This is a genomic window from Streptomyces sp. NPDC058751, from assembly GCF_042746485.1.
Classification (GTDB): Bacteria; Actinomycetota; Actinomycetes; order Streptomycetales; family Streptomycetaceae; genus Streptomyces.
Map to the genome: position 1 here is coordinate 147636 of NZ_JBHYPZ010000006.1, position 89090 is coordinate 236725.

Here is an 89090-nt window from a genome sequence, read left to right on the forward strand (position 1 = left end):
CCCTTCGAGTTCAAGGTTGTTTGTTGTTTCTTGGGGGTGGGTTTTTTGGTTTTCATGCTGCGGTCGGAGCCCGGGGGGGAGACCCTCGAGAATCTCCGGGCGCCCCCATCGTCGTACCGCGGCGTGATGCTCGTGGAGCGGCGCGAAGCCCGTTCCCGTCGGCGGGAGGCGGCATCGCCGTACCGCCGACGGGAGGGAACGGCTACTTCGCGCTCGTGTCGCGGCGCACCGACAGCAGGTCCTCGAGCTGTTCCTCACGGGCCTGGGCGGCCACGAAGAGGAGTTCGTCGCCCGCCTCCAGGGAGTCCTCCCTGGAGGGGGTCAGGACGCGGGTGCCGCGGATGATGGTCACCAGCGAGGTGTCCTCCGGCCACGCGACGTCGCCGACGGTCGTGCCGGCCAGGGCGGACTCCGGCGGCAGGGTCAGCTCGACGAGGTTGGCGTCGCCGTGGCTGAAGCGGAGCAGCCGCACCAGGTCGCCGACGCTCACCGCCTCCTCCACGAGCGCCGACATCAGGCGCGGGGTGGAGACGGCGACGTCCACGCCCCAGGACTCGTTGAACAGCCACTCGTTCTTGGGGTTGTTCACACGGGCGACGACGCGCGGAACGCCGTACTCGGTCTTCGCGAGAAGCGAGACCACGAGGTTGACCTTGTCGTCCCCGGTGGCCGCGATGACCACGTTGCAGCGCTGCAGCGCCGCCTCGTCCAGGGAAGTGATCTCGCAGGCGTCGGCGAGCAGCCACTCCGCCTGCGGGACGCGCTCGACCGAGATGGCGGTCGGCGCCTTGTCGATCAGCAGGATCTCGTGGCCGTTCTCCAGCAGTTCGCCCGCGATCGAGCGGCCCACGGCACCGGCACCGGCAATGGCGACTCTCATCAGTGCCCCGCCTCCCCTTCAGGGCCCTTGGCGAACGCCGCCTCGACCTTGTCCACCTCGTCGGTGCGCATCATCACGTGCACCAGGTCGCCCTCCTGCAGCACCGTCTGGGAGCTGGGCAGGACCGCCTCGCCCAGCCGGGTGAGGAAGGCGACGCGTACGCCCGTCTCGTCCTGGAGGCGGCTGATCTTGTGGCCCACCCACGCGACGGAGGTGTGCACCTCGGCGAGCTGCACACCGCCCGTGGGGTCGCGCCACAGCGGCTCGGCGCCCGAGGGCAGCAGCCTGCGGAGCATCTGGTCGGCCGTCCAGCGGACGGTGGCGACGGTCGGGATGCCCAGGCGCTGGTAGACCTCGGCGCGGCGCGGGTCGTAGATGCGGGCGGCGACGTTCTCGATGCCGAACATCTCGCGGGCCACCCGGGCGGCGATGATGTTCGAGTTGTCACCGCTGGAGACCGCCGCGAAGGCGCCGGCCTCCTCGATGCCCGCCTCGCGCAGGGTGTCCTGGTCGAAGCCGACTCCGGTGACACGACGGCCGCCGAACCCGGAGCCCAACCGCCGGAAGGCGGTGGGGTCCTGGTCGATCACGGCGACCGTGTGCCCCTGTTGCTCCAGGTTCTGGGCAAGAGCGGAACCTACTCTTCCGCAGCCCATGATGACGATGTGCACGACCGTCCTTCCGCATGAATGGTTACGGCTCAGGCTAAACAGGGTCTCAGACCGCCGCCCAAGCTACACACGCACGGTCGACCGGGGGCATCGTTGCGGAGGTTCACCTGTGGCTTTTTCGCGGAGCGTTCGGGGTCCGGTGGTGAACGCGGGGATCAGCGCCGTGTGATGCTGCGAACACTCGCGAGGGTGAGGATTCCGAGACCGGCCAGTGCCACGGCCGCGCCGATGAGCTCAGCGGTCAGATGCATGGGTCCTCCGGGGCGGTCGGGAACGGGGTTTTGTCATATAGCCACGTGGATATCCGGGGCCGCGGAATCCGCAGCCGGAGCCCGCACCGTTTTCACCCGGAGGGCAGATGAGGTGTGGAAGGGGGCGGCGGGTGGGCGACAGCCAGTTCGAACCCTTACGATTCCCTGTTGTGTCCAAACTGACCGACGTGCCCAAGCGGATCCTCATCGGGCGTGCACTGCGCAGCGACCGGTTGGGGGAAACGCTTCTGCCGAAGCGCATCGCCCTCCCTGTCTTCGCATCCGACCCGCTCTCCTCCGTGGCGTACGCGCCCGGGGAAGTGCTGCTGGTCCTCTCCATCGCGGGCGTGTCGGCCTACCACTTCAGCCCCTGGATCGCGGTCGCGGTCGTCGTGCTGATGTTCACGGTGGTCGCCTCCTACCGCCAGAACGTGCACGCCTACCCGAGCGGCGGCGGCGACTACGAGGTCGCCAACACCAACCTCGGCCCGCGGGCCGGTCTCACCGTCGCCAGCGCGCTCCTCGTCGACTATGTCCTCACCGTCGCCGTCTCCATCGCCTCCGGCATCGAGAACCTCGGCTCGGCGGTGCCGTTCGTGGTGGAGCACAAGGTCTTCTGCGCGGTCGCCGTCATCGTGCTGCTCACGCTGATGAACCTGCGCGGGGTCAAGGAGTCCGGAAAGCTCTTCGCGATCCCGACGTACGTCTTCGTGGCCGGCGTCTTCATCATGATCGCCTGGGGTGCCTTCCGCGGGCTCGTGCTCGGCGACACCATGCAGGCGCCGACCGCCGACTACCACATCAAGGCCGAGCACCAGGGACTCGCGGGCTTCGCCCTCGTCTTCCTGCTCCTGCGCGCCTTCTCCTCCGGCTGTGCGGCGCTCACCGGCGTCGAGGCGATCTCCAACGGCGTCCCCGCGTTCCGCAAGCCGAAGTCGAAGAACGCCGCCACCACGCTCGCCGCGATGGGCCTGCTCGCCGTCACCATGTTCTGCGGCATCATCGCCCTGGCCATGGCCACCAACGTGCGCATGGCCGAGAACCCCGCCACGGACCTGATCCACAACGGTGTGGCGGTCGGCGCCGACTACGTCCAGAACCCGGTGATCTCCCAGGTCGCCGAGGCCGTGTTCGGCAAGGGCAGCTTCCTGTTCATCCTGTTGGCCGCCGCCACCGCCCTCGTCCTGTTCCTGGCCGCGAACACCGCGTACAACGGCTTCCCGCTCCTCGGTTCGATCCTCGCCCAGGACCGCTACCTGCCGCGCCAGCTCCACACCCGCGGCGACCGCCTGGCCTTCTCGAACGGCATCGTGCTCCTGGCCGGCGCCGCGAGCCTGCTCGTCGTCATCTACGGGGCCGACTCGACGCGTCTGATCCAGCTCTACATCGTCGGCGTGTTCGTCTCCTTCACTCTCAGCCAGACCGGCATGGTCCGCCACTGGAACCGCCACCTGGCCGCCGAGACCGACCCGGCCGCGCGCACCCACATGATCCGCTCCCGCGCGATCAACGCCTTCGGAGCCTTCTTCACCGGGCTGGTCCTGGTCGTCGTCCTCGTCACCAAGTTCACGCACGGCGCCTGGGTCGCCCTGCTCGGCATGGTGATCTTCTACGCGACGATGACCGCGATCCGTAAGCACTACGACCGCGTCGCGGAGGAACTGGCCGCCCCCGAGGGCCCCTCCGACGACAGCGTCCGCCCCTCCCGCGTCCACTCCGTCGTCCTGGTCTCCAAGATCCACCGGCCGGCCCTGCGCGCCCTCGCCTACGCCAAGCTGCTGCGCTCCGACACCCTCGAGGCGCTCAGCGTCAACGTGGACCCGGCCGAGACCAAGACCCTGCGCGACGAGTGGGAACGGCGCGGCATCGACGTACCGCTGAAGGTCCTCGACTCGCCCTACCGCGAGATCACCCGTCCGGTCATCGAGTACGTGAAGGGCCTGCGCAAGGAGTCGCCGCGCGACGCGGTCTCCGTGATCATCCCCGAGTACGTGGTCGGCCACTGGTACGAGCACCTGCTGCACAACCAGAGCGCCCTGCGCCTCAAGGGCCGTCTGCTGTTCACCCCGGGCGTCATGGTGACCTCGGTGCCCTACCAGCTGGAGTCGTCCGAGGCCGCGAAGCTGCGCGCCCGCAAGCGCCAGGACTGGAACGCTCCGGGCGCCGTGCGCCGCGGACCGGCCCAGGACCGGCCCAAGGAGCCCACCCAGAAGGGCTGACGGGGACGGGAGCCCACCCGGAAGGGCTGACGGGGGCGGGAAGCGGCGCCGCGAGCACGTAGACTGGACGGCTGTTGTCCGGCCGTTTCCCCCTTCTCATCTGGAGTCACCCCACCATGCAGGCAGAACCGAAGAAGTCGCTGGTGGGGGACGAGTACGAGGTCGAGATCGGCCCCGTGGCGCACGGCGGGCACTGCATCGCCCGGACGGACGAGGGCCAGGTCCTCTTCGTCCGGCACGCGCTCCCCGGTGAGCGGGTCGTCGCCCGGGTGACCGAGGGCGAGGAAGGGGCGCGGTTCCTGCGCGCCGACGCCGTACGGATCATCGACGCATCCAAGGACCGCGTCGAGGCGCCCTGCCCGTACGCGGGCCCCGGCCGCTGCGGCGGGTGCGACTGGCAGCACGCCAAGCCCGGCGCGCAGCGCCGCCTCAAGGGCGAGGTCATCGCCGAGCAGCTGCGGCGTCTCGCGGGCCTCACGCCCGAGGAGGCCGGCTGGGACGGCACGGTGATGCCCGCCGAGGGCGACAAGCTGCCCGCGGGCGAGGTGCCGCAGTGGCGCACCCGCGTCCAGTACGCCGTGGACGCCGACGGCAACGCCGGACTGCGCCGCCACCGCTCGCACGAGGTCGAGCCCATTGAACGCTGCATGATCGCCGCCCCGGGCGTCACCGAACTCGGCATCGAGGAGCGCGACTGGTCCGGCATGGCGGCCGTCGAGGCGATCGCCGCGACGGGCTCCCAGGACCGCATGGTGATCCTGGAGCCCCGGCCCGGCGCCCGCCTGCCGCTCGTCGAGCTCGACAAGCCGGTCTCCGTGATGCGCGTCGAGGAGAAGGACGGCGGGATCCACCGCGTCCACGGCCGCGCCTTCGTGCGCGAGCGCGCCGACGGCCGCACCCACCGCGTCGGCAGCGGCGGCTTCTGGCAGGTCCACCCGATGGCCGCCGACACGCTGGTCAAGGCCGTCATGCAGGGCCTGCTGCCCCGCAAGGGCGAGATGGCCCTGGACCTCTACTGCGGTGTCGGTCTCTTCGCGGGTGCCCTCGCCGACCGTCTGGGCGACCAGGGTGCGGTCCTCGGCATCGAGTCGGGCAAGCGCGCGGTGGAGGATGCCCGGCACAACCTCGCCGGCTTCGACCGCGTCCGCATCGAACAGGGCAAGGTCGAGGCGGTCCTCCCGCGCACCGGCATCACCGAGGTCGACATCATCGTCCTCGACCCGCCCCGGGCGGGGGCCGGCAAGAAGACGGTCGAGCACTTGACGTCCCTGGGCGCCCGCCGCATCGCCTACGTGGCCTGCGACCCGGCGGCCCTCGCCCGCGACCTGGCGTACTTCCGGGACGGCGGGTACAAGGTGCGGACGCTGCGGGCGTTCGACCTGTTCCCGATGACGCATCACGTGGAGTGCGTGGCGATCCTGGAGCCGGTGAAGAAGGACGCCTGACCTGCGGTTTTGGGTGGTGCGCGTTATGTGTGGTGTAGGCGTTACGGGCGGAATCTCGACGCTGAAATGACGCTCGCAGAGGTGTCTCGACGCTTATTTGACGCTTGCCCTGATGGGGTGCCAGGTGACCTGTTGGGCAGGTCAGGCTCTGTCAGGGCGGGCGTATGTCAATGGGGTTCGAGGGCGGGCGACGCTCTACGCGGAGCTGCTGGTTCCTGACGGTCAGCTGTCCCGGAAGAGACCAGCGAGCCCCGTGGCCTGCTCCTCGTCACGCGCCGGAGGCAACTGCCTCGGTCAGTCCCGTGGACAGCCACCGCACCACCGTCTCGGCGCTGTACGGGCTTCCGTCGGGGGAGATGTGCCGCAGGAAGTCCAGGTCCTGGCCGATGGTGACGATGGGCGGCTCCACCACGCCGCGCGGGCGGCGCTGTCCGAATCCGACAGCGGCCAGCAGCCCGTTGCACAGACACTGCCGCCCTTCGGTCTGTTGGACGTCCCCGCCCTTACGGGCGAACGCCACTCGGGGTTCGGCCGGGCAGCGGTAATCGATGGTGCCGCGATCGGTGCGGTAGGGCGTCCGCAGATAACCGAGGTCGCAGACGCGGGTGCGGGCGGCATTCACCCCGGGGTCGGCCAGGGTGCCGGGCAGGTCGGCCACCTTGAACGGGAACGCGGTCGGGGAGGCCGCGGGGTCGTTGCGCACCGTCAGCCGGCCGGTCCGCTCACGCTCCGTCAACTGCTGCCGCAACCCCGCGTCCATGCCCGACTCCTCGCAGAGAGCGAAGACACTGCCGAGCTGGACACCGGCCGCCCCGGCCGCCCTGGCCTCGCGGAGCTGCTCCGGTCCGCACTGGCCGCCGGCGATCCAGAACGGCAGACCGAGGCGGGCCATCTTCGCGAGGTCGGGGATGTCCCTGGGCCCGTAGACGGGTTCGCTGTGCTCGTCCAGGCTCAGCGGCCCGCGCGGCGGGGCGCTGTGGCCGCCGGCGCTGTAGCCCTCGACGACGAATCCGTCCGGCCTGGTCTCTGCATCGCGGTTCAGGTAGGCGGCCAGCGCCGGCAACGAGACGATGGCCAGGACGTCGGGGCGGCGCAGGGGTGCGACGTGGCCCGGCTCTGCTGTGGGCAGTATCGAGGCCGGGTCGAAGCGCAGCTCCAGGGGCTGGTCGTCGCCCTCCACGTCCACCCGCACGGTGACCGGCTCACACCGGGCGAGCCCGGTGGCGATCCTGGGGATCTGCGCGGGGATACCGGCGCCGACCAGGACGTGGTCCACGCCCGCCAGGATCGCGCCGAACATGGCGGGGACGGTGGCGGGCTGGACCTTCTCCAGGTAGTTGACGCCGACCGGTCCGTCATGGCCCTCCTTGGCGAGCCAGACCTCGCAGAAGTTGGCGACGACGGTCAGCGGCCGGGCAGGACAGTTCTCGTCGGCCGTCATCATGGGGGTGGCCGCGAACCGCTCACCGGGCCTGATCCCGCCCTCGACGAAGTAGCGCTCCCGCAGGGCGTCGGCGAGCTCCGGCACGGGGAAGGCGGCCAGTGCCCGCCTGAGGTGACCGTCCGGGTCCCCGCTCTGGAGCACGCGGATCAGCAGAGTGTCGAGAGCGGTGCCGGAGACGACCCCCAACTGCCCGGTGCGCGCGACCGCCCGTGCAAGCCGCCAGCCGGACACCCCCACACCCATTCCGCCTTGGATCAGCCACGGCAAGTCGGTTGTTGTCCGGGGTGCACTCATGGGGTCCTCGCAAATGTTGCAGCTTGACCGGGGGAGACGCGTGCAGACCCGTGCCTTCGAGTCCGCAACCTACGCCCTCGTAACCTACGACACCGTAACCTACGGCTTCGTAGGTTGTCGCACAGGGTCCCTCGTCGTGCGGGGCGGGCGAGGGACGGGGACGCCCGGTCGTCGGCGCCATCCGCTACGGCTGCCCCGTGCGCTACGGTCGCGTCCGTCCGCCTGCGCCTCATCCGCGGCCGCTCCCTCCTCTGCGAGGTCTCCGACGCCGGCAGTACCACCCCGCACCAGCGCCGTGCCCGTACCGACGACGAGGGAGGAGTCGGCCTGCACGGCACCGGCCCTCTCGCCTCGGATCACCTTCCCCGTGCCCTTCTCGAGGACCGCGGAGAGGCCGAAGCGCTGAACAAGGTCCTCAAGTCCGAACAGGTGGCGCCGAAGGGAGATGCGCTGATTGGGGGCATGTACCTCACGCGTGAACACGTCGAGCGGCTGCGAGGCCGACCTGGACTGGCCATCGGCCCTAAAGGAGGTGAGCTGTTCGGCTACCACACGGTGCCCCGGTATCTCGACAACGCGACCTTCACCCAACTCGTGCAGGACGGCTGGATCGGAACCCGTGGCAGGGCCAGTGGCGTCATCCAGGCCCAGATCAAGGCCAGCCTTGACGGCTCACGCGCACTGGTCTTCGCAGGGCTCATCGGCGACGACATGACCCAGGCCGAACGTATGCGCGAACGCAGAGGGGGGTCAGGGGGCTGACCATGTGAGGATGCGGTCACTGCGGCAATTGCGCCTCGCGCCGGGCGGCAAGCGGGGTGTCCGCGGGAGTTTTCCGACCACGCACTACTCCGCCAGCGCATCCTGCTCGGCTGAAGCCCGGACCGTTTCGACCAGCGCCTACGAAGATCTTGGAAGACTCAAGATCAAGAAACTTCCCGTCCTGCTGATGGTCGTCGTCTGCTTGTGCAGTTTGGTTGCGATCGGACTTCTGGCCCTGACGGAAAGATGGGCGGTTTCCGTCAGATCTTGATCACGGTGACCAATGTCCCGCAGAGGCTGGCGAGGTCCCCCGAGTTCGAGATGAGCATGGTGGTGGGGCTGAGTGCGGTCGCGGTGAGTATGGCGTCGATCTTATGGCCGCAGAGCCCGGCGTCGGTGAGGGGTGCGGCGGCGTGCCGGGCGAGCGGGTCGGTGACCGGTTCACGACCGGCCGGGAGAGGGCCGAACGTCCTGGCCGAGGGTCCCGACGTGTTCGAGGCCACCTGCACCGAGTCCCCAACGGTGCTGACGCTCGTATGACGCTCCGATGCCTTTCCCGCTCGTCCGGAGGGTCGAGAATGGTGCCTGACCTGCACCTTCTTCATGGCTGCTCGGCGTGATGCCTTTCCGATGACGCACCACGTGGAGTGCGTGGCCATTCTGGAGCCTGCGAAGAAGGACGCCTGACCTGCGGTTTTGTCGATGCGTGGCCCGGGCGTCACGGGCGATGTCCCGACGCCGAAATGACGCTCTCCGAGGCATGCCGACGCTCGTTCTGATGGGGCGCCGGACTCGCTGAAGCGCTGTTCGGGGTGATGACTGCTGCGCTTGTCGAGCGGGTGGGGCGCCGGAAGACCTGTGGGCGTTGTTCCAGCGGGTGGTGCCGCCGGTGCCGGTTCGTCCGCGGGGTGGAGGGCATCGTCGGCGGGGCGACCGGGAAGTGCCGGCCGCGATCACCCTCGTGGCCACCTCGACCTGCCCGCCCTCGCCGGTTTCGCGCCGGGGGTGCCCGCGCCTACGGCGGGATCCGTGCGCTCTCGCGCGACGGGCGCCCCGTTCTGCTCGGTGGCGTCATCCGGGGCGGACGGAACGAACGCCGTGAGCGACCGTCCGGCAGCCGCCGTGCGTGAGCGGGCGCGGCGGGAGAGCAGGGGAGAAGCCGGTCGTCACACCTTCCGTTCTCCGGCCTTGAACGGGCCGGTCGCGGGGGCTACGCACTTGTCGACGACGGTCTCCTCGCCGGCCGCCGAGCCGTCCAGGCAGAGCCGTCCGCCCTGGTCGCGCAGGTCGAGGAAGAACCGCGTGGTCGTACCGGACCGCTCGAGGCCGTGGATGCGCTCGTCGATGTAGCCAAGTCCGTTCAGGATCGACCTGACCTTGGCGGGGGTGGGATCCGCCAGGTCCCAGAGCGCTTGGGCGATGCGCTCTTCGTGGAGGCTGCTCGCGCACCAGTCGCGGGCGTTCAGCTCCACCTCCGGTCCCGCCGTGGGGGCGGCCGGCTCGATCGCGTTGCTCGGCGGTGTCGCCCCGGACGGCAGCGTCCGCATCGGATCGCTCGGTGGAGCCTCCGGCGGAGCGCTCGGGGGACACTGCCGTGCGACCTCACTCAGCATTTTCGTGAAGGCCGCGTCGGTCCGGACCCCGGCGCTGTCGGCAGGGCTGCCCTGTGATCCGCCGGTGTCCGTCTTCTCGGCGCCGCAGGCGGTGAGCGTCAGCGCGGTGAGGGCTGCCATCGCGAGCATGGGCCGCAGACGACGCGGGGAGCGGGTGGCCGTGCGGGTCGGGGCGGGGGTTCGTCTCATGCGCCAAGTCTCCGATCAAGCCACCGCCTCCACTTGAGTACGAGTACTCAGGTCAGCAGGGGGGACTTGCTCAACTCTGAATCGCACACAAGGCGGGACGGGATACCTGATCAATACATGACGTGTTCGGGATACGTGCGTTCGACCAGTTGTTCACCCTTTCTTCGCGGGCGAGTGATGGTCTGACCCGCGCCGGACATCCACCGGCGCATCCGCCTCAAGGAGCGCTCTTCATGCCGAAGCCCACCCGTCGTCATCTCGCGATCGCCACCGCTCTGGCCGTCGCGACCGCCGCGGCCGTGACCGTCACGTCGACCGCCGGCGCGTCCGACAGCGCCCACCAGGCGAGGGCGGCTGTCAAGAGCGGCAAGGCGAAGAACGTCATCCTGCTCATCGGCGACGGCATGGGCGACTCGGAGATCACCCTCGCCCGCGACTACACGGTCGGCGCCGCGGGCCGCCTCGACATGGACAAGTTCCCGCTGACCGGCGCGTACACCACGTACGCCGTGCACGCCGACGGCACACCCGACTACGTCACCGACTCCGCCGCCAGCGGCACCGGCTGGGCCACTGGCGTCAAGACGGTCAACGGTCGCATCTCCAAGACCCCAGGCACCGACAAATCCGTCCCCACCCTCCTTGAGCTCGCCCAGAAGAAGGGTTACGCCACCGGCAGCGTCACCACTGCCGAGCTGACCGACGCCACCCCCGCCGTGCTCGCCTCCCACACCACCGACCGCTCCTGCCAAGGCCCGGCCGACATGGCCAAGTGCCCCGCCGACACCCTCGCGGCCGGAGGCCCCGGCTCCATCGCCGAGCAGTCCGTCAACCACAAGGTCGACGTCCTCTTCGGCGGTGGCAAGCAGCGTTTCGACCAGAAGGTCACAGACGGCCGCTACAAGGGCCTCACCGTCACCGAGCAGGCCCGGAAGCTCGGCTACCAGGTCGTCACCGACAGCGCCGGCCTGCGCACCCTGAAGCCCGGTCAGCCCGTGCTCGGTCTCTTCGCATCCGGCAACGTGCCGGTCGAGTGGACCGGCAAGCCCGCAGCGGTCGGCGGTACCGCCCCGCAGCGGTGCGCCACCACCAACCCGAGCCGCCCGACGACCACCCCGAGCCTCGCCGACTCCGCCGCGAAGGCGATCCGGCTTCTTGAGGCGAAGCAGCGGCAGAAGCACTCCAAGCAGGGGTTCTTCCTCCAGATCGAAGGCGCCTCGATCGACAAGCAGGACCACGCCGCCGACCCCTGCGGCCAGATCGGCGAGACCGCCGCATTCGACCGCGCCGTGAAGCTCGCCCGCGACTACGCGGCCAAGCACCCCGACACGCTCGTGGTCACCACCGCCGACCACGGTCACACCAGCCAGATCGTCCCCCTGGAGGCCACTCCGCCCGGCCTGTCCTCCACCCTGATCACGAACGAGGGTCAGCAGCTGAAGGTCAACTACTCGACCAACACCCCGGGGCAGTCCCAGGAGCACACCGGTACCCAGGTCCGCATCGCGGCCCAGGGCCCGCAGGCGTACCGCGTCCTCGGCGTCACCAATCAGACCGACCTCTTCGCGACCATCAGCGAAGCGCTCCGCCTGCGCTGAGCGCACTGCGAGGGGAGGCCTCGGCCTCCCCTCGCAGCCACCGGTCGTCGGCGTCGTCACGCGGTCGGACACCCGCACCTCTGGCCCGGGGCGAGGGCGGCTCCTCGTTCTCGGGGTCGGTCAGAAGGCGCTCTGCCACCAACGATGCCGTGGATGACCGTACGGCACGGCGTCCGGACGTTCGAGGATCCTCCTGTCCAGAGGCTCCACGATGACGCGGAGCTCCCGAGCGCTCTTCTTGGGCAGCGCACGGACAGCGAGCTCCAACAGGTCGCGCTCGTCCGCCGGCTCAGGACAGCAGTCGGGTACACCGCATCGGTCGCCGAACGGTGGAGGGAGCTGACCGTGAGGGACCCTTGCGACGGCGGCCCACCGGAAGAGGGCCTGCTCGATGAGGCCCGGCCGGAGCCGCGTCCGCTCCAACCGAATGACCTGCGCCCGGGCCGGACCGGAAAGCCGACCGATCTTCGAGTAGCTGCCACGCGCGGCAGGAAAACGCCTGCTCTCCGCCCGTAGGCGCGAAGGGCGCCTACGCGGCACGGTCCTTTCGGCTGTGAGTCATGAACGGCAGTCCGGCACGCGCACTCCCAGCTTGGGAAGCTGCGGTCACTTGCGGTTGGCTCGGCTGCTGACCTGGGTGAACGTTCAGAACACGGCTCCCTTCGGCCGGTCCCGCTCTACCGTGAGGCCCTGCGGTTCCCCGCCCGATCCGGTGCGCGAGCGGTGCGGCGGCGGCGAAGGATTCGGTGTGCCCGTCTTGGCCTGGCGGGGCGGTCGGACAAAGCTGCCGGCGTACGCCCTCGTCCGGCGTCGTCGACGTCAGCGGAACGGTCCCGGCACGGGGCAGATCTCAAAGGGCTCGTCCGGTCGATTCGGCCAGAGCCACCAGACGTGTCGGCCGGCGCGCGTCCACAGCGACCGGCAGGTCCGTCGGCCATCGTCCTCTCGCTCGCAGAGCACGAGGACGCCAGACCTCAAGAGCTGGCCGCACTCGGGACATGCCGGACTGCCACTGCTCGTACATCGCACACCAATCCGAGCCCCCGTTCCCAGGGACATCACAAACGTGATCACCCAAGCGCTGTCCCCGCCTCGTGCAGCCGAACTCTCACCTGGTGGTTGCGCTCAGCGTGGTCGATCACCTCACCGCGGATGCGTGCACCCAAAACGGGCAGTCCCATTCCTTCGGGCATGGAAATGATCTCGGCCAGCCCCAAGGCTCCCGGAAGCCCGTCGAACCGGATGAACACGCCGAAGGGCTGACGTCCGATCACCTCTCCTGTGACAGAGGCCCCAACGGGAAGTGCGGCAATCGTCGCCGCCCAAACTTCATCCGGCGACAGCCCCGGAACGTCGGGGCGACGCGCCGGCCACGTGTACTCCTCCATGGACTGATCATGGCCTGTCGAGAAGCCCGTGGCTACTGCGTTGTAAGGGCGGACGTGGTCGTCGGCATGTCCGTCCAGGCCATTACGGCTATAGCGGTAGCCCGGGTGAACGGCGCATCTCGACCGCGGCAAGCCGTCGTTGACCGCACGATGTGGCACGGCTGTGGCACGGGGACCGCTTCGTCCCGAAGCAAGTCGGGCGGGGCTGCCTGCTTGGGCCGGCCCGGCTCTCACCTGCGCTGACTGTCCGCTGACGTCCGTACTCGTCCGCCGTTGTTCGTCGCTGACAGTAAGGTCGTCCCGGGAACGAACCGATCGACAGGGGGGCCATGTCGGGGCAACTGTTTACGTTGATAGGCGTGCTCGTCGGTGCCGCAGCGTCCTACGTGGGCGGAGCCCTCATGGAAAGGTCGCGTTGGCGTCGCCAACTCTCGACGCGATGGGATGAACGTCGTCTGGAGTCCTACCTCCGGTTCGCAGACGCGATCAAGAGGTTCACGTCCTTGGCGGGGCGCCTGGCTGCAGACAAAGGACTGTTTGATCTTCCCTATCCGCTCGCACAAGAAGCCGGCTTGACGATGCTGGCCGACGCCGAACTGGAGCGGGGCTACGCGTTCGAGGCCGTCCTCCTCATGGGGGACGCCGAAACCATCGCGGCGGCCAGGGCGCTGCAGCGCCACGCCTGGGTGCTGGAGCAGTTCGTTCGTGACCGGCGCTCGGGAACATCGGAGGACTGGACACGGGCTTTCAGGCAGTTTCAGGAGAAGCGTGACATGTTCTACCTCGCTGCTCGAAAGAGTTTGGGCGTAACCGCAAAGTTTCGCCTGCGGTCCGAAGACCCCGCCGTCCTGGGGGCAGACCCGCGGCAGTTGTAGCAGCCGGTGGAGTTGCAATGGGCAAGTGATGATCTGTCTTCTTGCCCCGGGTCTTGCCGGAGATCTTGGTGACCTGCCGCTTCCCAGCTCAGGGACGGTGGGCTCGTGCGCCTGGTCGTCGTCATCGGTCGTCATCGGCCATTGTTGAGCAACCTCGGACGGCCCAGAGACGGCCCGGCTTCGGCTCGCTCGGCCGACGGCCGAGACCTTCGAGGCGCCCTGTCTGAACCTCAGCCGACGACAGTCAGCCGCGACGGCAAGTGCGCCGACCGACCAGGCGCGCGTGGCCTCGCTGCACCCCCACCAGCCTCAGCCACGCTGCCGGTGCCGTCGACCAGAGCAAGCCGTGACGGCCGGCCCGTGACGACAACGCCTGAGCCATTAGCTTGGGAAGCTGAGGTGATCTAGGGCTTGCTGGGGGACTGACCTGGGGCGGAAGGGTGTCGGCGCCCCGGCGGGCGGTCCGTTGGTTCCCCGCTGTTCCCCGTGACTCCCTGCCGGATCCGGCACGCGTCTGGCACGACCTCTTCGCTTGCGATCGACCGGCGCAAGGCGCAGGGTCCGCCACGGTCGCGGCGGACCCGACTCCTTTACCGTCGCAGCCGTTACCGCCGGCTCGGCCCCCGCCAGCCCGCCGGCACCGCGGGCATCACTTCACCACGACGTTGTCCCCGGCCGATGTCGACGGCCCGGTGGTGGTGTTGCCGTAGTACACCCAGCGCCACGTACCTGTCTTGGAGGCCGTCACGGTCGTCCTGAGATCACCCGAGCCGTTCGCGTACACCTTCTTCACCGTGGTGTAGGAGGCGGTGCCGGCAGGCTTGAACTGCAGGCTCACCTGGCGGCCTGCGTATGAGGCGTACTTCCTGGTCTCCCAGTTGGCCCGCGTGACCTTTCCGGTCACGGTGATGGTCTTGTTCTTGGACACCGGTTCGGGCGAGGCGTTGACGGTCAGGCGGGAGTTGCGCTTGACGTGGACCGTCAGACCCTTGTCGTCGAAGTCGTTACCGTCGCCCTCGAAGTACACCTCGGCCCCGACCTTCCAGGCCCCGGCCTCGCTGTTGTGCATGTCCCACACGCTCGGGTCGAAGTACATCGTCTCGTTGAAGTCGCAGACGCCCGAGCTCACCTTGTTGCAGTCGCTCGTCTCGATGGCGTGCCACAGCCGATCACCCGAACCACCGCGGTAAAGGAACACCGCCGGCCACTTCCACTTGTGCGTGGTCGCCATCCGGAAGGAGGCGGGCACCGCGACCTCCTTCGACACCCCGATCACGATCGGCTTGCCGCCGTTCACCTGGACACGGGTGAAGGAGACCCCACCCTCGGCCGCCCCGGCCGGTGCCGCGGCCACGGCCGTGAACACCGCCACCGCACCACCGGCTACGACGGCTCTCCAGATCTGCTTCCCCACCTGATCCCCAATCTCCTTGCGGAAAGGCGCCGAAGGCTCATCCCTCCAGCGACTTACAGACAGTCAGCATCCGCACGGGGTTGTACACCTGCGAATCACAATGGGGCATCAGACGATCCCCGCTTCCCGCGAGGCGGAGGGGGGCGGTGCGGTGCCCGGGATCCGGGCGGCCGTCAGGAGGCTCACGGTGGAGGGATCCCTCCTCGGTGAGCGGTGCATGGGCCGCGGGCGGCTTGCGGAGGCGCCCTAAGGGTCACCTTGCAGGTCAAGGAGGTAAGGCGCCCGAGATCGCGACGGTCTTGAAAACCATCGCGGCGCGAGTCACCGTGGGTTCACATCCCACACCCACCGCAGGTGAATAGTTCTGGACCAGATAAATCCGTCAGGGGCTGCTCTCATGCCCGCCGTCCGTAGCGACGGCACTGATGTCAGATCGGGACGCCACAGGCCCCCAGCCATGATCGGCTGGGGGCCTTTGTCCTGGTGGGCGCGGACGGTTTCGAACCGCCGACATCCGCCTTGTAAGGGCGGACGTGGTCGTCGGCATGTCCGTCCAGGTCACTACGGCTATAGCGGTGGCCCGGGTGAACGGCGCATCTCGACCGCGGCAAGCCGTCGTTGACCGTGGTTGACCGCACGATGTGACACGGCTGTGGCACGGAGACCTCTTCGTCCCGAAGCAACTTAAGTGGGTGTTCGGTCTTGGGCTGGTGTGTCGCCTGCCTGTGCTGACGGTCCACTGGCGTTCGCGTCTGCCCGTCGTTGTCTGCTGGCGTTGTCACGCAGTTAGACACTCACCCGGGGCTGGAGCGCACTCCGGCAAGGCTGCCCTCAGGGACCGAGCACATCCAGCGCGGCGAGTACGAGGCACGCGGTACCGAAGAGGAAGACCCCACCCATGACTATCGCGGCTGCTCCGAGCTTCATAGCGCCGGCACTCTTGCCCTCTTGCGGCACAAGCGAGCCCGACGCCTGCTGTCTGAAGTCTAGATACGCAGGCAACCGTCCGGTTCGCCGTAGCGTCCGCCCGACAGCGATGAGTGCTACGCCAAAGATCAGCGTGAGCAAGCTCGTCTGGAGCTGGTAGGCCGAGTCATGCCCGTTCGAGACAGCGATGATCACGAATGCCTCCCAGGATGTGCCGGACTGCGCTGCTGTCCGGCGGAAAGAAGCGCCCCGTCTTGCCTGACGGCCAGCCCTCGGGGGAAACCCGTTCGGCCGGGGGCTCTGACCTGGGGTTCCGCCACTGATCTCTGTGGACAACCTGTCACTGTCGGTTGCCATCGGTCGTTTTCGGCGCCCCTCGGACGGCCCAGGGACGGCCCGGCAGCCCATGCCTGCCTTTCAGGCGCGGGCAGTCGGCCTGGTCTTGCGGATCTTGTCCTCGCCCGCGCCGGGAAACGGGTTCCCGCTGGGCGGGAACCCGTGTAACGTCACGCTCTTCGCCCGGCTCACGGTGCGGAGTCCCGGTAGGTAGCCGTCATGCTCGATCAGCCTGTCCCCGACCCGTACACGATGTGGCGGCTCGCCCTCGCCGAGGTGGACCGGATCTTCGCCTCCCCTCCGGAGCTCGACCGGCCGGTGCTGGGGTGCACTCACTGCTTCACGGAAGCGGAACTGCGTGTGCTCGGCAGTGATCCGCGGGATGTGCCCGATGACGTCCTCCAAGGCTTCATGGGCAAGGTCGTCGATCACTGGGACGCGGACCAGTACCCGGTCCTGTGGCGCCGCCTCATACCCCGCGCCTTGCGTCGCTTGGGCCCGGCAGGCCCTGGTACCGACCCGTCCTACGAGCTGCGCAATCTCGGCCGGTACGGGGCCGAACTGATCGGCTGGCCGGTCGCCGAGCGCACCGCGGTCGAGCAGGCGTTCCGGGCACTACTCACCCTCGCCCTCACCGACGGCCGGTCCCCAGAGGACATCCGCGACCTCGTGGAAGGCGTCGCCCACGCCACGGGCGGCTTGGAGCCATGGCTGGACCACATCGCCGGCCTCTCTGGCCCCGCCGCGGATGCCGGCCTCGTCCGACTGGCACGGGGCTGGGGGACGGATTTCCTGTGGGAGGAGTTCAAATTCTGGTGGTGGTACGACGGCGACCCGCGAACCGCCGCCGACTGGCTGCTCACGCAGCGACCCCGCATCGCGTCCTTCGCGGCACGCCACCCACGCTGCAAGAACGCCGCCGACGCACTCATCGCGATCTCCCACCTTCAAGAAGGTGACTGGAGCCCGTGGCTCTACCCCTACGGCCCGCGCCCGCGTCCCCTCCTCCACCTGGCCACCAGGGGGTGAAATTTCGCTTTACGAGTTCACCCCGAGCCCCCTCCGACTGCTGCCAACGACCGGGGCGGCGGCCGGACAGAAATGCTGGTGCACGCCTCCGTCCAACGCCGTGGACGTCGGAAGCCTGCGGCCTCGGACAGCCCGTGGACGGCCCACGCCGAGGTGCCAGGCTCTTCCCGCGGAGGATCGAGGCGGGCAGGATGCGGATGTGACGAATACGGGGGCGCGAGACAACTGGCCGCGGATACGTGTGTGGGTTTGGGTTGATGATCGAGGTCAGCCACAAGCCGCCCTGCACCCCGTGGCTGGCGCGACATGCAAGCCTGTTGAGCTGCCGCAAAACGCTAAGTACGTCCTTGAACTACTGGCTCGATGCCGAGGCGCAGTTCGTGCGCTGACAGGCTTGGATGACCCGGAAGAGGCGCGCATTGCGCTCAAAAAGACGGTGGATGTGAGGCGACACGCTGAGCCCGAGGAGGACACCTCGTCCTGGCGTGCGGAGCCGCTACCTGAACGACCAGCCTTGGATGGCCGGGGCAGCAGCATTCGAACTGTCTCTGGCGGGCTTCCTACGCTGGGGCGTCGCCGACGTTGAGGTCGGTGGAGTCTCAAGTCTCAAGCAATCAGGTCGACTGCGGTCGTGCTGGTTGCTGTACTTCACTGCTGTACAGCACGCAGGTTGGCCGGTGCGTGATCGGCGGAGTGCGGCTGACGTGATCCGGGATCATCGCGTGTATGACGCAGAGCGAACACGTGCTGAGGATGGCCGATCTCCGGCGAGCCTGTTCCGTACTCCTGGACGAGACGGAACGCCGGTTCGGCGATGAGGTGGACCTCTCCGAGCTTCCCGTCGACTACTACTGGAGCCTCGATCTTGCAGCCGCGTTCGACATGAGCCAGACGCCGACAGCGCAGCTCGACTGCGGACAGGTCAGCGACGATGTCGCCGAGATCGCAGCGCTTGTGCGGCGCGCCCCTGAAGACGTCATTGCCCTGTGGCACGATCTTGATCACCTCGCCGGTGTGCTGCGCCTGCTCGCGCACCTCGATCTGCCGCGGTGAGCCCAGCGGAGGACAATCTTGAAAACCGTCGTGGCAGCGATGTCACCGTGGGTTCAAATCCCACACCCAGCGCAGGTGAACGGTCCCTGACCAGGCCAATCGGTCAGGGGCCGCCGTGCTGTGGGCTGTCCGCGAGTGACCGTCGTTTCCCGGTGTTCCCCGCTCGATCGGGCACACAAGGGGCACGGCACCATGGGCAGGGCTATTCGTAGACCGTGGCGGCAGTCAGAGCACGGGCGAAGAACGTCCAGTCACCTTCGATGGGCAGGTCATGCCCGAAGTTTCGGTACCACCCTGGCGAATCAGCGACCCAGGCTTCCAGCGCTTCCAGGAAGTTGGCCAGCGTTGCGTTCTCCCACTGCTGACCATTGGCTGCATGATCTGCGCGAAGACGCGCCAGGAAGGCGATGAAGGCCTCACGGTCGTCAATGTGATCGTCGTGTGCCAGGGGGCTCGTCATGGCTGTGATCTTAAGAGGGCCCCTCCTGCAGCTGGTGTGAGTGCCAGCGATCATGCTGCCCCAACCCACCACTCACCCCCGCTCCCATCCCGTTGGCCGTCGACCCACACACGGGTCTGCTGCAGGTTCGGGTTGACCTGCTCCACCATTTGGGTTCCAGCTGTGGTGGCTGACTGACGGCGGGGATGGTGTCTTGTTCGGAGAGTAGTTCGTATTCGATCGGGGTGCGGTAGCCCAGTGCTGAGTGGCGCCGCTGTCGGTTGTGGAAGATCTCGATGTACTCGAAGATCGCGTTGGCCAGTTCGACCCGGGTCTTCCACCGTCGGCGGTTCAACAGCCCGATCTGTATCGAGGACCAGAACGACTCCGCCTGGTTCGGGGCGCCGGTTGCGGAGAGCCATGTCCAACGCGTTGACCACGAGGGGGGGAGTCCTGTCTGGAGTCGATCGACCAGCCCACGATCTTGCGGCTGAACGCGTCCAGAACCGCTGCGCAGTAGACCCACCCTTCTCTGGTGCGGTGCTGCGTGATGTGGGTGACCCACAGCTCGTTGGGACGCAGCCGGTGGAACTTCCGGTTGACCAGGTCATCGGCGGTGACGACGCCCCGCAGGCGCTTGATCCGCACCGGTCCGGGCAGTCCGTGGATCCCGGCCTGTGTCATCAGCATGGACACGGTCCTCGAGCACACCTGGATGCCCATGCCCAGGGTGAGCTCGGCATGGACACGGCGGTAGCCGTAGGTGCCGCGTGAGGCGACGTGGACCTCCCGGATCAGCCCGGTCGGCCACTCCCGCCGCAGTTGCCGCGGTGTGGTCGGGGTGCGCTTGTGCTTGTAGTGGTTCTGCCGGGCGACCCCGAGGATCCGGCAGCATCGGTCGACCGGTGCCCCGGCACGACGAGTCGGTCGATCACCGGGTAGAGCCTTTGGGGGCCGGCCCGTCCTCGCCGAGGAACTTGGCGGCCTTGCGGACGATCTCGAGCTCGGTCTCCAGCTCACGGATCCGCCGCCGTGCTGCACGCAGTTCCGCGGACTCCTCCGAGACCCTGCCAGGACGCCGGCCGTTGTCGATGCATGTCCGACAGCCTTTCGTGAAGGCCGTCAGTTAGCCAGCAGAACTGGAACCTGAGAGGTGGGGCAGGTCGGTGCCGACACCGGGGCGGGGCTCACGGCTTCCGGCAGGTGTGATCCCGAGACGGAGGAGGCGCCGGACGTACAACCGTTGGAGATCGGCGAGGGTCTAGTGGTCGAAGGACCGTTCCCCCGGAAGGCGCCGTCCGTTCACCCGCGTCCCAGCAGAGGATCTCTCCATGCCGATACCCCCACGCAACCGTCGCGCCCCCGGTGCCGCTGTCGCCGCCCTCGGCGCCGCCGGCCTGATCGTGCTGGCCGCGGCTCCCGCCGCCTTCGGCGATGGAGCCGTACCCGAACTGGTCGTCGGAGGCATCGAGCCGATCCACGGGTTGAAGCCGGGGGGCACCTTCGACCTGTCGGCCACCGTGGCGAACAAGGGCGGGACCGCCGAGAAGGTGTGGGTCTCCTACTCCGTCACCCGGGGGCTCGGCTTCGTGGACGTTCCCTCCAACTGTCGTGTACAGCACATTAGGTCCTACGACGAGATGCCCGAGAACTGGACCGCGACGTGCGCGTTCGATCAGGCGGTGGAGCCGGGCGTCGTCTACACGCCCGAGAAGCCTCTCCGTGTCAAGGCACTGGACCGCGCGTACAAGGACAGGCTGCGTGTGCGTGTCGGGGACGGCGGCGCCCCGATGGACGACGAGAACGGAGAACCGTCGGTGGCGGGGACCGCGCCGGCGGTGAAACTGGTCGAGCAACCGGCCGGGGGCGAGGGTTCCGCGAGACTTGTCAGTGTGTCGGTCACCTCCGTCAACACGGCCGACTACCAGGTGACGGGTGCCGCGTTGAGGGGGAAGGTCGGTGACACGGTGACGATGAAGGTGAAGTTCGCCAACGCCGGGCCCGCCTGGGTTCTGGAAGGGGAAGAAGGGGAGCGGGGCGTCCAAGTCATGGTCACGCCTCCCGCCGGAACCTCGGTCGTCAAGCGCGACTACTACTGCCACGCCGAGGGCGGGTCGTATCGCTGCCCCGCGCACCTCGGTATGCACATGGCCGAGGACGCCCAAATGGTCTACACCTTCAAGCTGAAGATCGACAAGCGGGTCGCGGGCGCCAAGGGCTCGATCGCGCTGAGCACCGAACCGCGGCCGTTCGACCACGACAAGGCCAACGACAAGGCCGACATCACACTGGACGTCACGGGCGGGGGGTCGACCGGCTCGACGGGCGGCTCGACCAGTGGCTCGAACGGTTCGACGGGCGGCTCGACCGATGGTACGGGCGGCTCGACCAGTGGCTCGAACGGTTCGACGGGCGGCACGGGCGGCTCGACCGGCGGGTCGTCGTCGACCGGTGACGACGGAACGACGACGAACGGCGGCAACCTGGCGGAGACCGGCTCCTCGACGCTGCCGATCACGGGCGCGGCTGCCGCGGCAGTGGTCACGGGGGCGGGTGCGCTCCTCATCGCGCGCCGCCGGGCCCGGAACCTGAGCTGACAACCGTCCGACGCGAGCAGTGGTACCCGCCCCGGGCCTCTGGCCCGGGGCTTCCGCGCTGCCTTGACCGGTGGCGCCTTGGAAATCTTTTTAGGTGATTTGTTCAGCGTCGGCCGCATGTCCGACGAGTGTTTCGGACACCCACGGCCGACCGTGATCCACGACCTGCTCGACCCCGATCGCAGCGATCCGAGTGCGCGCCTGCGAAGGTGCCCGGCTCCTGGGTGGCATCCAGTGGGACCTGCGGAAACTTGCGCAGGGTGCCGTGCAACCCTGAAGGGGCTCCGGGGGTCTTGTGAGCAGTCCCGTCTTCCTAGTGGGGGTTGCATCACTGTGCGTGTGCGCAGCATTTCGGCCGTGACAGCGCTCGCGGTCACTTTCAGTTCTGTCGCCCTGATCGGGTCGGCCGCGGGCACCGCCGTCGCCGACAGCAGTGCCGAGCTGCCCATCAGGTCCAGTGGCGACATCATCGTGGACGGCGTTCACAAGCGGGTCTTCATCAGTGACCCGTCGGGAGGCAAGGTCGTCGCCACCGACTACAACGGCGCCGTCATCGGGACGGTCACCTCGCTGCCGGGGGCTGACGGCCTGGAGCTCTCCGCCGACTCGGCAACGGTCTACGTCGCCGTGCCGGGAACCGACGAGATCGTGGCCATCGACACGGCGACGGTCACCAAGGCCGGGCGGTACGCGACGGGCGACGGCACGGATCCGCAGCACCTGGCGCTCGCGGGCGGCAAACTCTGGTTCGGCTACGGCAGCCTCGGTCACGGGAACATCGGCTCTCTCGACCTGTCCGGCGGGCAGGCGCGGGTTTCGCTCGCCCAGGAGGCCGAGGGGACGTGGAAGGACGCTCCCCTGCTGGACTCGGCACCCGGCGCTCCCGGCACCCTGGCGGCCGGCTCGCGCCAGTACTACTTCACCCTCGGCATCTACGACGTGTCGTCCGGCACGGCCGGCCGGACCGCGTTCCTCGGCGGGCAGGACGCAGCCATCGGCGGCACCGCGGAGGACCTGGCGCTGACCCCGGACGGCACAGAACTCGTGGTGGCCACCTCATCACGCGACTTCCAGCAGGTCTATCGGACCTCGGACCTGTCGGAGACCGTCAGGTATCCGAGCACCTACTGGGAACAACGGTCGGTGGATGTCGCGCCCGACGGCCTCGTCGCGGTGGGCACCGACACCTACGCCTCCTTCAAGCCCCATGTGTCCATCTACAAGCCGGGCAGCACGACCCCGAGGCGGACCGCCGATTTCACCGACGAACAGGGTGGAGTCTCCCAACAGACCCTGCTCGACCACGGCGACCTCGCTTTCGCGCCGGACAGCAGCCGGCTCTTCGCGGTCACACGCAACCTCCAGGGCTATTACCGCCTGCGCGTTGTCACCGACCCCGCCAAGGCCGTCACCACCGTCACGGTGAACGCCCCGGAGACCGCAGTCCGTGCCAAGTCGCTGACCGTCTCCGGCAAGGTCACGAACACGCTCGGGCTGCCCGCGGGGACCACCGTCGCGGTGACCCGGACGGACCTGGAGTCCCCGAACGGCAAGGCCCTCCCGGCCGCGACGGTGAAGGCGGACGGGACCTTCTCCTTCACCGACATCCCGCCCGCGGGCAGCAAGGTCACGTACAAGGTCTCCTATGCCGGCGGCGCCGATCGCACGGCTGCCTCCGCCTCCGACACGGTCGAGGTCTCCCGGAACTCCCCGACCCTGACGGTGAACAAGAACGGCACCGTCTACGCCTACGCCAGCAACGTGACGTTCACCGCTCACCTCGGCACGACGTACAAGAACCGGACGCTCTCGCTCTACGCGGACACCGCGGGCGACGGCAAGGGCAAGTACCTGGTCAAGACCGGCACGGTCAACAGCGCGGGCAACCTGTCGGTCACCTTGCCCCTGAAGCGCGACACCACGGTGAGCGCGTCCTTCTCCGGCGACGCGCGGACCGCCCCGAAGACGGCCACGAGCTCGGTGGGCGCGCAGGTCAAGGTGTCGCTGAGCCTGAGCCGCCACTACAAGACGGCCACGGTCAACGGGGCCACCAAGTACTACTTCCGGAAGACGACCGATCCACTCCTCACGACCACGATGACGGCCTACTCCGGCCGCGCGCAGAAGCTGGAGTTCCAGATCTACTCCGACGGCGCCTGGCGGTCGGCGGGGTACGACTATTTCAGGCTCGACTCCACGGGCAAGTCGGTGGTGGAACTGGGCGGCACGCACAAGACCGGTTACTCGATGCGCGTGCGGTCGTCCTACATCAACAACTCCTCGAACGACACCGTGAACGCGACCACGCACGGCTCCTGGAAGTACTTCACCTTCACCAGCTGAGGCCGCCCGCCCCAAGGCCCGGCGCATCCGATGACGCGCCGGGCCTTGGAGTACGTCCTCCTCAGGGGGTGCGACAGAGCCGAGTGTCACGCTCAAGGACACGGTGGCGCGCGCCGGCCACTCCTCGGAGCGGACCGCCCAGTCGGGCGAGGGGACATCGGGCGCGAGGCTGGAGCCGACCACCTCAGCCACAGAGGGGTTCCCGTCCTCGCCCGCATGCGCGCAGCGCGCCCGCGCCGCGCCCGCGCCGCGCGCGGGCCTCAGGGGGCTGGGTAAAGCCCGGCGTTGTCCGCTCGTCTCCACAGACGGACGTGCCACTCGTTGGCGTCCGGGGCCGGACGCGCTTTGATGACCGGGTTGGGGCCGGTCTCGATGAGGTGGAGCAGGGTCCACGCCACTCCGTAGCAGTCGTCCGGCCCGAAGCAGTCCACCAGAGCCCGCGCCTCCTCCCCTGTCACGCGCCGGGAGACGGCGTCCAACTGCCGGCAACGTCTGTCGATCTCTTCTTCGCTGCCGTCCCCATCGGGGAGTGGGCCGTCGGCGATGAACGCCAGCACCTCAGGTCGCATCGCGCCATGATCCGACGGCGCTTGCACGGGTTGCAAGGACAGGTGTCGCGTCGATCCGCGTGGTCGTGGCAAGAACGGCTCCTGAGCCGGTCAGTGGTCAGGGGCGGCTCTCATGCCCCGCCGCGATCCTGACCGGGGCCGGAGGTGCCGGCGACGGACTCGCGTCTCCACGGGGCAGCCGGTGTTTCCGCCGTGGCGCTCGTCCGGCGCGCGTTCCGGCTCCAGGTCCGTCCGACCGGCTGGACGGGGCTCCGGCCGTCCGTCGTGCCGGTGGAGGCCGGGGTGCCTCCGGTCATGCCGTGACCGTCTGCCATGCTGCGCAGGCGATCATGAACGGGCCGGCCGCGTGCGGCCGGGGGAGGCGGGGCGGACATGACGAAATTCCAGGCGGGCGCGGTCCCCGCACAGGACGGGATCCGCTTCCGGCTGGGCATCCGGCAGTGCCTGCTGCCCGTGACGCCCGTGTTCCTGAGCCTGGGACTCAACTCCCTCAACCCCGCCGGCAGAGCGGCGTTCGGGCCGTGGTTCCTCGTCCCGTGGGCCGCGTCGGCGCTGCTGGCGACGGTGGTCTCGGTGACCGTTCCCTTCGGGATCACGCTGACCCCGTCGGCCGCCGTGGTGCGCAACCTCCGCCGCCGCACCATCCCGTGGGCGTCCGTGCAGAGCGTCCGCGTCGAGCAGATCATGGGCAGCCGGTTCGTCGCGCTGTACGAGGCCGACGGCCGTCGCACCCGGCTCCGGGCACCGATGACCGGCTTCCTCCAGCGGGACCGTGACTTCGAGGTGAAGTTCCACACCATCGGGCAGTGGTGGCTGGCGCACCGCGGCGGCGACTGGGTTCCCGTTCCGCCTCCCGGAACCGGCGCGCCCGCTCAGCACTGACACGGAGGGTCCACGCCTGTCTGATGTCCGACGGCCGGGAGCGGGGCCGACACGCCGTCGCCCGTGTGTTCCGGCCCGTTCCTGAACCCGCCCACCCCTGCGCGCAGGACATCCGGTGCAGGAGCTCGGACACGTGTGCCGCTTCGTCCCGGCGTGGGGCGAAATCCGGACATCGCGCACGGGCGGGGCGGTGGTCGGGAACAATGGACCCACGATGACCTCGCAGGACTACAGCCCGTTCGCACACCTCACCGTCCCCAACTCCGCCCTCTACCGCCAGGTGATGCGCGCCTTCCTCACCGCCAAGGAGCGGTTCGCGGTGCATCTGCGGCCGGAGGACGTGCACGCCGCACTGGACGCGGGGAGCCGGCCGGCCGACCTCGACGCGGTGGCGCAGGCGCTGGACAGGCTGGTGAACTGGGGGAACCTGCGGGCCGATCCGGACCACGCCCGGGTGACGGCGGTCGAGGACTTCTACCGCAGGCGGTTCGTCTACCAGCTCACGCGGGCCGGCGAGGCGGCCGAGGCGGCGCTCGGGACGTACGACGAGGCACTGGGGCGGCGCGGGGAGCTCCAGGCGGTCGCGCTGCGCGACATCGTCACGCAGTTGCGGGCACTGCTGGTGATCGCCCAGGAGGATGAACCGGATCCGGCCAAGGCGCACATCGCGCTGTCCGTCCTCACGGCCCGCTTCACCGACCTCGCGGACAATGCGCGCGCCTTCATGGGCTCGTTGCAGCGCACCATCGACCTGCACGACATCGAGGTCGAGGCCTTCCTCGCGTACAAGGACCGGCTGATCCAGTACCTGGAGCGGTTCATCCAGGACCTGATCACACTCGGCGGGCGGATCGCCCTGCTCATCGGCGAACTGGAGGAACGGGGGAGGGTGGGGCCGCTGCTGGCCCTCGCCGCCGGGCGGGAGGCCGCCGACGCCGCGTTCGAGGACGCCGAGCAGGCGGAGGCGGTGGCGTACGAGAGGTGGGCCGGCCGATGGTCGGGGCTCGCGCAGTGGTTCGTGTCGGGGGAGGGCCGGGAGTCGCAGGCCCGGCTGCTGCGCGGACGCGCCCTCGGGGCGATTCCGCAACTGCTCGCGGTCGTACGCCAGTTGAACGAGCGCCGGGCCGGGCGCTCGGACCGCTCCGCCGACTTCCGTACGCTGGCCCGCTGGTTCGCCCAGGCACCGGACGACGAGACGCGGCACCGGCTGTGGCGGGTGGCGTTCGGACTGCACTCGTCCCGGCACCTCACCGTCGACGCCGACACCCTCGCCGAACGCGCCGCCGCCCCGGAGCCCGCCTCGACCCCCTGGGCCAAGGCGCGCCCCCTGCGGATCAGCCCCCAGCTGCGCCGCACCGGAAGCTACGAACGCCGGGGCAAGCCGCGCCGGGTGGCCGATCGGGGCGAGGCGAAGCGGCGGCTCGCCGAACTCGCCGCCCGGCAGACGGCGGAGACCGGGCGGGCCCGCGACCGGCTCGCGACGGACGGACCGGTCCGGCTGTCCCGGATCGGTGAACTCGACCCCCTCGCCTTCCAGTTGTTCCTCCGCCTGCTCGGCGACGCCCTCGCCACCTGGCGGCCGGGCATGACGACCACCACGGCGACCAGTGGAGACGGCTCGATGGAGATAAGGCTGACCGCGCTCGACGACGGCAGGACGGCCGAAGTGCGCACCTCGGACGGCGTGTTCAGCGGCCCCGACCACCTGATCGACATCGTCGACCTCGCCGCGCCCCGGACCGGGGAGGGCCGATGACCGGTCCCTCCGGACCTCTGGCGGAAGTCCTCGAAGGCCAGCGCGAGGCCGAACTCCAGCGCGCCGCACGCGCGTTGCTGAAGGAACCGCTGCTGACCGCCGACGGGCCGTACGCCGACGAGTTCCGGCTGGTGCGCCGGCACGCCACCGCACTGCGCGACTGGTTCGAACGCAACGTCGGCTGGACGCTGCGCACCGACGCCGACGCCGCACGGCTGCGCAAGACACCCGGCACCCTCACCGACGCCACCCACCCCGCCCGCGAGGCGGCCCGCACCGCCCTGCCCTTCACCCGCCGCCGCTACGTCCTGCTCTGCCTGACCCTCGCCGCCCTGGAGCGCGGTGAGGCCCAGGTCGCCCTCGGCCGCCTCGCCGAACAGGTCGTCCTGGCCGCCGCCGACCCCGAACTCGTCGCCGCCGGAATCGAGTTCACCCTGGAGCGGCGCGACGAACGCCTCGACCTCGCCGCCGTCGTGCGCCTGCTGCTCCGGCTCGGGGTGCTGCGGCGGGTCGCCGGCGACGAGGAGGCGTACGTCAGCGGCTCCGGGGACGTGCTGTACGACGTACGCAGGCGCGTCCTCGCCGGGATGCCCGCCTCCCTGCGCGGCCCCTCCCTGGTCGAGGCCGAGGACCTCACCGGACGCCTGGCGGAGATGACGGCACGGACCGCCCTCGACAGCGACGAACTGCGCTTCCGCACCATCCGCTGGAAACTGACCCGCCTCCTCCTCGACGACCCCGTGCTCTACTACGACGACCTCACCGACGACGAACTCGTCTACCTCACCCGGCAACGCGGCTTCATCACCACCCGGATCACCGAACTGACCGGACTGGTCGCCGAGGTGCGCGCCGAGGGCATCGCCATGGTCGACCCCTTGGACGACCTGACCGACGTACGCATGCCGGAACAGGGCACCCACGGCCACGTCACCCTGCTGCTCGCCCAGTACCTGGCACGGGCCGACGGACCCGTCACGGTCGACGGGCTGGCTGCGCACGTACGCGAACTCGCCGTGGAACACGGCGGCTTCTGGTCGAAGACGGCACGCGAGCCGGGAGCCGAACCCGCGCTCGTGGCACAGGCCCTGACCAAGCTCCAGGCCCTCGGGCTCGCCGAGCACACCCCGCGAGGCGTCCTGCCCCGCCCCGCCCTCGCGCGGTACGCGGTCGGTGACGCCGTCATCAGAACGACCGGCGACGAAAGGTGACCCGCGCCGTGACCGCGCCGACCGTACAGACCGAGCCCTGGGACCTCTTCCTGCCCGCGCCCGCGCCCGGCCGGTGGCGGCCCCTGAGGATCGGGCTCGTCGACCTGTTCCACTACGACGTCGAGGAGTTCTGGTTCCGCGACGGCCGGCTGCTGCTGCGCGGCAACAACGGCACGGGCAAGTCGAAGGTGCTCGCCCTCACCCTGCCGTTCCTGCTCGACGGCGACCTCTCCGCACGCCGCGTCGAGCCCGACGGCGACCCCGGCAAGCGCATGGAGTGGAACCTGCTCCTGGGCGGCGAACACCCCCACCCGGAACGGCTCGGCTACACCTGGATCGAGTTCGGCCGACTCGACGAGACCACCGGAGAGGCCCACTTCCGCACCCTGCTGTGCGGCCTGAAGGCCGTCGCCGGACGCGGCATCGCCCGCCACTGGTTCGCCGTCACCACCCAGCGGATCGCCGCCGGACTCGACCTGCTCGACGCCACCGGCACCGCCCTGTCCCGGGACCGGCTCGCCGAGGCCGTCGGCGGCCACGGCATGGTGTACGACACCGCCAAGGCGTACCGCCGCGCGGTCGACGAGGCCCTGTTCGGGCTGGGGGAGCGGCGCTACGGCGCACTCGTCGACCTCCTCATCCAGCTGCGCCAGCCCCAGCTGTCCAAGCGGCCCAACGAGGCCGCCCTGTCGCGGGCGCTGACGGAGGCGCTGCCGCCGATGGACCAGGCGGTCATCGCCGACGCGGCGGAGGCGTTCCGGTCGCTGGACGAGGAGAAGGAGGAACTGCGGGCGGCCCGCGAGGCCGAGCAGGCGTCGTCGGCGTTCCTCGACCACTACCGGCGCTACGCCCGCATCGCAGCCCGCCGCCGGGCCCGCCTGCCCCGTGCCGAGCACGCCCGCTACGAACACCTCCAGCGGGAACTCGTCAGGGCGCAGGCCGATCACGACCAGGCCGTGACCGACCGGACGGAGGCACAGGACCGCTCGGCGGCGCTCGCCGAGCGGGCGGCACGGCTCGGCGCCCAGGACGCGGCCCTGCGGTCCGGGCCCGAGATGCGTGACGCCCGCGCCCTCGACCGGGCGGCGGCCGACGCCTCCCGCACGGCCGACGACACCGTCCGCTCCGAGGCGGACCGGCAACAGGCCGCCGAAGCGCACACCCGGGCCCTCGGCCGGCTCGGCACCGCCACGAACCGGCTGACCGCCGCCCAGGAGGCCCTGGACGACATCGAAGGCCGGACCGCCGCCAGCGCGACGGCGGCGCGCATCGACGCACCCCGGACCTCCGGAGCCCCCGCTCCGGCCCTGCGCCGCGCCGCCGAGGAGGCCGCGGCGAGCAGACGGCGGGCCGTGGAGCACGTGGAGGCCCTCGTGACGGCGGCCGAACGCGCGGAGGAGGCCCGCAGGGCCGCCCGGCTGCGCGCCGACGAGGCCGACGAGGAGGCCGGGCACGGCGCGGCGCTGCTGGCCGAGGCCGGGGAGGCGGTCACGGCGGCGGGACACGCCCTGGTCGCGGCCGTACGGGAGCACCTGTCGGGATGCGTGGAACTGCGCGTCGACGGGCTGCCGGGGGTGCTCGACGCCGTGCAGGCCTGGACGGGCGGCCTGGACGGGCCCCACCCGGCCCGGCTCGCCGCCACCGCCGCCCACCGCACGCTCGGCGCCCGGCTCGCCGACCGGGCCGCCGCGCTGGCCCAGTCGGAGACCACCGCGGCCGAACGCCTGCGCCAGGGGGCCGAGGAACTGGCCGCACTGGAAACCGGCGGACAGCGCGGCCCCACCGCCCCCCACACCCGCTCCGCCGGCCTCCGCACCCGTGCCCCCGGCGCCCCGCTGTGGCGCCTCGTCGACTTCCTCCCGCACGTGACGGAGACGCAACGGGCGGGCCTGGAAGCCGCGTTGGAGGCGTCCGGGCTCCTCGACGCCTGGGTGCGGCCGGACGGCACGGTGCTGCCGGCGGACGGCCACGACGTACTCCTCGACCCGCTCGACCTGCCCACCGGACACGGACTCGACCGCGCGCTGTGCCCGGCCGTCGACCACGCCGACCCCGGAGCCGCGGCCGTCGGCGAGCAGACCGTCCGGCGCCTGCTGGCCGCCGTCGCGCTGGTGGCCGCGGACGAGGACGGCGACAGCCGTACCTGGGTCTCCACCGACGGCCGCTTCCGGGTCGGCGCGCTCACCGGCGGCTGGGCCAAGGACAGCGCCCAGTACGTGGGGGAGGGGGCCAGGGAGCGGGACCGGCGCAACCGGATCGCCGGACTGCGCGTCGAACAGGCGGCCTTGGCGGCCGAACGGGAGCAACTCGCCGAAGAACGGGGGAAGGTGTCCGACCGGCGCGCGGTCCTCGACGCCGAACTCGGCTCCGTACCCGGCGAGGACGACCTGCGCCGCGCCCACGCCCGGCTCGGAGCGGTGGCCGAAGCCGCCCACCGGGCTCGTACCAGGCAGCGGGAGCGGGCCGCCGGACTGGTCCGCGCGACGGCCGAGGCCGACCGCGCGGCGGACGAACTCGGCGGCACGGCAGCCGACCTGAACCTCCCCGCCGGCCGGGACGGACTGGCCGCCGTACGGCAGGCGCTCGCCGACCACGCCGTCCACCTCGCCGCGCTCTGGCCCGCGTCGCGCGAGCGCGCGGACGCCGAGCGGGCGGTCGACGCGGAACGGACCGAGACCGGCCGTGCCGAGCGGCTCACCGCCGAACTCGCCGGACGCGCCACGGAGGCGGCCCGCCTCGCCGCGGCCGCCGACGAACACCTGCGCACCCTCCGCTCCACCGTCGGAGCGGCCGTCGCCGAACTCCAGCGGCTGCTGGCGGAGACCGGGGAAGCCGCACGCGCCTGCGAGCACGAACAGCGGCAGGCCCAGGAGGACATCCAGGCCGCCGACCGGCGGGCCGGTCACGCCGAGGGGCGCATCGAGCGGCTGGCCGAGGACGTCACCGACGCCACCGCCGCACGCGAACGGGCCGTCGCCGCGCTCCAGCGGTTCACGACGACCGGACTGCTCGCCGTGGCCCTCCCCGACCTGCCCGTGCCGGACGAGGACGGCGGACCGTGGGCCGCCACCCCCGCCGTGACCCTCGCCCGCGCCGTCGAGTCCCGTCTCGCCACGACCGACGACTCCGACGCGGCCTGGGAACGCATCCAGAAACATCTCAGCGAGGAACTCGGGCGGCTCCAGGACGCGTTGTCCCGGCACGGCCACACCGCCACGGCCCGACCGGGCGAGGACGGCATGCGCGTGGACATCGTCTACCAGGGCCGCGAACGCGCCGTGCCCGAACTCGCCGAGGCCCTCGCCACCGAGGTCGCCGAACTGACCCGCATCCTGTCCGCGCACGAACGCGAGATCCTCCAGACGCACCTGATCACCGAGGTCGCCGGCACCCTCCAGGAACTGATCGGCGCGGCCGAACGCCAAGTGCGCGCCATGAACAAGGAGCTGGAGGAGCGCCCGACCTCCACGGGCATGAAGCTGCGCCTGGTCTGGCGCGCCTCCCGCCGGGCCCCGCAGGGGCTGGCCCAGGCCCGGGACCGGCTGCGCCAGTCCGCCGACGCCTGGTCACCCGAGGACCGGGCCGCCGTCGGCGCCTTCCTCCAGGAGCAGATCGCCCGCCGGCAGGCCGACGACCGCACCGGCAGCTGGCAGGAGGACCTCACCGCCGCCCTCGACTACCGCGCCTGGCACGAGTTCGGCGTCGAACGCCACCAGCACGGCAAATGGGTGCCCGCCACCGGCCCCGCCTCCGGCGGCGAACGCGTCCTCGCCGCCTCCGTCCCCCTGTTCGCCGCAGCCTCCTCCCACTACGCGAGCGCGGGCGGTGCCCACGCCCCGCGCCTCGTCACCCTCGACGAGGCGTTCGCCGGCGTCGACGACGACTCCCGCGCCAAGTGCCTGGGCCTGCTGCGCGCCTTCGACCTCGACGTCGTCATGACCAGCGAACGCGAGTGGGCCTGCTACCCGCAGGTGCCCGGCATCGCCATCGCCCAGCTGTCCCGGGTCGACGACATCGACGCCGTCCTGGTGACCCGGTGGGAGTGGGACGGCGGCGAACGGCGACGCGGCCCCGAGCCCGGAACCACCGCGGACCCGGCGCCGGTTCCCGCCCAGGCCCACGCCTCCGGACGGGATCCCGCCGCCGCGCCCACGTCCGCCCCCGCACCGGGCCCCGCCCGGAAAGCCGGCGCGCCCGGCGCGCCCGGTGTCACGGCGGCACCGGGGGCCCCGTGGACGTGAACCCCCTGCCGGCCGGGGCGAAGGCCGACGGCGAACGGCTCGGGCGGCTGCTCGGGGACCCGGGACTGGCCTGGCTCCTGGAACGCGTCCGGCAGCGGATGGCGGCCGGGCGGCCGCTCACCGGGACGGTCACCCTGGCGCACCCCGACGACCTCCAGCGCCGGGCCGCCGAGCGACTGCTGGGACGCCCTCCGAGCGTCGGCCGGTCCCTGACCGTACGCCTCGACACGGTGGACGAGGTCCTGCGCCGCTCCGGCGTCAGCCCCGACGGCCTGGAGACCGCAGTGATCGCCCTCACCGGGCCCGTCGCATCGCGCGCGGAGACACGGGACAGGATCGCCGAGGCGTGGGAGGAGGCGCTGGCCCCGCTCGGCACCGTGAACACCGGACTGGCCGGCTGGGCCCGGCGGATCCGCGAGGACGGTCTCGTACGACGGCTCGCCCGCACCCCCGACGCCGCCGGCCCCCTCGTCGCCGCCGCCGTGCGGGCGCTGCGGGCACTGCCGGCCGATCCCCCGACGTCACGGGCGGCGTTCGCGGCACTGCGTCTGACCGGCGCCCACGCCCTGGACGAGGGAACCCCGCTCGCCACGCTCGTACTGTCGGGGATCCGCGCGCTCACCGGCTTCCCCGACGGGGCCGGGGCCGAGTGGCGACGCGGGGCCTGGGCTTCGGCCGGACTGCTCATGGACGACGTGTCGTCCACCGTCCTCACCCTCAACCTGCGCGGCACGCCGGCCCTCGACCTGACGGCCGACGAGGGCGAGCCCGTGGTCCTGACGCTGCGGTCCCTCACCCGCCGGACCGCGAACGGGATCACGACGGCGACGGGGGACGTCCACGTGTGCGAGAACCCGGCCGTCCTGTCCGCCGCGGCGGACGCGCTCGGCCCGGCGTGCCCGCCCATGGTGTGCCTCCAGGGCCAGCCCTCGGCGGCCGCGCTCACCCTGCTGCGCGGCCTGTCCGCGCGCGGAGCGGTGCTCCTCCACCACGCGGACTTCGACTGGGGCGGGGTGCGCATCACCACCGCGCTCGGACGCGTGGCCCCGTGGCGCCCCTGGCGGTACGGAGCCCCCGACTACCGGGCGGCCGTGGCCGGGCTGAGCGAGCCGCAGCACCTGACGGGCACGGCCGCCGCGACACCGTGGGATCCGGGCCTGGCCGCCGCGATGGCCGAGCACGGAGTGCGTGTCGAGGAGGAGTCCGTCCTCGACGCCCTGCTCTCGGATCTGCGGACCGCGGCCCACCGGATCACGGGGGGCGGCACCGCGGGGGACGCGGGCGGACCGACCGCCGCCGCGCGGGAACGGTGATGGGAGACGGGGAGCGCATGACCGATCAGCCGGTGTTCTTCCTGGGCGAGGAACTGCAGGCGCTGGAACTCGCCGGATTCGAGACCGAGGAGGAGTTCCAGGAACTGCTCGCGCGGCATCCGCGGGTGCTCGACTTCGGCTCCCTGGCCGACGGCCGGCCGCTGCGGCTGACGCTGGTGGCCCGGGAGATGGGGGTCCCGACGAGCACGGAGAGCGGGCCGGCGTACTGGCTGGACCACCTCTTCGTCGACGCCGACGGTGTGCCGACGCTGGTGGAGGTCAAACGGGCCACCGACACCCGGATCCGTCGTGAGGTCGTCGGGCAGATGCTGGACTACGCGGCGAACGCCGCCCGTTACTGGCCGGCCGCCCTGTTGCGGCGGTCCTTCGAGGACACCTGCGCCAAGGACGGGCGTCCCCTGGAGGAGGCGTACGGGGAGCTCCTCGGCGAGGGTTCCGCGGACGGGTTCTGGCTGACGGTCGAGGAGCGGCTGGCCGCCGGGCAGATGCGGCTGCTGTTCGTCGCCGACCGGATTCCGCTGGAACTGCGGGCGATCGTCGAGTTCCTGAACCGGCAGATGCGGCAGACCGACGTGTACGCGGTGGAGCTGACCCAGTACCGCGGCGGGGAAGGCCTCCGTGTCCTCGTGCCGCGCGTTCACGGGGAGGTCGCCACGGTGGCGAAGTCCCCCTCCGGCCGCCGTACCGCGCAGCGGACCACCCGGGCCGAGATGGACGCGGCGATCCGGTCCCGCCCCGACCCGGAGGTGCGGCGGATCGCGACCGTCCTGCTCGATCGCGCGGCGGCCGACGGGCGGCCGGAGGGCGGAACGGCCAAGTACCGGAGCATGTCCGTCCACTACCTCGTCTCCGGGCGGCAGGTGCCGGTCTGGACCCTGTCCTTGCAGGACGACCCGGTCTGCGACGACCTCTCCTTCGCCTTCGGGTCGATCACCCATCACCTCGGCCGCGAGCGGGCGGCGGCGTTCGCCGCGTCCCTGCCGGCCGTTCCCGGACTGGCGGAGAGGCTGGAGGCGCTGCCGGCGAAGGAGTACAACGCCTGGCCGTCCGTCTCCCTGACCGCCCTCGCCGCGGAGCCCGGCGCCCTGGAAGGCGTCCTGTCCGCGATCCGGGGGCTCGTCGACGGCCGGGAGGCATCTGCCTGACGGGGGCGCCGCACGGCGCGCGGGTCGTCCCGCGTCTCCGGTCAGCCGGGCCTGTCGGAGCGGATCCGGTCCCGGGGGGCCTCGGGCGGGACGGTGGTGTGTGGTGAGGGTGGGGTTTCCGTCCGCTGGGCCGGGGTTCGTGGGTTCGCGCGCAGTCTGCGGCGGTGGCCGGCGCGGTCGGGGCGGCCCTCGTAGCCCTCGGGCTGCCACTTGTTGCCGTGCCAGAGGCCGGGCGGGACCCAGCGGAAGCAGGCGCGTTCGACGTCCGGGGTGGCGTTGGCCATGTTGGTGAGCTCGACGCGGTGGCGCAGCCTCGGGAGGCCGTCGGCGGCGACCGACCAGGCGAACGCGGCGACGATCAGACCGGGCGTGACCTCCTGCCGCCCGTACCGCACGACGGCCGCGTCGTCGGACGGCCGTTCCGGCAAGCTCCCCCCGGTGCTCATGGGGCCCACGGTAGTGGCCGTCGCCGACCCGCGGCACCCGTCGTCCTCCGGGGCGGCGGGCCCGTCACCGGACCTTCGTATGCTGGACATGTGAGGCGGACTTCTTTTGCGAACTGGCCCTGTTCCATCGCGCGCACGATGGATCTGCTCGGCGACTGGTGGACGCCGCTGGTGCTGCGGGAGGCGTTCTACGGGATCAAGCGGTTCGACGCGTTCCAGCAGGAGCTCGGCATCGCGCGCAACACGCTGACCGACCGGCTCCGCAGGCTGGTCGACGAGGGGCTCATGGAGAAGCGGGCCTATCAGACGGACCCGGTGCGCTACGACTACGTCCTCACCGAGATGGGCCGGGACTTCTTCGGGGTCCTGGCCGCCATGAACAGCTGGGGCAACCGCTGGCTCAGCGGTGAGCAGGGGCCGCCCGTCGTCTTCCACCACGACCGCTGCGGGCACGAGGCCGAGGCCGCCGTCGTGTGCGCCGACTGCGGTGAGCCGATGACGGCCGGGGACACCCGTCCGAGGCTCGGCCCCGGTTACCCGCCGCACCTCGCCGAACGCCCGGACGTCCAAAGGCGCTTCACCGCCTGAGGGGCGCGGCTCCCGACCCGCTTCCGGCCTCCGCGCCGGGAGCGGTTTTCCTTGACATGACAGTCTATCTACGCAACTCTCAAGGTCAGAGCCCTGGGGTGAGTGAGGTCCTGGGGGACGAGAGGAAGGCCGGAGACTCATGGAGTGGACGGGCGCCCGCTACGCGGACCAGCCGACCGTCGGTGTGCGGACACGGATCGACGCCCCGCCGCGCCGGGTGTGGGACCTGGTGTCCGACATCCGGCTGATGCCGGACCTGAGCGCGGAGCTCCAGTCGGTCGCGTGGCTCGACGGTGTGACGGTGCCGCGCGTCGGCGCCCGTTTCGTGGGGCGCAGCAGGCACGAGTCGCTGGGGGAGTGGGAGACCACCTCGTACGTGGTGGAGTACGAGCCCTGCCGGGCCTTCGCCTGGGCCGTGTCGGACCCCGAGAACCCCAGCGCCGTATGGCGGTTCGGCCTGGAGGAGGTGGACGGCGGTACGGAGCTGACGCAGTGGATGCGGATGGGCCCGGGCCGTTCGGGGCTGTCCTTCGCGATCGACCGGATGCCGGAGAAGGAACAGAAGATCGTGTTCGTGCGGCTGCGGGAGTTCGAGCGGAGCATGACCGGCACCGTCGCGGCGATCAGGAAGCTGGCCGAGAGCGCGGAAGGGGCGGGTGCGTGATGCGTACCTCCACGACGATCGAGGCGTCGACGGGCGACTGGCGGGAGACCGTCGACTTCGTGGTCGAGGCCGAGAAGCTCGGGATGGACATCTGCTGGGTCGCGGAGGCGTGGGGCTCTGAAGCCCCTTCTCCGCTGGGCTACTTGGCGGCGCGGACCGACCGGCTGCTGCTCGGCTCCGGGATCATCCAGCTCGGTACCCGTACCCCGGCGGCCATCGCCCGTGCCGCGATCACGCTCTCCAACCTCTCCGAGGGGCGTTTCCTCCTCGGACTCGGACCGTCCGGTCCCCAGGTGATCGAGGGGCTGCACGGCGTGCCGTTCGCCCGGCCGCTGTCCCGGATGCGGGAGACCGTGGAGATCGTCCGGCAGGCGGTCGCCGGGGAGAAGATCTCTTACGAGGGGCGGGAGTTCACGATTCCGCTGCCCGGTGGCGAGGCGCGGCCCATGAGGCTGTCCATACGGGCCGAGCACGACCTGCCCGTCTACCTCGCCACGCTCTCACCGAGGATGCTGCGTCTGACGGGCGAGATCGCCGACGGCTGGCTCGGCACCAGCTTCGTGCCCGAGGGCGCCAAGGAGGCCTACTTCGACCACCTGGACGCGGGCCTCGCGGCGGCGGGCCGCAGCCGTGCCGCCCTCGACATCTGCCAGGGCGCCGAAGTCGCCTTCGCGCGGGACGAGGACGCGTTGCGCGCCATGGTCGCGGGCCGGAAGAAGGAACTCGCCTTCAGCCTGGGCGGAATGGGCTCCGCCACCACCAACTTCTACAACGCCGCCTACAGCAGGCAGGGCTGGGCGGAGACCGCCGCCGAGGTCCACGAGCGCTGGCAGGCCGGGGACCGGGACGGCGCCGCCGGGCTCGTCACCGACGAGATGGTCCTCGGCACCACCCTGATCGGCACCGAGGACATGGTCCGCGAACGGCTCCGTGTCTGGCGCGCCGCGGGAGTCGACACCGTCCGCCTCTACCCCGCCGGGGCGACCCTGGAGGAACGGCTCACGACGCTCGGGCGCGCGCTGGACCTGGTGGCGGAGCAGAACGCGGACGAGGAGGCGGAAGCGGAGAAAGGAGCGGAGAGAGGAGTGAAGGAGGGCGGGGAGGCGGGCGAGGAGGTGGTGGTCGCCGAGTAGTCCACCCGGTCTCCGCCTCGGTGCGGGGGCGGGGCGACGTGCCGTGCGGTCCACCCGACGGCCCTGTAGACCACCACCCGGTCGGCGGAACCCCCGTGGCGGGAGAGGCGCGGCGGGCAGACGCTCGAACTCCCCGGTGCTTCCGGCACGGGGACGGCCGGCGGCCGACAGCGCAGCGAGGTGGTCGAGCATGAGCCAGGAGTTTTCGATGCCGCCGGGCACCCCGCCCGGTGGCGGCACGGGATCCCAGCCGAGCGGCGGGGACATGCCGCTGTGGGGGGACCAGTGGTCCGGAGCCGCTCCCGCCGCGGGAGGCATGGGCCCGCCCCCATCGGGCAGCAGCGGCTGGGCGGCGGGCGGAACCACCTTCGCGGGCGTCCTCCTGCTGGTGAACGGCGGCCTCAACATCCTCCAGGGCATCTCCGCGATAGCCAAGGACGACGTCTACGCGCGCGTGAACGACTACGTCTACCGCATCAACCTCACCGGCTGGGGCTGGATCCTGCTGATCCTCGGCGTCGTCTCCGCCGTCACGGGCTGGGGCATCCTCAAGGACGCGGGGTGGGCGAGGGTCACCGGCATCGTGCTGGCCTCGCTGAGCATGCTCTTCCAGTTCATGTTCCTGCCGTACGCGCCGATCTGGTCGGTCATCCTCCTGGCCATCGACGTCTTCGTCATCTGGGCACTGGCCACGTACCGGCCCGACCACCGACAGCCGCGCTGACGCGCCCGTTCCCGGCCCCCTCCGGCCCGTCGCCGAGCGGGTGCCGCGGGGAAAGGGGCTGCCGCAGTGCCGTCGAACCCATGAACCGGACCGAGCGGAACGAGACACGCCATGGATGACGTGACCGACCGGACGCGAGCAGATCTGCCCGCGCGCTGCGCCGCGGGCACCGTCGACGATCCGGAGACGACGTGAGTACCGGGGACGTGGGCGGCGGCGCGAGCGGCGCGCACGCGCGCGAACTCGCCGAACTGCGGGCCCGCGTCGCCGAACTGGAACAGCGCCCGCCGAGACGCGAGCACCACCGCGTCCGGTCGACCTTCGCGGTCGTGCTGGTCCTCCTCGCCGCCCTGCTCACCCCGCTGAGCGCCGTGGCGGCCTGGTCGAGCGATCTGATCGGGAACACCGACCGGTACGTGCAGACCATGGAGCCGCTCGCCTCCGACCCGGACATCCAGAACGCCGTCGCCAACCGGGTGACCGACGCCGTCATGCAGCACGTCGACGTCAAGGCGCTGCTCGAATCCGCCGCCCCGGCCGACCGGCCCGAACTGAGCAAGGCGATCGGGCCGCTGAGCGGTCCGATCACCAGCGGCCTCACCGACTTCGTGCACACCGTGGCGCTCAGGTTCGTCAGCAGCGACGCGTTCGCCACCCTGTGGACCCAGCTGAACCGGAGGGCCCATGCCGCCGTCGACAAGGCGTTGACCGGCAAGGGCGGCGGAGCGGTCAAGCTCACCAACGACGCCGTCGTCATCGATCTCGCGCCCGTCATCGACCAGGTCAAGCAGGCCCTCGTGGACCAGGGGCTCGGCATCGCCGCGAAGATCCCCCAGGTGCACACCAACTTCACGGTGATGACGTCCGACTCCATCGGCAAGGCCAAGAAGCTCTACCGGCTGCTCCAGCTGGTCGGGTTCTGGCTGCCGGTCCTGACCCTGCTGCTGGCGGCCGGCGGTGTGCTGCTCGCCGTGCGCAGGCGCCGTGCCCTCGTCACGGCGGCGCTCCTGGTGGCGGGCGGGGCCGCGCTCCTCGGCATCGCACTGTGGATCTTCCGGGAGATCTACCTGGACGGACTGCCGTCGAACGTCTCCCAGCCCGCCGCGGAGTCGGTCTTCGACACCCTGGTGCGCTATCTGCGGACATCGGTACGGGTGGTGATCACCCTCGGCGTCATCGTGGCGCTGGCGGCCTGGCTGACCGGCAGGGGCCGGGCGGCCGGGCGGGTCAACGCCGCCTGGACCGGCGGCATCGGTGCCGTGCGGACCGCGACCGGGGCCGAACTCGGCGCGGTCGGAGCCTGGGTGCACCGGGCCAAGACCTGGCTGAACTGGACCGTCGTCGCGGTCGCCGCCGCCGTCCTGCTCGTCTGGAACTACCCCACGGCCGCCGTCACCGTCTGGATCGCCGTGCTGGCCCTGCTGGCCCTGGCGATCGTCGAGTTCCTCGACGACGACGGCACCCCGCACCTGATCGGCTCCGGCGACGGGCCGTCGACGGGACCCGCGGCCAAGAGCCCGGCCTGACCCCCGGCGGCCGACGGCGTGCGCGCCCGTCGCCGGCCGCGGGAAAAGCACCTGACAGCCCGTCCGCGCCGGGCTACGCTCCCCCCGATGACGACTTCCTCCGCAATCGGATTGGGGGACCCGTCCGCGCAAGGTGAGTGCTGATGCTCACTCCTGCCGCGTACGAGGACCCCCTCCTGTCCTTCTGGCCGCGCGTGCGTGACTTCGCCGTGCCGCCCACCATGATCGAGACCGCGACCGTCCGCCGCCACCGCGGGGACTGGGCGGGGGCGTGTGCCGCCGCTGGCGTGGACATCGACCTCGACCTGCGTTCGCTGGCGCGTACGCACGGCCGTGAACTGGTCTCCCGGATCCGCCGCGATCTACGGCACCTGGCTCCCGACCTGCTGCGCTGGCACATGCCGAGAGTCGCCCCCGACGGGCTGCTGCGTCCCTGCCTCACCATCACGCTGGCCCGGTACGACCGTGCCGGGCGTGATCCGGCGGACCCGGCAGACCTCGTGAACCCGGCAGGCCCCGCAGACCCGGCAGGTCGCGTACGGCCCGTGCACCTCGTGGTCCGTACCCCGCCCGCCTGGGCGGACGGCGGCCAGCGGATCAGCCTCGCCCTCTGGGACGGAGCTCCGGGCGCGTCCCGCGACCGGTCCTCCTTCGACACCGGAGCCCTCCGCCACCCGCACCCCCGCCCCAGCAGGCGGTACCGCCTGGACCTGCACCGCCACCTGTGGGACACCCGCAGGGCCCATGAGCTGCGGGCCCGCTCCGGGGCCGGCCCGACGGCGGGCGACGCCCGCCCCGGGAGCGCGGATCCACCGGGGCCGGCGCTCCGGGACCTCGGCTGCGCCGTCGACCGCTGGGCGGACGAGGCGGCGATCCTGCTGCGCGACGAGGGGCGCACGACCGGCGCCGTCACCGTGCGGCTCGGGACCCGCCGGTGGCTGCTCCTGGAACTGGTCGCGGACCCGGCACACGCCGGCCCGCGGGCACTGCGGATCTCCGCCGCGCCCGACGGGGGGACCGACGGCGGCCTCCGGACGCCGGTCCTGCCCGACGCCGCGACCTGGGTGCTGCCCGACCTGGCGCTGATCCGCGCCGGTGCCGTCGAGCCCGGGCGGCTGCATCCGCTGGTCGCGTCGGCGCTGGGGCCGGAACACGGCCCGTCCGGGGGCGACGGGCGTACGGTCCCGGACGGGGGCGGTGGGCACGCGGCCTCCTCCGGCGCCGACCGGAACGCGCTTCCGTCCGGCGCCGACCGGAGCGTGGTCCTCTCCCGCCCCGGCGGGAACGCGGCCCCCTCCGGGGCGGCCGGGTACGTGGCGCCGGGTGCGGCGCGTCTCGTGGAGTGCCGGGGAGCCCTGCACCGGATCGGCCTGGTCGACGGCGTGCTCGTGCCGCTCGACCACGATCCGGCCGAGATCCGCCGGGAAGAACTGCTGGTCGCGCTGACCGGCACACCGCTTCCCTGCCTCCGGGCCGTCGACGAGGCGCACCGGCGGCCGCAGTGCCTCTCCGACGTCCGTGAACGGCTGCGCCACGGCGACACCGCCGGTGCGCTGGCCGTCGTCGAGGGGCTCCTCGGGCCCGACGCGGTGCTGCGCGGCGGCGCCCTGCGGGACGAACTCCGGGAGGCCGCGCTGCGGCGCATCGCCCACGGACTGTTCAGGGCCGGTCTGACCGGTCCAGGACCCGGCCGCCTCGCCCCGGGGCCCACACGGCCTCCCGGCCACCGTTCCCACCCGCGTGACACCACCGGTCGCTGACCGCCCGCCGACCGTCCACCGAAAGCCAGTCGACCGCCCCGGAGCCCAAGTTCCTTGCACAGGCGGTCCGTTCACGAACCCGAAGGTGATCAGACATGCCCGCACACAGTTCCCCCGCCGAAGCGGAGACGCTCGTCGACCCGGCCGGCCCCACTCAGCTCGACGTGGCCGACGCCCTGTCCGCCCTGCTCCGCGACACCCGTACCGAACCGCGCCCCGACAGCCAGTTGGAGGCACTGACCCTCGCCGTCGCCGCCGACCTGCCCGTACTCCTTTGGGGTGAACCGGGGATCGGCAAGACCGCGGCCCTGACCCGGCTCGCCGAGACCCTGGACCTGCCCCTGACCACGGTGATCGCCAGTGTCCACGAGCCCTCCGACTTCTCGGGGCTGCCCGTCCTCGGCGACGACCCGGCCGAGCAGGGCGTGCCCATGGCCCCGCCGGACTGGGCGGTGCGACTCGTACGCGCCGGCCGTGGACTGCTGTTCCTGGACGAACTGTCCACCGCGCCCCCGGCGGTCCAGGCGGCCCTGCTCCGCCTCGTCCTGGAGCGGCGCATCGGGGCCCTTCGGCTGCCGCCCGGGGTGAGGATCGTGGCCGCGGCGAACCCGCGCTCCTCCGCGGCCGACGGCTGGGAACTGAGCCCGCCGCTGGCCAACCGGTTCGTCCACCTCCAGTGGGCCCACGACCACGAGGTCGTCGTACGCGGGCTCGGCGGCACCTGGCCGCGCGCGACCCTGCCGCGGCTCGACCCCGGACGGCTGCCGGAAGCCGTGGACTTCGCCCGCCGCGCGGTGTGCGGACTCCTCGCCGCCCGCCCCGGACTCGTCCACCGGCTGCCCAGCAGCGAGGCCCGGCGCGGAGGCGCCTGGCCCTCGCCCCGGAGCTGGGAGGCGACCGTGCGGCTCATCGCCTTCGCCGACGCGGCCGGTTCCTCCAGGGAAGTGCTCTCCCTGCTGGTCAGAGGCACCGTGGGCGACGGCCCGGGACTGGAACTGCTCGCGAGCGTGGACCGTATGGACCTGCCCGACCCGGAGACCCTGCTCGCCGACCCGGCGGGCGCCGTCCTGCCCGAGCGGGGCGATCTGCGCCAGGCCGTCCTCGACGGCGTGGTGGCCGCGGTCCGCGCGCGGCCCGACAGGGCCCGCTGGGACGCCGCCTGGGCGCTGCTCGTACGGGCGCTCGACACCGGTGCCCCGGACCTGGTGGTCGTTCCCGCGACCACCCTCGCGACGCTGCGCCGGGAGGACTGGGACGTCCCGGCGTCCATCGAGCGGCTGGCCGGAGCGGTGGCCCTCTCCCGGCGCGCGGACGACGCGGCGGCCCGTGTCGCGGTCGCCGCCGGGGCGCGACGATGACGGCGGCCGCGCCGGGCGTCCTGGACCTGGAGAAGCTCTACGCCGCCCGTCTGCACGCGGCTCGGGCCCGGCCCTACCTCGCGACGGCGCTGTTCGCCCTCCACACCGTCGAGTCGCGGTGGGTGCCGACGATGGCCGTCGACCGGCACTGGCGCTGCTACGTCTCGCCCGGGTTCGTGGACCGCACGCCCGTCGAGGGCCTGGCCGGTGTCTGGGTGCACGAGGTGTCGCACCTGCTGCGCGACCACCACGGCCGCAGCGAGCGGCTCGCCCGCGAACAGGGGCTCACCGGCCCGGCGGAGCGGCTGCGGATGAACATCGCCGCCGACTGCGAGATCAACGACGACGCGTTCGGCGAAGGGCTCGTCCGGCCCGAGGGCGCCGTCACGCCGGCGTTCCTGAAGCTGTCCTCCGGGGAGCTCATGGAGGACTACCTCCGCCAGTTCCGGCTCGGGCCGCTCACGCAGAGCCTGGCCTGGCTGGACTGCGGCAGCGGGGCCGACGGACACGAGCGGGAGTGGGACCTCGGGCCGGACGGCGCGCACGGCCTCAGCGCGCAGGAACGCGACGCGGTCCGCTTCCGGGTCGCGCAGGGCGTCAAGGCGCGCCCCGGGAGGAGCCCGGCGGGATGGCGGCGGTGGGCGGAGGAGGCCTTCCACCGGCCGCAGCCGTGGCGGGAGTTGCTGGGGGCCGCGGTCCGCTCCGCGGCCTCGGGGTCCGGGGCGGGGGAGGACTACACCTACGGCCGGCCGTCGCGGCGCTCCTCCTCGCTGCCCGGTGTCGTCCTTCCGAGCCTGCGCCGCAGACCGCCGAGGGTCTCGGTGGTCATCGACACCTCCGGGTCGGTGAGCGACACGGAGCTGGGAAGCGCCCTTCTGGAGGTCTCCGCGATCTCCCGCGCCGTGGGCGGCCGCCGCGACCTGGTCACCGTGGTCCCCTGCGACGCGGCCGCCGGGATCGCGCACCCGCTGTGCCGGGCCGAGGGGATTCCCCTCCTGGGCGGCGGTGGCACCGACCTGCGCTCGGGATTCACCACGGCGCTACGGGCACGGCCCCGCCCCGACGTCGTCGTGGTCCTGACCGACGGCCAGACCCCCTGGCCCGAGTCGCGGCCCCCGTGCCGGACGGTCGTGGGCCTCTTCCCGCGCGGGGACGACTCGTGGGACGAGGACGACCCCGACCACGTCCCCGACGAACCGCCGGCCTGGGCGCGGGTGGTCGAGATCGGCTAGGACCTGTCCTGGGGCGTGCCAGGTGTCGCCGGGCGGGCGGGACCCCGCGGACACGCCCCGGGGCCGTCCTACACGCTGTACCCCCCGTCCACCCCGAGCGCCTGTCCGGTGATGAAGCCCGCGCGGTCCGAGGCCAGGAACGCGACGGCCTCGGCGACGTCCCTCGCGGAGCCGAAGCGGCGCAGCGGGGTGTTGCGGCGGGTGATCTCCAGTGCCGCGTCGTCGAGTTCGCCGGAGCCGATCAGCCGGGCCGCGATGCCGTCGGTCAGCATGCCGGGCGCTACGCAGTTCACCCGGACGCCGTAGCGCCCCTCCTCGGCGGCCAGGGCGCGGGCGACCGCCTCGACCGCTCCCTTCGGTCCCGAGGAGAGCCCGTCGCGCACCGGGTACCGGCGGGTGGCCACGGTGGTGACCGCGACGACGCTGCCCCGGCTCTCCCGCAGCAGCGGCAGCGCGGGATGCGCCAGGTTGAAGAACGCGCCCGCGTCCACGTCGAGTTGGGTACGGAACTCGCTCGGCGTGACCTTGCTCAGGTGCACCATCGGCACGTGCGGGCCCGCCGCGTGGACGAGGGTGTGCAGTCCGCCGAACGCGGCGGCCGTCTCGGACACGGCGGCGGCGACGGCGCGTTCCCCGCCCAGGTCGAGCCGCAGGGAACGCACTCGGCGGCCCCGTTCCGCGAACTCCTCCGCGATCCCGGCGGCGAGCGCGTCGGCGGCCGCCCGGTCGGAGCGGTACGTGAACACCACGTCGCTGCCCCGCTCGGCGAGTATCCGCACGACCGCCGCTCCGATGCCGCCGGTGCCGCCGGCGACGAACGCGACCCCCTCGCGGTGCGAGAAGTCCGCTCGGTGCGAGAGGTCGGCCCGGTGCGGGGGATCCGACGGTTCCGGCATGGGCATCACCGTCCCAGGGAATCGGGAGACGGGTCATTCCAGCACGTCCGCGTCGAAGGCACCAGAAGGCGGGCGGGGCGGGGAAGGACCCCGGACGGGCGCGTCAGGCGTTGGACAGCGACACCTCGGTGGACTTGACGAGCGCGACGACCTCGGAACCCACCGAGAGGCCCAGGTCCGCGACCGCGTCCTCGGTGATCGCCGAGGTCAGCTCGCCGCCCGCGATCCGGACCTTGACGCCGGCCATGGCGTCGCCGGAGGTGATGCCGGTGACCGTGCCCGGGAGCCGGTTGCGGATGCTCAGCCCCTCCACCGGGCCGGTGGCGAGGGCGACCTCCGTGGACTTGACCAGGGCGCGCACGGTGGAGCCGGACGCCAGGCCGAGTTCCCGCACGGCCTCCAGGGTGATCGCCGCGGTGATCTCCTGTCCGGCGTCGAGGCGGACCTTCACCGTCGCCATCACCTCACCGGGGGTGACGGAGGTGACGGTGCCGGGGAGTCGGTTGCGGATGCTCAGGCTCATCGGGGGGCCTCGCTTGCTGTGCTGCGTGACGGATACGGGCGTGTATGCGTAGCTTGCCGCACGCGCCGGCTCCCGTTCCGGGTCGCGGACCGTGTCGTTGTTGAGCCGAACGGGTGACCATGCGTAAGAATTGCCCGGTGCAGACAACAAGTGCGAGCCAGGACGGGGTGGATCGATGACCGGCCACGACGTCACCGATGAACAGTGGGAAGGGCTCGCCCAGGTCGTTCCGTTGCGCGGCCGGGACGCCTGGCCGTCGGCGGTCCGTCACCGGTCGATCCCCGAGGCCGAGACCGAGACGCGGCGCCGTTTCGTGGTCCTGAGGGTGAACGTCTTCGCGGACGCCCGCGATGTCGCCGAGACGCTCATGTCGGGCGTCCCGGTGCTCCTCGACCTGACCGGCGCGGAGACCGAGGTCGCCAAGCGGGTCCTGGACTTCAGCACGGGAGTGGTCTTCGGCCTGGCCAGCGGCATGCACCGGGTCGACCGGAACGTGTTCCTGCTGACGCCCCCGGGGACCGAGGTGCGGGGGCTGATGGAGGGGGTCGGCGCTCCCGGCCTCTGACGGCCCGCGGAGGTGCGGCGGGTCCGGCGGGGTGCGCCCCGGGCCACGGGTTCGACGGCCTCCCGAGCGGGTGGCCGGGGCTTCCCGGCCGCCGGACCGGGGGCTTCGTCCCCCGATCGTAGGAAGGTCCCCCGGGCGTAACGGTTCGCCTCGGCGTGGGGGCCTACCGTCCGCATATGACCCTGTCCTCGCCGGAGGCCCCCGCGGCGGTGGAGGTGCGCCCGGTCCGTCCGGGCGTCACCGAGCTGCGGCTCGACGCCTTCGCCGCCCACCGCCGCGTCCGGTTCCCGCTCGGACCGCTCACCCTGGTCGCCGGTCCCAGCGGCAGCGGCAAGACGGCCGTGCTGCGGGCCCACGCGGCGCTCGCGCGGCTCGGCGCCGGGGCCGGACTCGCCGAGGTGTTCCCGGACCCGGTCGCCTGCGTGCCCGAGCGGTCCCGGCCCGACGCCCAGTACCGCCGCGGCTTCCGCATCGGCTGTACGGTCGACGGACCCGAAGGCCCGGTCCGGCTCGACATCGCCGTCCAGGCCGAACCCGAACTGCGCATCGTGGGCGAGCGGTTGTCGGCGGGCGGGCGGACCCTGCTGGAGACGGCGTTGCGCGACCCCGGCCGCTCCTCCGTCCAGGCGGCCTGGCACACCGGCGGGTCCTCGTCCGTGACACGGGTCCCGCTCCCCGACGACCGCCTCGGCACCGCGCTGCTGCCCCTGCGCGTGGCGGGCCGCACCGACGGGGAGCGCCGGGTCCTCGCCGCGGCCGAGCAGACGGTGCTCGCCCTGCGGTCCGTCTACGTCTGCGATCCGGACCCGGACTCCATGCGGGCCCCCGTCCCGCTCGGCCCGGGGCGGCTGCTGCGCGGCTGCGGCAACCTCGCCGAGGTGCTGTGGCGCACGAGGTCGGAGTGCGGCCACCGGTACGCCCACCTGGTCACGGCGGTCCGCGCCGGATGCGCCGGCCCGGTCACGGACGTGCTGGCCGAGGTGCTCGGCGACGGCGGCGTCCGCGCGCTCCTCGACCGGGGCGACGGCGTCCGTACGCCGCTGGGACTGCTCGGGGACGGCGAGTTGAGGTACCTCGCGCTCGCCCTCGTCCTGCTCACCGGGCCCGGTGTCCTGGAAGTCGACCCGGCGGGCGAGGTGCCGGCCGCGCTCCAGTCGCTGACCGTCCTGGCCGACGGCTTCGACCGCGGACTGGACGCCCGGCAGGCCGGGGAACTGGTGCGGCTGGCGGCGCGGATGTGCGAGCGGGGACACATCCGGCTGCTGGGGGCGGTGAGCGACGCGACGCACGCGTTCGGGACGGCCGGGGCCGCGGTGGTAGACCTGACGTCGTGAGTGAACTGGACGTAGCGACGCTGCAGCGCAGACTGGCCGAGTTCGCGGCCGCGCGGAACTGGCAGCCGTACCACACCCCCAAGAACCTGGTCGCCGCCCTGAGCGTGGAGGCGTCCGAACTCGTCGAGATCTTCCAGTGGTTGACGCCCGAGGAGTCGGCCCGCGTGATGCGGGACGCGGACACCGCGCACCGCGTCACCGACGAGGTCGCGGACGTCCTCGCCTATCTGCTCCAGTTCTGCGAGGTGCTGGGCATCGATCCGCTCGCCGCCCTCGACGCGAAGATCGACCGGAACGAGCGGCGGTTCCCCGCGCCGGAAAAACCCTGACGGGCCGGCCGCCGAACGGCGCACAAAACGGAACTGAATACTCTGTGTAGCCGTCGCGCGGTTTCGATGCGATTCCGTGTCCGCAGATTTCGGGCTTCCTCTGGCTTTCTGTCTCAAGGACCCTCACTCTGGGTAGTGAACAAGGGAGTTCGGGTGGACGTGCGAGAGCGCGTCGGACAGACGGGGGCAGCGCATGGAAGCGGTGCGGCTCATCGTGGCGAGCAGACGCGCCCTGGCGGAGAGCGGCGAGACTCCGGAGGTGATGGCGGAGGCGTGGCAGGCGCATTCCCTGGCGCAGGCGATCGGCAGCCGCTTCGCCGTGTCCGGACCACCTGAACTCCGGGGCGAGGCGCTGGGGTTGACCGAGCTGGCGGGCCGCGGCTGCGGAGTGCTCGGCGACCACGCCCGCGGGATCGGTGCCTTACGGGCCGCCCGGCTCACGGAGGTGGGCGACGCGCGCGAGGCCCTGCTCTGTCTCGGCGGCCTCCTCGCCGAGGTGGGCATCGCCCTGGTCGGCATCGCCTGTGCGGCGGACGACGAGGGGACGTACTGGCAGTGCATGGAGGCGATCGACGCGGCGGACGAGTCCCGGGACCGCGTCCTGGAGATGCTGCGCCGCCTCGCGGTGCGGGACGAGAAGCGCGTGGTGGAGCGGGACTCGGCCGCGGGGTAGGACGCCGCCCGGCGGGGCCGGTGCCGCCGTCCGCCCCGGCCGGGGCGTGGCGCCCGGCCGGAACCGCTCGCCGCGCCCCGGCCGAACCGCTCGCCGGGCCCGGCCGGTCAGCCGAGCTGCGGTGCCACCTCGGAGGCGATCAGGTCCAGGTGGTCCAGGTCGGTGAGGTCCAGCATCTGGAGGTACATCCGCTGCGAACCGACCTCCTGGTAGCGGGCGATCCGTTCGACGACCTCCGCCGGCGAGCCCGCGAGCCCGTTGGCCTTCAGCTCGTCGACATCGCGGCCGATGGCGTCCGCCCGCCGCCGCACCTCGCCGTCGGTGCGGCCGACGCACACCACCAGGGCGTTGGAGAGGGCGAGTTCGTCGTCCTCGCGCCCGGCCTGCCGCAACGCCGCGCGGACCCGGCCGAACTGCCGCTCCGTGTCCGGGACCGAGGCGAAGGGGATGTTGAACTCGTCGGCGTAGCGTGCCGCGAGGGCGGGGGTCCGCCTGGCGCCGTGGCCGCCGATCAGGACGGGCACCTTCGCCTGCGCGGGCTTGGGCAGCGCCGGTGAGTCCTTGAGCCGGTAGTACGTGCCGTCGAAGGTGAACCGCTCGCCGACCGGCGTTTCCCACAACCCCGTGACGACGGCGAGCTGTTCCTCCAGCCGGCCGAACTTCTCCTTCGGGAACGGAATGCCGTACGCCGTGTGCTCGGCCTCGTACCAGCCCGCACCCAGGCCGAGTTCGACACGGCCCCCCGACATCTGGTCGACCTGGGCGACCTGGATGGCCAGGACGCCCGGGAGGCGAAAGGTTCCGGCGGTCATCAAGGTGCCCAGGCGGATGCGGCTCGTCTCACGGGCGAGGCCGGCCAGGGTGATCCACGCGTCGGTCGGGCCGGGGAGCCCGTCGACGGAACCCATGTGCACGTAGTGATCGGAGCGGAAGAAGGCGTCGTAATGAAGGTCTTCGGCGGCTCTGGCGACGCGGAGCAGCGTCTCGTAGGTCGCACCCTGCTGGGGTTCGGTGAAGATTCGAAGATCCATGTATCCATCATGCACCGGTCACGACAGGCGCCCCCCGCCGAACCGCTGGCGCGTCCTTCCCCGCCCGCGCCGGGCTACCACCGCTGTATCGCGAGCTGGGGGTACAGGTCGATCAGCTCGCCGGAGAGGCCGGCCTTGACCTGGCGGGTGAGCGCGTCCGCCAGGACCTCGTGGGCGTCCGCCTCGATCCCGTCGAGCGCCTGGCCGGCGACACTGTGCGCGGAGACCTTGGGCACGTCGAGGCTCGCGGTCAGGTCCGTGTCGACGTAACCGACGTGCAGCCCGGTGACCTTGACTCCGCGCGGCTGGAGCTCCAGCCGCAGGGCGTTGCTCTGGGACCACAGGGCGGCCTTGGCGGCGCTGTAGCCGACGGCGCCGGGCACCGTGACCCACGACAGCACCGAGTGGACGGTGAGGATGTGCCCGTCCCCGTTGCGCTCCAGGGCCGGGACGAAGGCCCGCGTGGTGAGCAGCGGTCCGAAGAAGTTGACGTCGAACTCGCGCCGCACGTCCTCGACGGGGGAGTCCAGGAACGACGTGGGAGCCGTCGCGCCCGCGTTGTTGACCAGGACGGTGACGTCCTGGGCCCGCGCGGCGGCGGCCGCGACGGACGCGGGGTCGGTGACTTCCAGGGCCAGCGGCACCGCGTCGGGGTGCGTGACGGTCCGCGGGTCCCGGGCCGTCGCGTAGACCTTCCTGGCGCCGCGTTCGTAGAGGGCGTCCACGAAGGCCTTGCCGAGGCCGCGGCTGCCGCCCGTCACGAGCGCCACCGAACCGTCGATGCTGGTCATGATCTTCTCCTCTTGGGGGGCGCCGGGAATCGGGGGAACCGGGGCGGCCGATCGGGGGGAACGGGGCGGTCGAAGAGCGGCCGATGGTGCCGTCCTCCGTCCCGCACCATCGTAAACCGATCGGTTTTCCGTGCTGCCCGCCCGGTAAACCGATCGGTTTCCGAGGGGTGGGCGGAGAACGTAAGCTGAGCCCATGACACAGGCGACCTCGACCGCGACCGCCGGTTCACCGACCCGCGACCGACTGCTCGACGCGGCGGCCGAGCTCTTCTACCGCGAGGGCGTCGGCGTCGGTGTCGAGGCGCTGTGCCGGGTGGCCGGGGTGTCCAAGCGCTCGATGTACCAGCTCTTCGACAGCAAGGACGGCGTGCTGGCGGCGAGCCTGGAGCGCAGAGCGCCCGCGTACCTGGCGTTCCTGCTGCCCCCGGACGACGACCGGGGGCCGCGTGACCGCGTCCTGCACGTCTTCGGGCGCCTGGAGGAGATGGCCGCGCGCCCGGACTACCGCGGCTGTCCCTTCGTGGCCGTGACCGCCGAGCTGAAGGCGCCGGACCACCCGGCGAGCCTGGTGGCCCGCCGCTGCAAGGACGAGCTGACCGCGTTCTTCCGGCGGGAGGCGGAGCGCGGCGGAGCGGAGGACCCCGAGCTCCTGGCCCGCCAACTGACCGTCGCCTTCGACGGATCGGGCGTCCGGGCCGTCATGCAGGGCCAGGGCCTCGACGGCCTCGCCCTCGCGACCGCCGCCGCCCTGCTCGCCGGCGCGGGCGTGCGCGACGGGAGCGACGCCGCGCACCGCGTCCCGCGGAACCCCGCCTGACCCACGGCGTCCCACCGGCCGCCCAGCCCGGGCACCCCCGCCCGACCTGCCCGGAAACCTTCCGCCGGCCCCGGTCCCGCCGCCCGTGCGCGGTGAAAAACCCCGGGTCCACCTGCGGTTTCCGCTGTACGTTGTGGGGGCGCGCCGAGGGAGGGTGCCGCCCCCGCGGACGGCCGCGGCACGGTGTGGCCACGGGCCGCGTCGGCCGGGGACGGGCCGGGAGCGGCGACGGCCGAGGCGCGCTCGCCCACGCCGTGGTCCCCGGCGTCCGGCAGGCGCGCACCGCGCGCCGACCGGGCGACCCGCCGGTCCCCCGCGGCTCAGAAGACGTTTCGAGGCAGACACACCGTGTTCCTGACGATCAGTACCACCGGTACCCCAGAACGGCCCGCGACCGATCTCGGCTTTCTGCTGCACAAGCATCCGGACAACGCGCAGAAGTTCTCGACCTCGTACGGAACGGCGCACGTGCTGTACCCCGAGGCGACCGCCGAGCGGTGCACGGCCGCACTGCTCCTCGAGGTCGACCCGGTGGCGCTGGTCCGGCGGGGCAAGGGGAAGGGGAAGGGGCGCGGCGGCGCCCCCGACGCGGCCCTCGCGCAGTACGTCAACGACCGCCCGTACGCCGCGTCCTCGCTGCTCGCCGTGGCGATCGGCGCCGTGTTCTCCAGCGCGATGAAGGGCCAGTGCAACGCCCGGCCCGAGCTGCCCGCCGAGACCATACCCCTGCGCATCGAGGTGCCCTCGCTGCCCGCACGCGGCGGCGTCGACCTCGTACGGGCGCTCTTCGAGCCGCTGGGCTGGACGGTGACGGCCGAGGCCGTGCCGCTCGACGACCGCTTCCCGGAGTGGGGCGACTCCCGCTACGTACGCCTGGAGCTGGCGTCGCGGGAGCTGACGCTCGCCGAGGCGCTGCGGCACCTGTACGTGCTGCTTCCGGTCCTCGACGACGCCAAGCACTACTGGGTGGCGTCCGACGAGGTCGACAAGCTGCTGCGGGTCGGCGAGGGCTGGCTGCAGGACCACCCGGAGCAGAAGCTGATCACCAGCCGCTATCTCTCCCGGCGCTGGTCGCTGACCCGGGAGGCCCTGGAGCGGCTCGAACTCGCCCGGCTCGCCGAGACCGACGACATCGCGGTCGAGGAGATCGACAACGCCGTCGACGAGGAGACCGACACCGAGGAGAAGCCGGTACCGCTCGCCGTGCAGCGCCGGGACGCGATCCTCGCCGCGCTGCACTCGTCCGGAGCGAGCCGTGTCCTCGACCTCGGCTGCGGACAGGGCCAGTTGGTGCAGGCGCTGCTCAAGGACACCCGGTTCACCGAGATCGTCGGTGTCGACGTGTCGATGCGCGCGCTCACCATCGCCTCGCGCCGCCTCAAGCTGGACCGCATGGGGGAGCGGCAGGCCGCCCGCGTCCAGCTCCTCCAGGGCTCGCTCGCCTACACCGACCGCCGGCTCAAGGGGTACGACGCCGCCGTGCTCAGCGAGGTGATCGAGCACCTCGACCTGCCCCGGCTGCCCGCACTCGAGTACGCGGTGTTCGGCTCCGCCCGCCCGCGGACCGTCCTCGTGACGACGCCGAACGTCGAGTACAACGTCCGCTGGGAGACCCTGCCCGCCGGACACTCCCGGCACGGTGACCACCGGTTCGAGTGGACCCGCGAGGAGTTCCGCACCTGGGCCCGCGGGGTGGCCGGACGGCACGGCTACGACGTGGAGTTCACCCCCGTCGGTCTCGACGACCCCGAGGTCGGCCCGCCCACCCAGATGGCCGTCTTCACCCTGGCCACCGGCACCACCGGCACCACCGGCACCACCGGCACCACCGGCACCACCGGCACCACCGGCACCCCGAACACGAAGGAGGAGAAGGCCGCATGAGCGAGCGACACGACCAGGGGCGCGTGCTGCCCGTCACCGACCTCTCCCTCGTGGTGCTGATCGGCGCCTCGGGCTCCGGCAAGTCGACCTTCGCCCGGCGGCACTTCAAGCCGACGGAGGTCATCTCCAGCGACTTCTGCCGGGGGCTGGTCGCCGACGACGAGAACGACCAGAGCGCCAGCGGCGACGCCTTCGACGTCCTGCACTACATCGCCGGCAAGCGGCTCGCGTCCGGCCGCCGGACCGTCGTCGACGCCACCAGCGTCCAGCAGGACAGCCGCCGCCAGTTGATCGAGCTGGCCAGGAAGTACGACGTGCTGCCCATCGCCATCGTGCTCGACGTGCCCGAGGAGGTCTGCGCCGAGCGCAACGCGACGCGCACCGACCGCGCCGAGATGCCGCGCCGCGTGATCCAGCGCCACATCCGCGAACTGCGGCGCTCGCTGCGCTCCCTGGAGCGTGAGGGCTTCCGCAAGGTGCACGTCCTGCGCGGGGTGGCGGACGTCGAGAACGCGACGGTGGTGACCGAGAAGCGGTTCAACGACCTGACCCACCTCACCGGCCCGTTCGACATCGTCGGCGACATCCACGGCTGCGCCTCGGAGCTGGAGACCCTGCTCGGCAAGCTCGGCTACGTCGACGGCGTGCACCCCGAGGGCCGTACGGCCGTGTTCGTCGGAGACCTCGTCGACCGCGGCCCGGACTCGCCGGGCGTGCTGCGCCGCGTGATGTCCATGGTCGGCTCGGGCAACGCCCTGTGCGTGCCCGGCAACCACGAGAACAAGCTCGGCCGCCACCTCAAGGGCCGCCAGGTCCAGCACACGCACGGACTCGCCGAGACCGTCGAGCAGCTGGGCGCGGAGAGCGAGGAGTTCCGCGCCACGGTACGGGAGTTCATCGACGGACTGGTCAGCCACTACGTCCTCGACGGCGGACGCCTCGTCGTCTGCCACGCCGGTCTGCCCGAGAAGTACCACGGCCGCACCTCGGGCCGGGTGCGCTCGCACGCCCTGTACGGCGACACGACCGGGGAGACCGACGAGTTCGGGCTGCCCGTGCGCTACCCGTGGGCGGAGGACTACCGGGGCCGCGCGGCGGTGGTGTACGGACACACCCCGGTTCCCACGGCCACCTGGCTCAACAACACCATCTGCCTGGACACCGGCGCGGTGTTCGGCGGCAAGCTCAGCGCCCTGCGCTGGCCGGAGCGCGAGCTCGTCGACGTACCTGCCGAGCGGGTCTGGTACGAGCCGGCCAAGCCGCTGGCCACCGAGGCGCCCGGCGGTCACGAGGGCCGTCCGCTGGACCTCGCCGACGTGCACGGCCGCAGGGCCGTCGAGACCCGGCACGCCGGACGGGTGGCCGTCCGCGAGGAGAACGCGGCGGCGGCCCTGGAGGTCATGAGCCGCTTCGCGGTGGACCCCCGGCTGCTCCCGTACCTCCCGCCGACGATGGCGCCGACCGCGACCTCGCACCTCGACGGTTATCTGGAACACCCCGCCGAGGCCTTCGCCCAGTACCGGGAGGACGGGGTCGAGCGGGTCGTGTGCGAGGAGAAGCACATGGGGTCGCGTGCGGTGGCCCTGGTCTGCCGGGACGCGGACGCGGCGCGCGAGCGGTTCGGCGTCGACGGCCCCACCGGCTCGCTGTACACCCGCACCGGCCGCCCCTTCTTCGACGACGCCGCCGTCACCGAGGAGATCCTCGGCCGGGTGCGCGCCGCCGTGACCGAGGCCGGGCTGTGGGAGGAGCTGGGCACCGACTGGGTGCTGCTGGACGCCGAGTTGATGCCGTGGTCGCTGAAGGCGTCCGGGCTGCTGCGCAGTCAGTACGCCGCTGTCGGCGCCGCGTCCGGCGCGGTGTTCCCCGGTGTGCTGGCCGCGCTCGAAGGGGCGGCGGCGCGGGGCGTCGACGTCACGGACCTGCTGGCGCGCCAGCGTGAACGGGCCTCGGACGCGGCCGCGTTCACGGACGCGTACCGGCGCTACTGCTGGACCACGGACGGCCTCGAAGGCGTCCGCCTCGCGCCGTTCCAGATCCTGGCCGTCCAGGGCCGGAGCCTCGCCGCGCTGCCGCACGACGAGCAACTCGCCCTGATCGACCGGATCGTGGAGAACGACGGCAGCGGGCTGCTGCACACCACCCGGCGGCTCTTCGTCGACACCGGTGACCCGGAGTCGGTGCGGGCCGGTGTCGACTGGTGGCTGGAGATGACCGGCCGCGGCGGCGAGGGCATGGTCGTGAAGCCGGTCGGCGCGGTGGTGCGCGGCGAGAACGGGCGCTTGGTGCAGCCCGGCATCAAGTGCCGGGGCCGCGAGTACCTGCGGATCATCTACGGTCCGGAGTACACCCGCCCCGAGAACCTCGCCCGGCTGCGCGGCCGCTTCCTCAACCACAAGCGGTCCCTGGCCGTCCGCGAGTACGCGCTCGGCCTCGAAGCACTGGACCGCCTGGCCGAGGGCGAGCCCCTGTGGCGCGTCCACGAGGCGGTCTTCGGAGTCCTCTCCCTGGAATCCGAACCGGTGGACCCCCGCCTGTAGCGAACCCCCGGGCGGTGGCGCCCCGTCAGGGGCGCGGGGAACTGCGCGATCAGCCCCCACCGGGCCAGCAGCCGAATCCTGGACCCACCGGGACCGGTAGTCGCCGGCCCAGGTGGGGCGCCCCGGAAGGGGCGCGGGGAACTGCGCGATCAGCCCCCACCGGGGCCGCAGCCGAAAAGGCCCCCGACCGGGGGCACCCGGTCGGCCCCGGCCGGGAAAAGCCCGGTCCGGGGCGCCGGGGCCGGCGGGGGCCCGGCGCCACCGGTCGGCGAGGGAGCGAAGCGAACCTAGCCGACCAGGCGGAGCCGAACCCCCGCCACCCCCACGTGCACCGTCTGTCCCCAGGCAAGCTCCACCGCATCCCCCTCCATCCCGTCCCCGAACACGACGAGCCGGTCCGACTCCACCGTGAGGGACAGCCGTCCGGACCCGGTGAGCTCGCCGGCCACGAGCGAGGTGCCCGTGGCCGGCGAGGGCCAGGCCTCGCGGACGAACCAGAGCAGCCGCTCGTCCTTGGGCCCCGGCAACGGCAGCCGCTCACCCCGCTCCTGCCACACCGAGCGGAGCCAGCCGGTGGCCCCGGTCCCGGTCCCCACCAGCACCCCGGAGGACGCCTGGGGCTCGACGGCACCCCCGTACTCGTCGAGCCCCAGCCGGTAGCGGGCCGTCTGGTGGCCCGCGGCTCCGAGGTAGATCTCGTTGAGCGCGACCAGCCGCTGCGTGTCGTCGGCGACCGCCTCGACCATGGTCAGCTCGTCGGCCCCGCTCCCGTGCGCCGAGGCGAGCAGCGCGCCCGCGTCCCCGGGCCGGTGCCGCACCAGCACACCCGGATTGCGTCCGGGGTCGGCGTCGATCCCCACCACGGGCTGTCCCGACAGGTACTTGGCGACGTTGGCGACCAGCCCGTCCTGGCCGACCACGACCACCACGTCCTCCGGCGCGAACAGGAACCGGTCCAGGTCGGCCCGCTCGACCCGGGCCTGACGCCAGGTCAGTGGAATGGCCGACACGACCTCGGCGAGCGCCTCGCGGGCCCGCCGGTGCCGCTCCGCGACCTCCGCGATGTCCCGGCCGCGCGAGGACAGGAAGAACGCCGCCTGCCCGTGCGTGCCGTGCCGGGCCGTCAGCTCCTCGTACTCCGTGGTCCGGTGGACGAGGACGGCCCGGGGCGCGAGACTCACGCCGGGTCTCCGGCGGTCCCGTTGCCGAGCTTGGCGAGCAGTCCGGTGAGGACGTCGGGCGAGAGCGTGAGGTTCTCGATCCGCGGCAGGTTCTCGGCGAGCCGGCTGCCGGTCAGCGCGTGCAGCACGGCGACGTCGACGTCGCCGTGGACCCGCAGCCAGGCCGCCTGCGCCTCGGCCCGCGCCGCTCCGACCTCGCGCGCCGCCTGCGCCTCGGCCCCGGCGAGCCGCACCTTGCGCGTGGCCTCCGCCTCGGCGAGCCGCAGCGACCGGGCGGCCTCCGCCTCGGCCAGCCGGACCGTGCGGGCCGCCTCGGCCCCGGCGCGCACCGCGTCCGCCGCCGCGTGCTCCTCCGCCTCGCGGCGGGCGTTCGTGCCCTGCTGCTCGACCAACCGCTCCTCGCGCCGGGCGAGTTCGATCCGGCTGGCGAGTTCGTTCTCGGCGATGGCACGCTCCCGCTCGACGGCGACCGCCCGGCGCTCGTACGTGGCCTTGTCCGCGTCCTGCTGGATCTGCTCGCGGGCGGGGGTGCGCAGCGCCCGCTCCACCTCGGGCTCCGGGCGCAGCGCGACGACCCGCACCGCGACCACCTCGATGCCGGTGGCGGGCAGCCGGGGTTCGGCGGCGAGGCCGTCCGCGATCCGCTCCCGTACCGCCGCGACGCCGTCGACCAGGGCGGACGCCAGCGAGGTGCGGGCCAGCACGTCGAGCGCGTGCTGCTGGGCCGTCTCGGTCAGCAGCGAGCCGAGCTGCTCCAGCGGTGCGCCGCGCCAGGCGCCGGAGTCGGGGTCTATGGAGAAGTCGATGCGGGCGGCCGCCACCGCGGGGTCGCTGATCCGGTAGGTCACGGTCGCCTGTACCGCGACGTCCTGGAAGTCGGACGTACGGGCGTGGAAGGTCATCGCCAGCTCGCGGTCGTCGACGGGCACTTCGGAGAGTGCCGCGGTCAGCGAGCGGTACCAGAAGCTGAGCCCGGGGCCGTCGTGGACCAGTTGCCCCGACCTGTGGTGCCGGATGTGGGCGGTGGGCGCCCCGCGCAGATGCCGCCAGCCGAGGCGTCGCGTGATGTCGGCCATGAGTACCCCCTCGCCGCCGGACGGTCCCGGCGGTACCGCGTCCTTTATTGTCGTCACTGAGACGATAACGAATCCACCCGCTTATCGTCAAGGGGACGAAATGAATGCGGTGCGGCTCGGGCGATCCACGGGTGAACACGCGTCCGGATGGTCAGGATGGAGGCATGGGATTCCACGTCGACTCCGAGGCCGGGCGGCTGCGCCGCGTCATCCTGCACCGGCCCGATCTCGAGCTCAAAAGGCTCACCCCCAGCAACAAGGACGCGCTCCTCTTCGACGACGTGCTGTGGGTGCGCCGGGCACGCGCCGAACACGACGGGTTCGCCGACGTGCTGCGCGACCGTGGGGTCACCGTCCACCTCTTCGGCGACCTGCTCGCCGAGACGCTGGCGGCGGGGGAGGCCAGGTCGCTCGTCCTGGACCGGGTCTTCGACGAGAAGGAGTACGGGCCGCTCGCCACCGACCACCTCCGGGCCGCCTTCGAGGCCATGCCCGCCCCGGAACTGGCGTCCGCGCTCGTCGGCGGCATGACCAAGCGCGAGTTCCTGGAGGCGCACGCGGAGCCCACCTCCGTGCGCTTCCACGTCATGGACCTCGACGACTTCCTCCTGCGCCCGCTGCCCAACCACCTCTTCACCCGCGACACCTCCGCCTGGATCTACGACGGGGTCTCCATCAACGCCATGCGCTGGCCGGCCCGGCAGCGCGAGACCGTGCACTTCGAGGCGATCTACCGGCACCACCCGCTGTTCCGCGGGGAGGGCTTCAACCTCTGGTCGGAGGGCCAGGCGGACTACCCGTCCACCATCGAGGGCGGTGACGTCCTCGTCATCGGCAACGGCGCGGTGCTCATCGGAATGAGCGAGCGGACGACGCCCCAGGCCGTCGAGATGCTCGCCCACAAGCTGTTCGCGGCCGGCTCGGCCCGCACCATCGTGGCGCTCGACATGCCCAAGCGGCGTGCGCTCATGCATCTCGACACCGTGATGACGATGGTCGACGGCGACATCTTCACGCAGTACGCCGGGCTCGGCATGCTCCGCTCGTACACCATCGAGCCGGGCGTCGGGGACAAGGAACTGAAGGTCACCGACCATCCCCCGGAGCACATGCACCGCGCCATCGCCGCGGCGCTCGGCCTGAACGAGATCCGGGTCCTGACCGCCACGCAGGACGTGCACGCGGCCGAGCGGGAGCAGTGGGACGACGGCTGCAACGTCCTCGCCGTCGAGCCGGGTGTCGTCATCGCCTACGAGCGCAACGCCACCACCAACACCCATCTGCGCAAGCAGGGCATAGAGGTGATCGAGATCCCGGGCAGCGAGCTGGGCAGGGGCCGGGGCGGCCCCCGCTGCATGAGCTGTCCCGTCGTGCGGGACCCCGTGTAGGGGCCCGTGCGGGCCGATGGGCGGGGCCGTCGCGCGGAGTCGAACGACCGGCCGCATATAAATGCTGGGCGTCGTATAGAATTCCAGGCGTCCGGTCCCGTCCTCGTCCCCGTCATCCCTGGAGCGCCCCCATGGCGACAGTCCCGACAGCCCTCGCCGGCCGTCACTTCCTCAAGGAGCTGGACTTCACGGAGGAGGAGTTCCTCGGCCTGGTCGAGCTGGCGGCCGGACTCAAGGCGGCCAAGAGGGCCGGGGCGGAGACCCGGTACCTCCAGGGCAGGAACATCGCGCTGATCTTCGAGAAGACCTCGACGCGCACCCGCTGCGCCTTCGAGGTCGCGGCCGCGGACCAGGGCGCCTCGACGACGTATCTGGACCCGGCCGGCTCGCAGATCGGCCACAAGGAGTCCGTGAGGGACACCGCCCGGGTGCTCGGCCGGATGTTCGACGCGATCGAGTACCGCGGCGACGGCCAGGCCACGGTGGAGGAGCTGGCCGCCCACGCCGGAGTGCCGGTCTACAACGGCCTCACCGACGAGTGGCACCCCACCCAGATGCTGGCCGACGTCCTCACGATGACCGAGCACTGCGCGAAGCCGATCGGCGAGACCGCCTTCGCCTATCTGGGCGACGCCCGTTTCAACATGGGCAACTCGTACGTGATCACCGGCGCGCTGCTCGGCATGGACGTGCGGATCGTGGCCCCGAAGGCCTACTGGCCGGCCGACGGGATCGTCGCGCGGGCCCGCGAGCTCGCCGTGAAGAGCGGTGGCTCCGTCACCCTCACCGAGGACGTGGCCGAGGGCGTCCGGGGCGCCGACTTCGTCGCCACCGACGTCTGGGTCTCCATGGGGGAGCCCAAGGAGGTGTGGGCCGAGCGCATCGGCGCCCTCGTCCCGTACGCCGTGACCATGGACGTGCTGCGTGCCACCGGGAACCCGGACGTCAGGTTCCTGCACTGCCTGCCGGCCTTCCACGACCTCGGCACCCGGGTCGGCCGCGAGCTGTACGAGGTGTACGGACTCGACTCGCTGGAGGTCACCGACGAGGTCTTCGAGTCGGAGCACTCCATCGTGTTCGACCAGGCCGAGAACCGGTTGCACACCATCAAGGCGATCATGGTCGCCACGCTGGCTTGAGCTCTGGGCTCTGGGCCCGGGACGCCTGAGTCCGGGGCCCTGGTTCCTGGATCGTCCCGCTACAGCGCCGGGCGCCGCTGGGCGGGGATCACGGGCAGCCTGAACCAGACCGCCTTGCCGGAGTCGGTGGGGCGGTGTCCGCAGGCCGAGCTGAGGGCGCGGAGCAGCAGCAGGCCGCGCCCGTGCTCCTGCCAGGGGTCCGGCTCGCCGGGCGGGTGCGGCAGCGTGAGGTCGAGGGGCGGCACGGGGTCCGGGTCGTGCACCTCGACCCGGCAGCCGGTCGGCATCAGCTCCACGACCAGCTCTATCGGTCCGTCGCCCGCGGTGTGCTCGACGGCGTTGGCGACCAGTTCGGCGGTGAGCAGCTCGGCGGTGTCGCTGTCGGCCGCGTGCTCCCGTTCCGAGAGTGCCCTGCGGACCAGGGCGCGGGCCACCGGCACGGCCGCGAAGGTGTGCGGCAGGGCGATGCGCCAGAAGGCGGGTACTGGGGTGTCGTGCAAGGCGGGTCCGTTCGTGGAGCAGGCTGTCCTGCATGCAACCTAAGGAATGGTACGGCGCCATCACGTGAACGTGCTCGGCGGACTTTCTCGGGACATCGGCCGATGTGTCCCCGGCCGAGGCGGGGCCTCTTCCCGGGACATTTGGTCCGATGACGGCTGTGTACCCGGACGAACGGTCCTCCTCCCCTGTCCGGACCGGCCGTTACACGGCTGACGAGAGCCCGTGACGTCGTGACGGACCGCGGCCCCCGCGCCGTCCTCCCGTTCACGACCTGAGGCCGCTGCCGCGCCGCGCGCGGCCCACCCTTCACGGCTCGTACCCGCGGCGCCACGTCACGTCACGATCCCGCGTCCGCCCGGCCGCCCCGGCGGGACGCGGAGCCGCCTCCCGCCCGGCGATCGTCCTATCGCGCACTCGTGACGACGGTCACGAATGAGTGATAACTTGGAGGGACAGCCGTACAGCGTCGCCCCCGCCCTAGGAGGCCGCCCGCCATGAGTCCCTTCACCGGCTCCGCCGGCCGCACCGCCGACTGGCGGCATCTGAGGTACGAGCTCACCGACGGCGTCGCCACGGTCACCCTGGCCCGCCCCGAGAAACTGAACGCCCTCACCTTCGGTGCCTACGCCGACCTGCGCGACCTGCTCGCCGAGCTGTCCCGCGAGCGGTCCGTGCGCGCCCTGGTGCTCGCCGGCGAGGGCCGCGGGTTCTGCTCCGGCGGCGACGTCGACGAGATCATCGGCGCGACCCTCTCCATGGACACCGCCCAGCTCCTCGACTTCAACCGCATGACCGGTCAGGTCGTCCGCGCCGTACGGGAATGCCCGTTCCCGGTCGTCGCCGCGGTGCACGGGGTGGCGGCCGGCGCCGGAGCCGTGCTGGCGCTCGCCGCGGACTTCCGGGTGGCCGACCCGAGCGCCCGCTTCGCCTTCCTGTTCACCCGGGTCGGGCTGTCCGGGGGCGACATGGGCGCGGCCTACCTGCTGCCCCGGGTGGTCGGGCTCGGCCACGCGACCCGGCTGCTGATGCTCGGCGAACCGGTGCGGGCGCCCGAGGCCGAACGCATCGGGCTGATCAGCCAGCTCACCGACGAGGGGCACGCCGACGAGGCCGCCCAGGCGCTGGCCCGCCGTCTCGCCGACGGCCCGGCCCTGGCGCACGCCCAGACCAAGGCACTGCTCACCGCCGAACTGGACATGCCGCTCGCGGCCGCCGTCGAACTGGACGCCGCGACCCAGGCCCTGCTCATGAACGGCGAGGACTACACCGAGTTCCACGCCGCCTTCACCGAGAAGCGGGCCCCGAAGTGGCGGGGGAGGTGAGTCCGGGATGAGCGGGAGGTCCGGCGCGAAGCGTGTCGCGGTGATCGGCGGAGGCCCCGGCGGACTCTACGCCGCGGCCCTCCTCAAACGCCTGGACCCGGACCGCGAGATCACCGTCTGGGAACGCAACGCGCCCGACGACACCTTCGGCTTCGGCGTCGTCCTGTCCGACGAGACCCTCGGCGGCATCGAGCACGCCGACCCGGTCGTGTACGCCGCGCTCCGGGCCGAGTTCGTCCGCTGGGACGACATCCACGTCGTGCGCCGCGGAGTGCGGCACACCTCCGGCGGCCACGGCTTCGCCGCGCTCGGACGGCACCGGCTCCTGGAGATCCTGCACGAACGCTGCCGCTCGCTCGGCGTCGACCTGCGCTTCACCACCGAGGCCCCGCCCGTGGACGAACTCATGGCGGCCTGCGACCTCGTCGTCGCCGCCGACGGCGTGCACAGCCTCACCCGCGCGGCCCACGCGGAGGTGTTCCGCCCCTCGGCGGAGGAACACCGCTGCCGCTACATCTGGCTCGCCGCCGACTTCGCCTTCGACGCCTTCCGCTTCGAGATCGCCGAGACCGAACACGGCGTGATGCAGCTGCACGGCTACCCGTACTCGGCCGACGCCTCCACCGTCATCGTCGAGATGCGCGAAGAGGTCTGGCGCGCCTCGGGGTTCGCGGACCTCGGCGAGGCGGAGTCCGTCGAACGGTGCGGCAAGATCTTCGCGGACGCGCTCGGCGGACGCCCGCTGCGCTCCGGCAACTCGACGTGGACGCGCTTCCGCACGATCGTCAACGAACGCTGGTCGCACGGCAATCTGGTCCTGCTCGGCGACGCCGCGCACACCGCGCACTTCTCCATCGGCTCCGGGACCAAGCTCGCCGTCGAGGACGCGCTCGCGCTGGCCGCCTGTCTGGAGGAACAGCCCTCGACGGCCGAGGCGTTGGCGGCCTACGAGGAGGAACGGCGCCCGGTCGTCGCCTCCACCCAGCGGGCCGCCCGTGCCAGCCTCGAATGGTTCGAGGACCTCGGCCGCCATCTCGGCCAGCCCGCCCGGCAGTTCGCGTTCAACCTGCTCACCCGCAGCCGCCGGGTCACGCACGACAACCTGCGGCTGCGCGATCCCCGCTTCGTGGCCGCGGTCGAGCGCGAGTTCCGCTGCCCGCCCGGCACCCCGCCGATGTTCACCCCGCTGCGGCTGCGCGGACTGACCCTGCGCAACCGGGTCGTCGTCTCCCCGATGGACATGTACTCGGCCGTGGACGGGGTCCCCGGCGACTTCCACCTCGTCCACCTGGGCGCGCGGGCCCTGGGCGGTGCGGGACTGGTGATGACCGAGATGGTGTGCGTCAGCGCGGAGGGGCGCATCACCCCCGGATGCGCGGGCCTCTACACCGGCCGGCAGGCCGATTCCTGGCGGCGGATCGTGGACTTCACACACCGTCAGGCGCCGGGCACCGCGATCGGCCTCCAGCTCGGCCACGCCGGCCGCAAGGGCTCGACACGGCTGATGTGGGAGGGCATCGACGAACCCCTGCCGGACGGCAACTGGCCGCTCGTGGCCGCCTCCCCGATCCCGTACAAGCCGGGCAGTCAGACACCCCGCGAGCTCTCGCGCGCCCAGCTCACCGATCTGCGCGAGCAGTTCACCGCGGCCGCCTGCCGTGGTGCCCGCTGCGGCTTCGACCTCCTCGAACTGCACTGCGCCCACGGCTACCTGCTCTCCGGCTTCCTCTCCCCGCTGACCAACCGGCGCACCGACGCGTACGGCGGATCGCTGGAGAAGCGGCTGCGCTTCCCGCTGGAGGTGTTCGACGCGATGCGGGCGGCGTGGCCCGCCGAACGCCCGATGACCGTGCGCATCTCCGCCACCGACTGGGCCGACGGCGGCACCACCGGGGACGACGCGGTCGCGATCGCCCGGGCCTTCGCCGCGCACGGCGCCGACGCCGTGGACGTGTCGACCGGCCAGGTGGTGGCGGACGAACACCCCGAGTACGGCCGCTCGTACCAGACGCCGTACGCGGACCGGATCCGCCACGAGACCGGGATCCCGGTGATCGCCGTCGGCGCGATCTCGTCCTGGGACGACGTCAACTCCCTGATCCTGGCCGGGCGGACCGACCTGTGCGCGCTCGCCAGGCCGCACCTGTACGACCCGAACTGGACGCTGCACGCGGCGGCCGAGCAGGGCTACGAAGGGCCGGGCGCCGTCTGGCCGGCGCCCTACCGCGCGGGCAGCCGCCCTCCCCGGACCGGCCGCACCGACGCCCCCAGACCCCGGCTCACCCTGGGTACCCGGTAGCGTCCGGGTGCCCCGGCCACGGAGGCACCCCGGCGAACTCCGCGCCCGCGTCCCGCAGTCGCTCGTGCAGCGCCCGGAAGACGGCGGCCGAGCGGGCGCCGGGCCAGTCGCCGGGGAGCAGGGCCGCGGGCAGTCCCGGGTCGGTGTAGGGGAGATGGCGCCAGGAGTCGAGGGCGAGCAGATAGTCGCGGTACGCCTCGTCGGGCGGGGTGTCCGTCCGCTCCTCCCACGTGTGCAGCACCCGGGCGTGCCGGCCGAGGAACGCCTCGTGCTCCTTGGCGATCGCGGTCAGGTCCCACCAGCGCGCCACCGCGTCCGCCGTCCCGGCGAACCCCAGGTGCTCGCCCCGGAACAGCTCCACGTACCCGTCGAGCCGCAGCCGTTCCAGGGTGTGCCGGGTCTCCTCGTACAGCCGTGCCGGGGCGATCCACACACCGGGGGCGGCCGTGCCGAAACCGAGGCCCGCCAGCCGCGAGCGCAGGACGTGCCGCTTCTGCCGCTCCGACTCGGGCACGGAGAACACGGCGAGCACCCAGCCGCCGTCCTCGGGGGGCGCCGTCGCGTACACCCTGCGGTCGCCGTCCTCCAGCAACTGCCGCGCGTCGGGCGACAACGCGTACCCGGCCGCGCCCGCCGCGGTGCGTGCCGGCTCCAGCAGTCCGCGGCGCTTGAGCCGGGACACCGACGAACGCACCGAGGGCGCGTCCACGCCGACCGCGGCGAGGAGCCGGATCAGCTCGGCCACCGGCACCGGGCCGGGCGTGAAGCGGCCGTAGGCGCCGTAGAAAGTGACGATGAGGGACCGGGGGGCGTGGTGCTCTGACACGTTGATCACTCTAGTGCGCGAAGATCACTTGGAATCGCCGTCGGCGGCCGGGCCGCCCTCGGCCGAGGAGGCCGGCTCCCGCGGGACAGCCGCCGGCGGGGTGACGGTACCACCGGCGGAACGGTCCTCCTCCCGCAGTCTGAACCGCTGGAGCTTGCCCGTGGCGGTCCGCGGCAGCGCGTCCAGGAAGACGATCTCGCGGGGGCACTTGTACGGCGCCAGCTCGGACTTGAGGAAGGCGCGCAGCGCCTCGGCGTCCCGGCGGCCGCCCTCCCTGAGCACGGTGTAGGCCACCACGACCTGCCCGCGCGCCTCGTCGGGCCGCCCGACGACGGCCGTCTCCAGGACGTCCGGGTGCCGCAGCAGCGCCTCCTCGACCTCGGGGCCCGCGATGTTGTACCCCGCCGAGATGATCATGTCGTCGGCGCGGGCCACGTAGCGGAAGTAGCCGTCGGGGTCGCGCACGTAGGTGTCGCCGGTGATGTTCCAGCCGTCGCGCACGTACTCCCGCTGCCGGGGATCGGCGAGGTACCGGCAGCCGACCGGACCGCGCACGGCGAGCAGGCCCGGTTCGCCGTCCGGCACCGGCGTCCCCCCGTCGTCGACCACCCGCGCCTGCCAGCCCGGCACGGGCACGCCCGTCGCGCCCGGGCGGATGTCGTCGTCGGCGGCGGAGATGAAGATGTGCAGCAGCTCGGTGGCGCCGATGCCGTTGATGATGCCGAGCCCGGTGCGCGCCCGCCAGTCCCGCCAGGTCGCCGCGGGAAGGTTCTCGCCGGCCGACACGCAGCGCCGCAGCGACCCGATGTCGTGCCCGTCCGGCCCCGCCGGTTCCGCCAGCATCGCCCGGTAGGCGGTCGGCGCGGTGAACAGAACGGAGACCCGGTGCTCGGCGATCGCGGGCAACAGCTGTGTGGGGCCCGCCTGTTCGAGCAGCAGGGAGCAGGCACCGGCGCGCAGCGGGAAGACCACGAGACCGCCGAGCCCGAACGTGAAACCCAGGGGAGGGCTGCCCGCGAAGACGTCGTCCTCGCGCGGCCGCAGCACGTGCTTCGAGAACGTGTCCGCGATCGCCAGCACGTCGCGGTGGAAGTGCATGCAGCCCTTGGGCCTGCCGGTGGTGCCCGAGGTGAACGCGATCAGCGCCACGTCGTCGGCGGCCGTGTCCGCCGCGTCGAAGGGCTCGCCGGGGGCGCCGGTGATCCGCAGCAGCAGGTCGTCGGGCGCGTCACCGCCGTACGTCGTGACCCGCAGCCCCGGCACCTCCGCCTTGGCCAGGTCGTCGACCGAGCGGACGTCGCACAGGGCGTGGCTCACCCGCGCGATCGAGCACATCGTGCCCAGTTCGTGCGGCCGCTGCTGCGCGAGCACCGTGACGGCGACCGCGCCCGCCTTCAGCACCGCCAGCCAGCAGGCCGCCAGCCACGGTGTGGTCGGACCGCGCAGCAGCACCCGGTTGCCCGGCACGACGCCCAGCTCGCCGGTCAGCACGTGGGCGATCCGGTCGACACGGGCGCGGAGCTGTCCGTACGTCCACGGCGCGCCGGACGGCGTGCGGAACGCCGGGCGCCCGGGGGCGGTGTCCGCGAGGAGCTCGGCGGCACAGTTGAGCCGGTCGGGATAGCGCAGCTCGGGCAGGTCGAAGCGGAGTCCGGGCCACTGCCCGGGGGGCGGGAGGTGGTCGCGCGCGAAGGTGTCGACGTGGGCCGAGCGTGCCGGCCCCGGTGTGCCTGCGGGATCCAGGGGATCCACAAGGTCCATGGCGTCTCGCCCCCTTGCCTTGGTGGGCTGCCTCGGTGGGCGTCGTGGTGGGCTCGCACAAGGAGCGTATCGTGTTGGTGACGACAGTCAACGGTTCGCGATAGCGTGAGTGGCGTCCGATGGGGAGAGAGGACGGGCAATGACCGCATTCTCGCTCGAACCGGGGCAGACCGCCTGGTGTGCCGAGCTGCGCGCGCTGGCCGACGGACATCTGCGTCCCCTGGCCGACAAGGGTGAGCCGGGCCATGTCAACCGGCCGCTCGTCGCCGAACTCGGCCGGCTCGGCCTCCTCTCCCGCCTCTTCGCCTCCGGCGCCCTCGACCTCTGCCTCATGCGCGAGTCGCTGGCCCAGGTCTGTACCGAGGCGGAGACGGCGCTGGCCCTCCAGGGACTCGGCGCCCACCCCGTCCACGCCCACGGCACCGAGGCCCAGCGCGGACACTGGCTGCCCCGGGTCACGGACGGCACGGCCGTGGCGGCCTTCGCGCTGAGCGAGCCCGGCGCGGGCTCGGACGCCGCCGCGCTGGCGCTGCGGGCGGACGGGGACGGCACCGGCGGCTGGCGGCTCACCGGCGAGAAGTGCTGGATCTCCAACGCCCCCGGGGCCGACCTCTACACCGTCTTCGCGCGCACCGGTCCCGGCGCCGGAGCCCGCGGAGTCACCGCCTTCCTCGTCCCCGCCGACCGCCCCGGCCTCACCGGCACCCCGCTCGACATGCTCTCCCCTCACCCCATCGGCACCCTCGCCTTCGACGCCGTACCCGTCAGGGCGGACGACGTCCTCGGCGAACCCGGCCACGGGTTCCGGGTCGCCATGGGCACCCTCAACCTCTTCCGGCCGAGCGTGGGCGCCTTCGCCGTCGGCATGGCGCAGGCCGCGCTCGACGCCACCCTCGCGCACACGGCACGGCGCGAGGCGTTCGGCGGCCCGCTGAAGGACCTGCAGACCGTGGCCCACCAGGTCGCCGAGATGGCGCTGCGCACCGAGGCGGCCCGGCTGATGGTGTACGCGGCGGCGGCGGCCCACGACGCGGGGGCGGCGGACGTGCCCCGGCGGTCGGCGATGGCGAAGCTCCTCGCGACCGAGACCGCCCAGTACGTCGTCGACGCGGCCGTCCAACTGCACGGAGCCCGCGCCCTGCGCCGGGGCCACCTCCTCGAACACCTCTACCGCGAGGTGCGCGCGCCGCGCATCTACGAGGGGGCCAGCGAGGTCCAACGGGCCATCATCGCCAAGGAGTTGTACCGCGTATGACCGTCGAGCGCGTCAACCCGGCCGGGCTCTCCCCGGCGACCGGGTTCTCCCACGCCGTCGTCGCCACCGGCTCCCGCGTCGTCTTCCTGGCCGGACAGACCGCGCTGGACGTGGACGGAAAGGTGGTGGGGGAGACCCTGCCGCAGCAGTTCGAGCGAGCGCTGGCCAATCTGCTGGCCGCGCTGCGGGCGGCGGGCGGCACTCCGGCCGACCTCGCCCGGGTCACGGTCTACGCCGTGGACGTCGCCGACTACCGCGCCCACGCCGCCGAACTGGGCGGCATCTGGCGCCGGTCGGCGGGCCGCGACTACCCCGCGATGGCCGTCGTGGGCGCCGTGCGCCTGTGGGACGAACAGGCGCTGGTCGAACTCGACGGCTTCGCCGTGCTGGCGTAGGTCACGCGGGGCGGGCGGAGTCCGGGGACCGAGGGTCGGGGAGGGTTCAGGCCACCACGGCCAGCAGGCCGGCGAACACCCGGTGCGGAGCGACCACGCTGCCGTCGGGGAGCAGTTCGCCGCTGTCGTCGAAGACGATCGCGCCGTTGCACAGGAGGTTCCAGCCCTGCTCGGGGTGGGCCGAGACGATGTGCGGGCCGGCGGCGTCCGCGGACGGGCACGAAGACCGGTGTGAACACATGGTGCACCTCCACGTGGGATGCGAAGAGTGTCGGCGGCGCTGTCGTCGCCTTCGCATGCATAGAAGATGCCCGCGCGGCGAACCGATCGGAACACCCGCCGGGGAAGCGTGACAACACGAGGACAACTCTCGGACGTCCCCGGGACGGAGGGCGTCGGTTCCGGGGCGGAGGGTGCCGGTGCCCCGGGAGGGAACGTGCCGACTTCCCGGGACGGAGGGTGCCGATGCCTCCGGGGACGGGCGGTGCCGACTCCGGGGACGGGCGGTGCCGAGTCCCGGGAAACGGGTGGTGACGACTCCCCGGAGGGAAGGTGCGTGCCGGCTCCCCGGGGACGGAAGGCGCCGGCCCGCCCCCGGCAGTCGTACCGACTCGCCACCGAAGGGGTGATGATCACCGGCCTCGGGCCCTGTACCGGTACCTGTTGAGCACCCTTGCAGGTCCCGTTCCAGGAGGTATCCCATGTCGTTCCGCCAGGCCGCCGGCGCGGCCGCCAGCGTGGCCGCCGGTGCCGCGCTGCTCCTGCTCCTCGCTCCCTCCGCCGTCGCCCTGTCCGCCCCGTCCGACGAGGTGACCGTCGACCCCACCGTCAAGGTCGCCGCCGACGGCACCATCACCCTTTCCGGCACCTACCGCTGCACGGGAGCCGCCGGGCCCGTGTTCGTGGCCTCCACGGTGACCCAGGGCGATCCCTGGGTCAGCCGCCCCGTCGGCGGCTCCTCGGCGGTCTGCGACGGCGCGGAGCACCGCTGGAGCAATTCGGAGAGGAACGCACCCCACGTCCTCGTCCCGGGACCGGCGCAGGTCGAGGCCACGGTGTTCGACCTCAGCGCCACCGGCCTTCCCCTGCCCACGATCCACGCCACCCGGAAGCAGGACATCACCGTCGTGCGGGGCTGAACGGGCGTCCACCGACGCCCGGGACGGGCCCGTGCGGTACCCGGGCCCGTCCCGCACACGTGGCAGTGGCCCGGGCGTTCGTCACGATGGCGGTACGCGGCGTGCCAACCCGCGGCCCCAGGCCTGGCTCGGAGCTTCGATGCAACGGTAGGTCAGCAGGCACAGGGGCAGCAGCACGGTGAAGAACGCCACTTCGAGCGCGGGACTGTCCTGCTGGCGCCGGCCGACCGTACGGTCGATGACCGCCAGCAGCACCGGATGCACCAGATAGACCGAGTAGCTGATCGTTCCCAGCCCGGTCAGGACGCGCGGCAGGCACCGGCCGCGCAATGCCAGTCCAGCGCCGAAGGTAAGCACGGCCAGCAGGAACGCGACAATCCAACCGCGCCTCGTGAAGTGGTCACCATCGCCCCACCCGTACGCACTTCCCACGGCACAGGCGGCCACGACGACGGCGGTGCCGGCCGCGAAGCGCCAGGTGCACTGACCGTTCTCGGCACGGTGGACGGTGGTGCCGAGGAACATCACGGCGAGGATCACCAGGCCCTCCCACAACGGGACGGTGCCGTTGAACGGGACCAGCGCGAGCGCCAGCACCCCGCCCAGCACACCCCCGGCCCCCCGGAGCACGACCGACCCGGTGCCGGCACAGCAGAGGGCGACCCCCATGGCGATCGAGGCGAACGTGATCACCGGGCCGGTGCCGAAGAAGCCGGACAGGGCGGAGGGCGGCAGCGCCACCCCTGCCGCCACGCTCCCGGCGGCGAGCACGGCCAGGATGCCCGCGACCACCGCGGACCGCCGGTGGAGGCGGACCGTGAAGAGAGCGACGACCAGCAGGTAGAAGGACATCTCGTAGGAGAGTGTCCACAGGACGAGCAGGAGACTGGGTGTCCCCAACAGCTCCTGGAGCATGGTGATGTGGGCGACAGCCACGGTGGTGGTGCTCTGAGGGCCAAAGTCACGTATTTCCGCGATGCCCAGGGTGTTGAGGGTCAGGAGCACGGTGACCACAGCCGCCCACAGGGGGTACACACGGAAGATCCGTCCGATCCAGAACGTCCGGACACAGCCCCGGCGCTCCAGCGAGCTGGGGATGATGTAGCCGCTCACCAGGAAGAACACCATGATGCCGTAGCGACTGGTGTTGAAGTACGGCATCAGCTCCCCTCGGAAGTCCGCCATGAAGGTGTACGACGAGTGGTCGAACACCACGAGGAGTGCGGCGATACCGCGCAACGCGTCCAGCCAGCCCAACCGCGACGCACCAGCCGCCGAGAAGGCAGTGAGTGATCGCGACGCGGCAGGCGACGACTGTTTCGGTGAAGCGGTGACGAGGGGTGGGGATTCCATGTGCGAGCAGGGTCCTCTTCGATCAGGCAGGCCCGGTCGGGGTGCGCTGATCACCGAGTTCACCGGCTGGAGCATTGTTCGGCAGTACCGTTCCCGCTGTCGAACAATGAACGGGGTGAAGGTGTGGCGGGGCGTCGTGAGGTGCCGGTGGACCCGACGGCGGGACCGGTGCAGCGGTTCGCGTCCGAGTTACGCAGGCTGAGAGCGGAGGCGGACGGGATCACCTACCGGTCGCTGGCCCGGAGGGCGGGCTACTCGGTGACCACGCTGTCGCAGGCGGCGGCGGGCGAGCAGCTGCCGACGCTGCCGGTGGCCCTGGCCTATGCGGGGGCGTGCGGTGGAGACCTGGCGGAATGGGAGGCCCGGTGGAAGGAGGCGGTGGAGGAGTCCGCCGATGACGGTTCCCGGGACGAGGACGGGACTCCCGCGCCGTACCGGGGTCTGTCGCGGTTCGAGGCCGGGGACAGCGGCCTGTTCTTCGGCCGGGCACAACTCACCGCCGACCTGGTCGACCTGCTGCGCCGTCGGCGGTTCGCCGCGGTTTTCGGCCCCTCCGGCAGCGGCAAGTCCTCCCTGCTGCGGGCCGGCCTGATACCCGTCCTCCGGCAGGCTCAGGAGCCGGGCCTGCGTCCGGCCGCGATCCGGATCCTGACCCCGGGCGAACGCCCCGCCCGCAGCCACACATCCCTCCTCGCACCCGCGATTCCCCGCGACGGCAGCACCGGGGCGGACACGTTCGTGATCGTCGACCAGTTCGAGGAGGTGTTCACCCTCTGCCACGATGCGGCCGAGCGCGGTCGCTTCATCGATCTGTTGCTGACAGCCCGGCAGCCCGAGAGCGGCCTGCGGGTGCTGCTGGTGGTGCGCGGCGACTTCTACGGCCGCTGCGCCGAGCACCGCGACCTGGCCGACGCACTGCGCGACGCCAACCTTTTGGCCGGAGCGATGAGCCGGGCGGAACTGCGCGACGCCGTCGTCAAGCCGGCCACGGCCGCCGGACTGACCGTGGAACGGGCCCTGACCGCCCGGCTGGTCGAGGAGGTCGCCGACGAACCCGGGGGGCTGCCGCTGCTGTCCCACGCACTGCTGGAGACCTGGCGCCGCCGCCGCGGCAAGACACTGACCATGGCGGGGTACGAGGCGGCCGGATGCCTGCACGGCGCGATCGCCAAGACCGCCGAAGGCGTCTACGGCCGGTTCACCGAAGACCAGGCGGCTGCCGCCCGTCGGGTGTTGCTGCGCATGGTCGCCCCCGGGGACGGTACTCCCGACACCGGCCGTCCCGTCGAGCGCGTGGAACTGCCCGGCACCGGCCGGGACGACACCGACCAGGTGGTGGAGGCACTCGCCGGGGCGCGGCTGCTCACCCTGGACGGCGACACGGTCGAGACAGCGCACGAGGCCCTGATCACGGCCTGGCCCCGGCTGCGCGGGTGGATCGAGGAAGACCGCGAACGCCTGCGTGTGCACCGGAACCTGACCGAAGCGGCGCTCACCTGGCAGGAACTGGGTCAGGAGAAGGACGCTTTGTGCCGCGGGAGCCGGCTCGGCGCCGCCCAGGAACACTTCGGCGGCGCATCGCGCGAGGACCTGAACGACTTGGAGCGCGCTTTCCTGGACGCGAGCCGTGACCACGAGCAGAAGGGCCGTCGCCGGTACCGGCTGGTGCTCACCGCGGTCACCGCCACCCTGTGCCTCACCCTCGTCGCCGTCGGCCTCGCCGTGGGGCAGCGGCAGAGCGCGGTCACCGCCCAGCACCTGGCCCAGTCCCGGCAACTGGCCGCCCGGTCCAGTGCACTGCTGGACACCGACCCCGACCTCGCGTCCCTGCTCGCTGTGCACGCCTACCGCACCAGCCCGACCCGCGAAGCCACCGCCGCCCTGTATGCCGCCGCGGCGCTACCGCTGCGCGAGCGACTGATCAGCGGCACCGAACCCGTGGACTCCATCGCTCTCAGCCCGGACGGACATACCCTCGCAGTCCAGAGCAGAGACGGCAGAGTGCGGATCTGGGATCTGCCCGGAGGCCGACTCCGGCACACGTTCACCGGCCCCGACGGCAGCGAAGTCGCGGCGTTCAGCCCCGATGGACGCACCCTCGCCGTCGCCACCGGCGGGGTGATGCACCTGTGGGATCCCGCCACCGGCAGGAAACTCGGAACCCTCACCATCCCTGGCGGTTCGGTACGCGGGATCGCCTTCAGTCCTGACGGACGTGCCGTGGCCGCCGCCTCCGCGACGGTCGTACGGGTGTGGGACGTGGCCACCGGCCGCAAGCGGCACGGCTTCACCGGCCACTCCGACCCCCAGGCGGTCACCTTCGGCCCTGACGGACGGACCCTCATCGCGGTGAGCCTCGGCGGACTGGTGCGTGTGTGGGACGTGACCACCGGCCGCACCCGGGCCACCCACGACGGCCGAACTGACGGCACGGTGGTGGCTCTCAGCCCCGACGGCCGGACCTACGCGGTTGTCCGCACCGACGGTTCGGTGCAACTGCGGGAGGTGGCCACCGGCATCGTCCAGCACACCATCAGGGACGGTGCCGTCGGGTCGAACGAGGTGGCCTTCGCCCCCGACGGGCGGACCCTCGCCATCCCTGGCTCAGGGGATACGGTGCGACTGTGGGACATCGCTTCCGGCACGGAGCGGGCCGCCGTGACCGCCGGTCACCACGGACGGGGCATGAAAGTGGCCCTGAGCTCTGACGGCCGCACCCTGGTGACCAGCAGCAACTCGGGTCCTGTCATCCGCGTCAACCGCCTGCCCGCCTATCCTCCGCAGACCACTCTGCCCGGCCCCGTCGGCACGTACATCGGCGACTTGGTCTTCAGTTCGGACGGACGCACGGTGGCCACAGTCCGCCAAGGGCCGCCCGGCCGTGGGTCGGTACAGCTCTGGGATGCCGGGACCGGTGATCGCGAAGCCGTCCTGGCGCTCGACACCGACACCGACTCGGCACCCGGAGGAAAGCAACCGCCCGTCACGGTTCTCCGCCTCGGGGCCGTGGGGTTCGACCTGACCGGGCACGCCCTGGCTGCCAGGGTCGTCGAGGACAGGGCCACCAAGAACAGGGTGATCGAGGTCCGGGAGGTCGCCACGGGCCGCCTTCGCCGAAACCGTGCCCTGGGCGCCGTCCACACTGCGGTCTTCAGCAGTCCCGACGGGACACGGCTCGCCATCGTCGGCAGCGAGGGATCGGTGCGGATGTGGAACCTTTCCACCGACGTGCTGCACACCGTTCGCACCGGCCACGGCCAGACCGTCAGGGCTGTGGCGTTCACCCCGGACGGCCGCACACTCGCCGTCGTGGACATCGAGGCCGACGGCGACCGGGTCAGGCTGCTCGACGCCGGGACAGGCCGCGCACAGCGCACCGTCAAGCCGGGCACCGGGAGCCCGCTGTCCCTCGCGTTCACCCCGGACGGGCACACCCTGGCCACCGCAGGCGGCGGCAGCGGATCCGTGAAGACATGGGACACGCGCACCGGTCGGCTCCAAGACAGCTTCCGTGTCGGCGGTGAGGTGGCGTCGCTGGCCTTCAGCCCCGATGCGCGCACCCTGGCCGTGAGCAGCGCGAGAGGAGTCCAGCTGTGGGACCTCGCCACCAGCCAGATCAGAATCACCCTGCCGACCCGCTCGCGGGGAACAGTCGCGTTCAGCCCGGACGGACGGACCCTGGCCGTCGGCACGGGCGGTTCCGTCGGACTGTGGAGCGTCGACCTGCCCGACCCGGCCCGCGCGATCCGTACCGTCTGCGAGGCCGTCGGCGCCACTCTCACCCCACTGGAACAGTCCCGCTACCTGCACGACCAGTCCGCTCAAGACGACTGCCGGCCGACCGTGTGACAGGACCACACCGCATCCTCCACGGCGGCGGTGTCGCTGCCACACGCCGACAGGCGCCACGCGTCCGGGGTCCAGGTGAAGATCGCGTCCTGGCCGAAGCGCCGCCCCAGTTCCCGCGCGGCGTCCTCGCTCATGCTGACGACAGCGACGCTCTCCTCGGTGTGCGAGCCGCGCGCGTCGCCCCCGCCGCGGGTCACCAGGTGAGTCCTCGCCGGTCGAGCTCGTCGAGCAACAGGCCGCGATGCAAGGGCTTTGGATCACGGCAAGAGGGTCAGCGGGTGGGCGGGGCGAACTCGGGCTGGTCGAGCAGGCGCAGCCAACTTCCGTCGGGCTGGCGCCTGACGACCTGCGCCCGCGCGCCGGCCCCGTCCTTCGGCGGGGTCGAGGTGAGGGCGATGCCGCCGCTGACCAGCGTCGGCAGCGGCTGTTCCGGCTCGAAGCGGGGAGCGTGGGCCAGAACCTTCTCCCACAGCGCGCGGATCGCATCCCGCCCCACCGTCAGCTCGCCGGGCGGGTAGGCCATCACCGCGTCCTCTTCGTAGAGCGCGGCGACCCCGGCCGCGTCACCGGCGTTGGACCGCTCGACGAACAAGCGGGTGATGTCCTCGGGGCGCATGGCCTTCTCGTACTCCGGCATGGGTTCCTCCTGATGTCGGGCTCCTGTGCTCCTCAAGCCTGGTCGCCCGCCGATCAGAAGTCCAACAGATGGATTTTCTATAAACTAGAATCCCTAGTCATGGAACTGAGGCAGCTGGAATACTTCGTCGCGGTCGCCGAGGAACGGAACTTCACCCGTGCGGCCGAGCGGGTGCACATCAGCCAGTCCGGCGTCAGTGCCCAGATCCGCCAGCTCGAACGGGAACTCGATGCCGAGTTGTTCGACCGTTCCGCCCGCACCGTCACCCTCACCGTCGCGGGGAAGGCCGCCCTCGAACACGCCCGCGCCGCACTCGCGGCAGCCGGGGCCGTCGGCCAGGCGGTGGGCGAGGTGACCGACCTGATCCGGGGCCGGCTCACCGTCGGCATGGTCATCGGCTGCACCCTCACCCCGCTGTTCGACGCCCTCGCCGCATTCCACGAGGCGCATCCCGGCGTGGAGATCTCGCTGCTGGAGGACAGCTCCGACCGGCTCGTCGAAGGGGTGCGGACCGGCACCGTCGACCTGGCACTCGTCGGGGCCGCAGCCGCCACCCCCGACGGGCTGGACGCGCTGACGATCATCAGCGAACGGCTCGTCGCGGCGGTCCCGGCCGGGCACCCCTTGGCGGAACGGCGGCGGGTCACCCTGCGTGACCTGATCGCCCATCCGATCGTGTGCATGCCGCCCGGTACCGGCCTGCGCGCGGTGTTCGACCAGGCCTGTGCCGCACAGAACCTCCAGTCCGCGATCGCACTGCAGGCCAGCGCCGCGGACGCCATCGCCGACCTCGCCGCCCGCGGGCTCGGCGTCGCCGTCCTCAGCGGCTCGATGGCCGCGAGGTACCGCGACCGGCTCACCGCCCGCACCATCGACGACGTCGAAACACCGGCATTGCTCGCCCTGGTCTGGCGGAGCACGCACAATCCCTCGGTACGCGAACTGCTCGTGCACAGCCGACGAGCCTTCGCGGACCTTCCGGGGTTGCGCCAGTAAGGTCGGCCGACGGCTTCACCGCGAACCCACGGGACTACTCCCCGATGTGAGGCGACAGACCCTCGGGGAACAGCTGTCAGGCCATGTGCCGGCACGGGTCCCGGGTAGATCCGCGGCACGGGCTGTCCAGCACCCTGACCCACAGGGCACACTCCGCCCACACCGTGTTGACGGGGGAGCCGTAGGCGTGCCCCCAGACGTCGAGCCGGTGCGACACCAGCCGACGCGCGAGACGCGCCCCGCGCGGTGTGGAGCTGAAGCGCATCGTGAACTCGTCCGTCGCGGTGCCCGCTCCTGCCGCGCCGTACGTTTCGGTCGCCGCGGCGAGGGCGGGAGAGTGCTCGCTGTTCATGACGCCCACGCTGCCGGGCACACCCTGCCGCGCCCAGGCCCGCCGCGCACACGGCGAGGCGTTGTGGGCGACGGCGTGTTCCGTGTGAGCGGCGGTGTGCGGCTCCGCCCACGAGGCCCACGAGGCCCACGGGCGCGAGCTCGTGACGCGATCATGTGCGGGGTGCTCGCGGCATCCCGCTTGATGCCGCGAGCACCCCGAGCCGGTCAGTTGACGGCCAGGACCGCTGTGTTGTTCGTGAGGTCCGGGTCGAAGACGAACGGGTCCGTCCCGAACTCGCCGTACGCGGGGTGGATGCTCACGGCGCCGGTCGCGCCGGGCACCACGGTGTCGATGCGCACGGAGAACGCGAACGTGCGCTGGGTGTTCTCCACGACCCAGTACCGCAGGTTGCAGTCGTAGCGCGGGGCGCCCGTCTGCTTCGGGTAGTAGCCGCCGGTGAGGGTGTGCGGGGAGCAGCCGGACGGTACGCCGGTGACCGTGGTGCCCTGGGGCACGATCAGCCGGACCTCGGCGACCGGGTCGCCGGAGCCGAGGTTGCCGAACCAGGCCGGGCCGTTGTTCTTGAACGTGAGCTTGGCCGTGGCCGTCGTACCCGCCGCGCCGGAGACGGTGTCACCGGTGACGGAGAAGTCCGCCGTGTTCTTCGCGCCGATCTGGAGGACCGTGTAGTCGTTGTCGGAGTCGAGGTCCTGGGCGCCGCCACCCGGCTCGACGTCGATGTCGAGCCGTTCGTTCAGCGCGTGCGGGGCGAGTCGCACCGTCAGCGGCTCGGGCAACTCGAAGGAGTCTCCCGGTGCCAGCACCTGGTCGAACGTGCAGATCGCCTTGTTCGACGGCGCGTAGTCGTCGCCGCTCGTCGTGGTGTAGGTGCAGGCGTCGTACCGGGTCAGATCCGTCAGGCCGTACGAGGCGTACAGCTTGACGCTGATCCCGTTCGCGCTCTCGTTGCCGTTGTTGGTGACCTTGAACGGGATCGTCCGCTCGTCGCCGGGCCGGCCGTCCTCGATGCCGGCGATGGGGGCGAGGGCGAGGTCGGGCCCGGAGCCGACGGTGAGCGTGGTGTCGAAGCTCTTGTGCGGCGCGGTGAGCGTGCCGCCGGGGCCGCCGGTGGCCGTGGCCTCGTAGGTGATCTTTCCCTTCGCGCCGACAGCGGCGCCATCGGCCGCGCGCACCGTCAGGAACACCTGGTCCTTGTAGTCGCCCCCGATCGCGGGAACCACAGGAACGTCGCACACCGCACGCGTGCCGCTCGGCGTGCAGTTGTCGGGCCAGGTCACCTCGGCGACCCCGGCGAGGCCGGAGATGTCGACGGTGAGCCTGCCGTCGGTCACCGTGAAGTTCTCGTTGTCGTGGTAGAGGCCGACGCCGAGGGTCCGGGACTGCGGCCGGCCGCCGTCGGTGCCGAGCGGCAGCGTCTGCTGGTACGGCTCGTGGACCCACAACTGGTCGGTCTGCGGCGGGTCGGCGTCGGCGAACGCGGGCGCGGCGAGACCGGCGGTCAGCAGGCCCGCCACCGCCATGGCGGCGCCGGACCTGAGACGTAACGGGTATCCAGCGGAGAACAGTCTCATTGCTTTCCCCAAGGGTGTGATGGCGCGACTGGCGCACCGGTGGTCCCGGAGCACCGGCAAGATCATCACATGGCGGGACGGCCCGCCGCGCCCGGGTTTTCCGGCCCTTTCGGAGAACATCCGGCCGCCGGCCGACCGGCTCGCTTTTCCCGAGGACATCGAGGGCGTCTGCGGGCCGGACGCCGGACCGCCCACGCGTAGCCGCCCGTAGCCGACCCGCTCGGATCGGGCGGCTACGGGCGTGCCCGGCCCGAGCGGATCAGCCGATCAGGTCGAGGGTGTCCTTCCTTGCCCGTTGGTTGATCTTCATGATCTCTGCGGCCCTTTCGGTCGCCTCGTCCAGATCATCGGGCGACAGGCTCGCGCACACGTCGGGCAGACTGCCGCCCGTGTACGTGAGGAGCGCGGTGGCGCACTGGTCGACGGGGTCGGCGTCTCCCGAGTCCTCCTGGTCCTGACCTGCGGCCCCGTTCGGCGCGTCGGGAGCTCCAGGGTCCGCGGTCTCGCCGGAGGAGCCGGGCAGCCCCAGACCGGCCGAGGCGCCCGGTACCTGCTGTCCGTCGGCGGCGGAAGAGCTCCCCGTGTCATCGCCGGAGCAACCGCCGGCGAACGCCAGGGCGGCCAGTGCGAGGACGGCCGGGAACGTACGGTGGTGCACAGGTTCTCCCCGAAATGTCTACGAAAGCGATCAGGCGTCAGGCTGGCAGACCCACCCGGCGGACGTACCGGCGGTGACGATCCTGTGACAGTGCGTTCTCTGGATCGCACGCTCGTGCGGGTGGCTTGCGGGAGACGGTGTCGGCGCCAGGGCATTGCCGGGAGAGGCGGGGCCGCCGCGGGGCGGTGGCCGCCCGCTCGGCTGCCTGAGCCGCGACCGACGGTGAGCGCTTGTACGGGTGAACTTCAGGGGTTCGGTGACCTCGCGGACGTGTGCTTCCTGGCGTGGACGTCGGTTGGCGCGGGTGGTTGAGGGGAGCGGGCGGGGCTGGAGCGGGCGGAGTTCCCGGCGTTCTTCCGGGGCGTGGCCAGGCTGGAGGCGGAGGCGGTCGAGCTGCATGTGTACGACACGCGCTTGCTCACCGGGCAGGACCGCAATGTCGAGATCCAGGTCATGCCCCTGCAACGGGAGGATCGCGCAGGACTTGCAGGTCCGTTCACCTTGATCGAGACCAAGTCGGGGCAGCGGATCGCGTACGTGGAGGTTCAGAAAAGCAGTCACCTTTACACCGAGCGGACACCCGTCCGAGAGCTTGAGTCGCAGTATGGGATTATCCGGGCCCAGGCGCTCACTCCACGAGAGTCGACGCCCCTGCGTCCGCGCAGCCGTCCGGACTCGGACTCCTGGCTCGCAAAAGCTGCCCGTCCGTTCTGCCGGGTTTGGGTAAGCTGCTCGGCCGTGTGGAGACAAGTAGTGCTGGAAGCCTTTCCTGAAGCAGGGATCCGGGAGCCGGTCGACGCGTCAGCGCTTGCCGGGGCTGAGCTGCGGCTCGGGCGAAGTCTGCCGACGGAGCTCAAGCAGTTGCTTCTGGAGAGCAACGGTGTGATCGGCCGCACTCACGTCGACACCGTCTGGACTGTCGACCAGATCGTCGAGCAGAACCTCTTCTTCTGGTCCGACGAATCCTTGGCTCGGCTCTATATGTCTTTCGATGCCTTTTTGTTTTTCGGGGACAACGGGGGCGGTGATCAATTCGCCTTCGTGCAGAAGCCTGAGCGTGCGGACGTGTTCGTCTGGGAGCACGAGAGCGACAGCCGCCGATGGGTGGCCAACGACCTGCGGGACTACCTCGGCCGTTCGCTGCGTGCCGGTGGCGACGACTGGTATCAGTAAACGGACCAGGGCGACCAGGCAAGCTCAGGCCGGCAAGTTCAGGTCAGGTCGCTCATGGCGCCGATCAGAAGGATCAGCACCAGTGCCCCGTAAACGACGATCCCGACAGTCGCCGAGACCTTGACCCCCTTGCTCAGCCGCCCGCTGCGCCGGGTGACGGCCGAGCACGACAGCCACAGCCCCAGCACCGGCGCGACCAAGAACCCGAATATCACCAACCCGCTGCTGCTCTCCTCGCTTTTCATCTGCGAAATCATCAGCCCCATGAAAGGGATGAGCGCAAGGGCGAGGACCAGCCGGCAGACGCGGGACACCGGGCCTCGGGGGGCCTTGCCCACCGGGGACCGAGGCGGCTGCGACGGCACGAAGACGGTCTGCTGCGGTGGCAGGAAGGTCGGCTGCTGCGACGGACCGAAACCGGGCTGCTGCGGTGGCACGAAGGCAGGCCGTTGCGGTGGCCCGAAGGCGGGCTGCCGCGGCGGCGGTGTCGGAACAGGTTCCCGCAGGGCCGCGCGCATCGACTCCGCGTCCGGGTAGCGCTGGTCCGGGTCCTTCGCCAGGGCGCGGGCCAGTACGGCCTCCGCCACCGGGCCCGCCGCGATGCCCAGGGAGGCGAGGGTGGGCGGCGGGGCGGTGAGGTGCAGGTAGCCGACCGAGTAGCCGGAGTCCGCCTCGAAGGGGAGGCGCCCGGTGAGCATCTGGAACAGCATCACGCCGACCGAGTAGAGATCGGAGCGGGGGTCGATGCCGGAGCGGCCGAGCACCTGTTCGGGTGACATGAAGTGCGGGGTGCCGATCATCAGGCCGGTTCGCGTGAGAATGGTCCCGGTCCCCTCGGCGGCCCGCGCGATGCCGAAGTCCGCCACCTTCGCGGTGCCGTCCGTCGCCAGCAGTACGTTCCCCGGCTTGATGTCGCGGTGGACCAGCCCTTGCGCGTGGGCCACGGCGAGTCCGGCCAGTACCTGCGAGGCGAGGTCGAGAGCCTGTGTCACCGGCAGGTGGCGTCGTGCGGCCAGCAGATCGGCGAGGCTGCGGCCCTCGACGAGTTCCATCACGATGTACGGGACGGGTTCGTCCCCCATGTCGTGGACCGCCACGACCTGCGGATGGCTGATGGCGGCCATGGCCTGGGCCTCACGCCGGAACCGGGCCGGATATCCGTCGTCCGACGACAGGTCGGCCAGCATCACCTTGAGCGCGACCGTACGGGCCAGCTTCGTGTCGTAGGCCCGGAAGACCTCGGCCATGCCGCCGCTGCCGAGCTTCGCGTCGATCCGGTAGCGGCCACCGGCCAGCGTCGTTCCAGGTCCCCATGTGTCCCCCACGGCGCCGATCATGGCACAAGTCGCCTACGACCAGGCGAAGTTGATCAATTGGCTCGTCAATGTCCCGGAAATGGTCGGATCGGACATCGGATGACTTCCGCATGCCGGGCGAATGACCGGCCTGCGCGGGTCGATCCTGCGGGTCGGCCCGCGCCGCACTCACCCTTTCGGCCTCCCCAGACATGCGCCCCCCGCCCGTCGATGGTGCCCTGAGGTGAAGCCCGCCGAGAGGAGCAGTCGTGCCCGCGAACCAGGGGCGAGGTACCGCCGGGATGGACGGCACCGCCAGTGAGCTGCTGCTGCGCACCGGGCGGTTCTTCCGGCGCGGTGAGACCTCCGCCGATCTGCGCACCCTCTCCAAGGAGGGCGGGCGCGGCGGCGACGTCTTCTACCGGGACCGGTGGAGCCACGACAAGGTCGTGCGCTCCACGCACGGGGTCAACTGCACCGGTTCCTGCCGGTGGAAGGTGTACGTCAAGGACGGCATCATCACCTGGGAGACCCAGGAGACGGACTACCCGAGCGTCGGCCCGGACCGCCCCGAGTACGAGCCGCGCGGCTGCCCGCGCGGGGCGGCCTTCTCCTGGTACACGTACTCGCCGACCCGCGTGCGCTACCCGTACGTCCGCGGCGTGCTCCTGGAGATGTACCGGGAGGCGAAGGCGCGCACCGGGGATCCGGTCACGGCGTGGGCCGACATCCAGGCCGACCCCGAGCGGCGCCGGCGCTACCAGCAGGCCCGCGGCAAGGGCGGCCTGGCACGGGCGAGCTGGGACGAGGCCGTGGAGATCGCCGCCGCCGCGCACGTCCACACCATCAAGGCGTACGGCCCCGACCGTATCGCCGGCTTCTCGCCGATCCCCGCGATGTCCATGGTCTCGCACGCCGCCGGGGCCCGGTTCCACTCGCTCATCGGCGCCCCCATGCTGTCGTTCTACGACTGGTACGCCGATCTGCCGGTCGCCTCCCCGCAGGTCTTCGGCGACCAGACGGACGTCCCGGAGTCGGGGGACTGGTGGGACGCGGCGTACCTGATGATGTGGGGCTCCAACGTCCCGGTCACCCGGACCCCGGACGCGCACTGGATGGCCGAGGCGCGCTACCGCGGCCAGAAGGTCGTCGTGGTCTCCCCGGACTACGCCGACAACACCAAGTTCGCCGACGAGTGGCTGCACCCCCACCCCGGCACCGACGGGGCGCTGGCCCTCGCGATGGGCCACGTCGTGCTCAAGGAGTTCTTCGTCGACCGGCAGGTGCCGTTCTTCACGGACTACGTCCGGCGGTTCACCGACCTGCCGTTCCTCGTCACCCTGCGGGAACGCGACGGCGGGCACGTCCCGGACAAGTTCCTGCGCGCCTCCGACCTCGGCGACACCGCGGAGGGCGCGGAGTGGAAGACGGTCGTCCTCGACGACGACACCGGCAAGCCGGAGGTCCCCGGCGGGTCGCTCGGCTTCCGCTGGACCGAGTCGGGCGAGGGCCGGTGGAACCTGGAACTCGGTGACCTGAAGCCACGGCTCACGCTGCACGAACGTGACGGAGCCGTCCCGACCGAGGTGCTGCTGCCCCGCTTCGACACCGACGGCGGACCGCACGGCCAGGGCAGCGGCGCGGTCCGCGCAGCCGGCGTCCCCGCCGTCCGCGTCGGCGATCACCTGGTGACGACCGTGTACGACCTGCTGCTCGCCCAGTACGGCGTCGGCCGCGCCGGACTGCCCGGCACCTGGCCGAAGGGGTACGAGGACGCGTCCGTCCCCTGCACGCCCGCCTGGCAGGAGGTCCACACCTCCGTCCCGGCCGCGGCGGCCGTCCGTACCGCACGGGAGTTCGCGGACACCGCCGAGCGGTCCCGGGGCCGCTGCATGATCCTCATGGGCGCCGGCACGAACCACTGGTTCCACGCCGAGACGACCTACCGGGGCTTCCTCGCCCTCCTCCAGCTCACCGGCTGCCAGGGCCGCAACGGCGGCGGCTGGGCGCACTACGTCGGCCAGGAGAAGTGCCGCCCGGCGACCGGCTGGGCCACCCTCGCCGCCGCGTCCGACTGGTCGCGTCCGCCGCGGCAGATGATCGGCACCGCCTACTGGTTCCTCAACACCGACCAGTGGCGCTACGACCACTACCGCGCCGACGTCCTCGCCTCCCCGCTCGGCAGCGGGGCCTTCGCCGGGATGACGGCCGCCGACTGCCTCGCCCAGTCGACCCGTTCGGGCTGGATGCCCTCCTACCCCACGTTCGACCGCAACCCGCTCGACCTGTGCGACGAGGCGGGCGACCAGGACCCGGCCGCGTACGTGGTGGACCAACTCAAGGAAGGCAAGCTGGGATTCGCCGGAGAGGACCCGGACGCCCCCGCCAACTGGCCCAGGATCGTGACCCTTTGGCGGGCGAACCTGCTCGGCTCGTCGGCGAAGGGCACCGAGTACTTCCAGAAGCACCTGCTCGGCACCTCCTCCTCGCTCGGCGCCGAGGAGGCCGCCCCCGACGAGCGTCCCCGCGACGTGCGCTGGCACGAGAAGGCGCCCGAGGGGAAGCTCGACCTGCTGCTGTCGCTGGACTTCCGCATGACCTCCTCCACCCTCATGTCGGACGTCGTCCTGCCGGCCGCCACCTGGTACGAGAAGCACGACCTGTCCAGCACGGACATGCACCCCTACGTGCACTCCTTCACCCCGGCCGTCGACCCGCCGTGGCAGGCCCGCACCGACTTCGCCGCCTTCCACGCCCTGGCCCAGTCCTTCTCCGCGATGGCGGCGAGGCACCTCGGCGTGCGCCGCGACATCGTCGCCACCGCCCTCCAGCACGACACCCCGGGCGAGACCGCGCAGCCCGGGGGCGTGGCCCTGGACTGGCGCAAGGGCGAGTGCGAGCCCGTACCGGGGAAGACCATGCCCCAACTGACCGTGGTGGAGCGGGACTACGGCGCGATCGGCGAGAAGATGGCGACCCTCGGTCCGCTGGCGGAGAAGCTCGGCCTGCCGGTCAAGGGCATCGCCTTCGACGTGGCGGAGGAGGTGCGGCTGCTCGCCGACCGGCACGGCATCCGTATGGCCGGGCCGGCGGTGGGACGGCCGCTCCTCGACACCGCGGTCAAGGCCGCGAACACGATCCTCGCCCTGTCCGGAACCACCAACGGCCACCTCGCCACCCAGGGCTTCCACACCCTGGAGCGCCGCACCGGGCAGCCGATGGCCCACCTCGCCGCCGAGCACGAGGGCAAGCGCATCACGTACGCCGACACCCAGGCGGCACCGGTCCCGGTCATCACCTCCCCGGAGTGGTCGGGCAGTGAGGCGGGCGGGCGCCGCTACACCGCCTTCACCCTCAACACCGAGCACGCCAAGCCCTGGCACACCCTCACCGGACGCCAGCACTTCTTCCTCGACCACGACTGGATCCACGAACTCGGCGAGGCGCTGCCCGTCTACCGGCCGCCCCTGGACATGCGGCGGCTCTTCGGCGACCGGGTCTCCACCGGCGACGACGGTCGGGCGGAGGTGACCGTCCGCTACCTCACCCCGCACAGCAAGTGGTCCATCCACTCCGAGTACCAGGACAACCTGCTGATGCTGTCGCTGTCCCGCGGCGGCCAGAACATCTGGATGTCCCCGCAGGACGCCGAGACGATCGGCGTGCGCGACAACGACTGGATCGAGGCGGTCAACCGCAACGGCGTCGTCGCGGCCCGCGCGGTCGTCAGCCACCGCATGCCGCAGGGGACGGTGTACATGCACCACGCGCAGGACCGCGTCGTCGGCACCCCCAAGACGCAGACGACGGGCAAGCGCGGCGGAACCCACAACTCCCTCACCCGGCTGCTGCTCAAGCCGTCCCATCTCATCGGCGGATACGCCCAGTTGAGCTGGGCGTTCAACTACCTGGGGCCGACCGGGAACCAGCGCGACGAGATCACGGTCATCCGGCGCCGCACCGAACCGGTGGAGTACTGACATGCGCGTCATGGCACAGATCGCGATGGTCATGAACCTCGACAAGTGCATCGGCTGCCACACCTGTTCCGTCACCTGCAAACAGGCGTGGACGAACCGTGGTGGCATGGAGTACGTCTGGTTCAACAACGTCGAGACCCGCCCCGGGCAGGGATATCCGCGCCGCTACGAGGACCAGGAGGCGTGGAAGGGCGGCTGGGAACTCAACAAGCGCGGCCGGCTGAAACTGAAGGGCGGCGGACGCTTCTCCAAGCTCGCCAACATCTTCTCCAACCCCAAGCTGCCCAACATCAGCGACTACTACGAGCCGTGGACGTACGAGTACGCCAACCTCGTCGACGCCCCTCTCGGCGACGACATCCCCGTGGCCCAGCCGCGCTCGCTCCTCAGCGGGAAGCCCTTCAAGATCGAGTGGAGCGCCAACTGGGACGACAACCTCGGTGGCGTCAGCGAACACGGCGCCCTGGACCCGATGGTGGCCAAGGTCCGTGAACAGGCTTCGGAGAAAGTGAAGTTCGCCTTCGAGCAGACCTTCATGTTCTATCTGCCGCGCATCTGCGAGCACTGCCTGAACCCGTCCTGCGTCGCCTCGTGCCCCTCCGGCGCGATGTACAAGCGGCAGGAGGACGGCATCGTCCTGGTCGACCAGGACCAGTGCCGGGGCTGGCGCATGTGCGTCACCGGCTGCCCGTACAAGAAGGTCTACTTCAACCACCGCACCGGCAAGGCCGAGAAGTGCACGCTGTGCTACCCGCGCCTCGAAGTCGGCCTGCCCACCGTCTGCTCCGAGACCTGCGTCGGACGGCTGCGCTACCTCGGCGTCATGCTCTACGACGCCGACAAGGTCCTGGAAGCGGCCTCCGCCCCCGACGACACCGACCTCTACGAGGCCCAGCTCGGTGTGTTCCTGGACCCCGAGGACCCCGTCGTGCGCCGGGAGGCGGAGCGCGCGGGCATCGCCCAGGACTGGATCGACGCGGCCCGTCGCTCCCCCGTCCACGCCCTCATCAGCAAGTACAAGGTGGCGCTCCCGCTCCATCCGGAGTACCGCACGATGCCGATGGTCTGGTACATCCCGCCGCTCTCCCCGGTCGTCGAGGCCCTCACCGAGACCGGCTTCGACGGTGAGGACGCCGACAACCTCTTCGGCGCCATCAGCACCCTGCGCATCCCCCTGGAGTACCTCGCCGAACTGTTCACCGCCGGTGACACCGCGCCCGTACGCGCCTCGCTGGAGAAGCTCGCCGCGATGCGCGCCGCGATGCGCCCCGGGCTGCTCGCCGGCGACCCCTCGGGCCAGGCCCCGGTCGACGCGCGGATCGCCCGGTCGGCCGGCATGTCCGGCGACGACATGTACGCGATGTACCGGCTGCTGGCCATCGCCAAGTACGACGAGCGGTACGTGATCCCCACCGCCGCCGTCGGCGACGCACGGCGGCTGGAGGAGTCCGTCCTGCCCGACGAGTGCAGCCTCGACTACGCGGGCGGCCCCGGCATGGGCGGCTCAGGACCCTACGGCGAGGGGTCCGGCGAGTCCCCGCCGATGTCCGTGGAGAACTTCCACGTCCTGCGCGACCGCCAGACCGCGGACACGCCCGCCGACACCGGCCGCAGCCGCGTCAACCTCCTCAACTGGGACGGCCTGGGCCGCCCCGACGGCCTGTTCCCCGACCGGAACGGCGGGACCGGCAAGAACGACGGGACCGGCGGCACCGGCACACCGGGCAGCGGTCCGCACCCACCCGGGAACGCGAACGACGACGAGGAGGAGAGATGACCGCCCCGCACGCCGTCGTCCACGTGGCGGCCGCCCGCTGTCTGGCCTACCCCGACGACGAGTTCCACGCCGGACTCGGTGTCCTGCGCACGGCCCTCGACGAACGACCGGGCCCGGGAAGAGCGGAGTTGCGCGCCTTCCTCGACCACGCGGGCGGCACGGACCCCGACCGGCTCCGGCAGGACTACGTCCGGACGTTCGACTTCTCCGGCCGCCGCTGCCTGTACCTCACCTGGTGGACCGACGGCGACACCCGCCGCCGCGGCCGCTCCCTGGTGCGCCTCAAGGAGATCTACCGGGAGCACGGCTGGGAGCACGCGGACACCGGCGAACTCCCCGACTTCCTCCCGGCCGTCTGCGAGTTCTGCGCCCTCACCGGCACCGACACCCTCCTGCGCGAGAACCGCCCGGCGCTGGAACTGCTGCGCTTCGCCCTCGTCGACGCCGCCTCGCCCTGGGCCGGCGTCCTCGAAGCCCTGGTCGCCACCCTTCCCGGCGCCTCCCCCCGCGACCGTGCCGCCGCCCAGGCCATGGCACGGAGCGGACCACCGCGCGAGGACGTGGGACTCGCGCCGTACGGAACCCCGCTCCTGGAGGTGGTCACCCGATGAGCCTCGCCGACAGCCTCCTGTGGACGGCCATGCCCTACGTCACGATCGTCCTGCTCGTCGGCGGGATCATCTGGCGCTACCGCTACGACAAGTTCGGCTGGACGACCCGCTCCTCGCAGCTCTACGAGTCGAGGCTGCTGCGGATCGCGTCCCCGGTGTTCCACTACGGCATCCTCTTCGTCCTCGTCGGCCATCTGGTCGGACTGTTCGTCCCCGACTCCTGGACCAGCGCCATGGGGATCAGCGAGTCCACGTACCACAACCTCTCCCTCTACAGCGGCACGCTCGCCGGCCTCGCCACCGTCGCCGGCATCGCGGTGCTGATCTACCGCCGCCGCACCAACGGACCGGTCTTCCTCGCCACCACCCGCAACGACAAGCTCATGTACGTCGTCCTGCTCGCCGCCATCCTCATGGGCATGATCGCCAAGCTCGCGCACGCGGGAGGCCACGGGTACGACTACCGCACCACCATCTCCCCGTGGCTGCGCAGCGTCTTCACCCTGAGTCCGGACTACGAGCGGATGAACGGCGTGCCGGTCGCCTACCAGATCCACATCGTCATCGGGTGCGTCCTCATCGCCCTCGTCCCCTACACCCGGCTGATCCACATGTTCAGCGCCCCCGTGCAGTACCTCTTCCGCCCCTACATCGTGTACCGCAGCCGTGAACGCGGTCAGCTCGGCACCCGTTCCGAGCGGCCCGGATGGGAGCGAGTGCAGTGACCGCCCAGACCGCCCAGGCGGCGCCCCGCCCCCCCGGGCCCCCCCCGGCCGGGGGCGGGGCAGAAGCCCCCCCCCCCCCCCGCCCCCCCCAGACCCCCCCCCCCCCCCC

Annotated in this window: 71 protein-coding genes and 4 pseudogenes; 46 read left to right on the forward strand and 29 right to left on the reverse strand. The window is 71.8% G+C overall.

Translation table 11 applies throughout. The features are described from left to right. Positions 1–202: 202 nt before the first annotated feature. Both ACFW6B_RS08545 and ACFW6B_RS08550 read right to left on the reverse strand, forming a co-directional pair. On the reverse strand, positions 203–880 hold the full coding sequence (locus tag ACFW6B_RS08545) for a potassium channel family protein (protein WP_386593408.1): 678 nt from the start codon (positions 878–880) through the stop codon (positions 203–205). Continuing rightward, positions 880–1551, reverse strand: a complete 672-nt coding sequence (locus tag ACFW6B_RS08550) for a TrkA family potassium uptake protein (RefSeq protein WP_037620031.1) — start codon at positions 1549–1551, stop codon at positions 880–882. Before ACFW6B_RS08550 ends, ACFW6B_RS08545 begins: the two co-directional genes overlap by 1 nt. 421 nt (positions 1552–1972) lie before the next feature. Here ACFW6B_RS08550 and ACFW6B_RS08555 point away from each other — a divergent pair, with 421 nt between their 5' ends. Both ACFW6B_RS08555 and ACFW6B_RS08560 read left to right on the forward strand, forming a co-directional pair. Then, entirely contained in the window at positions 1973–4021 is a 2049-nt protein-coding gene (locus ACFW6B_RS08555) for an APC family permease (RefSeq protein WP_386593411.1), read from the forward strand. A 116-nt stretch (positions 4022–4137) separates the two neighbouring features. Continuing rightward, positions 4138–5466, forward strand: coding sequence for a class I SAM-dependent RNA methyltransferase (locus ACFW6B_RS08560; RefSeq protein WP_386593413.1), 1329 nt, complete (start codon positions 4138–4140; stop codon positions 5464–5466). 268 nt (positions 5467–5734) lie between these two features. Here the strand turns inward: ACFW6B_RS08560 and ACFW6B_RS08565 are convergent, their stop codons facing one another. Then, the gene (locus tag ACFW6B_RS08565) at positions 5735–7153 is read right to left on the reverse strand and encodes a nitronate monooxygenase (protein ID WP_386593415.1); all 1419 of its coding nucleotides are present in this window, start codon (positions 7151–7153) and stop codon (positions 5735–5737) included. Between the two features lie 513 nt (positions 7154–7666). Here ACFW6B_RS08565 and ACFW6B_RS08570 point away from each other — a divergent pair. Further along, complete coding sequence (locus ACFW6B_RS08570) at positions 7667–7966, forward strand: hypothetical protein (RefSeq protein WP_386593418.1); 300 nt, start codon at positions 7667–7669, stop codon at positions 7964–7966. Positions 7967–8226: 260 nt separating this feature from the next. Here ACFW6B_RS08570 and ACFW6B_RS08575 read toward each other — a convergent pair whose 3' ends face one another. Further along, positions 8227–8469: a hypothetical protein gene (locus ACFW6B_RS08575; RefSeq protein ID WP_386593420.1), complete on the reverse strand. Its 243-nt coding sequence runs from the start codon at positions 8467–8469 to the stop codon at positions 8227–8229. A gap of 312 nt (positions 8470–8781) precedes the next feature. Here ACFW6B_RS08575 and ACFW6B_RS08580 point away from each other — a divergent pair. Continuing rightward, positions 8782–8945 (forward strand): annotated as a pseudogene (locus tag ACFW6B_RS08580) (IS5/IS1182 family transposase); the annotation flags it as partial. A 187-nt stretch (positions 8946–9132) separates the two neighbouring features. Here ACFW6B_RS08580 and ACFW6B_RS08585 read toward each other — a convergent pair. Continuing rightward, positions 9133–9768 (reverse strand): hypothetical protein, encoded by a 636-nt coding sequence (locus ACFW6B_RS08585; RefSeq protein WP_386593422.1) that lies wholly within the window; start codon positions 9766–9768, stop codon positions 9133–9135. 233 nt (positions 9769–10001) lie between these two features. Here ACFW6B_RS08585 and ACFW6B_RS08590 point away from each other — a divergent pair, with 233 nt between their 5' ends. Further along, entirely contained in the window at positions 10002–11366 is a 1365-nt protein-coding gene (locus tag ACFW6B_RS08590; RefSeq protein WP_386593424.1) for an alkaline phosphatase, read from the forward strand. 1070 nt (positions 11367–12436) lie between these two features. Here ACFW6B_RS08590 and ACFW6B_RS08595 read toward each other — a convergent pair. Beyond that, the gene (locus tag ACFW6B_RS08595) at positions 12437–12754 is read right to left on the reverse strand and encodes a hypothetical protein (protein WP_386593426.1); all 318 of its coding nucleotides are present in this window, start codon (positions 12752–12754) and stop codon (positions 12437–12439) included. Between the two features lie 359 nt (positions 12755–13113). On the opposite strand from ACFW6B_RS08595, the gene ACFW6B_RS08600 reads away from it, so the two are divergent. Further along, entirely contained in the window at positions 13114–13629 is a 516-nt protein-coding gene (locus ACFW6B_RS08600; protein WP_386593428.1) for a hypothetical protein, read from the forward strand. A gap of 649 nt (positions 13630–14278) precedes the next feature. On the opposite strand, the gene ACFW6B_RS08605 is transcribed toward ACFW6B_RS08600, so the two are convergent. Further along, complete coding sequence (locus ACFW6B_RS08605; protein WP_386593430.1) at positions 14279–15043, reverse strand: hypothetical protein; 765 nt, start codon at positions 15041–15043, stop codon at positions 14279–14281. Between the two features lie 831 nt (positions 15044–15874). Beyond that, positions 15875–16165: a hypothetical protein gene (locus ACFW6B_RS08610; RefSeq protein WP_386593432.1), complete on the reverse strand. Its 291-nt coding sequence runs from the start codon at positions 16163–16165 to the stop codon at positions 15875–15877. A 360-nt stretch (positions 16166–16525) separates the two neighbouring features. On the opposite strand from ACFW6B_RS08610, the gene ACFW6B_RS08615 reads away from it, so the two are divergent. Together ACFW6B_RS08615 and ACFW6B_RS08620 are read left to right on the forward strand one after the other, a co-directional pair. Then, positions 16526–17335, forward strand: a complete 810-nt coding sequence (locus ACFW6B_RS08615; protein WP_386593434.1) for a hypothetical protein — start codon at positions 16526–16528, stop codon at positions 17333–17335. A 726-nt stretch (positions 17336–18061) separates the two neighbouring features. Beyond that, positions 18062–18388: a hypothetical protein gene (locus tag ACFW6B_RS08620; protein ID WP_386593436.1), complete on the forward strand. Its 327-nt coding sequence runs from the start codon at positions 18062–18064 to the stop codon at positions 18386–18388. Between the two features lie 202 nt (positions 18389–18590). On the opposite strand, the gene ACFW6B_RS08625 is transcribed toward ACFW6B_RS08620, so the two are convergent. Then, positions 18591–18848 carry a hypothetical protein gene (locus tag ACFW6B_RS08625; protein WP_386593438.1) on the reverse strand — a complete coding sequence of 86 codons (258 nt, stop codon included), beginning with the start codon at positions 18846–18848 and terminating at the stop codon, positions 18591–18593. A 205-nt stretch (positions 18849–19053) separates the two neighbouring features. Next, positions 19054–19920: pseudogene (locus ACFW6B_RS08630) on the reverse strand (IS3 family transposase); the annotation flags it as partial. A 238-nt stretch (positions 19921–20158) separates the two neighbouring features. Between ACFW6B_RS08630 and ACFW6B_RS08635 the strand changes: the two are divergent. Together ACFW6B_RS08635 and ACFW6B_RS08640 are read left to right on the forward strand one after the other, a co-directional pair. Next, positions 20159–21424, forward strand: a complete 1266-nt coding sequence (locus ACFW6B_RS08635) for a hypothetical protein (RefSeq protein ID WP_386593440.1) — start codon at positions 20159–20161, stop codon at positions 21422–21424. A 357-nt stretch (positions 21425–21781) separates the two neighbouring features. Further along, positions 21782–23767 carry a YncE family protein gene (locus ACFW6B_RS08640; RefSeq protein WP_386593442.1) on the forward strand — a complete coding sequence of 662 codons (1986 nt, stop codon included), beginning with the start codon at positions 21782–21784 and terminating at the stop codon, positions 23765–23767. A 260-nt stretch (positions 23768–24027) separates the two neighbouring features. On the opposite strand, the gene ACFW6B_RS08645 is transcribed toward ACFW6B_RS08640, so the two are convergent. Further along, entirely contained in the window at positions 24028–24336 is a 309-nt protein-coding gene (locus ACFW6B_RS08645; protein WP_386593444.1) for a hypothetical protein, read from the reverse strand. A 372-nt stretch (positions 24337–24708) separates the two neighbouring features. On the opposite strand from ACFW6B_RS08645, the gene ACFW6B_RS08650 reads away from it, so the two are divergent. The 6 genes from ACFW6B_RS08650 to ACFW6B_RS08675 all read left to right on the forward strand — a co-directional run bounded on the left by ACFW6B_RS08650 (position 24709) and on the right by ACFW6B_RS08675 (position 34905). Further along, positions 24709–25218 carry a hypothetical protein gene (locus tag ACFW6B_RS08650; RefSeq protein WP_386593446.1) on the forward strand — a complete coding sequence of 170 codons (510 nt, stop codon included), beginning with the start codon at positions 24709–24711 and terminating at the stop codon, positions 25216–25218. A gap of 214 nt (positions 25219–25432) precedes the next feature. Further along, positions 25433–26974, forward strand: a complete 1542-nt coding sequence (locus tag ACFW6B_RS08655) for a TIGR02677 family protein (protein WP_386593448.1) — start codon at positions 25433–25435, stop codon at positions 26972–26974. Beyond that, positions 26971–28185, forward strand: a complete 1215-nt coding sequence (locus ACFW6B_RS08660; protein ID WP_386593450.1) for a TIGR02678 family protein — start codon at positions 26971–26973, stop codon at positions 28183–28185. The genes ACFW6B_RS08655 and ACFW6B_RS08660 overlap by 4 nt, the downstream gene beginning before the upstream one ends. An 8-nt stretch (positions 28186–28193) precedes the next feature. After that, positions 28194–32426 carry a TIGR02680 family protein gene (locus ACFW6B_RS08665; RefSeq protein WP_386593452.1) on the forward strand — a complete coding sequence of 1411 codons (4233 nt, stop codon included), beginning with the start codon at positions 28194–28196 and terminating at the stop codon, positions 32424–32426. After that, complete coding sequence (locus ACFW6B_RS08670) at positions 32417–33739, forward strand: TIGR02679 family protein (RefSeq protein ID WP_386593454.1); 1323 nt, start codon at positions 32417–32419, stop codon at positions 33737–33739. Before ACFW6B_RS08665 ends, ACFW6B_RS08670 begins: the two co-directional genes overlap by 10 nt. A gap of 17 nt (positions 33740–33756) precedes the next feature. Further along, on the forward strand, positions 33757–34905 hold the full coding sequence (locus ACFW6B_RS08675; RefSeq protein WP_386593456.1) for a hypothetical protein: 1149 nt from the start codon (positions 33757–33759) through the stop codon (positions 34903–34905). Between the two features lie 41 nt (positions 34906–34946). Here the strand turns inward: ACFW6B_RS08675 and ACFW6B_RS08680 are convergent, their stop codons facing one another. Beyond that, positions 34947–35351: a hypothetical protein gene (locus ACFW6B_RS08680; RefSeq protein WP_386593458.1), complete on the reverse strand. Its 405-nt coding sequence runs from the start codon at positions 35349–35351 to the stop codon at positions 34947–34949. A gap of 90 nt (positions 35352–35441) precedes the next feature. Between ACFW6B_RS08680 and ACFW6B_RS08685 the strand changes: the two genes are divergently transcribed. The 8 genes from ACFW6B_RS08685 (at position 35442) to ACFW6B_RS08720 (ending at position 44336) form a co-directional block, all read left to right on the forward strand. Continuing rightward, the gene (locus tag ACFW6B_RS08685) at positions 35442–35939 is read left to right on the forward strand and encodes a winged helix-turn-helix transcriptional regulator (protein WP_386593459.1); all 498 of its coding nucleotides are present in this window, start codon (positions 35442–35444) and stop codon (positions 35937–35939) included. Between the two features lie 139 nt (positions 35940–36078). Further along, positions 36079–36603: an SRPBCC family protein gene (locus ACFW6B_RS08690; RefSeq protein WP_386593461.1), complete on the forward strand. Its 525-nt coding sequence runs from the start codon at positions 36079–36081 to the stop codon at positions 36601–36603. Next, positions 36603–37736, forward strand: a complete 1134-nt coding sequence (locus ACFW6B_RS08695; RefSeq protein WP_386593462.1) for an LLM class flavin-dependent oxidoreductase — start codon at positions 36603–36605, stop codon at positions 37734–37736. The genes ACFW6B_RS08690 and ACFW6B_RS08695 overlap by 1 nt, the downstream gene beginning before the upstream one ends. A gap of 190 nt (positions 37737–37926) precedes the next feature. Then, positions 37927–38460, forward strand: coding sequence for a hypothetical protein (locus ACFW6B_RS08700; protein ID WP_386593464.1), 534 nt, complete (start codon positions 37927–37929; stop codon positions 38458–38460). Between the two features lie 191 nt (positions 38461–38651). After that, positions 38652–39986: a hypothetical protein gene (locus tag ACFW6B_RS08705; RefSeq protein ID WP_386593466.1), complete on the forward strand. Its 1335-nt coding sequence runs from the start codon at positions 38652–38654 to the stop codon at positions 39984–39986. 143 nt (positions 39987–40129) lie between these two features. After that, on the forward strand, positions 40130–41746 hold the full coding sequence (locus ACFW6B_RS08710; RefSeq protein WP_386593468.1) for a hypothetical protein: 1617 nt from the start codon (positions 40130–40132) through the stop codon (positions 41744–41746). 95 nt (positions 41747–41841) lie between these two features. Further along, positions 41842–43104, forward strand: coding sequence for an AAA family ATPase (locus ACFW6B_RS08715; RefSeq protein ID WP_386593470.1), 1263 nt, complete (start codon positions 41842–41844; stop codon positions 43102–43104). Next, a complete protein-coding gene (locus ACFW6B_RS08720; RefSeq protein ID WP_386593472.1) occupies positions 43101–44336 on the forward strand; it encodes a VWA-like domain-containing protein in 1236 nt (411 codons plus the stop codon). Before ACFW6B_RS08715 ends, ACFW6B_RS08720 begins: the two co-directional genes overlap by 4 nt. Before the next feature lie 68 nt (positions 44337–44404). On the opposite strand, the gene ACFW6B_RS08725 is transcribed toward ACFW6B_RS08720, so the two are convergent. After that, a complete protein-coding gene (locus tag ACFW6B_RS08725; RefSeq protein ID WP_386593474.1) occupies positions 44405–45232 on the reverse strand; it encodes an SDR family NAD(P)-dependent oxidoreductase in 828 nt (275 codons plus the stop codon). Between the two features lie 103 nt (positions 45233–45335). After that, positions 45336–45755 carry a molybdopterin-binding protein gene (locus ACFW6B_RS08730; RefSeq protein WP_386593476.1) on the reverse strand — a complete coding sequence of 140 codons (420 nt, stop codon included), beginning with the start codon at positions 45753–45755 and terminating at the stop codon, positions 45336–45338. A 175-nt stretch (positions 45756–45930) separates the two neighbouring features. Between ACFW6B_RS08730 and ACFW6B_RS08735 the strand changes: the two genes are divergently transcribed. The 4 genes from ACFW6B_RS08735 to ACFW6B_RS08750 all read left to right on the forward strand — a co-directional run bounded on the left by ACFW6B_RS08735 (position 45931) and on the right by ACFW6B_RS08750 (position 48656). Continuing rightward, positions 45931–46320, forward strand: coding sequence for a cell division protein SepF (locus ACFW6B_RS08735; RefSeq protein WP_386593478.1), 390 nt, complete (start codon positions 45931–45933; stop codon positions 46318–46320). A gap of 176 nt (positions 46321–46496) precedes the next feature. Further along, positions 46497–47654 (forward strand): AAA family ATPase, encoded by a 1158-nt coding sequence (locus tag ACFW6B_RS08740; protein ID WP_386593480.1) that lies wholly within the window; start codon positions 46497–46499, stop codon positions 47652–47654. Then, on the forward strand, positions 47651–47983 hold the full coding sequence (locus ACFW6B_RS08745; RefSeq protein ID WP_386593482.1) for a nucleotide pyrophosphohydrolase: 333 nt from the start codon (positions 47651–47653) through the stop codon (positions 47981–47983). The genes ACFW6B_RS08740 and ACFW6B_RS08745 overlap by 4 nt, the downstream gene beginning before the upstream one ends. A 193-nt stretch (positions 47984–48176) precedes the next feature. After that, positions 48177–48656, forward strand: coding sequence for a DUF6099 family protein (locus ACFW6B_RS08750; protein WP_386593484.1), 480 nt, complete (start codon positions 48177–48179; stop codon positions 48654–48656). Positions 48657–48763: 107 nt separating this feature from the next. On the opposite strand, the gene ACFW6B_RS08755 is transcribed toward ACFW6B_RS08750, so the two are convergent. Together ACFW6B_RS08755 and ACFW6B_RS08760 are read right to left on the reverse strand one after the other, a co-directional pair. Next, positions 48764–49687: an LLM class F420-dependent oxidoreductase gene (locus ACFW6B_RS08755; RefSeq protein WP_386593486.1), complete on the reverse strand. Its 924-nt coding sequence runs from the start codon at positions 49685–49687 to the stop codon at positions 48764–48766. A gap of 74 nt (positions 49688–49761) precedes the next feature. Beyond that, the gene (locus ACFW6B_RS08760; RefSeq protein ID WP_386593488.1) at positions 49762–50478 is read right to left on the reverse strand and encodes an SDR family oxidoreductase; all 717 of its coding nucleotides are present in this window, start codon (positions 50476–50478) and stop codon (positions 49762–49764) included. Between the two features lie 193 nt (positions 50479–50671). Between ACFW6B_RS08760 and ACFW6B_RS08765 the strand changes: the two genes are divergently transcribed. The 3 genes from ACFW6B_RS08765 to ACFW6B_RS08775 all read left to right on the forward strand — a co-directional run bounded on the left by ACFW6B_RS08765 (position 50672) and on the right by ACFW6B_RS08775 (position 55719). Then, positions 50672–51295, forward strand: a complete 624-nt coding sequence (locus ACFW6B_RS08765) for a TetR/AcrR family transcriptional regulator (protein WP_386593490.1) — start codon at positions 50672–50674, stop codon at positions 51293–51295. A 348-nt stretch (positions 51296–51643) separates the two neighbouring features. Then, positions 51644–53179 carry a 3' terminal RNA ribose 2'-O-methyltransferase Hen1 gene (locus tag ACFW6B_RS08770; protein ID WP_386593492.1) on the forward strand — a complete coding sequence of 512 codons (1536 nt, stop codon included), beginning with the start codon at positions 51644–51646 and terminating at the stop codon, positions 53177–53179. Continuing rightward, on the forward strand, positions 53176–55719 hold the full coding sequence (locus ACFW6B_RS08775; protein ID WP_386593494.1) for a polynucleotide kinase-phosphatase: 2544 nt from the start codon (positions 53176–53178) through the stop codon (positions 55717–55719). Before ACFW6B_RS08770 ends, ACFW6B_RS08775 begins: the two co-directional genes overlap by 4 nt. A 287-nt stretch (positions 55720–56006) precedes the next feature. Here ACFW6B_RS08775 and ACFW6B_RS08780 read toward each other — a convergent pair whose 3' ends face one another. After that, positions 56007–56900: a hypothetical protein gene (locus tag ACFW6B_RS08780; RefSeq protein WP_386593496.1), complete on the reverse strand. Its 894-nt coding sequence runs from the start codon at positions 56898–56900 to the stop codon at positions 56007–56009. Further along, entirely contained in the window at positions 56897–57976 is a 1080-nt protein-coding gene (locus tag ACFW6B_RS08785) for an SPFH domain-containing protein (protein ID WP_386593498.1), read from the reverse strand. The genes ACFW6B_RS08780 and ACFW6B_RS08785 overlap by 4 nt, the downstream gene beginning before the upstream one ends. 164 nt (positions 57977–58140) lie before the next feature. Between ACFW6B_RS08785 and ACFW6B_RS08790 the strand changes: the two genes are divergently transcribed. Beyond that, complete coding sequence (locus tag ACFW6B_RS08790; protein WP_386593500.1) at positions 58141–59364, forward strand: arginine deiminase; 1224 nt, start codon at positions 58141–58143, stop codon at positions 59362–59364. 131 nt (positions 59365–59495) lie between these two features. After that, positions 59496–60503, forward strand: a complete 1008-nt coding sequence (gene argF / locus ACFW6B_RS08795) for an ornithine carbamoyltransferase (RefSeq protein ID WP_386593502.1) — start codon at positions 59496–59498, stop codon at positions 60501–60503. 59 nt (positions 60504–60562) lie between these two features. Here argF and ACFW6B_RS08800 read toward each other — a convergent pair whose 3' ends face one another. Further along, positions 60563–61003, reverse strand: a complete 441-nt coding sequence (locus ACFW6B_RS08800; protein ID WP_386593504.1) for an ATP-binding protein — start codon at positions 61001–61003, stop codon at positions 60563–60565. 495 nt (positions 61004–61498) lie between these two features. Here ACFW6B_RS08800 and ACFW6B_RS08805 point away from each other — a divergent pair, with 495 nt between their 5' ends. Both ACFW6B_RS08805 and ACFW6B_RS08810 read left to right on the forward strand, forming a co-directional pair. Then, positions 61499–62326 (forward strand): enoyl-CoA hydratase family protein, encoded by an 828-nt coding sequence (locus tag ACFW6B_RS08805; RefSeq protein ID WP_386593506.1) that lies wholly within the window; start codon positions 61499–61501, stop codon positions 62324–62326. 7 nt (positions 62327–62333) lie between these two features. Continuing rightward, entirely contained in the window at positions 62334–64625 is a 2292-nt protein-coding gene (locus tag ACFW6B_RS08810) for a bifunctional salicylyl-CoA 5-hydroxylase/oxidoreductase (protein ID WP_386593508.1), read from the forward strand. On the opposite strand, the gene ACFW6B_RS08815 is transcribed toward ACFW6B_RS08810, so the two are convergent. Together ACFW6B_RS08815 and ACFW6B_RS08820 are read right to left on the reverse strand one after the other, a co-directional pair. Then, positions 64606–65460, reverse strand: coding sequence for a PaaX family transcriptional regulator C-terminal domain-containing protein (locus ACFW6B_RS08815; RefSeq protein ID WP_386593510.1), 855 nt, complete (start codon positions 65458–65460; stop codon positions 64606–64608). The two genes, ACFW6B_RS08810 and ACFW6B_RS08815, sit on opposite strands and share 20 nt — an antisense overlap. A 15-nt stretch (positions 65461–65475) precedes the next feature. Then, positions 65476–67212: an AMP-binding protein gene (locus tag ACFW6B_RS08820; protein WP_386593512.1), complete on the reverse strand. Its 1737-nt coding sequence runs from the start codon at positions 67210–67212 to the stop codon at positions 65476–65478. Positions 67213–67351: 139 nt separating this feature from the next. On the opposite strand from ACFW6B_RS08820, the gene ACFW6B_RS08825 reads away from it, so the two are divergent. Beyond that, the gene (locus ACFW6B_RS08825; protein WP_386593514.1) at positions 67352–68467 is read left to right on the forward strand and encodes an acyl-CoA dehydrogenase family protein; all 1116 of its coding nucleotides are present in this window, start codon (positions 67352–67354) and stop codon (positions 68465–68467) included. Then, entirely contained in the window at positions 68464–68862 is a 399-nt protein-coding gene (locus ACFW6B_RS08830; protein ID WP_386593516.1) for a RidA family protein, read from the forward strand. Before ACFW6B_RS08825 ends, ACFW6B_RS08830 begins: the two co-directional genes overlap by 4 nt. Before the next feature lie 46 nt (positions 68863–68908). Here the strand turns inward: ACFW6B_RS08830 and ACFW6B_RS08835 are convergent, their stop codons facing one another. After that, positions 68909–69103 (reverse strand): DUF5999 family protein, encoded by a 195-nt coding sequence (locus ACFW6B_RS08835; protein ID WP_386593518.1) that lies wholly within the window; start codon positions 69101–69103, stop codon positions 68909–68911. Between the two features lie 460 nt (positions 69104–69563). Here ACFW6B_RS08835 and ACFW6B_RS08840 point away from each other — a divergent pair, with 460 nt between their 5' ends. After that, on the forward strand, positions 69564–70001 hold the full coding sequence (locus ACFW6B_RS08840; protein WP_386593520.1) for a DUF6299 family protein: 438 nt from the start codon (positions 69564–69566) through the stop codon (positions 69999–70001). An 81-nt stretch (positions 70002–70082) separates the two neighbouring features. Here the strand turns inward: ACFW6B_RS08840 and ACFW6B_RS08845 are convergent, their stop codons facing one another. Then, positions 70083–71258, reverse strand: coding sequence for an acyltransferase family protein (locus ACFW6B_RS08845; protein ID WP_386593522.1), 1176 nt, complete (start codon positions 71256–71258; stop codon positions 70083–70085). Between the two features lie 219 nt (positions 71259–71477). On the opposite strand from ACFW6B_RS08845, the gene ACFW6B_RS08850 reads away from it, so the two are divergent. Next, on the forward strand, positions 71478–75203 hold the full coding sequence (locus ACFW6B_RS08850; protein ID WP_386593524.1) for a helix-turn-helix domain-containing protein: 3726 nt from the start codon (positions 71478–71480) through the stop codon (positions 75201–75203). Here ACFW6B_RS08850 and ACFW6B_RS08855 read toward each other — a convergent pair. Together ACFW6B_RS08855 and ACFW6B_RS08860 are read right to left on the reverse strand one after the other, a co-directional pair. Further along, a complete protein-coding gene (locus ACFW6B_RS08855; RefSeq protein WP_386593525.1) occupies positions 75176–75400 on the reverse strand; it encodes a DUF3293 domain-containing protein in 225 nt (74 codons plus the stop codon). The two genes, ACFW6B_RS08850 and ACFW6B_RS08855, sit on opposite strands and share 28 nt — an antisense overlap. 74 nt (positions 75401–75474) lie before the next feature. Continuing rightward, on the reverse strand, positions 75475–75840 hold the full coding sequence (locus ACFW6B_RS08860; RefSeq protein WP_386593527.1) for a YybH family protein: 366 nt from the start codon (positions 75838–75840) through the stop codon (positions 75475–75477). 99 nt (positions 75841–75939) lie between these two features. Here ACFW6B_RS08860 and ACFW6B_RS08865 point away from each other — a divergent pair, with 99 nt between their 5' ends. Beyond that, positions 75940–76836: a LysR family transcriptional regulator gene (locus ACFW6B_RS08865; RefSeq protein ID WP_386593530.1), complete on the forward strand. Its 897-nt coding sequence runs from the start codon at positions 75940–75942 to the stop codon at positions 76834–76836. Positions 76837–77002: 166 nt separating this feature from the next. Here the strand turns inward: ACFW6B_RS08865 and ACFW6B_RS08870 are convergent. The 3 genes and pseudogenes from ACFW6B_RS08870 to ACFW6B_RS08880 all read right to left on the reverse strand — a co-directional run. Next, positions 77003–77101: pseudogene (locus ACFW6B_RS08870) on the reverse strand (ATP-binding protein); the annotation flags it as partial. A gap of 293 nt (positions 77102–77394) precedes the next feature. Then, positions 77395–78762: a hypothetical protein gene (locus ACFW6B_RS08875; protein ID WP_386593532.1), complete on the reverse strand. Its 1368-nt coding sequence runs from the start codon at positions 78760–78762 to the stop codon at positions 77395–77397. 259 nt (positions 78763–79021) lie between these two features. Beyond that, the gene (locus ACFW6B_RS08880) at positions 79022–79420 is read right to left on the reverse strand and encodes a hypothetical protein (RefSeq protein WP_386593534.1); all 399 of its coding nucleotides are present in this window, start codon (positions 79418–79420) and stop codon (positions 79022–79024) included. A 333-nt stretch (positions 79421–79753) separates the two neighbouring features. On the opposite strand from ACFW6B_RS08880, the pseudogene ACFW6B_RS08885 reads away from it, so the two are divergent. Together ACFW6B_RS08885 and ACFW6B_RS08890 are read left to right on the forward strand one after the other, a co-directional pair. Further along, a pseudogene (locus ACFW6B_RS08885) lies at positions 79754–80065 on the forward strand (Scr1 family TA system antitoxin-like transcriptional regulator); the annotation flags it as partial. 6 nt (positions 80066–80071) lie between these two features. Next, entirely contained in the window at positions 80072–80593 is a 522-nt protein-coding gene (locus ACFW6B_RS08890; RefSeq protein ID WP_386593553.1) for an SMI1/KNR4 family protein, read from the forward strand. Between the two features lie 38 nt (positions 80594–80631). Here the strand turns inward: ACFW6B_RS08890 and ACFW6B_RS08895 are convergent, their stop codons facing one another. After that, entirely contained in the window at positions 80632–81918 is a 1287-nt protein-coding gene (locus ACFW6B_RS08895) for a protein kinase (RefSeq protein ID WP_386593536.1), read from the reverse strand. A gap of 272 nt (positions 81919–82190) precedes the next feature. On the opposite strand from ACFW6B_RS08895, the gene ACFW6B_RS08900 reads away from it, so the two are divergent. Genes ACFW6B_RS08900 through narI form a run of 4 tightly spaced genes read left to right on the forward strand, consistent with a single transcriptional unit; the run spans position 82191 to position 88981 of the window. Beyond that, a complete protein-coding gene (locus ACFW6B_RS08900) occupies positions 82191–85868 on the forward strand; it encodes a nitrate reductase subunit alpha (protein WP_386593556.1) in 3678 nt (1225 codons plus the stop codon). 1 nt (position 85869) lies between these two features. Beyond that, the gene (gene narH / locus ACFW6B_RS08905; RefSeq protein ID WP_386593539.1) at positions 85870–87645 is read left to right on the forward strand and encodes a nitrate reductase subunit beta; all 1776 of its coding nucleotides are present in this window, start codon (positions 85870–85872) and stop codon (positions 87643–87645) included. Continuing rightward, positions 87642–88256: a nitrate reductase molybdenum cofactor assembly chaperone gene (narJ, locus tag ACFW6B_RS08910; RefSeq protein WP_386593541.1), complete on the forward strand. Its 615-nt coding sequence runs from the start codon at positions 87642–87644 to the stop codon at positions 88254–88256. Before narH ends, narJ begins: the two co-directional genes overlap by 4 nt. Then, the gene (gene narI / locus ACFW6B_RS08915; protein WP_386593543.1) at positions 88253–88981 is read left to right on the forward strand and encodes a respiratory nitrate reductase subunit gamma; all 729 of its coding nucleotides are present in this window, start codon (positions 88253–88255) and stop codon (positions 88979–88981) included. The genes narJ and narI overlap by 4 nt, the downstream gene beginning before the upstream one ends. The last annotated feature ends 109 nt before the right edge of the window (positions 88982–89090 follow it).

Coding starts and splice junctions, on each gene's coding strand:
- ACFW6B_RS08675 (WP_386593456.1), top strand. CDS start 33,757: ATGACCGATCAGCCGGTGTTCTTCCTGGGCGAGGAACTGCAGGCGCTG.
- narI (WP_386593543.1), top strand. CDS start 88,253: ATGAGCCTCGCCGACAGCCTCCTGTGGACGGCCATGCCCTACGTCACG.
- ACFW6B_RS08595 (WP_386593426.1), bottom strand. CDS start 12,754: ATGGAGGAGTACACGTGGCCGGCGCGTCGCCCCGACGTTCCGGGGCTG.
- ACFW6B_RS08560 (WP_386593413.1), top strand. CDS start 4,138: ATGCAGGCAGAACCGAAGAAGTCGCTGGTGGGGGACGAGTACGAGGTC.
- ACFW6B_RS08760 (WP_386593488.1), bottom strand. CDS start 50,478: ATGACCAGCATCGACGGTTCGGTGGCGCTCGTGACGGGCGGCAGCCGC.
- ACFW6B_RS08680 (WP_386593458.1), bottom strand. CDS start 35,351: ATGAGCACCGGGGGGAGCTTGCCGGAACGGCCGTCCGACGACGCGGCC.
- ACFW6B_RS08785 (WP_386593498.1), bottom strand. CDS start 57,976: ATGGCCGACATCACGCGACGCCTCGGCTGGCGGCATCTGCGCGGGGCG.
- ACFW6B_RS08775 (WP_386593494.1), top strand. CDS start 53,176: ATGAGCGAGCGACACGACCAGGGGCGCGTGCTGCCCGTCACCGACCTC.
- ACFW6B_RS08790 (WP_386593500.1), top strand. CDS start 58,141: ATGGGATTCCACGTCGACTCCGAGGCCGGGCGGCTGCGCCGCGTCATC.
- ACFW6B_RS08840 (WP_386593520.1), top strand. CDS start 69,564: ATGTCGTTCCGCCAGGCCGCCGGCGCGGCCGCCAGCGTGGCCGCCGGT.
- ACFW6B_RS08735 (WP_386593478.1), top strand. CDS start 45,931: ATGACCGGCCACGACGTCACCGATGAACAGTGGGAAGGGCTCGCCCAG.
- ACFW6B_RS08750 (WP_386593484.1), top strand. CDS start 48,177: ATGGAAGCGGTGCGGCTCATCGTGGCGAGCAGACGCGCCCTGGCGGAG.
- ACFW6B_RS08725 (WP_386593474.1), bottom strand. CDS start 45,232: ATGCCGGAACCGTCGGATCCCCCGCACCGGGCCGACCTCTCGCACCGA.
- ACFW6B_RS08715 (WP_386593470.1), top strand. CDS start 41,842: ATGCCCGCACACAGTTCCCCCGCCGAAGCGGAGACGCTCGTCGACCCG.
- ACFW6B_RS08565 (WP_386593415.1), bottom strand. CDS start 7,153: ATGGGTGTGGGGGTGTCCGGCTGGCGGCTTGCACGGGCGGTCGCGCGC.
- ACFW6B_RS08585 (WP_386593422.1), bottom strand. CDS start 9,768: ATGAGACGAACCCCCGCCCCGACCCGCACGGCCACCCGCTCCCCGCGT.
- ACFW6B_RS08655 (WP_386593448.1), top strand. CDS start 25,433: ATGACCTCGCAGGACTACAGCCCGTTCGCACACCTCACCGTCCCCAAC.
- ACFW6B_RS08650 (WP_386593446.1), top strand. CDS start 24,709: ATGACGAAATTCCAGGCGGGCGCGGTCCCCGCACAGGACGGGATCCGC.
- ACFW6B_RS08660 (WP_386593450.1), top strand. CDS start 26,971: ATGACCGGTCCCTCCGGACCTCTGGCGGAAGTCCTCGAAGGCCAGCGC.
- ACFW6B_RS08860 (WP_386593527.1), bottom strand. CDS start 75,840: ATGCCGGAGTACGAGAAGGCCATGCGCCCCGAGGACATCACCCGCTTG.
- ACFW6B_RS08875 (WP_386593532.1), bottom strand. CDS start 78,762: ATGAGACTGTTCTCCGCTGGATACCCGTTACGTCTCAGGTCCGGCGCC.
- ACFW6B_RS08690 (WP_386593461.1), top strand. CDS start 36,079: ATGGAGTGGACGGGCGCCCGCTACGCGGACCAGCCGACCGTCGGTGTG.
- ACFW6B_RS08900 (WP_386593556.1), top strand. CDS start 82,191: ATGGACGGCACCGCCAGTGAGCTGCTGCTGCGCACCGGGCGGTTCTTC.
- ACFW6B_RS08820 (WP_386593512.1), bottom strand. CDS start 67,212: ATGGACCTTGTGGATCCCCTGGATCCCGCAGGCACACCGGGGCCGGCA.
- ACFW6B_RS08830 (WP_386593516.1), top strand. CDS start 68,464: ATGACCGTCGAGCGCGTCAACCCGGCCGGGCTCTCCCCGGCGACCGGG.
- ACFW6B_RS08625 (WP_386593438.1), bottom strand. CDS start 18,848: ATGACGAGCCCCCTGGCACACGACGATCACATTGACGACCGTGAGGCC.
- narH (WP_386593539.1), top strand. CDS start 85,870: ATGCGCGTCATGGCACAGATCGCGATGGTCATGAACCTCGACAAGTGC.
- ACFW6B_RS08865 (WP_386593530.1), top strand. CDS start 75,940: ATGGAACTGAGGCAGCTGGAATACTTCGTCGCGGTCGCCGAGGAACGG.
- argF (WP_386593502.1), top strand. CDS start 59,496: ATGGCGACAGTCCCGACAGCCCTCGCCGGCCGTCACTTCCTCAAGGAG.
- ACFW6B_RS08695 (WP_386593462.1), top strand. CDS start 36,603: ATGCGTACCTCCACGACGATCGAGGCGTCGACGGGCGACTGGCGGGAG.
- narJ (WP_386593541.1), top strand. CDS start 87,642: ATGACCGCCCCGCACGCCGTCGTCCACGTGGCGGCCGCCCGCTGTCTG.
- ACFW6B_RS08570 (WP_386593418.1), top strand. CDS start 7,667: ATGTACCTCACGCGTGAACACGTCGAGCGGCTGCGAGGCCGACCTGGA.
- ACFW6B_RS08835 (WP_386593518.1), bottom strand. CDS start 69,103: ATGTGTTCACACCGGTCTTCGTGCCCGTCCGCGGACGCCGCCGGCCCG.
- ACFW6B_RS08615 (WP_386593434.1), top strand. CDS start 16,526: ATGCTCGATCAGCCTGTCCCCGACCCGTACACGATGTGGCGGCTCGCC.
- ACFW6B_RS08810 (WP_386593508.1), top strand. CDS start 62,334: ATGAGCGGGAGGTCCGGCGCGAAGCGTGTCGCGGTGATCGGCGGAGGC.
- ACFW6B_RS08740 (WP_386593480.1), top strand. CDS start 46,497: ATGACCCTGTCCTCGCCGGAGGCCCCCGCGGCGGTGGAGGTGCGCCCG.
- ACFW6B_RS08590 (WP_386593424.1), top strand. CDS start 10,002: ATGCCGAAGCCCACCCGTCGTCATCTCGCGATCGCCACCGCTCTGGCC.
- ACFW6B_RS08765 (WP_386593490.1), top strand. CDS start 50,672: ATGACACAGGCGACCTCGACCGCGACCGCCGGTTCACCGACCCGCGAC.
- ACFW6B_RS08805 (WP_386593506.1), top strand. CDS start 61,499: ATGAGTCCCTTCACCGGCTCCGCCGGCCGCACCGCCGACTGGCGGCAT.
- ACFW6B_RS08635 (WP_386593440.1), top strand. CDS start 20,159: ATGCCGATACCCCCACGCAACCGTCGCGCCCCCGGTGCCGCTGTCGCC.
- ACFW6B_RS08645 (WP_386593444.1), bottom strand. CDS start 24,336: ATGCGACCTGAGGTGCTGGCGTTCATCGCCGACGGCCCACTCCCCGAT.
- ACFW6B_RS08700 (WP_386593464.1), top strand. CDS start 37,927: ATGAGCCAGGAGTTTTCGATGCCGCCGGGCACCCCGCCCGGTGGCGGC.
- ACFW6B_RS08620 (WP_386593436.1), top strand. CDS start 18,062: ATGACGCAGAGCGAACACGTGCTGAGGATGGCCGATCTCCGGCGAGCC.
- ACFW6B_RS08825 (WP_386593514.1), top strand. CDS start 67,352: ATGACCGCATTCTCGCTCGAACCGGGGCAGACCGCCTGGTGTGCCGAG.
- ACFW6B_RS08720 (WP_386593472.1), top strand. CDS start 43,101: ATGACGGCGGCCGCGCCGGGCGTCCTGGACCTGGAGAAGCTCTACGCC.
- ACFW6B_RS08545 (WP_386593408.1), bottom strand. CDS start 880: ATGAGAGTCGCCATTGCCGGTGCCGGTGCCGTGGGCCGCTCGATCGCG.
- ACFW6B_RS08755 (WP_386593486.1), bottom strand. CDS start 49,687: ATGGATCTTCGAATCTTCACCGAACCCCAGCAGGGTGCGACCTACGAG.
- ACFW6B_RS08710 (WP_386593468.1), top strand. CDS start 40,130: ATGCTCACTCCTGCCGCGTACGAGGACCCCCTCCTGTCCTTCTGGCCG.
- ACFW6B_RS08730 (WP_386593476.1), bottom strand. CDS start 45,755: ATGAGCCTGAGCATCCGCAACCGACTCCCCGGCACCGTCACCTCCGTC.